Source organism: Cyclobacterium sp. 1_MG-2023 (assembly GCF_030546805.1).
Lineage (GTDB): Bacteria > Bacteroidota > Bacteroidia > Cytophagales > Cyclobacteriaceae > Cyclobacterium.
Genome location: NZ_JAUOPC010000013.1, coordinates 115,343 through 200,144, shown reverse-complemented (window position 1 = coordinate 200,144; position 84,802 = coordinate 115,343). Strand labels below are relative to the sequence as shown.

The 84,802-nt window shown below is 39.1% G+C and carries 56 protein-coding genes; 29 read left to right on the top strand and 27 right to left on the bottom strand.

Going from position 1 to position 84,802, the window contains the following annotated elements; genetic code table 11:
• Positions 1–436: 436 nt before the first annotated feature.
• Both Q4534_RS19440 and Q4534_RS19435 read left to right on the top strand, forming a co-directional pair.
• Positions 437–1,705 (top strand): PD-(D/E)XK nuclease family protein, encoded by a 1,269-nt coding sequence (locus Q4534_RS19440; protein WP_303614817.1) that lies wholly within the window; start codon positions 437–439, stop codon positions 1,703–1,705.
• A 156-nt stretch (positions 1,706–1,861) separates the two neighbouring features.
• Positions 1,862–2,944, top strand: a complete 1,083-nt coding sequence (locus tag Q4534_RS19435; protein ID WP_303614816.1) for a Fic family protein — start codon at positions 1,862–1,864, stop codon at positions 2,942–2,944.
• A 1,146-nt stretch (positions 2,945–4,090) separates the two neighbouring features.
• On the opposite strand, the gene Q4534_RS19430 is transcribed toward Q4534_RS19435, so the two are convergent.
• Complete coding sequence (locus tag Q4534_RS19430; protein ID WP_303614815.1) at positions 4,091–6,157, bottom strand: M13 family metallopeptidase; 2,067 nt, start codon at positions 6,155–6,157, stop codon at positions 4,091–4,093.
• A gap of 270 nt (positions 6,158–6,427) precedes the next feature.
• On the opposite strand from Q4534_RS19430, the gene Q4534_RS19425 reads away from it, so the two are divergent.
• Entirely contained in the window at positions 6,428–8,188 is a 1,761-nt protein-coding gene (locus Q4534_RS19425; RefSeq protein WP_303614814.1) for a DUF5060 domain-containing protein, read from the top strand.
• 194 nt (positions 8,189–8,382) lie between these two features.
• Positions 8,383–10,575, top strand: a complete 2,193-nt coding sequence (locus Q4534_RS19420) for a Na-K-Cl cotransporter (protein WP_303614813.1) — start codon at positions 8,383–8,385, stop codon at positions 10,573–10,575.
• A gap of 204 nt (positions 10,576–10,779) precedes the next feature.
• Here the strand turns inward: Q4534_RS19420 and Q4534_RS19415 are convergent, their stop codons facing one another.
• From Q4534_RS19415 to Q4534_RS19405, 3 genes are all read right to left on the bottom strand, one after another.
• Positions 10,780–12,030 carry an NRAMP family divalent metal transporter gene (locus Q4534_RS19415; protein WP_303614812.1) on the bottom strand — a complete coding sequence of 417 codons (1,251 nt, stop codon included), beginning with the start codon at positions 12,028–12,030 and terminating at the stop codon, positions 10,780–10,782.
• Positions 12,031–12,045: 15 nt separating this feature from the next.
• A complete protein-coding gene (locus tag Q4534_RS19410; RefSeq protein ID WP_303614811.1) occupies positions 12,046–13,119 on the bottom strand; it encodes an Ldh family oxidoreductase in 1,074 nt (357 codons plus the stop codon).
• 75 nt (positions 13,120–13,194) lie between these two features.
• On the bottom strand, positions 13,195–14,160 hold the full coding sequence (locus tag Q4534_RS19405) for an exopolyphosphatase (RefSeq protein WP_303614810.1): 966 nt from the start codon (positions 14,158–14,160) through the stop codon (positions 13,195–13,197).
• 359 nt (positions 14,161–14,519) lie between these two features.
• Between Q4534_RS19405 and Q4534_RS19400 the strand changes: the two genes are divergently transcribed.
• The 6 genes from Q4534_RS19400 to Q4534_RS19375 all read left to right on the top strand — a co-directional run bounded on the left by Q4534_RS19400 (position 14,520) and on the right by Q4534_RS19375 (position 22,872).
• Positions 14,520–15,059, top strand: a complete 540-nt coding sequence (locus Q4534_RS19400; RefSeq protein WP_303614809.1) for a lipocalin family protein — start codon at positions 14,520–14,522, stop codon at positions 15,057–15,059.
• 321 nt (positions 15,060–15,380) lie between these two features.
• Positions 15,381–16,319 carry a mechanosensitive ion channel family protein gene (locus tag Q4534_RS19395; RefSeq protein WP_303614808.1) on the top strand — a complete coding sequence of 313 codons (939 nt, stop codon included), beginning with the start codon at positions 15,381–15,383 and terminating at the stop codon, positions 16,317–16,319.
• Between the two features lie 380 nt (positions 16,320–16,699).
• The gene (locus tag Q4534_RS19390) at positions 16,700–17,173 is read left to right on the top strand and encodes a MarR family winged helix-turn-helix transcriptional regulator (RefSeq protein WP_303614807.1); all 474 of its coding nucleotides are present in this window, start codon (positions 16,700–16,702) and stop codon (positions 17,171–17,173) included.
• A 5-nt stretch (positions 17,174–17,178) separates the two neighbouring features.
• A complete protein-coding gene (locus tag Q4534_RS19385) occupies positions 17,179–18,297 on the top strand; it encodes an efflux RND transporter periplasmic adaptor subunit (protein WP_303614806.1) in 1,119 nt (372 codons plus the stop codon).
• A 56-nt stretch (positions 18,298–18,353) separates the two neighbouring features.
• Positions 18,354–21,515, top strand: a complete 3,162-nt coding sequence (locus Q4534_RS19380) for an efflux RND transporter permease subunit (RefSeq protein WP_303614805.1) — start codon at positions 18,354–18,356, stop codon at positions 21,513–21,515.
• A gap of 4 nt (positions 21,516–21,519) precedes the next feature.
• Positions 21,520–22,872, top strand: coding sequence for a TolC family protein (locus Q4534_RS19375; protein WP_303614804.1), 1,353 nt, complete (start codon positions 21,520–21,522; stop codon positions 22,870–22,872).
• Between the two features lie 229 nt (positions 22,873–23,101).
• On the opposite strand, the gene Q4534_RS19370 is transcribed toward Q4534_RS19375, so the two are convergent.
• Together Q4534_RS19370 and Q4534_RS19365 are read right to left on the bottom strand one after the other, a co-directional pair.
• On the bottom strand, positions 23,102–24,538 hold the full coding sequence (locus Q4534_RS19370; protein WP_303614803.1) for a SusD/RagB family nutrient-binding outer membrane lipoprotein: 1,437 nt from the start codon (positions 24,536–24,538) through the stop codon (positions 23,102–23,104).
• A 10-nt stretch (positions 24,539–24,548) separates the two neighbouring features.
• On the bottom strand, positions 24,549–27,803 hold the full coding sequence (locus Q4534_RS19365; protein WP_303614802.1) for a SusC/RagA family TonB-linked outer membrane protein: 3,255 nt from the start codon (positions 27,801–27,803) through the stop codon (positions 24,549–24,551).
• Positions 27,804–28,287: 484 nt separating this feature from the next.
• Between Q4534_RS19365 and Q4534_RS19360 the strand changes: the two genes are divergently transcribed.
• Positions 28,288–29,691 carry a M56 family metallopeptidase gene (locus Q4534_RS19360; RefSeq protein WP_303614801.1) on the top strand — a complete coding sequence of 468 codons (1,404 nt, stop codon included), beginning with the start codon at positions 28,288–28,290 and terminating at the stop codon, positions 29,689–29,691.
• A gap of 169 nt (positions 29,692–29,860) precedes the next feature.
• Here Q4534_RS19360 and Q4534_RS19355 read toward each other — a convergent pair whose 3' ends face one another.
• Positions 29,861–31,048 carry a winged helix-turn-helix domain-containing protein gene (locus Q4534_RS19355; RefSeq protein WP_303614800.1) on the bottom strand — a complete coding sequence of 396 codons (1,188 nt, stop codon included), beginning with the start codon at positions 31,046–31,048 and terminating at the stop codon, positions 29,861–29,863.
• A gap of 62 nt (positions 31,049–31,110) precedes the next feature.
• Entirely contained in the window at positions 31,111–32,625 is a 1,515-nt protein-coding gene (locus Q4534_RS19350; protein ID WP_303614799.1) for a sulfatase, read from the bottom strand.
• Positions 32,626–32,915: 290 nt separating this feature from the next.
• Between Q4534_RS19350 and Q4534_RS19345 the strand changes: the two genes are divergently transcribed.
• From Q4534_RS19345 to Q4534_RS19330, 4 genes are all read left to right on the top strand, one after another.
• Positions 32,916–34,028: a DUF6920 family protein gene (locus Q4534_RS19345; protein ID WP_303614798.1), complete on the top strand. Its 1,113-nt coding sequence runs from the start codon at positions 32,916–32,918 to the stop codon at positions 34,026–34,028.
• A gap of 226 nt (positions 34,029–34,254) precedes the next feature.
• Positions 34,255–34,746: an RNA polymerase sigma factor gene (locus tag Q4534_RS19340; protein ID WP_303614797.1), complete on the top strand. Its 492-nt coding sequence runs from the start codon at positions 34,255–34,257 to the stop codon at positions 34,744–34,746.
• Entirely contained in the window at positions 34,730–35,386 is a 657-nt protein-coding gene (locus tag Q4534_RS19335; protein ID WP_303614796.1) for a hypothetical protein, read from the top strand. Before Q4534_RS19340 ends, Q4534_RS19335 begins: the two co-directional genes overlap by 17 nt.
• Before the next feature lie 56 nt (positions 35,387–35,442).
• On the top strand, positions 35,443–35,907 hold the full coding sequence (locus tag Q4534_RS19330) for a hypothetical protein (RefSeq protein ID WP_303614795.1): 465 nt from the start codon (positions 35,443–35,445) through the stop codon (positions 35,905–35,907).
• A gap of 281 nt (positions 35,908–36,188) precedes the next feature.
• On the opposite strand, the gene Q4534_RS19325 is transcribed toward Q4534_RS19330, so the two are convergent.
• Entirely contained in the window at positions 36,189–38,267 is a 2,079-nt protein-coding gene (locus tag Q4534_RS19325) for a S9 family peptidase (RefSeq protein ID WP_303614794.1), read from the bottom strand.
• Between the two features lie 401 nt (positions 38,268–38,668).
• Complete coding sequence (locus Q4534_RS19320) at positions 38,669–40,111, bottom strand: nucleoside hydrolase-like domain-containing protein (protein ID WP_303614793.1); 1,443 nt, start codon at positions 40,109–40,111, stop codon at positions 38,669–38,671.
• 550 nt (positions 40,112–40,661) lie between these two features.
• Here Q4534_RS19320 and Q4534_RS19315 point away from each other — a divergent pair.
• Entirely contained in the window at positions 40,662–43,157 is a 2,496-nt protein-coding gene (locus Q4534_RS19315; RefSeq protein ID WP_303614792.1) for a hypothetical protein, read from the top strand.
• 224 nt (positions 43,158–43,381) lie between these two features.
• Here the strand turns inward: Q4534_RS19315 and Q4534_RS19310 are convergent, their stop codons facing one another.
• From Q4534_RS19310 to Q4534_RS19260, 11 genes are all read right to left on the bottom strand, one after another.
• On the bottom strand, positions 43,382–45,757 hold the full coding sequence (locus Q4534_RS19310; RefSeq protein WP_303614791.1) for a hypothetical protein: 2,376 nt from the start codon (positions 45,755–45,757) through the stop codon (positions 43,382–43,384).
• 298 nt (positions 45,758–46,055) lie between these two features.
• Positions 46,056–47,756 (bottom strand): right-handed parallel beta-helix repeat-containing protein, encoded by a 1,701-nt coding sequence (locus Q4534_RS19305; RefSeq protein WP_303614790.1) that lies wholly within the window; start codon positions 47,754–47,756, stop codon positions 46,056–46,058.
• Between the two features lie 94 nt (positions 47,757–47,850).
• Entirely contained in the window at positions 47,851–50,505 is a 2,655-nt protein-coding gene (locus Q4534_RS19300) for a right-handed parallel beta-helix repeat-containing protein (protein WP_303614789.1), read from the bottom strand.
• 106 nt (positions 50,506–50,611) lie between these two features.
• Positions 50,612–53,059, bottom strand: a complete 2,448-nt coding sequence (locus tag Q4534_RS19295; RefSeq protein ID WP_303614788.1) for a BACON domain-containing protein — start codon at positions 53,057–53,059, stop codon at positions 50,612–50,614.
• 472 nt (positions 53,060–53,531) lie between these two features.
• Positions 53,532–54,596 (bottom strand): BT_3987 domain-containing protein, encoded by a 1,065-nt coding sequence (locus Q4534_RS19290; RefSeq protein WP_303614787.1) that lies wholly within the window; start codon positions 54,594–54,596, stop codon positions 53,532–53,534.
• 26 nt (positions 54,597–54,622) lie between these two features.
• A complete protein-coding gene (locus tag Q4534_RS19285) occupies positions 54,623–56,329 on the bottom strand; it encodes a RagB/SusD family nutrient uptake outer membrane protein (RefSeq protein WP_303614786.1) in 1,707 nt (568 codons plus the stop codon).
• 18 nt (positions 56,330–56,347) lie between these two features.
• Positions 56,348–59,371: a SusC/RagA family TonB-linked outer membrane protein gene (locus Q4534_RS19280; protein WP_303614785.1), complete on the bottom strand. Its 3,024-nt coding sequence runs from the start codon at positions 59,369–59,371 to the stop codon at positions 56,348–56,350.
• A 36-nt stretch (positions 59,372–59,407) separates the two neighbouring features.
• On the bottom strand, positions 59,408–61,189 hold the full coding sequence (locus Q4534_RS19275) for a RagB/SusD family nutrient uptake outer membrane protein (RefSeq protein ID WP_303614784.1): 1,782 nt from the start codon (positions 61,187–61,189) through the stop codon (positions 59,408–59,410).
• 18 nt (positions 61,190–61,207) lie between these two features.
• On the bottom strand, positions 61,208–64,753 hold the full coding sequence (locus Q4534_RS19270; RefSeq protein ID WP_303614783.1) for a TonB-dependent receptor: 3,546 nt from the start codon (positions 64,751–64,753) through the stop codon (positions 61,208–61,210).
• 145 nt (positions 64,754–64,898) lie between these two features.
• The gene (locus Q4534_RS19265; RefSeq protein ID WP_303614782.1) at positions 64,899–65,939 is read right to left on the bottom strand and encodes a FecR family protein; all 1,041 of its coding nucleotides are present in this window, start codon (positions 65,937–65,939) and stop codon (positions 64,899–64,901) included.
• Positions 65,940–65,973: 34 nt separating this feature from the next.
• The gene (locus tag Q4534_RS19260) at positions 65,974–66,603 is read right to left on the bottom strand and encodes an RNA polymerase sigma factor (RefSeq protein WP_303614781.1); all 630 of its coding nucleotides are present in this window, start codon (positions 66,601–66,603) and stop codon (positions 65,974–65,976) included.
• 411 nt (positions 66,604–67,014) lie between these two features.
• Between Q4534_RS19260 and Q4534_RS19255 the strand changes: the two genes are divergently transcribed.
• The 4 genes from Q4534_RS19255 to Q4534_RS19240 all read left to right on the top strand — a co-directional run bounded on the left by Q4534_RS19255 (position 67,015) and on the right by Q4534_RS19240 (position 70,339).
• On the top strand, positions 67,015–68,211 hold the full coding sequence (locus Q4534_RS19255; protein ID WP_303614780.1) for a hypothetical protein: 1,197 nt from the start codon (positions 67,015–67,017) through the stop codon (positions 68,209–68,211).
• A 182-nt stretch (positions 68,212–68,393) separates the two neighbouring features.
• Positions 68,394–68,693: an EthD family reductase gene (locus Q4534_RS19250; RefSeq protein WP_303614779.1), complete on the top strand. Its 300-nt coding sequence runs from the start codon at positions 68,394–68,396 to the stop codon at positions 68,691–68,693.
• 71 nt (positions 68,694–68,764) lie between these two features.
• Positions 68,765–69,151, top strand: coding sequence for a hypothetical protein (locus Q4534_RS19245; protein ID WP_303614778.1), 387 nt, complete (start codon positions 68,765–68,767; stop codon positions 69,149–69,151).
• Positions 69,152–69,226: 75 nt separating this feature from the next.
• Positions 69,227–70,339 carry a serine hydrolase gene (locus tag Q4534_RS19240; protein ID WP_303614777.1) on the top strand — a complete coding sequence of 371 codons (1,113 nt, stop codon included), beginning with the start codon at positions 69,227–69,229 and terminating at the stop codon, positions 70,337–70,339.
• 43 nt (positions 70,340–70,382) lie between these two features.
• On the opposite strand, the gene Q4534_RS19235 is transcribed toward Q4534_RS19240, so the two are convergent.
• Positions 70,383–71,087, bottom strand: coding sequence for a BF3164 family lipoprotein (locus tag Q4534_RS19235; protein ID WP_303614776.1), 705 nt, complete (start codon positions 71,085–71,087; stop codon positions 70,383–70,385).
• Positions 71,088–71,096: 9 nt separating this feature from the next.
• Entirely contained in the window at positions 71,097–71,438 is a 342-nt protein-coding gene (locus Q4534_RS19230; RefSeq protein ID WP_303614775.1) for a hypothetical protein, read from the bottom strand.
• A 313-nt stretch (positions 71,439–71,751) separates the two neighbouring features.
• On the opposite strand from Q4534_RS19230, the gene Q4534_RS19225 reads away from it, so the two are divergent.
• Positions 71,752–72,819 carry a M42 family metallopeptidase gene (locus Q4534_RS19225; RefSeq protein WP_303614774.1) on the top strand — a complete coding sequence of 356 codons (1,068 nt, stop codon included), beginning with the start codon at positions 71,752–71,754 and terminating at the stop codon, positions 72,817–72,819.
• 71 nt (positions 72,820–72,890) lie between these two features.
• Positions 72,891–73,874, top strand: coding sequence for a D-glycerate dehydrogenase (locus Q4534_RS19220; RefSeq protein WP_303614773.1), 984 nt, complete (start codon positions 72,891–72,893; stop codon positions 73,872–73,874).
• A 7-nt stretch (positions 73,875–73,881) separates the two neighbouring features.
• Here the strand turns inward: Q4534_RS19220 and Q4534_RS19215 are convergent, their stop codons facing one another.
• On the bottom strand, positions 73,882–74,700 hold the full coding sequence (locus tag Q4534_RS19215) for a ZIP family metal transporter (RefSeq protein WP_303614772.1): 819 nt from the start codon (positions 74,698–74,700) through the stop codon (positions 73,882–73,884).
• A gap of 201 nt (positions 74,701–74,901) precedes the next feature.
• Between Q4534_RS19215 and Q4534_RS19210 the strand changes: the two genes are divergently transcribed.
• The 5 genes from Q4534_RS19210 to Q4534_RS19190 all read left to right on the top strand — a co-directional run bounded on the left by Q4534_RS19210 (position 74,902) and on the right by Q4534_RS19190 (position 78,890).
• Positions 74,902–75,552, top strand: coding sequence for a metal-dependent transcriptional regulator (locus tag Q4534_RS19210; protein ID WP_303614771.1), 651 nt, complete (start codon positions 74,902–74,904; stop codon positions 75,550–75,552).
• A 6-nt stretch (positions 75,553–75,558) separates the two neighbouring features.
• Positions 75,559–76,260 (top strand): 2-C-methyl-D-erythritol 4-phosphate cytidylyltransferase, encoded by a 702-nt coding sequence (locus Q4534_RS19205; RefSeq protein ID WP_303614770.1) that lies wholly within the window; start codon positions 75,559–75,561, stop codon positions 76,258–76,260.
• A 107-nt stretch (positions 76,261–76,367) separates the two neighbouring features.
• Complete coding sequence (locus tag Q4534_RS19200; protein WP_303614769.1) at positions 76,368–77,105, top strand: LiaF transmembrane domain-containing protein; 738 nt, start codon at positions 76,368–76,370, stop codon at positions 77,103–77,105.
• A 10-nt stretch (positions 77,106–77,115) separates the two neighbouring features.
• Positions 77,116–78,162 carry a sensor histidine kinase gene (locus tag Q4534_RS19195; RefSeq protein WP_303614768.1) on the top strand — a complete coding sequence of 349 codons (1,047 nt, stop codon included), beginning with the start codon at positions 77,116–77,118 and terminating at the stop codon, positions 78,160–78,162.
• On the top strand, positions 78,159–78,890 hold the full coding sequence (locus Q4534_RS19190; protein WP_303614767.1) for a LytTR family DNA-binding domain-containing protein: 732 nt from the start codon (positions 78,159–78,161) through the stop codon (positions 78,888–78,890). The genes Q4534_RS19195 and Q4534_RS19190 overlap by 4 nt, the downstream gene beginning before the upstream one ends.
• Positions 78,891–78,935: 45 nt before the next feature.
• Here the strand turns inward: Q4534_RS19190 and Q4534_RS19185 are convergent, their stop codons facing one another.
• Complete coding sequence (locus tag Q4534_RS19185) at positions 78,936–79,157, bottom strand: DUF2795 domain-containing protein (RefSeq protein ID WP_010855875.1); 222 nt, start codon at positions 79,155–79,157, stop codon at positions 78,936–78,938.
• 76 nt (positions 79,158–79,233) lie between these two features.
• On the bottom strand, positions 79,234–80,484 hold the full coding sequence (locus tag Q4534_RS19180; RefSeq protein ID WP_303614766.1) for a DUF349 domain-containing protein: 1,251 nt from the start codon (positions 80,482–80,484) through the stop codon (positions 79,234–79,236).
• A gap of 129 nt (positions 80,485–80,613) precedes the next feature.
• On the opposite strand from Q4534_RS19180, the gene ettA reads away from it, so the two are divergent.
• Together ettA and Q4534_RS19170 are read left to right on the top strand one after the other, a co-directional pair.
• A complete protein-coding gene (gene ettA / locus Q4534_RS19175; RefSeq protein WP_303614765.1) occupies positions 80,614–82,293 on the top strand; it encodes an energy-dependent translational throttle protein EttA in 1,680 nt (559 codons plus the stop codon).
• Between the two features lie 163 nt (positions 82,294–82,456).
• Positions 82,457–83,788, top strand: a complete 1,332-nt coding sequence (locus tag Q4534_RS19170) for a pyridoxal phosphate-dependent aminotransferase (RefSeq protein ID WP_303614819.1) — start codon at positions 82,457–82,459, stop codon at positions 83,786–83,788.
• Here the strand turns inward: Q4534_RS19170 and Q4534_RS19165 are convergent.
• Complete coding sequence (locus Q4534_RS19165; RefSeq protein ID WP_303614764.1) at positions 83,679–84,749, bottom strand: zinc dependent phospholipase C family protein; 1,071 nt, start codon at positions 84,747–84,749, stop codon at positions 83,679–83,681. The genes Q4534_RS19170 and Q4534_RS19165 overlap by 110 nt on opposite strands.
• Between the last annotated feature and the right edge of the window lie 53 nt (positions 84,750–84,802).

Below are 84,802 nucleotides of genomic sequence, written 5' to 3'. Positions count from 1 at the left end.
TTTGGTTCGTTTTTGGATCAAGCCAAAAATGAACAGGAAAAGAAAAAGGGTAGCCATTAGAAAAAGTCAATAAACCATCTCAAAAGGTTAAATTCCCCTATGAATTATATTGATTATATTTTATGATTCTGATAAAAGGGATTCTGTCAGCATTGTTGCAAAAAAAAAATGCAACAATACCGCCAAAATCGTGTCGTGCTTATCGTTTTGACCAAGGCTTTACAACCTTGGCTACAAAAATGACACCCCTATGGGGTTTTTGGGATTCCTTGAGTTTTACTTTTAAATTTTAGTGAACACAAAGAATTGCTAGTCTGAAATCCTTAATTTGTAAGAAAAAAAAGCCGAAGCTGTTGGTTGTATGCTCAATTGTGTGGCTAAATGGGTATATATACAAATGTTACATACCATCAAAGGACATAAATGAAGATTCCTTATGAATAGTGAAAGTTTAGAAATATCGGAAATACGAGAATTGATAAAAAGATTCAATAACGATGCGATCGTAGCGGAACTTTCAACCTATTACAGCACAAAGTCATTTTCAGAAATTCTAGGAGTGAGTAGAAAGGAAGCAGCCCATAATAATTTCTTGTCGTGGATATTTAATCCAAATGAATCTCACCAAATAGGAGATTTTGCAGTTAGGAAACTATTAAATCTCATTTTTCATCAATCAAAAAGAGATCAATTAAATCTAGCATCGAATTTTATAGATTCAATTATCGTTGAAGATTATGAACTCAAAGAAATAGAGACTTTCGCCGAAAAATCAGTTGGGAAATATGGAAGGCTAGATATTCTTATACAGGGTGAAGTTAATTACTCAGATCAAAATCAAAGTTTCAAGGTTATAATTGAAAATAAGGTTGGTTCGGTTGAACATAGCGATCAAACAAATAAATATTTCAATTATTTTGAAGGTCTCAAAGATTCAAATTGTACAAATATCTATGTATTTCTTACACCAATTTCTTCTTTAGATCTGATAGAACTCGATGAACCAGAATGTACCTGTAAAAGCTTCATTCAGATTAATTACCAACTAATTGCAGACTCGATCTTAGAACCAATTCTCAACACAAATATTTCGGGGACGACACGATATATTGTTAGAGACTATCTAAATTCACTAAGTCAACCAAGTATAAATGAGGATGATGAATATAAACAAGGGTTAATTATGGCTTTAGGAAATAAAGAAAGAGAACTTCTATCCAAATTTTGGGATAAAAATGAAAAACTGATATTGGCTTCTTTATATGCAATGACAACTGATCCAAAAGTTGAACCAGAAGTTAGGGAACAATTTAAATCAACTTTAGATCAACTTCAAGGGTCAACGAGAGATAGGTCCCTTTATAACATCTATTACGATGAAAGATTAATACATAAAGAGATTAAAAAATCAGATATTGGACGATGTACTGTAGACACTTTAGAAAAATTCAATTTGATTAATCATGAAACATTCCAACTCCTGAAGAATGATCGAACCTCAAGCTTTGATTTACTCAAACAAAAAAATGAAGTTACAGAAAATGAAGAAAAGTACCGTAAATATAGAATCAACCACAAACCTGAATTTATTTACAACGATACTGAGTATTATATAGCACGAAATTGGGGGAAAGATAATACAGAACGATTTACAAACAAGATGACTGGGCATTTTCCTAAATTACAGTTCGAAAACATAAAATAGGCCTTAAAAGTACCGGTGTGTAACATGCGACGAAGAATGAAGAACCCCTTCGTCCTTCCTCATTTTATTGCTATGACGTTAGTTTTCAAGCAAAATGAAGCGGTCACCCTAAATATATGTACCGAAATTTGTATTTTTGGGACAGATAATAAAGACATGGGACAAAATGCACCACATTATAAGCTTGAATTACTTCCTCCCCCAAGAGAAAAAGTTGAGACTATTGAAATCTTAAGACAGACAAATAGGTCAACAGCTGCCTTAGCTGAACTTAAGGGTATCGCAAAGACAATTCCCAATCAGGCAATGCTAATTAATGCAATAGTACTTCAAGAGGCAAAGGATAGCTCCGAGATTGAAAATATTATTACAACACAAGATGAGTTATATAAGGCATTAGCAGGTAAAAAAATATCCCTATCTGCTGAAATAAAAGAAGTCGTAAATTACCGTAAAGCCATATTCTCAGGATTTCATATAGCTAAAGAACAAGGGTTTATTCGAGTTAATGACATAGTTAACATACAGCAAGAATTAGTCGATAATACAGCAGGGATTAGAAGCACACCTGGAACTGTTCTCAAAAATGATAAAACAGGAGAGGTTGTATATACTCCCCCACAAGACAAGATCGAAATTTTAGAATTATTGACAAATTTCATCAATTATTATAACCAGAATGACAGTGAATTATCACCTTTAATAAACCTTGCGATACTGCATTATCAGTTTGAAAGCATTCATCCATTTTATGATGGTAACGGTAGAACCGGAAGAATTCTAAATATCCTTTTCTTGATACTTAACGACTTGATTGACGTTCCAATTTTATATTTAAGTTCCTATATAATTGAGAACAAACCAGAATACTATCGATTATTAAATAAAACCAATCATGATGGAGATTGGGAGAACTGGATAATGTTTATGCTAAAAGCGGTTGAAAATACATCGAAGCATACTATTATGAAAATAACGAGCATTAAGAGCCTGTTAGACAATACTATAATTAAAGTTCAAAAAGGATTACCAAAAATTTACAGGAAAGAACTTGTTGAATTACTTTTTGAGCAGCCGTATTCAAAAATTGATTTTGTAGTATCCAGATTGGGTGTTGAAAGAAAAGCTGCATCGAGATACTTAAAAGAATTAGAAGAAATTGGAGTTTTAAAATCTCAAAAAGTCGGGCGAGAAATACTCTATATTAATAAAGACCTGATTGATATACTTAAACAATAATGCTCGGAAACCTAAAATGCTGTAATACGGTAGCCTGGACACCACGGCATATAACAGGTTCCTTGCTCTCAAGTCTCCAGCGTTTGGACTGAAACTTTCGTAACTGGCAGAAATTCCAAGTTCCGAAGGTTGTCTATCTTAAAGCAAGGCGAACCAATGTTACAGGATTTAAATAGAACCGAGACCTACTTTGTTGAATGTAGGTCTGTGCAAAGAGGATTTTATACCGCCCTCGTCAGGGCTTGAAAAATCGCATGTCTTTTAACGATGGGCCTCACCCATCGCTGGTAGATATCACCCTTTCAGGGCTCAAAATAAAAAAAACATGTCGACATGGCGAAATATAACAGCGTTGTAACCGTGGTTTAGAAAACACTCAATAAATGACTTTGTCAACATTATTGCAGAAAAAAAACAACAATACCGCCAAAATCAGATTGTTAGCCTTTCATTTAACCAAGGCTTCACAGCCTTGGCTACAAAACTGACACCCCTATGGGGTTTTTGGGATTTGTTATGTTGATTACCATAGCGAGTAATGTTAAGGGAAAATGAATTCTAGGCTAGGTTAAATATCTAGTCTATATACCTTTAGCTGCCTAAGCTTGTTTAATTCTATTTACTTTTTTAGGCCTTATGGAAATTAGTAAAATGGATTGCTCAATGGCGTTAAAAACAAAAATCTGTTTGAGGCCTTTTCGGCCGAGTTTTTTTTGTTTAGCTAGGGAGTGATTCATTTTGCGTTAAGATTTACATACAGCCTTGATTTTTTTGGTTCGTTTTTGGATCAAGCCAAAAATGAACAGGTAGAAATTAGGATAACCATAATCGTTAGTGATTTTGTCAGTATTGTTGCGGAAAAAAAAGCAACAATACCGCCAAAATCAGGTTGTTCTCCTTTTTTTACCAAGGCTTGGCAGCCTTGGCTACAAAAATGACAACCCTACCGGGTTTTGGGGATTTGTTAATTTATGAAACTTTTAAGGCCGTAAATGACGGTAATGCCCTATGGATGGAGAACCAGCTAAAAAAAAGAGTTCCCGAAACCGAGAACTCTTTTTAAATCCTAAACTTGATTGCCTTCTTTGAAGGGAAGGGGCTTGATCAAGCATTAAAATATATCAATAACTCTTATTGAGATTCACTTTACCAGATTCTTACCCTCTCCTCCGGTACGACATACATTTGATCCCCTTCTTTGACATCAAAGGCCTGATAAAAAGCGTCAACATTGACCAATGGACCATTGGCACGATATTGTGCCGGTGAATGAGGGTCTGTTTGGATTTGGGTGCGCAAGGCCTCTTCCCTGCTTTTGGTGCGCCAAACGGTAGCCCATGAAAGGAAAAATCTTTGTGAGGGAGTGAATCCATCAATTTCTCCCGGGTTGCCGTGCTCCTCCAGATGCATTTGAAGCCCATCATAGGCCACCAGTACACCACCTAGGTCACCAATGTTTTCCCCCAAGGTAAGTTGACCTTTCACGTTCAATCCTTCAATAGGTTCATATTGATCATATTGGGCCACAAGTGCTCCTGTTCTCTCCTTAAAGCGTTCAAGATCTTCATCTTTCCACCAGTTTTCCAAGTTGCCATCCGGACTGTAGCGACTGCCTTGATCATCAAATCCATGGGATATCTCATGTCCAATTACAGCACCTATACCACCATAATTTACCGCAGCATCTGCTTTATAATTGTAAAAAGGTGGCTGAAGAATGGCCGCAGGGAATACTATTTCATTATAGGTAGGATTGTAGTAGGCATTTACCGTTTGAGGCGTCATAAACCACTCCGAGCGATCCACTTCCTTACCCAGTTTGTCCATATTTTTGCGAAATTGAAATTGGTTGGCAGCAATAATATTGGACAGGTAGGAGGTGGTCTCCCTATTGTCATCCAGCTCTAGGGCAGCATAGCTTTCCCATTTATCCGGATAGCCGATCTTTACTGTGAATGTAGCCAGCTTGTCCATTGCCTTGGCTTTGGTTTCATCACTCATCCAGTCCAGGTTTTGGATTCGATCACCCATGGCTTCCAATATATTATTGACCATCTCATTGGCTTTTTCTTTGGCTTCCTCGGGAAAGAATTCTTCGGTGTATAATTTACCTATGGCTTCTCCTACAGCTCCTTCGGCACTGCTCAGCACCCTTTTCCACCGGGCTCTCAATGCTTCTGTTCCCTGCAATTCTTTTCCGTAAAAGTCAAAATTTGCCTGGACCAATGCATGATTCATATAGGGAGATGACTTGCGCACTAAGTGCCATTTTAAGTAGTTTTGCCACATTTCAGGACTCGATTCACTGAAAACCTTTTCCAGGGCAAGCATAAAATCCGGGCTGCTGACGATAACCTCATCGGTGGCTGCACCGAATGATTCAAACATGGAAGACCAATTGAGTGAAGGAGCCTCTTCCTGAAGTTTTTCTACTGAATATTTATTGTATCTGCCTTCTGCATCTCGCATTTCGATTCTGGTCTTGCTGGCAGCCGCGAGCTTTGTTTCTATCGCCAAAACATCTTCTGCCACCTTGCGGGCTGCCGACTCCGAACTGCCTAGTAGTTGAAATACCTTGGAAATATGGGCCTCGTATTTCGCCTTGATTTCTTTGAATTTTTCGTTGCTTTCATCCACATAATAATCCCTGTCAGGCAAACCAAGCCCTCCCTGACTTAGGTATAAGGCATTTTTGTCGGAGTCTTTGGCATCAGAACTTACGTAGATATTGAAAAAGGCACTTATCCCTGCTGGGTGGACTTTCTCTATAAAAGTCTGCAGCTCTTCCGTGGATTTAATCTGATCAATCTGATCAAACCAAGGGAGTAGTGCTTCATGACCTCTTTTCTCTGCCAATAAAGAATCCATTCCAATGGTATAAAATGTCACCGCCTTGTATTGATCAGTTCCTTTAGGATACTCGGAAATATTGGCCTTGGCTGTTTCCATGACCTGCTTTACCCCGGCTATACTTTGATCTCTAAGTTCCAGAAAGCTACCCCATCTCCCTTGGTCTGCAGGTATTTCTGCCTCTGCTAACCAGGTTCCATTGACATACTGAAAAAAATCATCTTGCGCACGGGTGGAGGTGTCCATATGACTTAAGTTAATGGCTTCTACTTTTTCCTCAGTTTCTATTTGCTTTGGAGCACAGGAGAAGGCCGTGAATAGAATTAAAGCAGGAATTACGCTTGTTTGACTTAGTATTTTCATAGGGATATCAGGTTTGTGATTATATAATGTACAAAAATCAAGAAAAAATTGTTCAATACGGATTTGAATTTGTTGTGAAATATAAATTGACAACCATTTATACGGATCACATTTGCTGGTAATCCCTATTCAATAAATTTAAATCAAGCGCATTTTATAAGTGAAAAACGGAGTGTACTTACTTTAGTCTCTAATCAAAAAGCACTTTATGAATTGGTCAATGCATTTCCTATATTTAGCCAATAATCCAACCATTAAACCTAAAATTTTATGCGCCCTATACCATTTATTTGCTTTTCCCTAATGGGGTTTATTTTAATCGCCTGCAGTCAGAAATCACCGATTCAAGGGGATACTTTTGCCTACCAAAAAATGACGTTTTCATGGAATGGGCCGGAGTTGACTGAAGACAAAGCGACATTTTTAAATTATAAAATGGAGGTGCATTTTACCGACCCTGATGGTGAAAACATAGTGGTGCCGGGGTATTTTGCAGCGGATGGTGAAGCCGGTGAGAGTGGAGCTGAAAGCGGTAAGGTGTGGAGGGCCCACTTATTGCCCCTAAAACCGGGAGAATGGTCCTATCGTGTCAGCTTTTTAGAAGGTGAAAATATAGCTATCGCTACAGGAGATGCCAAAGGAAACAGTTTGGCCTTTGATGGTGAGCAAGGAACATTTACTGTAACCCCTGCAGATACAAGCCAAGCTGGCTTTTTGGGCAAAGGGAAATTACAATATATTGGGGAGCATTTTCTTCAATTCACCAATGGGGAATATTTTTTTAAAATGGGAGCCAATGCGCCGGAGGTATTGCTCCAATACAAGGAGTTTGATGGAACTGATTCTGAAAGGACTTATAAGAAACACATCGCTGATTGGGAAGAAGGTGATCTGCTTTGGCATAAAGATAAAGGGAAAGGGATAGTCGGGGTGGTCAATTACCTTAAAAAGCAAGGCATCAATTCCCATTACTTTTTGCTAATGAGTGCTTATGGCGATGGAAAGACAGCCTTTCCATGGGTTGGGCAGGATGATTATTACCAATATGATGTCTCCAAACTTGATCAGTGGCAAGGGCTTTTTGATTATATGATGCAGGAAGGGATGATGGTTCAATTTGTATTGTCTGAGCAAGAGAATCAATCCTATTTTGAATTTAAAGAAGGGGGTGATTTTGCCAACAGCCGAAAGCTTTTTTATAGAGAATTAGCTGCCAGATTTGGTTACCTTAATGCGGTAACTTGGAATATAGGAGAAGAAAACGGTTGGCAAAAAGATGAAGGCTACGGAAAATCAATTACCACCCAGCAGAGGAAACAATTCGCTGCTTACCTTAAAGAATTACTCCCTTATGATGAATTAATTGTGGTTCATAATGGTCCTTCAAATACAGATGCAATTTTCGAAGATTTGGTGGGTGATCCATCCTATACGGGGATAAGTTTTCAGGGAAATTTCCAAGACGTAACACATGGGTATGACCGGATTTTGCATTGGAGAAAAGCCTCTGCTGCTTCGGGGCATCCTTGGGTAGTTTCTTATGATGAGCCTTATACCGGCCCTGAGTATCCGGAATTGGATGTGTGGAGAAAGCATTCCCTTTGGGCTTCCTTAATGGCCGGTGCCGCAGGAACGGAAGTGTATATTGGGAAAGGCGAAGATCTAAGAATACAAGATTACCGAAAATACCAAGCCTATTATGAGCTGATGAATCATGCCAAAAACTTTTTCACCAAAAGTGAAATCCCTTTTCAAGAATTGGCCCCTCAAAAAAATGAAGCAGCAAATGCCTGGTTGCTAGCTGCCAATGATGAAGTATTTGTATATTACCTCAGAGATGGTGGGGAAGGGGAACTCAAATTGCCTGAAGGGCTGTTTGAAATTCATTGGTTTAACCCGAGAACAGGCGCCAGGTCTCAAAATGAGGCTTTAAAGCAAGTGTCGGGTGGACAAAACACCTCATTAGGAAAAGCTCCTGAAGAAATTGATTTAGACTGGGTGATCTTGGTGAAAAAGGTTAATAATAAATAAGATATTCGATCCAAAATCTCCATTATTTTACCTCGACATAAATATTGGTCCGGGTTTTTTGCAAAGGTCATGGCCAAAAATTACCAAGACCTTAAGGGGTGGCATTACCCGGGAAATAAATCGATGCGATCATTTGACCCAGTGATAACTTGGCTTTGTACGATTAGCTGAAACCTAGACTGTAGCGCATTCATATGAATATAAAAAATATAAAAAATGCCGGTTCGGCCAAACTTGGTACTTTTGGTGGGGTTTTTACTCCTTCTTTACTGACCATCTTGGGGGTTATCATGTACCTAAGGTTTGGTTGGGTTGTGGGGAATGTGGGTTTGATTGGGACCTTACTTATCGTAACCCTTTCAACTGCCATTACCTTTCTGACTTCCTTGTCAATATCGGCCATTGCTACCAATGCGCCTGTAAAAGGTGGAGGAGCCTATTTTTTAATCAGTAGGTCTTTGGGAGCAGAAATTGGTGGTGCTGTAGGGATACCCTTATACCTGGCTCAGGCTTTTTCAGTTTCCTTGTATGTCATTGGTTTTTCTGAATCTGTCGTTGCTATTTTCCCTGCCTTGGATATGAAGTGGGTAGGGATAATTACCACCTTGGTTTTAGGTGGATTGGCCTTGTTTTCCACCACAGCCACGATCAAAAGCCAGTTTTTTATCATGGGCTTGATTGCACTATCTTTATTGTCTTTGGCATTTGGTAGTCCCATGGAGGACTCAAATGTTGAACTTTGGGGAGTGCCGGCAGCGCAGTCGGTAGATTTTTGGCAGGTCTTTGCTATTTTCTTTCCGGCAGTTACCGGAATTATGGCAGGGGTAAATATGTCAGGAGATTTAAAAAACCCTTCCAAATCCATACCCAAAGGAACTTTTATGGCCATTGGTGTGGGCTATTTGATTTATATGATATTACCGGTGATATTGGCTAGCAGAGCAGATGCTTCTACACTGATCGATAATCCTCTTATTATGCAGGATATTGCCATTTGGGGTGGAGCCATTGTGCTGGGGATATGGGGAGCAACCTTGTCAAGTGCCACCGGTAGTTTATTGGGAGCACCAAGAGTATTGCAGGCCTTGGCCAATGATAAGATTTTGCCCAAATGGGCCGGTGTATTTAGTAAAGTAGGAGGGAAGGAAAAGATTCCTAGAGCGGCAACGCTCTTTACCATTGGCATCACCCTATTGACGGTGTATTTTGGTAACTTAAATCTCATTGCCCCTGTGCTCACCATGTTTTTTCTAACCACCTATGCGGTTTTAAATATTACGGCAGCCACAGAGCGGTTTTTAGGAAGTGCTTCTTTCAGACCCAAGTTTAAGGTTCATTGGGTGTTTTCACTTTTGGGTGCCCTTGGTTGTGCAGGAGTGATGATTTTGATTAATGCTTTGGCAACCCTTATGGCTTTTTCGGTGATAGGGATCATTTTTGTTTGGCTGGAAAGGAGAAAAATTGAGGCGACGTGGGGAGGCCTGGGAAGAGGAGTTTTTTCTTCTATAATAAGGTATGCTTTATTTAGGCTAGAGAAAGAGGCCAATGCCAAAAGTTGGCGCCCCAATATTCTTGTTTTGTCGGGCTCTCCCGGGAAGAGGTGGCGCTTGATTGAACTTGCCGATGATATCACCAATGGTAATGCACTGTTTACTGTGACCACCATTGTATCTGAATCCAATGTTCCTCAAGAGAAAGTCAAGGATTTTGAGGGAAGAATTATGGATTATTTGGCCAATAAAAATATACAGGCTTTGGTAAGAGTGGTCCGGGCATCTGACCCTTTTTCAGGGGCCATGCATATGGTCAATTCTTACGGTTTGGGACAGTTGGTTCCCAATACCATTTTGCTGGGAGATACCAGAGAAAACCGAAGCCTGGTGCCCTATTCAGAAATGATAAGGCATTTCTATAAATCCAGGAAAAATGTAATCATCGTTCAGGATGAAGGGAATATAGGTTTTAAGGAAAAGAAAGTGATTGACATCTGGTGGGGAGGGTTAAAGCGAAATGGAAGCTTGATGATAATTCTGGCCTACCTTTTGAAAAACAGCAGGGAATGGCAACAAGCTTCTGTAAATGTGAAGATGGTCGTTCCAAATAAAGAGGCCTATGCAGGAGCAAAAGATAATTTGGATAAAATTTTTGAAGGGATGCGTACAGGTTTCGACTATCAGATATTGACAGCTGAGGGCCGGAATTTTTGGGATATAATGGCTGAAGAGTCGAAAAACAGTGATATGATCATGATGGGCTTGGCAGTGCCTGAAGAAGAGGGAGCTTTTGAGGATTACTATGTCAAATTGAAGGAACGAACCAAATCTTTGCCTACCAAGGTTTTTGTTCTGGCTGCACAAGAGGTGGAGTTTGATAAGGTTTTGATTTAGTTTCTTGGTTTAATACTATATCAAGGTTGTATTTTAGAATGGTTTCGAAATAAATTCCCCTCCCTTGGAATAAGGGGTATTTGTGCTTAGTGGACTGGGGATTTTCGTAACTGATTTAAAGTTTCTCAGCGGGTTTCGCTGATTGGAAATTAGCCTCTACGAATTTTTAATGGTAAAATAATCCCTCACAGCTTGTTGCCGGATCTATTTGATCCAACTGAAATAGACAAATACTAAGGAAAATAAAAAAAGGAAACCAATTCCAGCAATGGAGAGCCAACGCATCCAATTTCCCGGTTGTTGTGCTTTAGTTAGATGTTGGCTAAATATCAATTTGTAATTGAGGATGGCAATGATAGGAGCAATTAGGAAAGATATGGTTGTGGCCAATCCTATTAATTGATTAAAAGATGCCATAAAAAAACCGATTACCAGAATTCCCCCAAGGGTTATCAAGGTCAACCACAAAAGATAGTCCGCATTTTTTTCTTGCCGATTATTCATTACTGCGATTACTCTAGCGGTGGAGCGAGCGTAGCCATCCATGGCTCCAATGCAGGTGCCTAACATAATGGAAAAACCTGCAGCAGCGATGATCATATATGCCCAGGAGCCCAATTGAGTGGCATATAAATTTACCACTCCTGTGGCAAAAGAAACGTTATTGTCCGGTAGTGTGTCTCCCGTATTGAAAAGCAAAAATGCTCCTAGCACTACAAAGCATATGGAAAGTGCAGAAGATATCCAATAGCTAAAATTGAATTCAAAAACAGATTCTTTAACGGTAGGAGCGTAGCCACTTTGCTTTCTTCGAGCGATGGTCCATAGGCTATTCCATGTTGATGCGTCTATGGCTGTGGGCATCCAGCCCATTAAGCCAATAACGAATGGCAAAGATTGAGGTGTCAATTCGGTGAAGATGGAATAATCTTCTATAGGAACTTTGGGGCCATTAAAAAGAGCAATAAAGAAAGCCAAAAGTGTGCTCAAAAACATAAAGCTTCCGATGACTTTTATACCTGAATCGAGCAGAGAATACTTTCCCAAAGCAAGAAAAAGAAAAGAGATCAGCAGCAATAGGATAGAAGGGACAAAGAAATAGCTTGGTGACAGTTCTATATTAAATAAGTTTTGTAAAAAACCTGCTGCCACAAAGGTAACGGCGGCATTAACGAAAAACATGGAAAGCAAGTTTATGCCTAGAAACAAGCGAGAAAACCAAGGACTGATTTTTTGGTATCCATCGATCAGGGACTCACCTGTGGCTGTTGCATACCTGGAGCCAAATTCGAAAAACGGCCACTTGAAGAGGTTCGCTGCAATTATGAACCCCACCAAACCAAAGCCGTATTCAGCTCCTGCTCTGGTGCTTTGCACCAAGTGAGATACACCAATGGCTGTGCTGGCAAAGAGAATGCCGGGGCCGAGGGTTTGTAAAAATCGTTTAATATTCAATTGGTGTTCAGTAGCTTATTCCCAGGCTACGCCTAATTTATCACCCAGTGAACGTAGATCTTCTACCACAGCTGATAATAAAGGTATCCCATTGACTTTTCTTTCTTGTTCTAATTCCCTTTCAGGATCTCCCGGGATCAATACTTTCTCTTGACCATCCACCGGTGTAGCTTCTCGGAACCGGCTGATCCAGTTGTCCATATGTTGTTTGAAATCATCAGCAGGCCTGAAGGCATCCACACGCATTGCACCAAAGAAATGGCCCAAACCTTCTCCAACTGGATTAGGGTGAGGATCCAAAAATGCAACGAAGGGGGGAACCCAAGGGCCGTAATTGGCACCTGAAAGTACTGCAGAAAAGATATCTACTACCGCTCCCAATCCATAGCCTTTCTGAGAACCATGTTCTCTATCACCACCAAGGGGCAAAAGGGCACCCCCTTCTTTCACCCCTAAAGGATCCCTAGTCGATTGCCCATGCTTGTCTTGGATCCATCCTTCAGGAGCTTGTTCTTTTTTCCTTTGTAAGATTTCCAGTTTGCCATTGGCGGCAGTAGTTGTTGCCATGTCCAAAACAAATGGGGGTTGCTCATTGGCAGGAATGGCTACCGATATGGGATTGGTTCCCAAAAGACGCTCTTTCGAAAAGGTAGGGCTTACCAAGGGACTAGCATTCGTTAGTGAAATGCCGATCATGTCGTGTTGCAAAGCTTCCATTGCATGCACACCCGCAATGCCGTAATGATTGGAGTTTTTTACAGATACCCATCCGGTTCCGGCTGTTTTGGCTTTTTCTATGGCCACTTTCATGGCAAAGGGGGCAACCACCAAACCTAAACCTGCATCACCATCCACCACAGCCGTACTTGGGGTCTCGTGTACTACCCTAATATTAGGTGTAGGGTTGATTCGTCCTGCTTCCCAAAGTCTAACATATCCTGACAATCGGGCAACTCCATGGGAGTCCACTCCTCTTAAGTCTGCGGACAACAAGACGGAGGCGGCAGTTTTTGCATCAGCTTTGGAGCATCCTATTTTTTGTAATACGGCAATGGTAAATTTTTCTAATTGTTGGTGGGTGAAATTCATTATTGTACGAGAAATTGGGTGATCGATGGTGCAAAAATGCAAAAAGTTAAGCCTTAATGGAAGAACTTCCTTGATTTATTGGGTAGGCGAAAGGCTGGTACTTTTTATTTCTCCGGTTTTGATCATTGCTTCCGAGACAGCACCTTCTTTCAATGAGTAAGTTGAACAAATCAATTGATTCGTTGGAATAAATTGTGTGATGAAACGAATCAGGCAGGAAGCCACCACAATCATATCTACCCTCATGGGGATCATGCCGGGGATTTTTAGTCGCTTAGCCTTGTCAAGTAGCAGGAGGTCTGAAGCAATGATTTCAAAGGATGAAACAGGTAATATATGACGAATAGTTTTTCTGTCTTTTTTCTTTCCTTCCGAAGCTAGGTACATGTCCGTCAAAGTATCAAAGGTACCGGAAGCTCCTATTAGTTGTTTGGGAGCATGTGTTTTAATGGCTTCTATAAGAGGAGCTAACTTTTCTGATAGGTAGATGGATAGTTTTTCTACCTCTTCAGGGAGAATTGGATCATGGTAATGAAACAAGTCCAATAACCTTTGGCCACCTATTTCAAAACTGCCTTTCCAATGAATTTCATGGGTATTCCCAATAATAAATTCAACAGAACCTCCACCAATATCCATCATCAGGGCATTTTCTGCGTTTAGACAAGCACTTAACCGGATACCTTTGTAAATCAACTCAGCCTCCCGCTCTCCGTCTATGATTTGTGCATCTATTCCGGTTTGTTGTTTAATTTTCCGGATAAAAGAAAAACCATTGTCAGCATTCCTTACCGCACTGGTGGCAAAAGCGAAAATTTGGGAGATGCCTTCCCCTATAATGAGGTTGTGAAAATGCTCAAGGGTGTGCAATCCGCGTTTTTCAGCTTCCGGAAGAATGATGTTTTGATTGATGCCTCCTTGACCGATTTTCACAGGAACCTTTTCTTGGTAGATTACCTCAAATCCATCGTTGTCAAATGCTATCATTAGCAGATGAAAGGTATTGGTGCCCATGTCGATGACTGCCGCCTTTTTTTTCATAAAACCTGGCTTTCAAAAGTTTGTGCGAATATATAAAGTTTCTTGAAAAATTATTCATGCTCGGGATTTTATATTCAAAAAAATGATGTTAAAAACTATTCAGAGAAACTTCAAATTATAATAATCAAAATTATTAGGTGTTTAATTATAGATCTTGCTCCTGTTTTTGGAGGCTTTGCGGTACATTTTCGCTAGAAAAGAATGGTATCCATAGTGATAGTTTCAGTGAATTTTTTTCTGAAATACTGAGGTAATAACAACATTTGGATTACCCTACCCAAGATTTTTTATAGAATATAGAAATACAGGCACAACATTTGTTTAAGTAGTTAAAATATTTTCTAAACAGCATTAACTCCATGAAAAACCAAATTTTAATTTTCTTACTATTCACAGGAATATCCATAATGGGGCTTTCTTCTTGTGCGACGATACCTCAAGGGGCCGAAGCAGTACAACCCTTTGAGAAGGGAAAATATTTAGGTAAATGGTATGAGATTGCTAGGATGGATTTCAAGTTTGAAAAAAACTTAAACAATACAACAGCCACCTATTCCATCAATGATAATGGTACGATTAAGGTGGATAACAGAGGTTATAATACAAAAAAAGAAGAATGGACTCAAGCCATAGGAAAGGCCAAATTTGTGGAGGATGAGGATGTGGCGAAGCTTAAGGTGTCGTTTTTCGGACCATTTTATTCCGGATATAATGTGATAGCGATTGACAAAGACTACCAATATGCTTTGGTTGCCGGGAAAAGTCTAAAATATTTATGGATACTTTCAAGGGAGACGGATATACCTATGGATGTCAAGAACAAGTACCTGAAGAAGGCTGAGGATATAGGCTATGATACTTCAGCGCTCCTTTGGATAAGCCATGGCAAAATAAAATAAATTCTATTTTAAGTAGTTTGGCCTTTGCTGTATAGGAAACAAAGCATATATATGGGGCTGAATCGTTGGGGTAAGAAATAGGCGCTATGAATGGTAAGGCTTTGCTTAATATTAAATGTGCCGAGATTAAGTTTAATTTTATAGTAAAATAAAATATTGAGTTTTCTCAACTGATTGACTTGATGTTGTGTCAAATAGTTTAAAACAATTTTTTATATAATAGGTTAATTGGTAGGTTCCTTAATGATAAGGCTATAGTAAGCTTCAACCTAATTGGAGTAAGATGATTTAGATTGATTAGATAACTGAATTTAGAATATTATGGAAATTAATAAGTATTACGATATCCTTACTCAAAAATTAGTTGGATGGTTAGAGCTTATGGTTAAAATGTTGCCAAATTTTGTGGTAGCAGTTTTGGTTCTTATCGCATTTGTGTTAGTCGCCAGGTTAGTCAAAAATATAAGCGATAGATTTCTGAATAAGGCAATAAAGAATAATTCGCTTTCTTCCATAATATCAAAAGTCATCTATATTATTGTAATCACAATAGGAGTTTTTACCGCCTTAAGTTTTCTTAACCTTGACAAGACGGTTTCTTCCTTGCTTGCCGGGGCAGGTATTATTGGTTTGGCTTTAGGTTTTGCTTTTCAGGACATTGCTACCAATTTTATTGCCGGCTTCTTCATGGCCATAAAGCGCCCATTTAAAATTGGACAGGTTATTCATTGTGAAGGATACAGTGGTATTATTAAACATATTGGCATACGAACCACAGAGCTGACCTCATTCCAAGGGCAGGAGGTTATTATTCCTAACAAGATGTTGTTTCAGAACCCTTTGGTAAACGATTCCGAGAACACTTATAAAAGAATAGATTTAAATGTTGGCGTATCCTATGGGGAGGATTTGGAGCGGGTGAGAGATATTGCTATTGGGGCAGTAGAAAACATTCCCAATATTAATAAAAATAAAGACATTGACCTTGTTTATTTGGCCTTTGGAAGTAGCTCTATTGATTTTAGAATAATGATTTGGGTGGCCTTTAAAAGTCAATTGGAGTTTCTGAAGAGTCAAAGTGAAGCTATTATTGCCATTAAAAAAGCATTTGATAAGGAAGATATCATGATTCCATTCCCAATCCGTACCCTGGACTTTGGTATCAAAGGTGGTGAAAAATTGAATGAAGTTTTTCCCCAAGAAAAAATTCAAGCCAATATAAGTGATCAGCGCCAAGATAAGCCGAAAGGAGAGCAATAGGAATAGTTGGAACTAAGGTTTTCACTTAGGTCCGTGTACTGGAGTAATTGTTTAATGTTGCTTTACCGTTCTAAGGATTTCAATTATCATTTATGGGGAGGCTAAATTTATTTTAGCCTTTTTTCATAATTAATGTCACCGGATTGGTGGATTTTTCGAACTGCCTTGAGTTTTTTTTTGTATGGGTTTTTAATCTGAAGGCTAAACTACAGGGTTGATCTAGTTTAGACTTTTCACCTACTAAAATACATCTCTATAAAACTAATGATTTCAGGTTGTTGGTTCGCCTTTAAATTCATTGGGTAATTTTTATATTTTTTAACATTTGAATAGTTGCATATGCAATCATCCTACTTATATTTGCTCCAAAATTGATAGAAATGGATAAGGATTGTAAGCCCTATATTAATGAATATGGTATTTTACCCTGGTTAGGAAAGACGATGAAGTGGGTAGATATTTTCATTAATACTAACCTAAAAGAAGCCGGTGTTGATTTGACAAAAAAGCAGATGCTTGTATTGAAAGCATTGTCTATGAGGGGGCCTTTACCTCAGAATGATTTGGCGTTTATTACAGAAAGAGACAAAGCTTCATTGGCCAGATTTATTAATACTTTGGAAAAGAAAAATCTTGTAGCGAGAATCCCTTCTGCAACGGATAAGCGAATTAATTTGGTTCATTTGACCAAACACGGGGAGCTGGTGTTTCAGAATACTGTTCCGATCTTTAGAAAACTGGTATTACAAATCCAGGAAAATATACCGGCGGAGGAGCTTGAACAAACGGCAAGAACTTTAGATAAAATTAAAAAAAATATTGAGAATCTAAAAAGTGGTTGCAATAGCAACTAGTGTATATGAAAAGAAAACTAATCATTATTGGCGTAAGTATTGCGGTTTTGTTTGGCGGGTTTACCTTGTCTAATATTCTTAAAGAAAGCAAAAAGCCACCATTAAAAAATAAAGGAATTTCCACAGCTACCGTGTTTGCTGAAACCATTAAAAATTCCACTATACCCTTAGACTTTACAGCTACCGGAAGTTTGGAGGCCAAGAATAGGGTTGAGCTTTACGCAGAAGTGCAAGGCGTGATGACATCTCCTATAGGTAGTTTTAAGGAGGGGGCTTTCTACAAAAAAGGAAAACCTTTGGTTGCTATAGAATCGGATGTTTACCGTGCCAGTTTGATGTCTCAGAAAAGTAGTCTTCAGAATTTGGTGACTTCAGCACTTGCTGATCTCCGTTTAGACTACTCCACGTCTTTTGAAAAATGGAATGATTTCCTAGGTCAAATCGATGTAAATAAACCCTTGCCATCACTTCCGGAACCTGAATCCAATCAGGAAAAGATGTTTATTACCGGTCGGACTATTTATTCTACCTATTACAATGTCAGGAATATGGAGTTGACATTGGCCAAATACAATATTATGGCACCTTTTGATGGGGTATTGGTGGAAGCTTTGGTAACCCCGGGCTCTTTGATTAGGCCCGGACAAAAGTTGGGAGAATTTATTCAGCCTACAGTTTTTGAAATTGAAGCACCTGTGAGTGCTAGCATGATTGATTTTTTAGAGATTGGTCAAAAGGTAACCGTTACCTCTACAAATAATGATTCAAAAAAATGGGTTGGAGAAATTGTAAGAATCAACAGATTGGTTAACAGTGAAACCCAAACTACCAACGTATTTGTACAAGTCACTGGAAAAGGCTTGGAAGAAGGCATGTATGTGAAAACAAATATCATGGCCACGGAGGTGGAAAATGCATATGAATTGAGCAGAAGTGTGGTATTTGATAAGAATCAAGTATTTGTGGTTGAGGATTCAATACTCGTTCAGAAGACAATTGAACCTTTGTTTTATAAGGAAAAGTCTGTGGTGATAAGCGGGTTAAAAGATGGTGAGAAGGTGCTTTCAAAGTTGCCTACGGGAGCTTACCCCGGCATGAAAGTAAGTATCTACGAGGAGCAATAACGGTGATTTCTGTTTTGCATTTTTCATACAGTTTTTCACCATTCACTAGATAAATAATGAAATCGATTATAACACATTTTATAAAATTCCCTGTGGCAGTGAATGTCATTATCCTGGCGGTAGTGGTGCTCGGTACATTTGGGATGTTATCCTTAAAATCCAGCTTCTTTCCTTTGCAGGATTCTAAGTTTATAGACATTACTATCAATTATCCCGGAGCATCTCCACAAGAAATGGAAGAAGGGGTAGTGCTAAAAATTGAAGACAATTTACGCGGGATAGTAGGAATAGACCGTTTTACTTCAGCTTCCTCGGAAAATACGGCAAGCATTTCTATAGAGGCGATCAAAGGTTATGATATAGATATTTTATTGGCCGATGTAAAAAATGCTGTTGATAAAGTACCTTCTTTTCCGGCAGAGATGGAGCCACCAGTAGTCGCCAAAAATGAAAATTTAAATGTCTCTATTGAATTGGCATTAAGTGGGGAGAACATCCCTTTGAAAACCCTTAAAACCATCGGAAGAGAGATAGAGAATGACTTGCGAGGTATAGATGGAATATCTCAGTTGACAATTGCCGGCTACCCTGATGAAGAAATTACGGTTTCGGTAAATGAGGAAGTTTTGCGTTCCTATAATTTGACATTTAGTGATGTTGCCAATGCTGTGGCCAATAACAATATTTTGGTAACCGGTGGTGCGATTAAAACCGAAGCAGAGGATTATTTGATACGAGTAAATAATCGATCCTATTACGGCAAGGAACTCAATAATATCATTCTAAAAACCGAAGAAAATGGCGCTATAGTTACTTTAGAAGATGTGGCAGTAACAGAGGATGTCTGGTCTGAAACCCCTGATAGAGGTTATTTTAATAATCAACCTTCCATTTCATTTACGATTAGTACAACCAACAATGAAGATTTAATTGAGGCAGCGGAAAAGGCGACCATTTATGCCAATGAATTCAATGAAACACACAACAATATTCAGCTAAGTATTACCAATGACAGGTCTCAAATAGTTGTAGAACGTACGGAGCTTTTATTAGTAAATGGTATCCAAGGGATTGCCTTGGTGTTGTTTTTTCTTTCCTTGTTTTTGCGTCCAAGGTTGGCAGCTTGGGTGGCCTTCGGTATCCCTGTTTCTTTTATGGGAATGTTTATGATGGCCTCTTATTTCGACATTACCATAAATGTACTTTCTCTATTTGGGATGATAATAGTGATAGGGATCTTGGTTGATGATGGAATTGTGATTGCTGAGAATATTTTCTACCACCATGAACAGGGGAAATCCCGCGTTCAGGCAGCCATAGATGGGACAATGGAGGTTTTACCGGCCATTACTTCAGCCATTCTCACCACGCTGGTGGCCTTTTCTACGTTCTTTTACTTGGATGGCCGATTAGGGGAGTTTTTTGGAGAGGTATCTATAGTGGTTATATTAACGCTTGCCTTCTCCCTATTTGAAGCATTGGTTATTCTCCCTGCGCATGTGGCACATTCAAAAGCACTTTCTAATGATCAGAAAGAGTATTGGTTTAATACTAAAGCGACTACATTCTTGAATTTTCTTCGAAATAAGTTCTATAGTCCCGTGCTACATTTCTGTATGGAAAACAAAGTGTTGGGCTTTTCGATTCTTATTGCCTTGTTTGTGATCACTACAGGAGCCATCCAAGGGGGAATTATTAGGACTACTTTTTTTCCCGTGATCGCTTCAGACCAGGTTAATGTTACTTTAAAAATGCCGCAAGGGATTAATCCTAGTGTGACAGATTCCATCATTACACAAATTGAGAATGTGGCCATCGAAGTTAATAAGGAATACACGGCAAAGCAGTCAGGTGGTGCCCAGGTGTTTCAAAGTATTATTAAGAGAATTGGTCCGGGTACAGCCAATGCATCTTTAAAAATCAATCTGCTACCGGGTGAAGATCGTGATTTTACGGCTTCAGAAATAGCCGGATCCATTGCTCAGGCAGCAGGTGAGCACCCTTCTGCGGAGAGTTTAACCTTTGATGCCGGCTCAAGTTTTGGCGGTAAACCTGTTTCTGTATCATTGTTAAGTTACAATATAGAGGAGCTAAAAGCAGCCAAATTAGAGCTTAAAGAAAAAATCAAAGAAAACAGTCTGTTGCGTGATATTAGTGATAATGATCCTGCAGGCATTAATGAAATTAATATTGAATTAAAAGACAAGGCTTACGTTTTGGGTTTTACTCTAAATGATGTGATAGGGCAGGTTCGTGCAGGCTTCAATGGATTACAGGTACAAAGATTTCAGCGTGGTCAGGATGAAATAATTGTTTGGGTGCGTTATGAAAGAGAAGGACGTTCTTCTATTTTGAATTTGGACAATATGCATATAGTAAGTGCCTCCGGTAATCGTGTTCCTTTAAGTGAAATTGCGACCTATTATATCGCTCGGGGAGAAATCACAATCAACCATCTGGACGGTAAACGCGAGATAAAAGTAGAAGCCGACTTAAAAGATCCAAAAGATAGTTCTTCAGATATAATTACTGATATAAGGGAGAATGTGATGCCGGAAATTATGGCAAAATACCCAACTGTTTCTGCCTTGTATGAGGGTCAAAATCGTGAGGCAGGAAAGGTGACTGCATCTGCCAGTAAGGTTTTTCCTATTATCATCTTTTTGATACTGGTCATCATCGCTTTTACCTTCCGTTCCTATATGCAGCCGATATTGCTATTGGTTATGATTCCGTTTAGTTTGATAGGTGTGGCTTGGGGGCATTGGTTGCATGATTTCCCTATTAATATGTTGTCATTGCTAGGTATTATTGCCCTTATAGGTATAGTGGTAAATGACGGCTTGGTACTCATAAGTAAGTTTAACAACTTCTTGCAAGATGGTTTAGATTTTGATGAGGCTTTAATTCAAGCAGGTAAATCAAGATTTCGAGCCATTTTCCTTACCTCTGTGACAACAATTGCCGGTCTGTCACCTTTGATCTTGGAAAAAAGCAGGCAAGCGCAATTTCTAATCCCAATGGCCATTGCCATTGCTTATGGAATAGCCATTGCTACGGTGCTTACCTTGATTATGCTACCGATGTTGTTGTCTGTAGGCAATGCATTGAAAGTGTATTCAATTTGGCTTTGGGAAGGAATTAAGCCATCTAAAGAATCGGTGGAGCCTGCAGTGGAGGAGCTGCATGAAAATGAAGAATCAACGCAGAATGCTTAACAAAATGAGAGTAAAAATAAAAAATATCCAAATGGAGTCGCGTCATTCTCAATTATTTACATTGATTGCTGGGTTGGTTTTATTTGCCACTAGCTTGGTGGCCAATGGTCAGGAAATGCTTTCACGTGAAGATGCAATGAATCTTACGCTGAAATACAATTATGACATTAAGGTGGCAGAAAAAGACCTAGAGGTAGCCAATAACAATCAAAGCATTTTGAACAGTGGTTATTTACCTTCGATAGTGGCCAATGGGAATTTGGGAGTTTCAGGATATCAAGGAGAAAACCAAACAGACAATGGGGATTTTAGTTATGACCCAACAGAGGCCTACAATTACAGCGGGTCCGTCAATTTAAACTACGTGTTGTTTGATGGGTTTGGCAGGATGTACAATTACAAACAGTTGAAAGAGTTGTACAATATTTCCGAATTGCAGGCAAGACAAATTATAGAGAATACGGTTTTAGAACTGTCTAATGCTTACTTTTTAATGGCCCAATTGACGGAGAGTGTAAGCATTCTAAAAAATGCTTTGAGTATTTCCACCACCAGAATGCAACGTGCGGCCTATAGTTTTGAATATGGACAAACCAATCAAATTGACTTATTGAATGCGCAAGTTGATGTAAACAACGACAGCATTAATTTGCTCAACACTACTCAGGAATTGGAGAATGCCAGAAGGAATCTAAATCTGATAATGGGACGTGAAATTGAAACCGAATTTGTGGTAGATACAACCGTTTCCTTCTCCATGCCTGGAACTAAAGATGAGCTGGTTAGTCAAGCCTATCTGCGAAATGTATTGATTGAGCAAACCAATAGCCAATTGAGAAATAGTGAATTCGCTTTAAAAGCAAGCCAATCAGGGTGGTTTCCTGCAGTTTCATTAAATGCCGGGTACAATTATGCCGGGAATAGGAATCCTGCAGGTGCTTTTGTAACCGGAAGTTATAATTACGGGCCACAGGCCGGATTTACATTGAGCTGGAATATTTTTGACGGAGGAGCGACAAGGGTAAGAAATAAAAATGCAAGAGTAGAGATCGAGCGCCAGCAAGTTTTAAAGGAGCAAACTGAATATTCTGTGAAAAGGGATGTGCTCAATGCTTATTCGGCCTATCAAAATTCATTGTTTGTTTTTAATGCAGAAAAGGCAAATCTTGAAACGGCTTTGAAAAACTTTGAACGCAGTGACGATTTGTACAAGCAAGGGCAAATTAATTCAATTGAATTTAGACAAGCACAATTGAATTTAAGGAATGCACAGAATAATTTCAGCATTGCAAAATACAATGCCAAATATGAGGAGCTAAAGTTAAAGCAATTGGCAGGAATACTCCTAGAGGATTGATAGAACTAGTTTTTATCGGATTATGCAATAGGAAGCGTGGTGAGTGTTACAGTTGAAAGTAAATTAAGCTATCTGGAAAATTTGAATTAGCATCGCAATGGTGAAATTTGAAACAGCAAGGAAGAGACTGACATGAGAAATGGCGAATGAAAAAAGCGGTTCTATTTCAGAACCGCTTTTTTTTATACCCTATTTAAATTTTATAAGGGCTTTAGCTGAGGTGAAATGGCTATTCTATGTCCCACCATAAATAAGTATCACTACTGTCACCACCAATGGCATCACCGGCCGCTGAGCGGTTGGTTCCATTGAGCGTCTGTTCATTGATGGGGTAAATTACCCTTTTAGGAATTACCAGATCACTTGTTCCTTCTATCGCCGGTGGTTGTAAATCCGGGGCATCCAATCTTCTCCATTCAAGCCAGGCATCATAACCTCGATTGTATAAGGCGATCCATTTTTGGTTGCCAATTTTATCCCGCCAATCACCTGAGGCAGATGAATAATTAACTTGAGGTTGGGCGAGGTAAGTATTGGTTTGTTCCTCGGTTCCTCCCCAGTAGGCTATCGAAGCAGCAATTGCTTCGTTATAGTGTTCCTCAGCAGTTCCTGCTACATTATAGCCTCGCTCAACGGCTTCTGCAAGTAAGAATCTCACCTCCGAATAGTCCAATAATAGCGCCTCAAAAGTAGGGTCTGTAACTGTGGGGTTAATGGTTGAAAAATCTGAATAAGAATTTGAAAAACCATAAATCCCACCTATAAATTCACCGTCCACCTGAGTAAAGTAAAAGGTTCTCCTAGGGTCATTTAATTCATTCATAGCATCTACCAAGGTGTTTGCAACCACGTAATCTTGTCTAGAAGTAAACAAGGGGTTGATTTCCTCAGAAACAGGGTTATTATTGGGTGGTGCACTTAAATAAGGGAAAGCACCATTGTACATATTGTCTGTAAAGACATTGGTCGCCGCAGCTTCTACAGTACTTTGCGCCAAACTAGGATTTACATCGGCAATGACCATACCCAATTTTAATTTTAGAGAGTTGCCAAACTTTTCCCACATATCCATATCTCCTTCATAAATAATGTCTCCTTCGTCAAACCCGATTTCATCCGGGTCAATGCGATTAAGAGCTGCATCCAGACTGGTCAAAATTTGTGAATAAACGGTTTCTGCATCGTCGTAAGAAGGCAGGGAATTTTCCGCGTTTAAAGCTTCAGAATAGGGGACATCGCCAAAAGTATTCAACAATACGGACCAAGCATAAACCTCCATTATTTCTATTTGAGCAATTTGATTGCCTTTTACGACATCTGAAGTGAACTCATCTGCTTCCACCAGCCTTTTAGATTCTCCTAGATCTGCTAAAACATCCCTATATAAAGCTTGCCATATATTTTGCGGAATAAGCCGTGTGGTCATATTGTACCTGGGCTCATCCAAATATTGAGTAGTTGTCCAATGCTGTACATAAAACCTGAAATTATTGACGTTTACATCCGGAGTGGTAACCACATCAGTTAGTTCTTTTACTGCTCCTGTAAACAATGTAGCAGGTGGAACCTCTTCGGCACTTTTTTGATCCACATTATAATCCTCTAAATTATCTACACATGATGCCATTAGGATCATGGAGAATATACTTATAAATATCTTTTTCATCTTCTCAGTTTTAAAAATTTAAACGAACATTAAAACCATAATTTTTTAAGGCAGGATAAGCTCCTCCTTGATAGCCTCTACCGGCATTTCCAGAACTTATACCTTCTTCCGGATCAGAAAACTCCATGTTCTTATGAATGATCCATAAATTTCTACCTATCAACTGTAGGTCCACACTTTCGAAAACTCCGATTTTTTGCATCAATGAGGCAGGTAGACTGTAAGTCACAGCTACTTCCCTTAATTTTACAAAGCTTCCATCGAAAGTATAGAGCGAGCGAGGTGACTCCCCATAGTTATTTGCTGCATATCCAAAAGGGGTAACCCCGTCACCATTTAAGTTTTCTGCATATATATCGTTGGGACTGCCATCTTCTTTCACTCCGGGAAGCAACACGCCTCCACCATCTTCTACAGGAAGCCGTGAAGGATTCCCCTTTTGATTGATGGCTGCAGTTTTGGGATACAATCCGGTTCCTTCACCATAATATTGATCAAGAGAGAAGATGTCACCACCACTTCGGATATCAATAAGGAAACCCAAAGAAATTCCCTTATAGGCAAGGCTGTTGTTGATTCCCCCGATCCAATCCGGATTAGGATCACCAATCACTTCATCTGAATTTTCTGAAACCATATAGTATCCGTCTTCATTTACCGTTGGTTGTCCGTTGGTGTAGATAAAGTCTTTGCCTTTAATGATTCCATATGGTTCCCCTACTGTGGCATTTACTGATACTCCACCTTGAAAGGAGGTGATTGGTACATTTAATACTTTGTTTTCTCCCTCACCATATAAGCTGATTACTTCATTTCTGTTCCGTGCAAAATTCAGGTTCATGGTCCATGAAAAATCTCGTGTTTGTACAGGAGTCACAAAAGCCGAAACCTCAATCCCTTGGTTTTGTACCTCACCTGCATTGACAAACCTTTTGGTATACCCACTAGAGGCAGAAGTGTTTACCGGTAAAATCTGGTTAATGGTATTGGATTTATAATAGGTCAAGTCAAAGCCAAATAGACTACTTAAAAAGTCTAGTTCGATACCTGCTTCAAAACTTTTTTGTCTTTCCGGCAATAAAGAATTGTTATTCCGAGTGCTTGGTAAAGAGAATATCGGAATGGAACCATAGCCTGTTTGTGAAGTGTACACATTGTATAAACTCAAGGCTGGGGCATCATTACCTACTTCCGCATAATTGGCTCTAACCTTACCATGAGTAAGCCATGACACGTCTATTAAATTTGAAAATACCAAGTTAGCGGCTGCTGCTGGGTAAAAATAGGTGTTGTTGTCTTCGGGTAAGGTGGTGGATTTATCCTGTCTGGCAGAAATTTCTACAAACAAGGTTTCTTTATACCCGAAATTGGCATTGGCAAAAATACCGTCTACCCCAATACGTTCTAATTCCTCAAATGGTGGTTGAATAGCATTTCTGGAATTGGATAAACTATACAAGCCCGGGACTACAAGTCCACCGTTGGTGCTTGCCCTAATGGAGTTCATCCTGCTTCTTCGTAGGTTGGATCCCAATAAACCGGTAAAGCTAATGTCTTCCGATATATCTCTGTTAAAATTCAATAACAAGTCAAAGTTGGCCTCAGTAAAATCTCTATTGTATCGAGTATATTGGCTCACATCTGCACTTCCAATGGCTACACGCTCTTCTTGCATGTCTATGGTGGTGTTAAAAGATGCTCGGCCCATTACGCTCATCCAATCATTTATTTTATAATTCGCTGAAGCATAGCCATAGAAATTATCCCTGCTGTCATTGGAGTAATTTTGATACCTTGACCAATACAGGTTATCTGAATAGATTGGTCCGGTATTGGAACTGTTCCAGTTCCATGTAATGTTTTGCTCATTTCTCCAGTAGGCTTCTTCTTGTTCTCTAATGTCTACATTGGTTTGCCACCACTGCCTGAACTGCTGATTGGGGTTTCTGCCGTTGTACCCTGTGCCGTACCTACCCATACCTACTGTTCGTGAGTAGTTTCCTGAAGCAGTTACTGTTAGTCTCTCCGAAACATCGTAGGATCCGTTAAAATTGAATTGATCTTTATCTATAGTACTATTAGGTAAGTTTCCTTTAATGTCGTTACGGGTGTAACCTAAACTAAAGGTTGCATCATTCCCTCCACCGCTAATCATGATGCTCTGATTTGAATTTAAACCTGTTTCATAAAAAGTACTAGGATCGTTCGCTGCTGCCACCCATGGTGTCATTTGCCCGTAATTGGGAGAAAATGGATCCAATGCATCCCATTGATATACCATGATACTGGGATCAAATGCTGGTCCATAAGAAGCATCGTCTTGAAACCTGACTACTGGCCCTACGCCACCTCCCAAATCTTGGGGAGTTCTGAAAGCATCAATATATCCGGCACCATAGTCTTTTTGGTACCTTACAAAGGTGCTTTTATCAATTTGGCTCCAAACAACACCTGTATTTACGGTGACGTCCATGCTGTTTTCTTTGCCTTTCTTTGTAGTAATCATGATTACCCCATTTGAAGCACGAGAACCATAAAGCGCTGTTGCTGCAGCCCCCTTCAACACGTTGACAGATTCTATATTGTCTGGGTTCAAATCCGCAGCAGCATTTCCAAAGTCAGTTCCAACTCGACCTCCTTGCTGGTTACCATAACTTTCATTCGACTCAAATGCTTTTGTACTGGTGTTGTTGTTGGCATTGCTAATGGGAACCCCATCTATTACAAAAAGAGCTTGGTTATTCCCTGTAATAGAAGAATAACCTCTTATGACCACATTGGTAGAACCGCCCATTGTATTGTTGCTTCGGATATCTAGTCCTGCTACTTTCCCTGACAAGGAATTGACAAAATCTGGGCTTCTGGTTCTTGTGATAAGGTCTCCGTCCACTTCTTGAGCAGAGTAGGCCAATTCATTTCTGTTTCTTTCCACGCCTAAGGCAGTGATTACAACTTCAGAAAGCTCATTGACGTCCTGTTGTAACACAATATCTACCGTGTTGCGGTTTCCTATGTTTACTTCTTGAGGCATGTAGCCTACAAAACTGAAAACCAATGTTGTGGATCCTTCAGGGACAGCCACTGAGTAGTTGCCATCAATATCTGTTATAGATCCTACCATAGAACCTTTAACTAGAATGTTTACACCCGGAATTCCTTCCGGTTCATCTTCAGAGGTTACCCTCCCTGTTACAGTCCTGTTCTGCGCAAAAGCAGAAAATGTTGTGCCTACGATAAGCACAAAACAGAGTAAAATATTCTTCATAGCTTTATCATTTAAGTGATAATTGATAAATAAATTCTAACCTGAATAATTTTATTATAAAAAATTATGGATAGAAAAAGTATTGTCTACAAAAACAGTTCCAAAATTCTAATAATTTTTGATTTTATAAAATAGTATCAGGTTATTCCATTCTAAACAATAATGTATGTTTTTTTGTTTAAATGTTTTTTAGAATATACAATAGGGAATTTTGTTCAATTGATAATTAATAAGTTAAATTTATTTTTAACTCTATTTTTTTAAGAGAAAATTCTATTAATGATTGAATAGTAAGTTTTAAAAGTGAAATTAATTCATTTACCAATATTTAATTTTGGTTTGAATATTTTTAAATATTCAATATTCCCTTTTTTGGTTGTGTTAAGTTATTAAAAATCAGATAGAATAAAAAATTAGTTGAAATTATTGTAAGTTTAAAATTTTTAATCTACATTTGTAGAAAGAGGTGTTTAAATATAGAATAATGGTCTTCTACTTAATTAAAATTATCGGTTGTTCTGCTTTGTTTATTCTTTTCTACAAGCTAGTATTAGAGGGGGAACATATGTATAAATTCAACAGGTATTACTTGTTGATAAGTTTGATTTTATCGTTTACAATCCCGTTTATTACCTTTGAACAGCAGGTGTTCCCAAGGGAGTTAGTTGATGCTGTAATCCCTGATTCTACATTCTCTATTAGTGCCGAACCCGTCAAAGATAAATCATATGAAAAAAGTATTAATTATATGATTTTGGGTTTTTGGTTTGTTTATTTTTTCGTTACTGTTGCGTTTTTATCAAGATTTTTAATAAATATTAAATATATATTACAAAAGATAAAAAAAGGGGTTTTTATACCTTATGGGGGAGGTAAAATTGTTCTCTTTAATCAAAACACGGTGCCTCATAGTTTTTTAGGATATATATTTCTCAATGAGGAAGCATATACAAGCGGAAATATTGAAGAAGAGATTCTAGTTCATGAACTTGCACATGTATCCCAAAAGCATTCATGGGATATCTTATTCGTAGAAGTCCTCCAAATTTTTTTCTGGTTTAATCCATTTATTTTCCTATTCCGAAAAGCCATTGCGCTCAACCATGAGTTTCTTGCCGATGAGGCAGTAATCAATCAAATCTCTGATATTAAATCCTATCGCTATCTATTGTTTGATAAAGTCACTGAACAGGCAAGCTCATTTATTACAAGTCGATTTAATTATTCTATTACTAAAAAACGTTTACTTATGATGACCAAAACTAAATCATTCCGAAATTCCCTGTGTAAGCAAGTAGCTGTTGTTCCTCTATTGGGTATGGCCGTATTTTTTTTCAGCACAATAACAATAGCACAAGAGGAAACCGAGGCTGTCCAGTCAAAACAAATTGTCGTTCCATCATCGACGGAAGGGGCGACTCCTGCTCAACTTGCTGAGTACAGGAAGATTGTAAACAAAGCAAAAAATGACAAAGGGCGTCCTGCTCACAGTAAAATTTCTGAAAGCGATAAGGAAAGGTTACAGTACTTGTTTTTATTAATGAGTAAGGAGCAACAAGCCCAACAAATGGTTGTTTTTAGGCGTTCTTTACCACCCTTGCCAAAGCTTGTGCCCACTAAGGAACAAATTGAGTCTTGGAAGGATCCTAAAATATATGGCGTTTGGATAGACGGGAAAAGGGTTGGGAATGCTGAATTGGATAATTACTCCAATGCGGATTTTGGGAGGTTATTTGTAAGCAAACTTGAAAAAAATGCCAAAAATTATGGAAAACATTATTATCAAGTAGACTTGATGACTAATGATCATTATGCGGCTTATTATAAAAAGCAGTTAGAAAATCAAAATAAATATATTATGGGTTTTTCTTACAATAACCGGAAGTGAGGCAGTTTTAGCACCTAAGAACAGTCTATTGCATAATTCTGGTTCAAATGAAATGAGAAAAATAAAACCAACCCCAAGTTTCAATTGTAAGTATAAGGGATGTTATAAAAATAGGGGGTTGGTTTTATTGAACCTGTTTTATGGGTATCACAATGGTGCACCCTTACGATTAGGTTAATAAAGTTTTGTTGATTGATGTTTTGACCTCAGAAGGGCTGGTTTTGTGAAGTTGGATTTCCATGCAATTATTGAATTCTTTAAAGGCTTCCAGCTCTTTGCAGAGGGCCAAGGCAAAAGCGCCCCTGTCTCCCAGACCTTCTTCCAATGCCAAATGATGGATGTTTAAAATGGAAGTTTTTCTATCTGCTTTGCAATCCATTCTTGCAGCAAATGAGCCGTTCCATAATATTGGTAATGAAAAGTAGCCGTATTTACGTTTGGCTTCCGGGAGATAACATTCAATCTGGTAATCAAAATTAAACAAATTGAGCATGCGTTTCCTTTGGATGAGCAAATTGTCAAAAGGGGAGAGGATTTTTAGTTGTTTACAATTCAATGGCTTGTCAAGCAAGGCCAAAGATTCCGGCAAAGCAAAATAATCAATCCCATTTACTGTAACTTTTATTAATTCCCCTGAAGAATGCATTTCCTTAAGTTCCCCAGCAATGTGTGTTTTGGTATTTTTTAACAGGTAGGAGATCTCAGAAGCTTGCCCAATACCGTTGGCCTTAAGGTAATTGTTGATTAAGAATCGATGATATTCTTTCTGAGAAGGCATTCGTAGATCAATGGCCTTTGGCAATACCCTTTCTGTCAGATCATAAACTTTATGGAAGTTTTTGCGAGAAGTGATCATTAATTCCCCCTGCATGAACAAGTTTTCCAAGGCCTGTTTGGCAGGTTTGCTAGCCCAGGTTTTTGTTTTTTTCTCTGAATCAAAGTTTTTTGCCATCAGAGGTCCTTCATTTTTGATTCTGTTTAGGACCTGCCCCATCAATTGAAGGTCTTTCTTGAACCAGTGGTTTTGCTCACCCTTAAATAGGGCATTTTTTCGGAAAAGACTAAATCTGTAATCCTTCATGGGTAAATAAGCTGCTGCATGAGACCAATATTCAAATATTTTTCTCTCGGCCACCAATTCATCTAGTTGTGCATTTTGATACCTAGGGTTTCTGCTCCATAAAGTATGATGGTGGGCACGTTGAACAGCCGATATTGTGTCTATTTGAATATAGCCGAGCTTTTCTATGGTCGAAAGGGTTTGTTCTATGGCGGGCACATTTTTTCTAGGGTTAAAGATCCCTTGAGACGCAAGGACTAGTTTTTGTGCTTGCTGAAGCGTAAGGTTTTCAGTCATTTTTTCTATTTCTATGATAAGCAATAACTGATGGGTATTTGTGGAGTTTAGCCGATTTCATCTCAATAAGTTATGCCCAGATCATTGTTGCGAACATCAGCTAATTTACCTTTTAAGAGGTCTTGCATTTCAGAGATCACATTTGAGTATTGGGGGTAGTTTGCCAAGTTGTTGTATTGCCCCTTATCATAATTCATGTCATACAATTCCATGCCACCTTCGGCTTCATCCCCATATTGAATATAGGCCCAGTCTGATGAACGAATTAAATATCCCATCCTACCATTTCTTTGGGAAACGGAAAACGCAAAGTCCCTTACTTTTAGCTTGGGGTTGTCTATCAGTTTTCCCAAGCTTTTACCCTGGATAGCTTTTGGTGCTTGCAAACCTGCCAATTCTGAAATGGTGGGATATAAATCAATTAGTTCTGCGAAAGAATGACAAACGGCAGGTTTTTGTCCGGGAACTTTTATAATAAGTGGAACCCTTACTGATTCTTCCATCAACCCAACCTTCATCCAAAAGCGGTGTTCTCCTAAAAAGAATCCATGGTCAGAGGTGAAAATTACGATGGTGTTTTCTTCCAAACCCTCGTCTTCTAAGGTTTGCAATACTTTGCTTACCTGCTCATCCAAAAAGGAGGTGGAGGCATAATAAGCAGCAATAGCCTTTTTCTCCTGCTCCTCTGTCATTTCTCCGTTCAGACTGTTAACATAATTTATTCCTTGCTCCGGAATGTCATCCCAATCATTGCTGACTTTTGGGGGCATCACCACTTGTTCGTATGGGTAAGCCTCATAGTATGACTTTGGAGCGACAAAAGGCACGTGAGGTCTGAAAAATCCTGCGGCAATAAAAAATGGATCATTTTTATGCTGTCTCAGGAGGTCTGAAACTTTATCGGCTGTTTCGGAATCAGTGTGAATTTCGGTTTCAATAGTTTTGACAATATTGATTTGATTTCCTCCATTCCAATTGCTGTCTTGGGAGACCTCAAGCAAACCAAATGGGTTGTTTTGAACCAGCTCACGCTCTCCTTGGGCATGTACTTCGGGAGCCGGGCTGTTGTACCTTTCAGTCCAGGAAGCCGGGTCATCTTTGCCATCTCTCCCTTTCATAATATCAACAGACCCCATATGGAAAATCTTCCCTACTCTTGCGGTATAGTAGCCATTGTCTTTGAATAACTGAGCCCAAGATTGACGTTCAGGGCCTACATTTTCTCTACCACTTACATAGCCATAGGTAGTAGTGGCGTTGGGGTAATAACCAAACATCATCGATGCCCTGGAAGGACCACAAACCGGGTATTGACAATAGGCTTTTGTGAATCGAGTTCCTTTAGATGCCAGTTGGTCTATATTAGGTGTTAGGCTTGCTCTGTTTTCATAGCTGGATATCGCAGTGGCTGTAAGGTCATCGGAAATCATAAACAATACATTCAGTTTCTTCTTGTCTTGGGCTTCTGTTTGTATTGAAAGCAAGATAAAAAGAGAAAATAAAAACAGGGTTAGCTTTTTTTTTGAATTACTAAAATACAAGGTCGTAAGGTGGTTTAGGTGTATGAAATGTGTCATTTATATTGGTTTTTTCTTTTTGAGATCTTGTTTAATCAACAACATTATCTGTGGAGTGAAGTGATCAAAGTTTTCAAGATTATAGGTTCCTCTAAGTTAAATATTTCAGGGTATTAATTAGCCATTTTAAACTTCTGCATTTTATCTTGTAGGTTGATTAACAGGTGTTTTTCGTTGCAAATACTTAGATATAAAAAGGTTATGAGAGCAGAGATTTGTTTTTTTATTATTTTAGAGCTGTTATATTAAAGTAGGTGAAAACCTTGTGTTTGACTGTAAATTGAGAAATTATGCGGATAGTCTTAATTGTAATTATTGCCTTACATGGGGTAATTCACCTCTTTGGATTTTTGAAAGCATATGATCTGTCCGAATTTAATGCCATTTCTCAGCCCATCTCTCGGTCAATGGGGATATTGTGGTTGCTGACCTTCTTTTTATTTGTTGTCACCGTATTATTCTTAATTGGAAGGTCCGATTATTGGCAGTTAACAGGATTAGGAGGCATAATTCTTTCACAGCTTTTAATTATAAATTTTTGGCATGATGCCAAATTTGGGACAATTATAAATTTGGTTGTTCTGGTTGCGATAATTCTTGCCTTTTCCAGTTTTAATTTCAAGAATAAAGTGAAGGGTGAAATTGGGGATATGTTTGGCAACTCAAAGACCAACAGCCAAACCCTTTTATCTGAAGAAATGCTGGAAGGATTACCTTTAATTGTCCAAAAATGGTTGATGAACAATGGTGCTATTGGCAAAGCGATGGTTTACAACGTTTACTTGGAACAAGACATACAAATGTTGATGAAACCGGAGCAAAAACAATGGACTAATGCTCAGGCATGCCAATATTTCACTTTAAATCCTCCGGCATTTAATTGGTCGGTAGATTTACAAATGAACCCATTATTATCAGTGGTGGGCAGAGATAAATTTGAAAAAGGGGAGGGGGAAATGACAATTAAGTTGTGGTCTCTTTTTTCAATAGTGAATACCAAAAAAGAGGATAAAATAAATCAAGCCTCCTTACAACGTTATTTGGCTGAATTGGTATGGTTCCCTTCTTTTGTAGTAAGCCCTTATTTAACTTGGGAAACAGTAGATAATTATTCGGCCAAAGCAACTATGGAGTATAAAGGAACAAAAGGATCCGGTATTTTTCACTTTGACGAGAGAGGGGATTTCAAAAAGTTTGTAGCCATGCGCTATAAAGACGCAAGTGACACCTTTCCTACAGAATGGACAGTTAGTGCCATAAAAACGGAAGAGCGTAATGGTATTCGGATACCCGTAGCATCTAAAGCAGAATGGAAGTTAGCGCATGGGAATTGGACATGGCTAAAGCTGGAAATAACAGATATTAAATACAATGTTAGAGAAATGCCGTTGGTTTTGGACTAAGGTTTAATCTACATGGGCTACCTTATGCATAGGCTGTCTCACTTGATTTCCGAATAATAATTCCCTCGCCTGATAGATGGTCTTCTGAATGTTTCAGTTTTATATAAAGGCAACAAAATTTCTAATTAGGAGAAAAGCCCAATTTACTTCCATCGTATTTTTTGATAAAAATTTCAATTTGGGTGTAATAATTTTTGATTTACACCACTAACCAAGAAAAAAAGCAGTGAGCAGCGACTTCTACAGATCTTCAATTTTACCTTATGCAGCAATTGTCATAAAGATATGCAGGGCCTATACCAATACACAAGAGGATTTTGAAGATTATTATCAAGAAGTATGCTTACAAATTTGGAAAAGTAGAGACAACTTCCGCCAACAGTCTGAATGGTCTACCTGGGTTTACAGATTGTCTTTAAATGTGTGCTTGACCTTATTGAAAAAAAAGAAAAACAATTACCAGCATTTTGCCTCCGATGCCTTGCCTGAAGAGGTGGTTGAAGATAGTCATGCTTTTTCGGATGAGGCACTAAATCATTTGTACGATGCCATTAGACAATTATCGGAGGTAGACAGGGGAGTGATTTTACTTTATCTGGAAGAAAAGACCTACCAGGAAATAGCAGAAATTATTGGTACCAACCCAAACAATATAGGGGTACGCATTAAACGAATTAAAGAACGCTTAAAAAAAAGATTAGATGGAAAAGTCAATTGAAGTAATTTGGAAAGAAGGGTTTTTGAAAAATGAGATATTGGTGGGCCCAAAGGTAACCAACCTTTACAATCAAAAGTCGATTCATTTCATCGATAAATATAAAAGGATGTTTAAAATTAATTTGAATGCCATTGCGATTGGTTCTGTAGTGGTTTTAGCAGCTTCCTTTTTTTCAGGAATTCCCATTATGGGAGTAGGTTTATTTCTGGTTTCAGCCGGGGTATTTGTAGTGAATAAAAGGCTTGCAAAGGGCTTGGATCGCATTGATGAAAATGTTAACAGCTATCAATACCTCAAATCATTCAGAAGCTGGCTGGATGATCAAATATCGGTCAATAAAAAAATGGCGATGATTTATTACCCCCTAATTTTTCTATCTACCATTATGGGGTTTTGGTTTTCCAGCAAAAATGGACAGCAACTAAATGAAACGGTAATGAATGAGTTGATGGTGAAATACCCTGATCTTTATGTAGTTTTTGGAATGCCATTAATTGGACTATTGGCCATGGTATTCATTCTGGCTGTTTTGGCACTCTTTGGAGGGAAGATTTACCATTGGGATTTAAATATCGTGTATGGAAGGGTAATTAGAAAACTTGACGAGTTGATTTCAGATATGGAAGACTTAAGGGCTTAGTAAAATAAAGTATTGCAACCGAGTATTTTGAATACATACGAAAAAAGATAAATAGCATGAGCATTTCCGAAGCAATAGCAGTTTTCAACAAATTATTGAAAACAACGAATAATAAACGGGAAAGAAGGATTTATGAATCCTTTCTTAAAATCCTGGAAAACTTGAAAAACAAAGATTTATCTGAAAGGGAGTCACCGTTGTTACTAAAAGAATTAAGTTCATTGCATCTAGAGACATCATCGGACAACTCGAAAAAATACTATAAACAAAAGTTAACTGAATTTAAAGCCTTCCTAAAAGTGGAATTAGATTTCACTACCGAAAAGCATTATACTGAAATAGGAATGGTTTATGGTTTGATGGTCGGGACAGTTCTGGGGATATTGTATGGTGCGGTTATTGATTCCAATTTAGGCTCAAGTATGGGTTTGCCAATGGGAACAAGTTTTGGGATGCTCTTTGGGTTGCTTTATGGGGCAAGGAAGGATGCTGAAGCCAAAAAATTAGGAAGGGTAGTTTAATCTTGAAATAGGCATTAGGCAATCTATTTCTTGTTGAAATCACTTTAAAATCTGCCTCGTCGTTACTGTTTTCGATTTCAACATAGGGATGCCTTGCTAAAATCTCCAAACAAGCTGATTTTTTCGCGATTACAGCACTTCCTGTAAATACAGGGGATTCTATTATTAGTCTGAGTTAATAAAGCTGGTGAAAAAGTAATTGCCTGCCAGATCGATAGGAGTGGCAGGCATTTTTGTTGTCAAAACATAATGTGTTTTATAATTAATGATCGATGTTTTTTTTACTTTCCTTCATCGGCTTTTGCATCCCATACCCCATGTATTTCAAGGTTTTTTCGTTCGAGTTCGCGGTAACAATCCGGCAGGTCAAAATGATGCAATACATTCATAGGAAAAGCTGAAACAGGCCAGTTGTAGAAAGTAGATTCTGCTATATCACTGTAACTGCTCAATGCATTTTTCAGGATAACTTTTTTGACATTCTTATTCAGTACAGAGGCAAAAGTAGCAGGCTGACAGCCCCAACCATTGCCCAGAATAGTAATTTCAGTATGACCTATGTCTTCCAGCCAATTTAAAATGCAAAGCAAATCATAGGTTCTTTTTCCTATAAGTGGTTCATCCATCATGTTTGAAAGCATGCCATAAAAATACTCCTTATTATAAGGAATAGAATAACTGACATGTGTGTTGGACTGAGTTTGGCCAATTCCTCTTAAGTCACAAGCGTATATCGCATGGTCCGAATGATCAGAAATGGTGCTTCTTACCTTTTTATCATTGATCAGCTCATCATCCATTTCCAAGTGAGATACATAAAGTATGGCTTTTTGGGGACTACCATGTGGCCTAGAGTAGATATTCTCTTCTGTAAGTCGATAGACTGCATTGTGAATGCCCGGCTCCGTTTCTACAAACATGTCAGTGACATAAGGACGAGGGAATAAAGTTTCCTTTCTTCCTCTATAAATCCGGTAGTCTGATACTTCAAATTTTTCCGGCAAACGCAAGACTTCAACCAAGGCTTTTTTTAAGTTGGAAGCTGAAACTTCTCCTCTTTTCTTTCCTATTTCGATGCTTTTTTTCTTGAGTATTTCAGGAATAGTTAGGGACTCACTCTTTGACAACTGCCCCTCAGGAGTACACCACAGGTCTTCGTCTTTTTCCAATTCAAATTCAGGTTCTTTGCCGTCATTGCTAATCTTTGTCACCTGATTAAAGAATCCATACATGGCCTCTCTGGCGGGTTGATGATAGCCATGATAGTCCTCACCTCTGAACAATTGAATGTTATCTTCTGCACCCAACAGCTTATAAAAATGTTGAAGCATTTCGAATGTTTCTTGTGTGCCTCGGGTGTCAAAGAAGTCTTTTTCTTGGGTAATAAGCATCACAGGTTTAGGTGCCATAGTGGCAATGAAATCAAAGTGGTCCAGGTCTTTAGCCAAGCCTTTCAGAACATACTGTTCTGCATCTTGGACTTCCTGATTCTCCAAGTTTCTGCGGATGGTGGTGACAAAACAGCTTGGAGCAGCCATGGTCAAGCGTGGTTCTAGCCCACATAGCCAGGTGGTTTGGGTTCCTCCACCTGAATTTCCTGTAACCCCAATGTGTCGCTGATCGACTTCCGGACGGGAACACAAATAATCAATTCCACGGATGGTGTCCCATACAAACCAACCGGCCATTGATTCTCCAACCAAGGTGGTTGGGTTGCCGGCATAGATGTGTTCAGTTACTCCCCATCTAATGGCGCTTTTTCGCCCCGGAGTTGGGTATTGCAAGCGCTCACCTTGGCCAACACAATCAATAATTAAAACAACATAACCTTTTCTTGCCAAGCTTTGGGCAAAATACTGGTAGGCGCTTGATTTGGCTTCTCTGGCGTGTCCGCACGTGCCAAGTACTGCCGGCATGGGTTGACCATCGTTTTTTGGAATATAGAGATTTGCAGTCACTTTGAAGCCGGGGCGACTTTCGTAAATCACCTTTTCTACCGTGAAACCTTCCCGCTCCAGTTTTCCTGTTATCACAGGATTCAACGGGTTTTTTGCCGGAAAGGGGCCGAGGCAATCCTTGATTTTATTCTTGATTTCTGCCTGATATTCCAGAGCTTCTTTTTTTGTCCTTAGTCCATAGATTAGATCACTGTGTTTTTTCGATATTTCCCTGACTTTATTGATGTAGTAATCTTGAATCATGGTAGGGAGGCGATGAGGAGGTTTGTTGGCTTCTCCTTCAGCTACATGGGGTAAGGGGGGCTCTTCTGCCTTAGTTTTTAATACGAATGAAGGAGCCAAGCCTATTCCAAATCCGGATAATCCTGACCATTTGATAAAATTTCTTCGATTGTTTTTCATGCCATAAAAATTTTTCTCTAGGTTTCTTTAAGTAAAATAAGGGTTACATTTAACCCGGATTATGTAATAGGATTCGTGATGAGTGCTGCAATCGCAAGAAAATCAGGCTGTTTTGATATTTTAGCATAGCACCGCTATGGTGAAATTGAAAACAGCAACGAAGTGGCTGATTTTGAAGCGATTTCAGCACGTAATAGATTGTCTATTGCATATTTCGGGTTTAAGTGGCTGCCATTTAATTCTTCCGGTGTGTTTTTTCTCATTCCTTTATTACTAATTAATAAGCCAATTGCTGTCAATGTAAAAGACCTAGGAGATTTCAGTTGAATATTAAGACCAGCATTTATTGGCAAAGGTTATATTTGGAATGGGAATGGTTTCCTTTTAAATGATTCGTGTTGTTAATTATTTTTAGGTAGAATATTAATGATGATCCTTTCGTATCTGGTTATCGCAGGTGAGCCGCTGTCCGTTACAGCCACAATTAAATGAGTGGTTTGTGCTTTAGTCAATTCAATCCGTTCACCTATGGCTAATGTGACTTTTGCACTATTGGGGTTAGTAATTGTAAGGGGTTTGTACCAATTGAAGGCCCAATATGTTCCGGGTTCTTTGTAATTGAACCAATGATAGGACAAAGAATCGCCATCCGGATCTGAGCTGCCACTTGCATCGAATTGAATGGATTCTCCCGGGCGAATGGTGATGTTGGTTGTTTTATCTACTTTGACTATAGGAGGGTGATTCGCCTCATCATAGGATTTAACACACCAGTCCATTCTTGCTGCAAAGTCATTTTGGAAAGCTTCTCTCCATCGCCAGATGGTCGCCTGATTGTTGATGTAAATTTTGCCATCTATTCCCATTACTTCATCACTGGCATCTGTCCAAATGGCCCTTTGCTCAGGTGCTTGGTGGTCAAAATTGCGGTAGGGTTTAAAACGGGGTTTATACAGCTCATACCGACCACCCCAGCCACCAAAGTCAGGCCTTTCAGGCACATTCAGCCCATTATTTATCAGGCCTAAGAAACTAGGTGTATCACCTTCCATGATGTATTCCACTTCGGGATATTGGGCACCCAGTGGGCCGTGATTTTCCATGATGTTTTTCCTGAGCCAAGGGTTTTCAGCCAGCGATGCATCTGCACCGGAGGCATATTTTCGAAAGGATTCTCCTCCTATCCCATTCCAAGTAGAGTGTATGTAATCCTCACCCGGACTAACAATATAAAAAAGACCAGGGAATTCATTCCTAATCCATACTCCAGAATCATCTTGATCTGATATGGTGTAGACCCTTATTTTGGCAACAAATTTATCCAGCTCTTCCATAGTCCTGGTATGTCTGATTTTCCAAAGGGCTTGAGCCAGAACATTGGCACCACCCCACACGGGAACCCATACAGGTCTTTCATCATCTTTATCCACTACTTTAATCAATAATTCGCTTCCTTCAGAATCATTACCCGGGCCTACAGCGTTCATACCATATTTAGGAAGGCCGGATTTAATTTTGGATTGTAGGTATTCTTCTGTTGGGAAACCTTCTTCATGCGTCAATAAATTATCTCTAACCTTGCCATAGGCATTGACGATTTCTTTTATCCTCCAAGCTGCTGTTTTATCACGCAGGTGAGTAGAGGTGGTGGCGATCAGGCCCTCCACATCAAATTGATTGCTGTACAATAAGAAACGTACCAAAGATTGGGCATCATCAGGTTCATTTTCTATGTCTGTCAAAACAAATACTCGTGGTTTTTCTGCTGTTTGTGCGATACATGGTGACCCTATGAAAAGTAAGAGCATGCCATAAATCAGGCTTTGGAATTTTAGGTTTTTCATTTAAGGTGTATTAGATATTAAGTAAATAAGGTAATGCTTAATCCTACAGTGATTGATGCTGAGGATTTGATTCTTGGTGAAATTTTATTTGTTCGATTTTGCCATGAATTGCTTTAATCTTTCACCTTAGCAAAATAGTGAATCTATTAGTAAATTATTTAGTTTTTTTAATATAGTTTATTCCATTTTAGCTTTTACAGCGCATTTATTTTTTGTTCGATGGAGATTATATAGTTTTTACTAGACAAAAGTTCAATTAAGGGTAAGCTACATTGTTTTTTAAGTGTTTTTTGTAGGATTAGTAAGTATCGAGATTCAAATTTGATACCGATGAATATTAGAAAATTACCTGGCCAATGGGTATGAAATAAGTCTTGCAATATATTTTAGATTAATTATTTTAAATCAGTTTTTATTGGTATTTTTATAGCTTTTAATACAATAATATTTTGATTAAAATGTTTTTACAGTCGTCTTTTATTTTCTTAAGGGATACTGATGTAGAGAGCTTAAAAAATTAATATTTTACTTGTACCATATAAATTTTCAAATGAAGCATCCACTTAAGATTGCGATACTTTTACTTGGCTTAAGTACGCTGACTATTAATGAGGTGATACCCTTGTCATCTGGGGCCAAAGAGGAGCCAAACCTGATTTTGAACCCATCTTTTGAATTCCATTCATTTATGAGTCACCGAACAGGAAAAGCTTCAGATTTTCAATCACATAATGTAGCTTTCTGGAATACTGAGGCATGGGGTGATATTGAGGTAATGCGTGAGTCTCATGTCCCCAGCACCATACGACCTGATTTTTCAACCCATAACATGGTAGCAATAAGTCCCGGTAAAAAGATGTGGCAATTTTTCACACTTCCCGAGGCCGGTCTGGCTTATGGAGACGAATTGAGTTTATCCGTACTTGGATATCAAAATGGGGCAAATCAGCTTAAGTCTGCGATTAAAGTGATGAAAGCAGATAGTGAAGATGGTGAATGGAGTCCTAAGGACTTTGGAATGAGAGACAGTCGTAGTTTTCCGAAACATGCAAGGGGTGAGCTGGTTGTGGCTAAAGAATATAGCGCTTCGATGGAGGATACCGGCACCATTAACATCTTTGTAGAGCATGCCACCATCGTTGGAAAAGCAAGCGTTGGAAACAAGTCAAGTTCAGAAGATATCAATACATTTGGGATTCAGGTTGAATTTGAGAATTTAAGCTCATCCGATACAGTTTGGGTTTATGCTCCAAAGCTCACCGTCAATGGTGCTTCCCAAAACAAAACCCTTACCTCAAGGGAAATGACACCAAATTACAGGTATATTCCCAGAACGGTTCAAAAACTATGGAAAGGAGAACCTATTCATATAATCGTAATGGGATCAAGTATTGACAGAGGAAGTGCCAATCCACCGATGTACCTTTATGACGAAGACCCTGATTCTGAAACCTACAAACAACCTCTTTCCGGTGACCTATTTGATGCGGAAAAAGTTGGGAGACCTGATCTAGATGGGTATTTTGGACAATGGAGGCATTATTACAGTTATGCGGGAAGGTTAAAACTTGAACTTATGAGAAAGTTTAACCTAACTGCCGATAAAATATGTCTTAATTTCATGGCCGCAGATGGATCAAGTATTGGTGAATCACACTCCGGACTACAACAGTACTTTTCATTGTCATTACCACCCGATCCTGGATTGAATGGCCACAAGGAAGGAGAAGTTTGGGAAGAATTATACCCTGACCTTTTTAATCGCAATGAAGGAGCGAGGCCTGACCTTGTGATTTTTGGGAGTGGAGCCAATGAGAAAACGGACACACCAGATGAAATAGCTGTTTTTGAGGGGGCAATACGATGGATTCAGCAAAATTATCCCAATACGGAATTCTTATTTAGCCCTTATCAGAATCAGGGTAAATATACCCCAAATACAGTAGACCTTCAGGCCCTATCTCTAAGATACCAGATCCCATATATGGATTATCCAAAAATAGCTGATGATCTTACCCGTTGGGGTAACAAGTATTCCCTTGTACCTTCAGATGGCCATCCACAAGCAGCAAGCCATTATTTATGGTTCAAACAACTGGAGAAGGCTTTTGAGTGCTGGAATCCGATTTTTAGCGGACAAGCCCAACTTCAATTACCTGAACGGCTTCATGCAAATACCTACGGATGGGAAGGAAAGATGGTAACCTTTGATTCCACCAGCTCAAGAATAAAGACCAATAGATTCATATTTGAAGACAATGCGATTAATAGCTGGGGCAAAACAGACAGCGAGCCTCCTGTACCCTATATTGATGGAGTAAAGTTTGAATCAAGGAGGTCAAGTCCATCTTACAACCTGCGCAATTCAATGTTCCGACATGGGCGAACCAGTTTAGGAGACAGGCATATTCTTGAAATAGCGGGAGAGAATGCCAAATTAACCTACGTAGATTCCAAAATAAACCCAAACAGACGCTTTTTTCCTGTTTCAAATCCAAACTGGAACTTAATGGGGCAAACAATAGTGCCGTTCCATTCAGAATGGGGAGCTCCTTACGGTAAAGAGAAAATTACCCTTAAACCTGGGAAATACATTGAAATTGAAGTGGTATGTACAGACATTTCGGTGGCCTGGGTAGATGATCCGGATGCCGGTACCCTTGAAATATTCGTGGATGACCAACTTATGAGGTCTCAGGCTTGTAATATTGGCTTTACCGATACTGACAAAAAGGTTAATTACCTGGAAAATCGGAAGGGTATATTAAATTTAGGCTTTGGTTTACATAAAATCCGGGTACAGGCAAAAGATGCGGCAGTAGATGTTTTAAGTCTTTTCAGCTATGATTCCCGTTCAAATCTCAGTTCAGAGCGAAGGCTTACAGGATTGGCAGTGGGTGGTGAAACGCTGGAATTTACGCGACCTTTTAAAACCAGACCATTGGTAATATGTTCAGGAGATTTATCTGTGGATACCGAAAATATTTCTAATACTGAAGTTAAGTTTTCAGGATCAAATGGAAGTTATATTATAATTGGTGAATAAGAAATATAGCTTCACCATTCGTATTTGATAGTACTCAATATGGTTTAACGCAAAAAGTGTAATAGACAGTCTATTGCACTTTTTGCGTTAAATGAACGACAATAAATTTGTAGGAGTCCTATACAGATATGGTATTAAGCTGATTTTAAGCGTTTTACCCCGATAATTTTATTATATAAATGCTCCAAGCCTCATTTTATTAAACAGGGTTTGAACCATCAGATTTATTGGGTTCCATTGACAAACAAATTCATAGCTTCAGGAGAACCATACATTCTAATACCGTAGGATTTCCCCATTCCCGGTCTGTTACCAGAATTTTTCAAGTTACGTTCAAACTTAGCTTCCCATGCTTTCTTCAGAATTCTCAATTGCTCAGGGTCTTTATTGATATTAACACTATTAACTAAGGTCATGATAGTGACACCCATTTGGCCAATAGGATTAGAAGCGGGGCAGGAGGTATATCTCCATTGACTAATTTCCTCCACCCAAGTGTCATTGTTTAGGTGATTTACTCCCCTGAGAAGACTTTGCGGTATGCGTTCATCACCTGTAAGTCGATAATAATAACTCAAACCGTTTAACCTGATAGAACTTATAAAACCAGCTTCTCCCACGTGAGAAGGAACTCCCTTCTTTCGGTCCTCAATGGAAACGCAATTGCAATGCCCCCAAGGAAGGCTGTACAGCCAGCCACCACTATGTGCATTTTGTTCAGCAAGTGCATCGTCTGCCAGATGTTTCATGGCATTTAAACAGCGCTTTGTAGGGTTTATGTTGTATTCACCTGCCAAGGCAAGCATGGTCCAACCATTTATCCGGCCGGAATGACTACCACCTTTGAATTTATAGGTCCTGTCCTCCGCCAGTTTTATTAAATTATCCCCAATTCGGTTCACTGTTTCTTTCATCCATGGATCTCCGGTTAGCAAATAATAATAGGACATTCCAAGGGTAAATATGTGGCCTAGATTAAATGGGTCCAGACACAGGTAAGGATTAGGGTTTCCTTTGCCAATGTCCAAGTCTACATAGAGTTTCTTCACTTTTTCAACAGGGTGGAACCCACCAACATGGCCTATACTGTGTTCGTGAACCATTCCCGGTCTTGAGGGATAGGATTTTGATTCCCATTTAGAAAAATATTCTTTCAAATCATCATTCACAAAATGGACCACATCTACCTCGCTCAAATGACGGGCAGATTCTTCAGCCACATAAAAATATTTTGGGTCACCCGTTCGAACAAACTGAGTCAGTATATGCAATGGGGTGTCGTACTCATGGTTTCCCCAATTAACTCCCCGCTCACCCCACCAATCTCCCCAATTCATTGCACCATAATCCCGTTGTTCTTGAATAGACCGGCGATATCCTTCAAATTGGTTTTCCGCCCAATCGTCATATGCTGCCATTCCTTCGCTGCCAGCAGCAGCAATAAATCCCCATTCTCCCGTATGGATAGCCTGTGTAGGGTCAGGTATTGGTATTAATCTTTGGTTTGCAGACTTTGCTAGTGAAGCCCCATCACCTGATAGGTCAAGCCAAATCTGCCAACGGCGGGCTTGCCCCACCCTTAGTCGATAGGAGTCTTCTTCGAAAAGATAATCATACTTGTACCAAGGAACCATATGAGCAAAGGCACCTTCCTCAAATTCCGGAAGCAAGCCCAGTTTAGCTACCTTATCGTTCACCTCAAGGCTCTTAGGCCATTGTTGCCAAAAATCTTTTAGAGCAAAAGACAATGTCCCTTTTCGGTCGCTAATTTCCATCCACCCCGGAGCCTTACTTCCCTTTCCTGCGCTACCTTCAATAGTGTAGTTTTCATCATCCACCTGAAACAGTTTAGCCGTTTGGTTTTCAGTAGGTTTTCCCACCCATCCCGGGTCACCTCCAATAGTGGCTTTACGTAGGGGATTAAGTGGCACAATTTCAAAACTCAAATCATCAATATATGCTATAATTCCCGTGTCTGCATTTACTAACAACTGTGGTTCAATATAAAACTGTTCCAAGCCGGCAAAGACGGAGGCTCGAAGTCGAAAATCTACCATTCGTTTTCCAGCCGGATTATTAAAGGATCCGGACAATATCATTGTAGAACGCATTTCTCCATTGGTTTCCACTTTAGAGGAAGTGACTGTTGCTTCGCATCGCTCTTTTGATTTGTTTTTCATGACAAGCTTGACGTCAAATCGATCAGAAATTCGCAACAATGCTTCCGGAGTAGTGGCTAATTTTACATTGCCGGAGGAGATAGCTATCCCCTGATTTTTGGAAACCCTTACGGCAGTAGATGGCTGGGCTTTCTTCACAACGGTTCCCCATTTCAGTCGGAAATGGCTGGCCTTTTTAGCATGAGGTTTGGCCTGGAAATCCAGAAGAACCCATCTGGCGCTACCATCTTCCCAGGTAGCTAAAATCTCATTTTGGCAGGGAACTGGATTGTCATTTTGATCAAATAAAACAAAATGACTTCCCTTAGGCGCCGAGCCTTTTTCAATAGGTATTCCACCTGTAACGGCACGCTGAATATCCAATCCAGCCAACTCTTTCACGCTAATGTCCACGAAAGACTGACCATGTGCTAGAGGCATATATGTTAGATACAATCCCGTCAAAAAAAATCCAACCAAAATCCTTGATAAAAATATTTTATAGAATCCATAGGAGAAATGTATTCTTTCAGATGTAAACTTATTAGTAGGTAGGGGATTCATATGATTTATTTGTCTAATAGATTAACATGCGTTATAAATATTTACTCTATACAATCAGGTTGGTGATTTAAATCATTTCCTAGGTCAAATATCCCTAACCAAACTTTTCAGAAAGCAGTCTCATTTATAAAAATTGTTACTAAAAAATAGTTTTGACTTAAACCAATGCCAATTACTACCTCTCCCAAGAAGACCAGCCTTCATCATGGACCAAATAGGCCCGTCTCCCAAATTCCAGTGGGCGGGAGCCTACTTCAAAAGCCCCTACATCTGGAGCATTCCCTTTAAAATCAACATTAAATCCCGGTATTTCGATACCACCATCAATCAATGGGTTGCGGATTTGGACCACAGGGTCGGTAATATTTCTTTTGACATCACCGAACTGATAGGGCTTCCTTCCCCAGATGATAGAGTTGATCCGAGATCGAGGATAATATTCCAAGGCATAAGAAGTCCTGTAGAGCCTTGTTGCAGAAGGTGTTGTACTGATTTCTATGCCATTTTCTTCTTTGGCTACTCCCGAGGAAAGGCCTGAGAAATAATCATAGTCATAATCACTATTGTCAACTGTTTCACGGTTGGAGGCTAGCCTTCCCGGCACATCGAAAATATTATTCCGTGTGACGGTGTTGGAAATAGAATGACCAGAGAAAGCATGGGTAACACCCATTGGTTGTACAATCGTATTGTGTAAAATATACCTTCTACCTCCGGCAAAGGGCTCACGCTCTCCGGTTTTGATAAAAGCCCCTCCACTTGGGTTACGATGTCCTACTCTGCTTTCTCCAACTACATTTCTATAAATGTATATTGGCCCTTTGGTAGTAGAAGCCGTGGCGATCCCATTGAAAAATTTATGGGCATAATTGCCAAATACTCTTACGTTCATATTGGCTCCCTCAACTTCGATGGCATCATCCCACACACTACGGATTAAATTGCCATAAATATCCGAATCTCGGTTCATATTGCCAACATTCGAATAATTTGCACCACCGCCGATAGCATCATTGAATCCATGATCTTCTGTGGATAGAATATCGTTATAACGTATAACATTCCCTCCCAGACTTTCTCTAATAGTAATGCCTTGAGGGCCTGCCGGGTGACCCGTTTCCCAATCGTTTGATGCGCCTCTTGGATCTTCAATCAGGTTTCGTTGGATGGTCAAATTCCAAGTGCCATTTTCTGCATTAATTCCACTATCCGTACTACCTTCTAAATTCCCGTAGGTGATGGGGCCACCTATTCTACCCCAAAAAGTGATAAAACACTGTTCGATGACAATATCATGTCTGTCTTTCTTGATACGAATACCATCTGTCTTCGCGTTACGGACTTCTATTCCACGGACGATCACGTAGTCAGCATCAATTTGTATCCCTTCATTGCCTACATTGCCCATATTAAGCACGGAACGTGTGTTTTCAGGTACTGTTACCAAATGGTAACCTTCTGCTGTTCCGGATTCTGTAATAATGATGGGGTCAGTAGATTCACCTTCCGGCAGGTATGTTGTTTTTCCTATTGGAAATTGATCATCTCGGGTAGTGAAATTCATGGTTGTTTTAGCCTTGCCACTAGTTAATTCTACTTGATACTCCGTATTAGGGTCAAGGCCGACAATGCTTCCACGATATTGGCCATCTCTGCTGTCGTATACCAGATCTAATCCCTGTGTCCAACCTGCATCCGACGGCTTTTTATATTTTACAGTGCAATTTCCTGATTCAGGGGTAATCCAATACAAACCAGCACATTCAAAAGTTGCGACGGTATATGGGTTGGGCGCGTTTTCTCCCGGTGATTGACAATACCCATCATGCAAAAATAATAAGGCAGCCATTAAAAAGATCAAGTTGAAAGGTTTCATGATAGATTTTAAGATAATGATAAAGTAAGGTAGGTATAAATTTTAATCTGTTTTTGTCGGAATTAGCAGTATAGGTAATGCAATATATTAAAATTTAATATTGTTCATAAACTCCAAGATTAGGAGCGGAGCCTATGAATGAAAAACCAACGTCAAATCCAATATTCACAATTCCAGACTCGGCTTTTAATCTTAGGAAATCTGCTGAATCCGGATCCAAACTTACAAAATCACCGGCAGAAACTGTGTATTCAGACAAATTCCAACTGTTGTGGTGATGATTTCCGCTTCGGTAGCTTGGAGCCTTATTGCCAAATTCAATATTGTTAACGGTGGTAGTGGTTTTTCCTAGAGTATAGCCTGTATTGTTGATGTAAGAGACGTTGTTATAAAAGAGGACATCCACACCACTATTAAAGTCTATACCAGTAGCTCGATTGTTGTACGAGATATTGTGATGCACATAGGTGTTGAAGCTTTGATTTGCTCCGCCAGCCTTTATTCCATTTCCGTTACCATTGGCGATTCCATTGGAGTGGATGATATTGTATGCAAACTCAGTATTTGTGGATCTCCATGAATCAACTCCATCGTCTGAGTTATGATAGACAAGATTATTAATAGCCATATTTCCATCTCCGGAAGAAATGCTAATACCATCGGCGTCTCCTCCATTATTGCCCCAATTGTCATCTGCATAGGTTAAACCTGCATCCGAGTTGTCATGAACAATTGAATTCTTTACGGTGTTGTAGGACCCTTCAGCACCATATGGATAGGCTTTGTAATCACTAAAAATGTGAATTCCGGTCCCTGAGTTATGATGTGAATGGATTCCATCCATTAAATTGTGATTTCCGGTTATGCGAAGACCAGTTTGTGGCATGTTTCTTACTTCAATTCGTCGCAACACTATCCAATTTCCAGTTAATTGAATGCGAACCTTTGCTGCTTTTGCATGACCGGCCCCATCAAAAATAGCAAGCTCACCGGGATAGCTCTCATAAATTATCGGGTTGTCTTGCTTGCCCGATTTATTGAATAAGATATTTCCCACTGGTAAGTCGTATTGCCCGCCTCTTAGAAATACAACATCTCCAGCTCGGGACAGGCTAATTCCGGTACTGAGATTACAAGGGTTTTCCTGTGAGCAATTTGACCCATTTCCTGTAGGGGATACGAAAAGATTGCGCTCTCCAAAACCGAGGGCTGTTTGACTAATTTCCTGAGGGCCAATATTTCTAGACGATGGAGAAGTTCCGGCCTCCTGCAGACGAAGCAGGTCAAAAGTTGATTCGTCACTTCCAAGGTTCACCCCACCCTCACCAACGCCAATTGCAGGACTGCCGGGGGAGAGGTGAAGGAAATTGGGATTGTTACGGTTTGTGCTTTTAAATTGAGGTGAGGGAATGTTTAGGTTCCAACTGTTCTTCTCTTGAGTTGAATTAGGGCTGATGTCCACGGTATTCCCGGTACCGGAGATGGTTAGGTTGTTCTTAAAAACATTGCCTGTCGGTTGGGTTGCTTGGAAGCTTGCGCCATACTCGGCCGTTCCGGTATTGTCTCCTCTATTATTGTTGTAAGCGGTATTATTAATAAAAGAGACATTTGATGCATTGTTATCAGTGAACCCTCTTTTCTTATTGTGAAAAGCCACGTTGTTTCTGAAAATATTATTTCCTCCGCTTGGTCCACCTCCTTTGAACCCGTTTCCATTGCCTTCCGGTCCATAGCCATTATCGTATGCCATGTTGTATTCAACCACTGAATTTTCACCTTCCCATACATCTATTCCATCATCTGAATTATTATAAACCAAATTTCGTCTAATGATATTGCCACTACCGGTTGTTATGCCGATACCATCAGCATTATTCCCTGCTTTAGCAGGATCGCCCGACATGGGAACCGAGTCGTAATTTCCGTAAGCTACGCACCACTCATAAATATTATTGTTACCGTTGTAGTTTTGGATGCCGGTGAAGTTGTGCCCATGGGATACCAGACCGGTTATCAGATTGTTTGATCCGAAAACGATGATGCCTCGATGGGGGCCATTGCTAATCGTAAAATTAGCAAATACATTATGGTTGGCTTTCACTGTTAAGAAATCCTTACTTTTAGGTACTTTAGGTAATTCCGAACCATCAAAATAAGCCCATTCACCGGGGTAAGAAGCCCATACAATTTTTCGGGAAGAAGTACCCGACCTATGGAAAGTTGCTTTTATTGGATAAACGCCACCACGCAAATAAACCACATCTCCGGGCTGAACAGTTGCTACTGCCTTGGAAATGGTTTTGAACGGAGTGTCAGCACTTCGCCCATCATTACTGTCACTACCACTAGGGGAGACATACATGGTGGCAGGAGGTAAGATGTAGGGGCTATTAAGTCTTGATTTGGGGGGCTGTTTAAGGTGTTTATTCTCAGTTTCCAATGCTTTATTGGAGGACAAATCTTGGTTACTCAAGCTAACCACAACCGAATGAGAGGTATAGGGTTTTAGCCCATGGCTTGGATGTATTAATTCTTTACCTAAAGTCAAGAATTCAGCAGTCTGTATTATTTCTTTGCCGATCCCTGGAGCCTTTATAGGCTCTAGGTAATTTGGCCATTCAAGCTCAAGCGCTGTAATCTGGATATAATGAGCTTTTGAAGGAATATCATAAGTTTGGCTTTTCCCATCAAACATGGAAAAAAAAGTAAGGAAGACCCCAAGTTTAACTGCAATTAAAATCTTTTTCATAATTTATATTTGTCTTCAAATCACCATCCGCAGAAACAAGCAACTAAATGGAAGATGCAAGATGAACAGGAGCGATGTGGTGTTACTTCATAATTAAACCCCGCACCTATTCTTTCACTTGATGCCAATATTGTTCAAAAAACACCCTTGGATTATCTGTTATGATAATCTGATTTAGATTTATATTTCCATTGATCATCTTCATCGATAGCCGATGTTTGCCGGCTTGTAATTCATCTCCAAGCTCTTGCAAAAACATGACTCTAAAATCATTTTCATCTACGGAACCCCAGCGATAACCTGGTTGAAATTGAAAAGTTTCTTTAGGATTGTCGTCCAAGGTTACCTGGATTTTTCGTGGCCTTCGATTTTCCTTGATTGCCATCCGCATCAATAAAAAATATCTTCCTGTCTTTTTAATATTAAATTCCGCTTCCATCGGTATTTCTTTTGCATCGTCATCCAGCTCAAGGTATTTGCCTTTGGAAACGGAAGGGTTATCTGAGGTTTTAATGAATGCTGCCATGTCAGAGATACGTGCAGTTTCAATATAGACTGTATTGGGAGCAGCTGAAGGTTTAAGGTCTTCCTTAAATTCACCCTTTGCATATAGGGAGATCGGACGTGAGAGTCCATCCGGGGTTCTTATAATAAAAGCTCCTCTGAATAAAGGGCGGCCATGTAGTCTGTTTTTGTCAAGTGTGACCCTGAGTTTAATAGACTCCCCGGGATTTAATTCCCCTGAAGAAGGGCGTACTTGAAACCAATTGAAAACCTTGTTTTGGTGGATTTTAAATTTGATGGCCTGTTTTTCCGAAGCAGGTAAGCTTAAGCTTACTTCCATTTCTGTTTTTTGAAAAGGAGCGATAAAACTCAACTCTTGGGGATAGGCGGTTAAAGCTAAGGGGCGAAATGGTAAAGCATTTATCCCATTTATGAAAGCACCCATGTTTTCTCCTTCAGGAAGGAGATTGGGTAGCGCTACTGATTTACCCGAAGCGATGCTATTAGGTGGCAATTGATAATTCCCCTTTAGTGGATCTATCAATTGCGGATCACCTGCAATACCATTCAATTCCAGACCATTGCGGTGATACCCTAATAGAACTTCTTGGGAGAGTTGAAGGTCATTTTCAATCCAAAATAAGTCATTGTCAAAATCGTCCCACTTTGCCCAGTCAACAGGGCTTTGATTGGCAGAAGAAAAGATATTATTGCGCATAAAACCAATTTGGCGGTGAGGAATTGGTTTGTGATAGCTGTGATAGGGTGCTGTATTGAACCCATAAAGTGTATTGTTTAAATAATACCTTTTACCACCCTGGGGATTTCCATGGCCATTTTTAAAGAAGTTAAATGTTAAACCGCTTTCATCGCCAAGGTTTGTAATTAGGTTGCCAAACACAAATTGTGGCCCTAGTATAGTAGCTCCTGTACTGACCCCCATTAAGGTGCCTTCTACCTTGTTTTGGTAAAATCGATTGTTCATTCCGCCTCCCTCTAGTTCTGCACTATCATCGTTACCAAAAGCCAGGTAATTACCATATATGTCACTATCCCTGTAAAAACCGCCCCTTGCAGCACCATTTTCAGAGGATTCAATAACATCATTCCACCGATGCTCATCGCTTCCTACCATGTCATTGTATCGGATCACATTACCTCCTCGTGAATTCAATACATATATGGCACTGGGTCCGGTAGGATGTGAAAACATCCAAGCATTGGCTCTCCCGCGAGGATCATGAATGTAAGATCGTTCTACTACTGTGCCGAGGCTATTCATTATTTTCACTCCAGCGTCATAATTTATCACTTTCCCATTCGAGTCCAGATACCTACCAATACTGTTGCTACTCCGTTTACTTTTACGCGTGAAAACCTGTTTGCCAATACGCCCCCAACCGGATATGTCACAGTTGATGATGCGTACATATTCCGATTCATGTACTTCAACTCCATGATTGTAGCCCCCTTCAATGGTTACATTTTCTAAGATTACATACTTCGCATTTTGAAATAGCACTGCAGCAGTTTGAGAATCCTTATCTATGTATTGTCTTTTTAATACCCACTCTGGTGGTGCAGTATATTTGATCCAGCCGTCCGATTTGCCCTCCTCGGTTATTACAATTCCTCCTTTATTATCCACTTTTACTTTACTCAAGTCGATTACTTTTGCGATGGGTGGATTACTAGTCCATGTGCGAAAATCTTCCTGAAAAATAATCTGGGTACTATCAAGTGAGGAGCGTACGCGTAATTGCCATTCGGTATTTTCTTCTAATCCAAAAATACTTCCTTTCCAAACCCCAACAGGTAGGTCGCTAATTGTCTTGAACGTAGCTTGCCAAGCTTCTGTCCCCTTGCGACGAAAATCAACAATATATTCCTTTTCTGATACTCCCTTGGGATAAAAATAATAGCTGCAGTTGTTAAAACTGGGTTTAATTTCAATTTCCCCTTTTTTCAAAACTAAATCAATGTCTAAGCCTTGGGCTGTTAGGCTAAATGAAAAAAACATCATCATGCATGCTAAAAAAGCATTCTTCATTCTATGAAAATTTAAGTTGTAAAGTTCTATTCTTAAGCGTCACGAAAAGCAATAAAGGAAGTTGAAAATCGTCACAACTGAATTTTTTGTTTATTTAATGATTGTCACCTTGCAGCCAGTGTAAAAGCAAGAAAAAGGCTAATAGTGATGGTTTAGATAGAGAAATACTTTAATTATCTAGCAAAATCTAGTATAATCTTATTTGCAGGGTTAAATTAAATGCGACCAAAAATTTTGGTTTTGGTCGCATTTGTTTGAAATGAGATATGAATCTCGATAAACGTCTATCCTCCAGAAATTCTTAATTTTCAAACTATTCACCATAATCACTCAATGTATTCTCAAACTTTAAATGAATAGCTTGAGGAGAATAAATAACCAAGTGGATCAATTAGTTTCATTTATACAGGGGGTAGTTATTATTAAAAGATAAATGAAACCCTGTTTAAAATAAGTCCTTTTGAAAGACCGATTAATTTTCTGAAATTATTATGGAGTTCTCTTCAAACTTCAAATCTCTATCTCTAAAGACCAGGGTATCTGAAGCTACATAAGTATTTCCATCAGCTTCATAAGTATAATTTAAATGCATCGATTGCATGTCAATTCCTATAATAGATTCTGTACTTGTATTTTTGTCCATAAATTGTCCACTTCCTGTTACGGCAAATGATGATCCTTCACTTGGGGTTATCACAATGTCCCCGCCAGGAGTTCCCCACATGTTTGGGAATTCCAAGTTCATCGCATACCCTCCTGTTGTGCTTGTGTTTTGGCTTATGAAATTAGTAACCGCAGTGTTTTTACCTGATGTTGTAAGAAAAACAATGTTGTCTCTTTCCACATGTATGTCCCTGTATGTTACAGTGTCAATTGGAGTATCTCCAGAATAAACAATGGTTTGTCCTCTCTGTAAATAGGATCCGTGATAACCGTTAACATATTTGATGCCATACAAGACCCAGTCTTTTGGGCTCTTACCTGCTTCCCAGTCATTAAGGTCTCTTTTGTCTGGGTTTTGTATATCAGCATTTGCTGGAGCGCCTACTAAAATACTATCCGCTGATGTATTTGTAATACGTAAAGGCATAACATAAGCACCACTTAAAGCTATAGGGTCATCAAAGAAAGCATTGGTCAATTGGACCCTAACGGTCCCATTAAATGATCCTCTGGGTATAGTTATCATTGATGAGTGTTCCAGGGTATAATATTCTGTAGGTAAAGGTTGAATCTTAATTGTTTCATCGTCAACAATAATGTAGGCACTATCTGTAAGGGAATTGTCAATTTCGAAATCTACAGACCAATCATTATTATTGGCCGCATACAGGCCCCCAATTGAAACGGCAATGTCAAATTGTAGGCTTTTATCCAGCGTGTTGTCAATTCTATCTTCTCCAAGAGATAATGTTCTTAACGGAAGTTGTATAGGGAAATATACGGCAGTATAATCAAAATCATAAAATTCGAATTCCTGGTCTTTGCAAGCCATTGTTCCAATGACTAATATTAAGTAAATAATTATCTTTTTCATATTATAGCCAATTAGTGAATTAATTCTTACCACCCGTTATTTTGTTTTAGATTGTACTTAAGCGTTTCATTGTATGGTATGGGACCATATATCATGAAGGGTTCATAAGTACGGTTTTCTACAACCCTGTAATCATAGGAATTCTCATCTTGTGAATTGGTAATATAAACACCTCTCACAGGTTCCTGCATGGTAGTGATATCATTCCATCTACGTATATCCCAAAACCTGAAATCTTCGAAACACAATTCAAGACGTCTTTCGTTTCTTATAAGTGTCCGCATTTCTTCAATCGAATTTATTCCATTCAAATAGTTGTCAGTTGATGATATTCCTGCGCGAGCGCGCAAACCTCTTACGATTGTTCTCGCTGTGAATCCATAACCATAAGGGTCTCCATCTGGTCCCCACGCTTCGTTTGCAGCTTCAGCGAAATTTAGATGTATTTCTGTCTCACGAAAGATGGTATAAATATGATTCGTAGAAACCTGATTACCTGGTCTAAGGCTTACACTTTCATCCATCAGTTTTTTTAGGTAATAACCAGTTCGGGTGGAATTTTCCTGTGCCCGAATACCATCTAATAGTTGGCCTTCATAGGTGAAAATTGTACTGTTCTTAAATTCAGATCCATTGTATATGATATAGGCGTCTAACCTTGAGTCTCTGTTTTTATAAGGATTGTCAGGATCATAGCCGCTTAGTTCATGGCTAATTGGATAGCCATTACTCATCGGGAATGCATCCACAAGGTTTTGAGAAGGGTTAGTTCTTGCAAAGCCAAAAAGAGACGGAGGGAAATTCTGATTCTCCCATGAAAGGGTTAATTGTCTTGATTGATTCCAAATTAGTTCCTTATTGTCTATGGTGGAATAAAAGGTTATTCCATCCTGGTACAAATCGCCCAATTCAATTAAAAATTCACCTGATATCTTTGCTGCATCATCCCAGCTTACGCCACTTGATTCCGAGAAAGCCGGGCTGGCGGCCTGTAAGACTACTCTGGATCTCAATGCTTTCGCTGCTTTGCCATTTATTCGGCCATCAATTTTACTCCCCATAACAGCATCGAAATTAGCATCACCTGTATTCACATAAACATCAGGTAAATTGGCTATCGCTACATCTATATCTGATAAAATACTATTAACGGACTCCGCATAGGTGTTTCGAGGTAATTCTAAATTGTCTTCCGGTAAAAGTGTATTATCAACTATCGGGAATCCCAATAATATTCCGTCTTCACTTTTTCCTCCATAAGCCCTTAGAAGTTCAAATTTATACCATGCTCTTAATCCATGGGCCTCTCCTTTTAGTCTTTTTAGATAAAGGGCGTTCCTGATGTCATTATCAGCAGCCGGTCTTGAGATATCCACGGCATAGTTCGCCGATTCATAAATATCCAGAAATTTATTCAAGTAATATATTTTAGTATAGTCCTCACTCCAAGAACCCAAGGCCCCATACTGAGAAGACCATTCACCAGTCGCCAAACGCAGATAACCGGAATTCAGGTCATTCGTAACCGCATCATCGGTAGCTGTTTCAGTGTTAAAACTATAACCATTTGGTAAGCCCGTATAGCCTTGCATTAACAGCCCTTCAACAAAGCTTGGTCTTGTCAATAAAATCTCATCAGTGTAGGTATTGTCTGGTTCAGGAAGAAAATAGTCATCACAAGAAATCAAGCCTATACATGCCAGATACAATACAAAATAGTTTAGTTTGTTCATCTTATTAATTTTCACCTATCAAAACTGTAAATTAACTCCGGTAGAAAATGATCTCATATTGGGAGCACTTCCTATCCTTAAATTCAATACATCGTTCATTCCTGAAAACATTACTAAATTGTTTCCCCTTAAGAAAAAACGAGCCTCATTTAGACCAATAAAACTCATGTCTGAAAATGTATAATTCAACTGGACGGTTTGTAATGAAAACCTATCGGTATTATATTGCCAGTAAGTAGAGTTTCTGAAATTATTTGAGCCGGTAGTTGTAGTTAATCTTGGATATGTTGCTGTTTCTGCCGTTTCAGGCGTCCACCGATCCAATACAAAGTTTGAATATTTATCATCTCCTCTAACCCAATAATAAGAGCCAGAATAAGCCCCATCAGCTCCAAACTGTCCTCTTCCAAGCGCAAAGAATTCAAATGCCTTATAGCTTAAACTCACATGTAAGCCCATCTCCATTCGGGATGTGTAGTTCCCAATCATCTGTTGGTCATTAACGTCAATTATCCCATCGTCATTAAGGTCTTTGTATTTTATGTCACCCGGACTTACTTCACCAAATGACTGGGCAACGTGGTTGTCAATGTCTTGCTGATCTTGGAATAATCCCAACGCAACGTAACCAAATCTGGCATCCGTTGGTTTTCCTGCCCTCATGCGGTATTCATCTGCATAAAAAGGTTCATCAATGGTAAGAATCTTGGGTACCGAATAAACCATATTGGCACCTATGTTTAGTTTTAAGCCTCCTACATTTGAAGCATGATTTATTCCAAGCTCAACTCCCTGAGTTTGTTGACTTCCATAGTTACTATAAGGAATAACTCCGATAAGGTCAGGAAGTGTATTGGTTCTTTGGACCACAAAGTCATAATTTTTATAGTAGAAGTAGGACGCTTGGATGCCTAATCGATAATCAAAGAGCATGGACTCAAATCCAATATTATAATTCATCATTTTCTCCCACAATAGATTGGGATTTCCTGGATAAATTCTTTGGCTAGCATTTGATGCCTGTCCATTTGCATAACTAAAAGTATTTTGAGCCCTATAATAATCGTAGGTGATTTTATCATCTGTTACATTTACATCTGTATTCAGAATACTCCAGTTTGCAGTGAATTTAAAATAGTCAATGGCAGCATCCTTGTTGAAGAAATCTTCTTCTGAAACCACCCATCCTAAACCAATTCCCGGGGAAAACGCGTATTTATTGTTATGCGTACCGAAATATATTTGCGATCCGGCATAGGTCCCGGTGAATTCTGCAATGTACTTGTTGGAGTACATGTAATTTGCCCGAATGCCGGCATGCCCATACCTCGTAGGTGTCCAAAGAGATTCTCGGGTGTTTACTTGGGAGAAAATCAAAGCATTGGCATTCAACTCATGAACTTTATTAAATTTCCTCGAGTAGTCTAGTTTGCCATAGAATGCAAAACCTTTATAAAAATAGCCATCAATAACAGTTTGGTCTGTTACCCTAACATCGTTACCAAGCTTGGTTATATTTGAAAGATTGTTATTGTCCTCTGTAAAAGTAGGAGAATAGGTTGCGTAGCTGTTTTGTTTTTCTTCCCAGCTAAAACTATAATTATTGAAGCTAACAAGCGCAGAAGCTTTTAGGCCTTGAGTTATACCTTTGAGATCAAACTCAAGCCCTGTGTTAATGTCCATTAACCAGCTAAACTGCTTGCTTGTGCCATTGAAGAGTAAATCTCCATAAATATTATTTTGGTAATTATTTGTACCTCCTAGTAAATACTGACCGTCCACCAGATTTGCTCCTGCAACTAATTCCGGAAATTCAGATGCTGCACTTGAAGGGATCAAGAGGGGGTATAAATTGGGGAGATAAGTTGATGAAACTCCCCAAAAGTCATTTCTTGACCAAAAATTACCTGAATACCGTGGAGCATTGGAGTTGTTGAGGATAAAGGAACTATTGAATTTTAGCTTAATAATATCCGTAATTTCATAATCAACAGCGGTTCTTAAATTAAACCTGTCGCTTTTTTCCTCTTGTCCGATTTTTATTAATCCATTATCTTGTCTCCATCCAATATTTACAAAAAACTGCCCGACATCATTTCCATTGGCAATATTTGCATTAAAATTATGGTAGGATGACGAATTTTTAAGGAAAGTAGAATTGTAATATTCTTGGTCTGGGTAGCGCAATGGATTATTCCCTAATTTTGAACCATTTATCTCTTCTTGTGAATACCTGGGGGTAAGTCCATCATTTTCCGAAGCTTCATTGTAAAGCTCCATATACTCTGAGGATGAAAGATATTCCGGATAAGAAATTGGCTTATTAATACCAGTTTGTAAATTGAAATCAAGAACCTTTTTATTTGCAGTACCTCTTTTGGTGGTAATAAGAATCACACCATTCTTTGCTCTTGAACCATACGATAGTGCAGAGGATAAGTCTTTAAGCACCGTTATATTCTCAATCTCTTGTGCAAAAATTTCATCATTCCTTAAATTACTCCAGTTTGGGTACACGTTATCGATTGGCATACCATTAATCACAATTAATGGATCACCCATTCCTCTAATATTATACGAGGAAAGTAACCCTGACACCCGGCCTCTAATCAGCTCGCTTACACTGCTCTCCTGACTGTATTCAAGTATGTCAGGTACATTAAGTGTTCCAACAGTTCCAGGAATTTGACGTAGGGTTAAAGTGTCAAAAGGGATATTCACAAGATCATCTAGACCTGTTTGAAGAGGTGTTTTTGTTAAAATAAATGCATCCTCACCCAATGAATAATTAAAGAGCCTGCCTTTATATCCATCTGCCTCAACAAAAATTTGAATATTTGGGGTGGATGCTATAGTGAATTCCCCACTTTGATTAGTCGTAACTGTTTCATTATTTTCACCGTAAGTGACGGTAGCGCCTGAAATTGGATTTCCATCATTGTCCTTAACAGTCATTTTTCTTTGCTCCTGAGCAAATGAAAAAACCTGAAAAACTAAGATTAAGGATAATGCTAAGAAAATAACCTTTGATATATTCTTCATATCTATTATTTTTTCATGTAACGTTTTGAGGTAGAATTACCAACCGGGGTTTTGTTCAAATTCAGGGTATAATTGAACCTGCTCACGGTAAATTGGTAACCAGTAATGTTTTGGATTGTCAAATACCCTGAGCGTGTGAAGGTTCCTGTTAAAATAGGTCCATTCTTTGTCGAAATCTAAAGTGTAGAGTGGCTTGTTTTCTTGGAGGTGGCCTATATACCATCTGCGTATATCTACCCAGTACCCATTGCCTTCAAAAGCCAATTCAACACTTCTTTCATTTCGGACAAGGTCCATGAAACTATCGTAACCGGTAGCCTCTGCTGTTACAGGAGGCATTCCAGCGCGTTCTCTAATAATATTTATTGCATCCACAGCAGTAAGGTTGGCTCCTGGAGCTGAGCCTAGAGGGCCATAGGCAGCAGTAACTGCCTCAGCATAATTCAGATAAACCTCTGCCAGTCGAATAAGGGAAGGTCTGAATTGATAATTTCTCCACTCATTGTCAAAAGTATTCATTCCATAGGGTATGAATTTTTTAATTAAATAGGTGCTTGCTGCCTGATTGCCAGGCCGGGCTGTTGGTTCGTCTCCAACATATCCATGCCAGACTGAACTTATATTGTCACCTACTTTATCTCTATCAACTGCTATATTGACCTTAAAGCGAGGGTCTCTGTCTTCCCAGCGTTTATTGTCATCTTGGTCGTAAGCAACTTGATATCGGCTCCCGTCTGCCATCTCGAAACGATCAACAAAGTTTTGAGAGGCAGTAGTCATTCCTCCTTCAGCTCCTAAATAATTGGGGTGCCAATGCAATCTTGCGGTCGACCACATTAGTGACCCAATTTCCTTAGTTGGCTTAAGCCAAAGTGTTTCAGTTGTCCAAACATTTGTACCATCATTATTATTATGAAATAAGCTACCGTAATCTTCCCAAGGAACCAGTGAATACACACCTTCGTCAGCCATTTTAATCACTTCCCAGCTAGCTGCGGCAGATCTTTTACTTAAATCTTCATTATAATTGAAATCATTTGTCGAAAAACCATTCATAAGAGGACTAGCGGCGAAAAGTAGAAACCTTCCTTTTAAAGCCAGTGCAGCACCTTTGGTAATTCTACCTGTATTGGTTCCTGGGCTATCTTGTCCAAGAACAGTATTGTCCCAATTGACCGGAAGCAGCTCAATTGCTTTGTCCATATCTGCATCGATTCTTTCTGCAGTTTCTTGATAGCTAAGCCGTGGTAGTTGGGGAACATCCGAGCCTTCAAAGAGAACATCCGCATAAGGCATCCCTCCAAACCCTTCAATAATTTGCTGGTGAAACCATGCTCTGAAAAAATAGGATTGACCTTTGATGATATCTTTCTGTTCTTCAGATCCTTGTAGCATGTCTATGTTTAGCAAAGCGGTATTGGCTCTTCTTATACCTCTCCATCCGCCATACCAGATACCACCTTCACCAAAATAATCCCATTCACCAACCCTCGGACGGTTATTAACCCAATAATAGTTGACCAGGCCCCGGCCAATTAAAGTCCAATATTCGCCTTTATTGGCGGCGGTAACTTTGTCGCTAAATATAAATAGACCTTCTCCTCCCCAATAAGGGACATAAGGAGCATATTGACCCAAGAGGTCCACTACTTCTGCATAATTATAATCCGTGTATCCCATATAGGATTCAAAGGTTCCAAATATATCTTCTTCAGTTATATCCGCTTCGGGTGTTCTATCAAGGTAATCTTCACAAGAAATGAATAGGAAAGGAAGAAAAATTATAAGAATCCAATTGCGTTTTAAAATTGATTTCATAAAACTTGAGTTTTTTAATTAAAATTCTAAATGCATACCCAAATTGACTCTTCTTAGCACGGGATACATGTGCCTGTTCGATACGTTGGAAAGTTGACTTACTTTATCCATATCAAGATAGACAGGTGAGAACATGAACAAATTGTTTCCTGTTAAAGATATCCGAGCATTAGAAATGTTTAGTTTGTTCAACCATGAGACATTCTTTCCCGTGATATTGTAACTTATTTCAGCGTTTTCACATCTTAGGTAATAGCGGGGGTAATTGATAAATCCCTGCCTTCCTCTACTCGAAAATCTGCTAGAGGCATTCATGGCATCTTCACCAAATCTTTCATTTTCCGGTGACCAAATATTGTCTACATAATGGTTTGCGATCCTTGCCACGCTGGAACCAAAACTTGATCCTGAGTATCTCCAGTTTAAGCCCGAAGAGAGATTATAAACTCCGTAAAAACTTATACTTGCACTGAAATTCTTGTAAGAGACACCGGCTGAAGGTGAGTAGGTGTGTTGTGGTCTAATCGGGTAATCTGCCGGTACGTTGTCATCAGCATCAACGACTCCATCAGCATTATAATCAAGCGTCTTAAAATCTCCGGGGAGTAAATCACTATTGTTTTCCGTACCTACAGAATTATAGATATCATTCCATGTACTATAAAAGCTATGCTCTCCTTGATTTAAAGTAGCTCTCCGGATGCCCATTTGGAAGCCTTCTTCCTTTTGATAAGCAGGCCTTAGTTCTGGATCACCTTTAAAAACCACATTGTCAATTACATAGGAGGCGCCGAATTTAAACCAGTAGCCAAAATTCCTTGTAGCTTGATTCCTGAACTCTGTTTCAATTTCCCACCCCTTTATGTCAACTTCACCTACATTGGCAGCAACAGGATCAGCACCGTAATATGCCGGTAATACCCTGTCACCCCCTGATAAAAATATATTGCTTCGGTGCTCAGTAAAATAGTCATATGAAAAGAGAAGTCTATTGTCAAAAAATGCAGCTTCAATACCATAATCTATTTTATGAGAAGTTTCCCATTGAATGTCAGGGTTTGCTATTGATCCTTCATACCGGTATGGGAATGGCGAAGAAACGGTGTAAGGAGCACCGAACTCCATGCCAACACCACCTGCTGGATTAACAATGTAACTATTGGTATACAACCATCGGTCTATACTTGCATCACTGCCCACTTTACCATTAGAATACCTGAATTTTAGGGTGTTCATGATGGGCCTGATTGGCTCAAAGAAGTCTTCATTGGATACAATCCAACCAACGGCTGCTGAAGGGAAAAACCCAAATCGATATTTTGGAGCAAATTTTTCTGACCCGTTGTATGCTGCATTTGCTTCTAATAAATAGCGGTCATCAAATCCATAAGTTACCCGTCCTACCCAGTCTTCACGGAAAGTGGGGAAAACAGACCCTATTGTTTTTTCTGCCCTGCTTACTAACGCCAAGCCGGTAACATTGTGTTTTCCAAAATCACCTTGGTAGTTTGCTTGAAATTGGTATAAAATTGAACGCGTCGTCCTATCGGTCAAGATACTTTGTGAATAAGTACGGGTGGGGTAAGGAGTCCAATCATAACCGTCAGCACCAGGCGTCCTGCTTGCTATGTTCCATGTAGTATACTCTTCCTCCAATTCGCTCAATGCAGTACCGGTTAGACTTGGACTAAACCTTGGGTCATCAACAATCGATTTTGAAATGTACTTGGTTAATGGACCATCATAATAAGTGGTTTTTCCGCTAGTACGGGATGAGTTATCGTACCCCAATCTTGCTTCCACTGAAAATCCTTTTACTATAAAACCTAGATCTTGTTTTAATGTAAAGTCAGTATTAAGCCCTGTTCCTCCCCAACGTTGCCCACTCGAGTAGCCAAAATCGTAGACCGAATTAGTCATAAGGTAAGCCCCTTCGTCTCGGGCATAAGTTCCGTCAGGATATTGTACCGGGAATATTTCGGGAGAAGATTCCCAGACACCTCTCCATGCACTGTCTCCACCTCCTCTTACTCCCTGGTCAAAAAAGTATCCTGATAAGCCAACTAGAAATGTTGTAGTAGGAGTGAGTTGAAAATCCAGGTTGCTCCTTAGGTTAAGCCGCTTAAAATCATTTTCTATGGTTGAGTTTGGGTCAATATTTAACGTTTTAAGCATGTCTGTTTCATTCAGGTAAGAAACAGTAGTGAAATATTTAACGAAATCCGTTCCCCCCGAGGCGGTTAAGTTGTAAGTCTGATCAAAGGTGTAATCTTTTAAATTTTCATCCCTCCAGTTAACATTTGGGAAGTAATAAGGATATTCATTGGTATTGAAATACTCTACCCATTCCTGAGGGTAGATGAAATCCCAACTGTTTGGTCTTAGTTGTACTTCATTTAAAATGGCGTTGTTCATTGTCTGAACTGCAGGATAAGAATCTGCAGGTCGTTGACCTTCTTGCATTCTGGATATGTTCTTAAATGTTGTTTTGGTATCAAAGGTCACAACAGCCCTTCCTTTACTTCCTCGTTTGGTAGTAATAAGAATCACCCCATTTGCACCTTTTACACCAAATACAGCTGTAGCAGAAGCATCTTTTAATACCGAAATAGATTCAACTGCATTGGGATCAACATTCAGTATATCACGCTCAATGCCATCCACTAATACAAGTGGAGATGAATTGTTCCAAGTGCTTTGTCCACGTATTAATAACTGGGCATTCTCTCCATTCCTTCCCGAATAATCCACTCCCCCAGGAACACCGGTAGAAATCATGCTTGTCAAACCTGGTGTAGATCCTCTTAGGGAGGTTCCGAGATCAGCACCTTGTATACTTCGCCTTACGTAGTCTCCTTCAACTTTCGAAATAGCTCCCACAAGACTTTCTTTATTTTGGGTTCCATAACCCACCACTACAACCTCATCCAAGGAAGCCATGTCTTCCTCTAATACAATATCAATCACACTTCTGCCACCGATTGCAATGGTTTGAGTTTCAAACCCTATATACGAAATTACCAAAGTAGAACCTTCCGGTACAGATATAGTATATTTACCATCAAGATCGGTAACTGTTCCGGTACTAGTTCCAGGTAAAGAGATGGTTGCTCCGGGAATAGGCTCTCCTTCAGCGTTGATTACCGTGCCGGAAATAGTTACATCGGCAAGCTCAGTAATTTCTGCTTTTTCCTTTGGCTTCTTAATGGCGGGTTTAACGTGTATGTTCTCATTCACCTGAACAAAACTCAGTTGGGTTTGTAGAGAAATGGATTCAAGTACCTTGTAGACTGTATTGGAATCCACCACAGTCACCTTTTGATTTAGGTCTACAAGTACATGATTGTAGGTGAATTTGAATTCAGTCTTGTTTTCTACTTGGCGAAAAACTTTGGAAAGACTTTTTCCATCGACTTGTAGTGAAAGCCTTACATCCTCAATTGACTTATGCTGAGCATTCCCATTGTTTGCCAATAAAATAGTGCACATAAATAATTGCACCAGAAAAGCGTATAATAATCTTTTTGACAGCATTATTAATTGTCTAAGTACATTTTTATTCATACTATTGTTTAGTTTAAGTTGTAAGACTTGAATGTTGGCCATTGTCGATTTTTGAGAAGAATCAATGGTCGGATTTTGGCAACGCTCGCTCCCCCACGGAACGAGTGTTGTCTTTTGCTATAGAATTTTATTTAATTGCCCATGTTTATATGGCCTTCTTAATTGTTATATTTTTACCTTCAATTTTATAAGCCAACCCGGAGGTGTAAAGCATCCCTTTTAATACATTTTCTAAACTCTCTTCTTTATAGGTTCCTGAATAGGTTATGTTAGTATTAATGTTGCCCTGTAAAATCAACTTTACACCATACCAATTTTCTATTTTTTCTTTGACCTCGACGAAAGAGTTTTCTCTAAAAACAAGTGTTTGGTCTTTCCAACCTGTAATGGTCAAAAGGTCAAAACCAGTTTTATAATAAGCTCCTTCTTCATCTCTAACCATCATTTCAGAAGGTTTTAGTTGCATATGGTTTCCTTCTTGGTCATTGATGTGTACTTTTCCACTCACCAGGGCGACCTTTAAGGTGCCATTTTGCTTTTGGTTAACATTAAAGGAGGTGCCCAAGACTGTAATTTTAGTATTGCCGGTTTCCACGACAAATGGCCTGTTCTCTTTTTGGACTTCAAAATAGGCTTCACCTACAAGTCTTACCAGCCTTAGACTGTCGTTAAATCCTGAGGTATAGCTTATTTCACTTCCCGAATTAAGAAATATCTTGGATCCATCAGATAAAGTCAGAATGGATTTTTTGCCAGGTGGATTTGCTCTCTTAATCATTGTCACATTGTGACTTGATGACTCAGAAATGCTATTTGGACTGAAAATAAGTTTGTAACAGACTCCCACACAAAAAAGGATTAAAATACAGGCCGCAATTCCTCTCCATGGGAATTTAGGTTTCTGGTATTCAGCTTCCATTTTTGTTTTTTTTAAACCCGAATTATTGTCAGCTTTTAATATATTTTCAAAAGCTTCAACATAGCGGCGATCGTTCATCAGTGGCTTAGACTTGTAATGGACCGAACTTATGATAAGGTTAGCTTGCATTACTATGTCTCGCTTTTCAGGATGCTGTTCTAGCCATTTTTCCCAAAAATGACGATTGTTGTCATTTGGATTCTTTACCCAATGAATAAAAAAATCATCCATTAAGAAGTCATCAATATTATAATCTTCGTATTTCATATAAAGTGGATAAATAGCCACTAATTAAATCGTTCTATCCTCTGTTTTTGATAATTAGTTTTAAAGATGCCAAAGCGCGGTATATAATTTTTCTAGCAGATTTTACTTCGCTAAATTCCATCACCTCAGAAATTTCCTTGAAATTCATCCCTTCTTCATAAAGAAGTAGAATGGCTTGACGTTGTCGGGGAGTTAGTAAATTCATGGCGGATTCGATTTTCTCTTTCCGCTCCATTTCATATTCCTGTTGGATGAGTTTGGTTTCGTGGCAGATTTCTATTGGGAATACTTTGTCATCATGAGCCCATGAACTAAAGGAAGAGCGTTTTTGTCTTTTAATACTTCGCAGCACTTCTCTTCGCATGGTTTTGTATAGATAAGCTTTTATATTATTTACCTCTTTTAAATGGCCTCGTTTTCGTCTCAAATCAATGAATATATTCTGAATGCAATCCTGTAACATCCCCTCATCCTTGGAAAATTGACCCCCATATTGAAACAATGTTGGGGCATAAATACGGTAGATATAATTGAAAGCTGCTTCATTCCCTTTATTAAAAGCGCGCCAAATATCATTATCCGTTCTGCTTTCATATTGTTTAATTGACTCAGAATGCTTTAAGGGGAAGATTGAGGGATCTTTAGTGTGTAGTGGATTCTGCATTGTTGAAATCAGTGGTTTTTGAGGCTGTATATTATAAAGAGGAAGCCAATTGGTAGAATGACCCCATAAAGTTTTATTAATTTTTAGAAAAATAATATATTATTGAATTTTATATTCAAATGGCGAGTTTTTTCATTAAAGAATTATCTCCTTTTAAATGGAGAATACTTTAAAATCTATTATGAACAAGTCAAATCCAATCATCATCTATTTATCATTTACTATTTAATGAATTAGTTGAATTTTTCTTGTTTTTGAGTGGTCAGTAATTTTTATGTATTTTGCTCTGAAATGAAAAAAATTGTGAAAGATGATTTCCCGAAGATGAATTGAAAACGATGGCATAGATGGAACAACGCCTATAACATTTCGCCTTCAATTACTTCCTTTTTACTATCTAACTAAAGCTTTATGAAATCTAAAAAATATTTAATACTTATTGTCTTATTACTGGCCTCATTTTCAGGTTTTTCGCAAACAAGGCCGGTAGGTGTTCGTTTCGATTCTTCAACACTTTTACGCAAAGGGAATTTTGGAGACAATTGGTGCCAAACATGGGCCATTGATGACAATGTATATACGATTTTGGATGACGGAAATGGATGGTGGGGAAGTTCAGAGAAGTTGAACAGCTTAGCTGATTGGGAAGGATCTATGTTCTTACAGATTTCGGGGGATCAAAATTTTACCGAAAAAAATGTTAAAAAAATGCCTGGATGGCCCATAAGTTTGGTAGATTCTCCATTGTATGGTTACGGTACTTTGGCTGTAGATAGTACGATTTACATGTGGCTTTGGAGAAGTGAAACTGATACCTGGTATAGAAGAGCCACCGGCAATAGGCTTTTGTATACAAAAGATTTTGGTAAAACGGTCTATCGTTGGGATGGAACCTTGGAAAACTATAAATCTTATCAGGAGTTGGATTCAACAGCCTTTTTCTTCTACAAAGAAGATCCAAGGCCTAAAGAAGGGAAAGATGCCTATGCTTTTAACTGGATTGCCTTTTTGCAAAATGGGAAGGCCAACTCAGCCGCTAAGGATGAGTATATTTATATGTACGCTCCCGAGCAGCATGATCCACGTAACTTGGCCTTAGCAAGGGTACATAAGGATAAAATATTGGAAAAATCAGCCTATGAATATTTTCAAAAAATCAATAATGATCAACCAATTTGGACTTCAGACATGGGTCAGAGAGGTGCTACAATTCAGTACCCTGAGGCCGGTGAAGGTGAGCAATGGATGTGGTCGAGCTGGTTTCCTAGTGTCGTCTACAATGCCGGCCTTGATTTGTATATCATGACCAGTTATGGAATTAAGGATCCAAGTAAGGAATACTGGGATGGCTGGTGTAGGGATTGTCCACTTCCGGGAAGCATTGGGTTTTGGTATTCAGAAAATCCTTGGGGACCCTGGGAACAGTTTTATTATAAAGATACTTTTTATCCTGACGATCAGGAAAATCGTACCTATGGATTGAAGTTAAGTCCAAAATGGATCAGTAAAGATGGCAAAAAGATGGTGTTGATCTGGTCTGATGCCGGAAATAACCACAGTACCTATTACAAATGGAATCAAATGGAAATCGAAATACTAACTGATTGATTGAGAGTCAGATCAAAAGAAGGTTTATTACTTGTGATCGTTTTATTTTTGTTTAAGCTATCACTAAGTGAAAAATCCTTATCTTGAAATGATTATTATTCCTAAGTAATTTCTTTGACTATTTTTTTGAAGAGTTATTAAGGGGTAGCATAAAAAATAACCTCAATATTATATTTAAAATCATGGTAAAATTAGTCGTAATGTACGGTCATCCGGAAGAACCTGAAGCCTTTGAGGCTTACTATTCTGAAACACATCTTCCAATTGCTGCAAAAATAAAAGGCTTAAGCAAGGTGGAGTTTACTAAGTTTGTGGGTACTCCGGATGGAGGTAAACCTATTCATTATAGAATGGCAGAATTGTATTTCGAGTCCTTAGAGGAGTTGCAAAAACAAATGGCTACCCCCGAAGGGCAAGCTGCTGTAAACGATATTCCTAACTTTGCTACAGGTGGTGTGGATGTGATGATTGGAGAAGTTTAAAATTGAATGAATACCTTTTTGGCTTGGTACGTACATTGTTTTTATAAAAACCATACTAAAAATATTTGTCAATGAGCAAGAAGATAGCTATTAAAATAATGTTTGGCCTGCTAGGAGCAGTTTTAATCTATCATTTTTTGATCTTCTTTGAGTTTATTCCTTATGATAAGGTATGGGCCGGTAGACTCAAGTCTGTTGAGGAAATGAAGACTTTTGAAACCTTCTCCATATTGGTGAATGTCTTTATGATAACGGTGATGATCATCAAGTACCAAAATCTCCAAAATCAGAACCCAAACAGAATAATAGATATTCTGATTTGGGTTTTTGCCTTGTTTTTTTCATTGAATACCTTTGGGAATTTATTTTCACAAAACATCCTAGAGTTAATTTTTGGAACATTGTTTACTCTGATTGCTGCAATCCTTTGCGTGCTTATAGCTAAAAAGAAGAAATGACTGTAATCATGTTTTCTTATTTTCGGACTTTATTAAAATTATAAGGAGTACTCCCCTACACAGATGAATAAATACATGTTGATACTATCCATGGTTGTAGCTATTCAAGGCTGTGGTAATCCAGAGGCAAAAAGGTCCAAGTCTCAGGTCATAGAAACAGAAACATTGCCGGAAGACCAATATGAATTGATTTTGGACAAGGTGAAGGCATTACCAAATCAAGCTGAGCTTGCTATTGCCATTATTGAAAATTGGAAGGTTAATTTTGTAGGAGTCAAACGCGAACAGGATTCAACAGTGTTTCTACAAAATAAGGACAAGGTTTTCGAAATTGGGTCCATTACAAAAGTTTTTACAGGCACTTTGCTGGCCAACTACCTGGTGGAGGGAGAGGTGAATTTGGAGGATCAAATTGATAAATATTTAGGTTATTCATTGAAGGAGGATGTTAAAATTACACTGAAGCAATTGGCTACCCATAGCTCCGGCTTACCTAGGGTGCCTGCAAGTTTGGAGGCCTTAAGTTTAGAAAACCCTTACAAGGATTTTGGAGAAGAAGAACTAAAAACCTATTTGACCCATGACCTGCGAATGAAGCATAAACCCGGGGAAGTTTCTGATTACTCAAATTTGGGGGTAGGCCTGTTAGGCTATGTGTTAAGCAATAAAGCACAAATGACTTACGAAGAGATGCTACAAAAGGAAATTTTTTCTAAATACGGAATGAATGCTTCAACTACAATAAGGAGCAAGGTGGAAGATAAATTGGTTATAGGACTTAATGATAAAGGAGAAGAGGTGTCCAATTGGGACATGTCAGTGCTTATGGGTGCCGGTGGAATTTTATCCTCGGTAAAGGATATGTCTAAGTTTGCCTTGGCTCAATTTGACAGTTTAAACCGAGAATTGGTGCTTTCAAGAACAGCATTTTTTGAGGTAACTGAGAATTATTCTATGGCTTTGGGTTGGAGTGTTATCCAAACGGAGTCGGGAGCTGTTTGGAATTGGCACAATGGTGGAACAGGCGGCTATACCTCGTCCATGATAATAGATGTGAAAGCGAAAAATGGGGTGATCATTCTTTCCAATATATCGGCTCTTGGTGAATTGACCAATACTATCACAAGCTTGGCACCGGCTTTAATGGATGATATTAAAGGTGAAGAAATTGATTCGGACAGCAAATGAATTGATATCGGGAATCACTTCTTAAAAAAATGGGCGCTTTTAATTACAACATCTCCTTTGGGATAGTATAAACTGCAATGCCAGGATCCTCGTCAGTAGTCAATCCATAAATTTCATTTGTATCTTCATTAATAACAAAATTGATGAGTGACCTATCCAACTTTAAATTCCAGAGGGGCTTTCCTTTGTGATCAAAAACCCATATTTGCTCAGCTATAACCGATGTTTTGTTGATTTCAGATAGGCTTACTCCCCCATACAATGCGAAAATATAGCTTTTAGTAACAACAGCATCTCTGTAGCGAAAGGAAGGATTTGTTCCCAGGTATAAATCATTTCCAATTAGTTCAAATGCTGGCAATGCTAGATCCGGCCCATCAATGATGATAAAGGATTTGTCCCGGTTGTCAAAAATTTCAAGCCTATCTCTGAAAAGTCCCACTCTAATAAAAAGACCTTCCCCAGCATTTCCTTTAAAAAAACCGCCGTTTAAGCGGGACAGTTGGTGATCATTCAGATCAGGTCTATCCTTTATCTTCTCCCAATTTCCATATCCTCCGATTTTATTACCTTCTTTATCAAATTCCAATATTCGATGTTTATCAACCCTTGAAATACCAAGAAAACTGCTGTCAGATGCCGGTGTTAAAAACCAAAGACCCTTCATGGGCTCAGTCATTTTCCATTCATTTTTGCCAAGAAGTGTAGTGTCCGACATTGAATATTCCACCAGTTTCCTTCCATTCATAGAATAGGTTCAGAAAGTATTGCCATTTTCTCCTTTATAAAACAAACTAGCGCTGGTTATTTCTAAAGGACCTTCGCCATGTTTTCCCTTTGGTTTATCATAAGTCCAATCCTTGGAATTGATAATATGAATACGGGGACGTTGCTCGGGAACCCTGTGTCTTTCAGATATTAGAATCTTGCTGTCAATTATTCCAATATTAGCTGGATTGATGATTTCTTCGAAATAATGTTTATCGGATTTTAAGGGGATTATAGTGAAATCCTCTTTTTGGATAATGATATAATTGTCGTTTTCTTTTGATGTCCCACAGGAAACAAATAGAATTAGGAATAGCATTATTCTGTTCATTCATTAATATAATATGAATTAGAATGACATGCAATTAAAAGATTAGTTTAGTTGATAAAGGAAAAGGCCTTAATTTTTTATAATAACATGAAGAAAGAGGCCTTGATTGGCCGGAATATTAATTTTACCCACGAAAAAGTAATATATTTATTTTCTAATTAAGATTGTAGCAAACAGCATTTTCACACTAACAATCTTGTTTGTAACTTTATCCCGGATGATTTGACCAAATAGCGTCAACTTCACTGGAGTCGGTGGCAGAATTAATGGCAGCTATTTTGTGGACAAACTTCAGATACAATTAAAACACTATATGGATACTAACGAAAAATTTCTTTACAAATACCTAAACAATGCCTCTCCAACAGGCTTTGAAGCTTCCGGCCAACAGATTTGGTTGGATTATATTAAACCTTTTGTAGATGAGTATTTTACAGATGCTTATGGGACGGCAGTGGGAGTGATCAATCCTGATGCAAAATTCAAGGTTGTCATCGAAGCGCATGCGGATGAGATTAGCTGGTTTGTGAATTACATTACCCCGGAGGGATACATTTATGTGATAAGAAATGGAGGGTCCGATCATATGATTGCCCCTTCGATGCGTGTCAATATTCATACAGACAAAGGTGTGGTGCCCGGCGTTTTCGGCTGGCCGGCGATACATGTCAGAGACAAAGCGAAAGAAGAGACGCCCAAAATGGAAAATATTTTCATTGATATAGGTGCCAGGTCAAAAGAGGAGGTCCTTGAAATGGGCGTTCACGTGGGAAGTGTCATTACATTTAATGACGAGTTGACAGAATTGAATAAAAAATTCTATTCGGGAAGGGCTCTTGACAATCGCATTGGTGGATATATGATTGCTGAAGTGGCGAGGTTATTGAAGGAACAAAAGGTGGAATTGCCATTTGGTTTGTATATAGTCAATGCAGTGCAGGAAGAAATAGGCTTAAGGGGAGCAGAGATGATTGCGGCTAGGATCAAGCCTGATGTGGCCATTATAACAGATGTGTGCCATGATACTACAGCTCCAATGTACAGTAAAATTGCTAGCGGTGATTATACTGCGGGTAAGGGTCCTGTGCTAACCTGCGGTGCAGCAGTGCATAAAAAGTTATTGGATTTGATCATTGACAGTGCCAAGAAAGAAGATATACCTTTTCAAAGATCAGCTTCTTCAAGGAGTACAGGGACTGATACAGATGCCTTTGCCTACTCGAATGGAGGAGTGCCGGCAGCTTTGATTTCATTGCCTTTGAAATACATGCATACTACTGTAGAAACTGCCAGTAAGGAAGATATTGAAAATGTTATAGAATTAATGATTGCCTTCTTAAAGGACTTTGACCTAAATTTTGATTTTAGGTACGTAAAGTAAGCGTTAATAAAGGCGGGGTATCCCGTCTTTATTAATTTTAAGTATCCCTTTTTTTGATAAACTCAAGATTTATGAAAGTTTTTATAAATAAGATTATTCCCGAGATTGGATTTAAATTGCTTGAAGAAGCAGGAATTGAATATACTGTTTGGAAAGAGAAGCCTATTTTGGATAGGGGACAAGCCATTCAGTTTTGCAAAGGTCATGATGCTTTTTTAAGTGTTGGTCAGGCTGGATTGGATGCTGATTTTTTCAAGGAATGCAAGCACCTAAAGGTGGTGGCACTGCATTCAGTAGGATTTGATGGGGTCGATATAAAAGCAGCCACAGCAAATGGAATACCTATAGGAAATACACCCAATGTATTGAATAAAGCCACCGCTGAAACGGCTTTGTTATTGATGTTAACTGTATCCAGAAAAGCACTTTATCTTCATGAAAAAATAAAAAAAGGGGAATGGGGTGCATCCCAACAACCTACCCAAGACTTGGGGGTTGATTTGGCAGGGAAAACCCTCGGAATAGTTGGATTGGGAAGGATTGGGACCGAATTGGCCAAGATTTGTACCCAGTCTTGGGGGATGAAAATTCTTTATCATAACCGAAGTGCCAATGTTTCAGCGGAGAAAGAGCTTGGAGCAAAGCGAGTGAGTATGGATGAGCTATTGGCTCAGAGTGATGTGGTCTCCGTGCATACTGCACTTACACCCGAAACGAAGGGCATGTTTGGGATGGAGCAGTTTAGCAAAATGAAAAATTCTGCGATATTTATCAATACCGCCCGTGGAGGGGTACACAATGAAGAAGAATTGATAGAAGCTCTGCGCCAGAATATTATTTGGGGGGCAGGCTTGGATGTAACAAACCCTGAGCCCATGTCCAAAGATAATCCGCTGTTGGAAATGGACAATGCGGTGGTTTTTCCACACATTGGGTCTGCTACAAAAGAAACCAGAGATAAAATGTCTAGTTGTGCTGTTGAGAATATCATTGCAGGTTTAAAAGGTGATCCTTTGCCTTATCCTGTGAATCCTGAAGTGTATCAAGCGGAGTAAAAGGAAACTACCCTAAGGCTACATCTAAAACCATCATGATGATAAAACCACCGATGAAGCCCATTGTGGCCAAGTCGGTGTTTCCATCCTGTTGGGATTCCGGGACTACCTCTTCAATTACCACAAATATCATGGCTCCTGCAGCAAAGGCCAAAGCATAGGGTAATATTGGTGTGAATATTGAGACAGCCACAGCTCCCAATACACCCGCTATGGGCTCTACCAATGCGGAAGCTTGTCCCATCATAAAGCTTTTTCTCCTGCTTAAGCCCATCCTTCTAAGAGGAACAGCTACAGCTATTCCTTCCGGAAGGTTTTGAAGCCCTATCCCTATAGCAAGAATCAAAGCTCCGGCTATGCTGGCTTCAGGAACACCGGAGGCAGCTCCACCAAACAGCACGCCTACAGCCAAACCTTCAGGGATATTATGCATGGTGATGGCCAATACCAATAGAGTCGTTCTTTGCCAAGGTGTTTTAATTCCTTCTGCTTTCTTGAAATTGATATGAACATGGGGCAATATTTTGTCCAGAACAAAAATAAACAGGGCACCTCCAAAAAAACCTATCGCCGCAGGAATGACTTTTGCAAAGCTTTCACCCTCAGTCATGTTAATGGCAGGAGCCAAAAGGCTCCAAAAACTAGCCGCAATCATTACTCCTCCGGTAAAACCCATCATGGTATCTAAGAAAGGCCTGTTTAATTTCTTAAAGAAAAACACGAAAGCAGCTCCAACTGCAGTGACAAACCAGGTAAATGTAGTAGCTATAAGTGCGGCATAGGCCGGTGAAATACTACTTAAATAGTCAACGAGTATATCAAACATTCTTTTTATTTTAAAATATATTTCTGTTACTATTGGTGAATTTCCAAACCTAAGAAATCTTAAGCCTGTGGAAATCACCTGAAACAGCTTGGGTTTTGTGAAGTTTATTTTGGGTTTAGTCAAGGCAAATTTAAATAGTTAGATTGGGCTAACAAATTTATTTCAATATTTTTTTATCTTTGTTTTGAAATAATTAAAGCAATGAACAACAGCCAATCCATAGAAAATTACCTAAAAGTGATTTTTAACCAAGCCATCGCTTCTGATGATGTCAATACCACAAGTATTGCCCAAGCCCTTGAAGTCAGTCTTCCTTCAGTTAACAGTATGGTTAAAAAATTAGCGGGGATGGGTTTATTGGAGTACGAAAAATACAAGCCTCTCAAGATTACAGCTAAAGGGAGAAAGATGGCCGCTATGATTATCAGAAAGCACAGGCTTACAGAAATGTATTTGGTGGAAAAGATGGGCTTTGGCTGGGAAGAAGTACATGAAATAGCAGAGCAGTTGGAGCATATCCAATCAACTGCTTTTTTTGATAGGATGGATGAAATTTTGGGGTACCCGGAAAGAGACCCACATGGTTCTCCCATTCCCACAAGTACCGGGGAAATTGCCACCCAAAAATTCAGGTTGCTTTCTGATTGTCAGCCTGAGGAGTTAGTGACATTAAAGGCATTAAGCAAAACTTCAGATGAATTTTTAAAATACCTAAACAGCAAGGGCCTTGCATTAGGGGTTGAGGTGGAAATTTTGGAAGTGGAACCTTATGACAAAAACATGACGGTATCTTACAGCGGACAAAAAGAAGTTTTATCGGCCTTGGTATGTTCCAAGCTTTTGGTAAGTTAAGAAAGTATGGAAGATAAGCAGGTTAAATATGCAGTAATAGTAGCCGGTGGGGCAGGCGTTAGAATGGGAGGAGAAGTGCCCAAGCAATTTCTCCCAATTGGAGGCTTGCCGGTATTGATGCATACCCTACAAGTGTTTCATGCTTACGATGTTGATTTGAAGCTAGTTTTGGTTTTGCCGGAAAGCCAATTTGACTATTGGAAGAAATTATGCGGTGAATATAATTTCAAGGTGCCCCATCAATTGATTCAAGGTGGGACAAGTAGGTTTGGATCTGTTAAAAATGGTTTGAATAGTATTCCCGATTGTGAAAATGGCTTGGTGGCCATTCATGATGGAGTAAGGCCTTTTGTATCAGAGGAAGTGATTCATGAGAGTTACCGGACGGCTGCCAAAGAAGGAAGTGCTATTGCGGTGATAGGATTGAAAGATTCCATCAGGCATGTTGATGCCAATGGAAGTTCTCAGTTTAAAAACAGAGATGAATTTAGGTTGGTACAGACCCCACAGACTTTCCAGCTTACAAAGATAAAGGAGGCTTTCCTTACAGAAGAAAAACCATACTTTACGGATGATGCAACGGTATATGAAAATAGGGGATGGGATGTTCAACTGATCCTCGGAAACCGAGAAAACATCAAACTCACAACGCCTGAAGACTTAAGCTACGCAGCTTTTTTGTTGGCCGAAAAGAGAATAATCATTTAACCCTAAAATCAGGTCGCTTATCGGTAAAGTTTTTTCGTTGACCGATATGGTTTTTGAAAAGGAGTGCAATTGTAAGAACTTTCGTTCATTATTAAAATACTAAAATCATGAATGGAAAAAGAAATGGAAATTTTGCACTAGGAGTCATTATTTTAGTGGTTGGCTCACTCCTATTATTCAAACAGATGGGTTTGTATATACCATACTGGGTGTTTTCATGGCCAATGATTCTAATTACAATAGGTGTTTATACAGGTTATAAAAACAGGTTCCAGAGTACAGGCTCTGTCGTTTTAATCTTAATAGGTGGGTTTTTTCTGCTGAAGGACTTATTGTTTTTACCTTTTCATATGGGGCCTATGCTTTTTCCGATCGGCTTAATTTTGCTGGGGCTTTATATAATTTTTAAAAAAAACAGAAATAAATCTTTTAATATACAAGGTTGGGAAAAAGGTTTTGATAAGAGTACTGCTGAGAAAGAAAAAACTTTTGGTCAGTACAGTCCCGACTTTATCAATGTAGATGCTTTTCTTACCGGAATTAAAAGAAAAGTGATGAGCAAGAATTTTAAAGGGGGAGACGTTACTTCCGTATTTGGAGGAGCTGACATAGATTTAATGCATGCAGATATTCAAGATCAAGCTGTATTGAAAGTCTCAGTAGCTTTTGGGGGGCTGAAACTCATAGTCCCACCCCACTGGGATGTGCAGTTGGGGGTGTCTAATTTGGCTGCAGGTATAGATGACAAGAGATATTCCCAACAAGGAGCGGCTCAAAATGCAGATAAAAAATTGATCCTCACAGGTTCGGTGATTTTCGGTGGAATAGAAATCACTTCTTATTAAAATTAAGTGCATGATGGAAAAGTCATCTGAATTCTTAAAAGTCAATGAAAATAGTAAGGATCAGGTGATTTTTCTTTTAATGGTCTTTGTAGGGGTTTCTGTTTCTTCCTATTTGAGTCAAGGTAATTTGGAATGGAGCATTGCTGATGGACTGTCCAGTACCTTTGCTGTTGGGTTGGGGGCTATTCTTATCAAGTTAATGTTAAATTACTACCCTGTTGGAGCCGTGAAAAGTTGGCCAACTCTTTTGTTTTCACTGGTTTTGGCAGCCCTATTTACCTACGCTAACCAAAAGTTGTGGGAGTCTGGTTGGTTAGGTTTTGCAGAGAATTTAATTTTATTTAAGGCTACGGTCCCTTTAAGGGTCTCTATTGGTACATGGCTGTTTCATTTGGTGGGTATGAATGTGTTATCCAATAGGTCAAGCACCAAAGATATTCATCAACTGCAGCATGAGGAGAGTCGACAAAAATTGTCTACGGATGCAGAGTTGCATTACCTACGGCAGCAAATGCAACCTCATTTCCTTTTTAACAGTTTGAATTCGATCAATGCCCTATTAAAGAGAGACCCTGAGAAAGCCCGCAATATGGTCCAGGGTCTGGCTGATTTTTATAGAAAAAACTTAAAGACTGATTCAAAAAAATGGACCGTAGTGGCCACTGAGATGGAGGCCATTACTCAGTATTTTTATTTGGAAAAAATCCGCTTTGGTCACAGGCTCAATTATGAAATAGATATCCCCGAAGGTGTTTCAACCTTAAAGTTGCCTTCCTTGCTGTTGCAGACCTTGGTAGAAAATGCAGTAAAACATGGCTTGTATGGTGTCACTGGAGAGGTTTTAATTCAAATAGAAGCAAGGCAAAAAGAGGGAAACCTAGAGGTAACTGTGAGAAACCCTAGTGAAGAAGATGCTAAAAAAGCATCAGGTACAGGCTTTGGCTTAGAAAGTTTGGAAAGAAGGTTGTTTCTGATATTTGGCAGAAAGGATTTATTAAATTACAACCAAAGCGGAGGTCAGTTTACTGCGATTTTAAAAATTCCACAAATCAAATGATACGCTGTATAATAGTAGACGACGAACCATTGGCTCAAGATTTACTTCAAGACTACTTAGAAGAATTTACAGATCTTGAAGTGGTTGGGAAATTTAATGATGGGTTTGAGGCTTTTAAAGGAATTGGAGAACTCCAGCCAGACCTAATATTTCTCGATATTGAAATGCCCAAAATTACCGGCTTTGAATTGGTGGAGCTTTTAGAAGAGCCTCCGAAGATAATTTTCACAACAGCTTATGACAATTATGCCATCAAAGCTTTTGAATTACAGGCTGTGGATTATTTGTTAAAGCCATTCTCCAAAGAAAGGCTGAGAAAGGCCATTCAGCGGGTAACGATAGCTCCTAATGATCCATCTAAATTAGCAAAATTAAATAAAGAGATGCCTTTGGATGGATTTTTAAATAGAGTGGTGGTTAAAACTGGAAACAAAATTGAGGTTTTGAATGAAGCCAATATTGCATCCATAAGTGCTGATGGTGATTATGTAAAGATCAATTCAGCAGGAAAACAATACCTGAAGTTAGGAACCATGTCCTATTATGAAAAAATGCTTGACCCTCAAAGTTTCACGCGGATCCATCGATCACATATAGTGAATATTTCAGCAATAGGTAAAATAGAGCCCTATCAAAAGGAAAACTATTTGGTATTTCTCAAAGACAATACCCAATTGCCGGTGAGCAAAAAGGGCATGGTGAAATTAAAAAAAGCCTTAAGGATATAGATAGGGAGGTGAAAAAGCCTTCACTAAATAGAGAAGGCTTAATACTTAATATTCGTCTTCATTAAAGAAGAAATCGTCTTTTGTTGGATAATCCGGCCATATTTCCTCAATATTTTCATAAGGTTCTCCGTCGTCCTCAAGCTCTTGGAGGTTTTCGACAACCTCTAATGGTGCTCCGGAGCGAATAGCAAAATCAATTAACTCATCCTTGGTGGCTGGCCACGGAGCGTCTTCCAAATAGGAGGCAAGTTCTAAAGTCCAATACATAATCTACACAAGTTTAAAGATCCCCTTAAAGGGGTGCAAAAATAGAAATACTTTCTTAAACTAAAACATTTACGGATTAATTGTTTGTAAGTTCTTTCAAAATACTGTTTTTCACATCGACTTTTCTTTTATGGGCGGCAATTTTTTTCCTCATAATGTGATCAAATTCACCTTCCTGGCTTCTGAAGTTTTCAGCATTTTCCCTTACAGTGACAAGTTCTCTTTGATCTCGGGCAATAAGGTCTTTCAAAAGGTTGATTTTTAAGGAGTTTTGCTCCGTTTCAGGCATTTCCGCAAACCCTTCATATTTTGAATGACAAAGTTTGTCTAGAAATGATTTCTCAAAGATTATTTCTGAAAAGAATACGAAAGAGCCAATACTTTGTTGTGCATTTCTTGGTTTTTTTGGAGGAAGTTTTTTCCATTCCCCCTGTAATTTTTTCGCTTGATTCAATTTGCTTTCATTCACTTCTCCTTTGGAAAGAAGCCGCATTTCCTCTGCCCATCGATCAATTTTCTTGATCATCAATCCAGGGCTGATTGTAGGCATGCTCTGACTCATGCGTTTGAATTTGCTGAAAATACGGTTGTTAATTTTAGAAAACTCATCCCAAATGGGTTGCCTTTTTGAAGCAGGCACTCGACCTGAAGTTTTCCATTCTTTTTGTATCCTTTTGCTTATTTCAAAGGCAGTCCTTACGTCTGCCAAATTGTAGGCTTCTCTGGCGCGTTCCAATAGGTTTTCGTAGACTTTTATATTTTGTTCTGCTTGCAAAGCCAGGCCATCAAAGTAATTTTTACGATTGCCGTAAAAAACATCCAGGATATCTTGGAATTTTTTGTTGATCTCTTCTTCCAATTCCTTTTCTACAGGACCTGTTTTTAGCCATTTGAGCTTTAATTCTTTGAAGACTTCAGAAGTTTCTTTCCAATCTGTGCTGTCTTTATAGGTTTCAGCCTCTTGGATAAGTTCATTCTTAATTTCTAAATTCTTCTGGCGATTAGATTGTATGATTTCTTCCAAATAGGCTTCCTGTTCTTCAAGCTCTTTGATTAGCGCAGGAAAATCCCCTAGTCCGTCATAAGACATTAATGAGGACTTAAGGTGAATGAGTTTCATCAAGAAAGAGCCCTTGTTTTGGTTTTCCTGAATGTCACTTTTAAGTTTTTCTACCTTTTGTTTTACGGTGTCAAATCTACCTTCAAAATAGCGAAAGGTGGAGGCCTCATCTTCTTTAACCTCTCCTATCACACGATCTTCTTGACCTAAGAAGCCTTTCAGGTAGATTTTTTCTCCTACAATATATCCAAATGGATGTTCAGTCATGATTAAAAGGTTGGTTGCAAATATTTAGTGGTTTGACGTATTTCTGCAAATTAATTAAATATGGTTCATTTATCCTAAGAAAGCCGATTTTTTACCATCTTTGCCTTTTAAATTAAACATAAATAAACCATGAGTAATGAAAAAATAATTTTTTCTATGGCGGGAGTTTCCAAAGTGTACCCTCCACAGAAAAAAGTACTTAAAGATATTTATCTTTCGTTTTTTTATGGTGCCAAAATAGGTGTGTTAGGGCTCAATGGTTCCGGAAAAAGTTCTTTGCTGAAAATAATTGCGGGAATGGAAACCGAATTCCAAGGAGAAGTGGTGTGGTCTCCGGGCTACTCTGTAGGTATGTTACAACAAGAACCGGTTTTAGATCCTTCTAAAACGGTAAAAGAGGTGGTAGAAGAGGCTGTCAGTGATACGGTCAACCTATTGAAAGAGTTTGAGCAAATCAACGAAAAATTTATGGATCCGGCTGTTATGGAGGATCCGGATGCCATGCAGAAGTTGATCGATCAACAAGGAGATGTTCAGGAAAAATTGGATGCCGCCAATGCTTGGGAATTGGAGACCATGTTGGAAAAAGCAATGGATGCTTTGCGTCTACCTCCTGCAGAAGCCATCGTGGAAAACCTATCAGGAGGAGAGAAGAGAAGAGTGGCTCTATGTAGGTTGCTTTTGCAAGAGCCGGACGTACTGTTACTTGATGAGCCTACCAATCACTTGGATGCGGAGTCTGTACTTTGGCTTGAACAACATTTAAAAAATTATAAAGGCACTGTTATAGCGGTTACCCACGATCGTTATTTCTTGGATAATGTAGCAGGTTGGATTCTGGAATTGGATAGAGGGGAAGGAATACCTTGGAAAGGCAATTATTCTAGTTGGCTTGAACAGAAGCAAGACCGCTTGAAACGAGAAGAGAAAACAGAGTCTAAGCGGCAGAAAACGCTTGAAAGAGAATTGGAGTGGATACGCATGTCGCCAAAGGCCAAACAATCCAAAGGCAAGGCAAGGCTGAATGCTTATGACAAGCTTGTGGGAGAAGATGCGAAAGAAAAAGAGTCTAAGCTTGAGCTGTATATTCCACCTGGACCAAGGCTGGGAAGTAAGGTCATAGAAGTCAAAGGGGTTTCTAAAGCCTTCGGAGAAAAATTGCTATTTGATGACCTCACTTTTTCTTTGCCACAAGGGGGGATAGTGGGAGTGATTGGTCCCAATGGGGCAGGTAAATCTACCCTTTTCAATTTAATAACAGGTGATGAAAAGCCCGATGCAGGACATTTTGAAATAGGTGAAACAGTGGAGATTGCCTATGTAGATCAAGAACATGATACTTTGGATCCCAACAAGACTGTGTATGAGACCATTTCCGAAGGGAATGAATACGTGCAACTAGGGAACAAAGAGGTGAATGCCAGGGCGTATGTAAGTCGGTTTAATTTCGGAGGGTCTGATCAGGGTAAAAAAGTTGGTGTGCTCTCCGGGGGTGAAAGAAACCGTGTTCATTTGGCCATGACTTTGAAAAAGGGAGGAAACCTATTACTTTTGGATGAACCTACCAATGATTTGGATGTAAATACCCTAAGAGCCCTGGAAGAGGCCTTGGAGAATTTTGCAGGCTGTGCAGTTGTAATCTCTCACGACCGTTGGTTCCTTGATAGAATATGTACCCATATTCTTGCCTTTGAGGGGGATAGTAATGTGTATTGGTTTGAGGGGAATTTCTCCGATTATGAAGAGAATAAGAAGAAGCGCTTAGGTGACCTAATGCCAAAACGAATTAAATATAAAAAGCTTAAATAATTAGCGTTATTAAAAATCCTGTGTTTGTGTTTTCCCTTTGTTATGTTTAGGCGTAGCAAAGGGATTTTTTTTGTTTGAAGTCTTCCTTTTTTCAAAATATGGTTCAGTTTATTTTCGTTTTTTGTTTCTTTGTGCTTTAAAGTTAGCATCGCGTATAATTATGATGAGACAATTGCTATTGCGCCCGGGCGCTGAAGAGTTGAACTATGAGATCAGGGGGATTGTAAAAAAGGCAAGACTGATTGAAGAGCTTGGGTATGACATTACCTGGGAAAATATAGGGGACCCTATACAGAAGAACAATACCATACCCACTTGGATGAAGGAAATCGTTTCCGAACTTGTCCAAGATGATCATAGTTATGGCTATGCGGATAGCAAAGGCATGCTTGAAACCCGTAAATTTCTGGCCAATTTAAATAACGATAAAGGCGGAGTTAAAATAGAGGCTGAGGACATCTTGTTTTTCAATGGCTTGGGTGATGGTATTGCCAAATTGTATCAGTTTCTAACACCTACAGCACGGATTATAGGGCCTTCACCGGCCTACTCTACCCATAGTTCTGCAGAAGCAGCTCATGCCAATTCAGCACCTTTGACCTATAAGCTTGACCCCGATAACAATTGGTATCCGGACATGGAGGACCTATACAATAAGGTGAAATACAATACTTCTGTGGTAGGTATTCTGATCATAAATCCGGACAATCCTACAGGGATGGTTTACCCAAGAGAAGTATTGGATCGGTTTGTTGAAATTGCCAGAGAGTTTAATTTACTATTGATCGCAGATGAGATTTATCAAAACATAACCTATAATGGTTATGAGGCCATCGGTCTGGCTGAGATTTTAGGAGATGATTTGCCGGGAATATCCTTAAAAGGTATCTCCAAAGAGTTTCCTTGGCCGGGTTCCAGGTGTGGGTGGATGGAGTTTTATAACAAGCATACTTCAGAAGAATTCACAAAGCTTTGCATTACCCTTGAAAACGCAAAAATGATAGAGGTTTGCTCCACTACCTTACCTCAGCTCGCCATTCCCAAAATCATGAGTCACCCGGATTATAAGGAATATAGAGTAACTGCGAATGCGGCGATTGGCACGAGAAGTAGAATCATGGAAGAAGTCTTGGGAAATGTAGCCGGGATTAAATTCAATAAAACCAAAGGTGCTTTTTACAATACCGTCATATTTGATGAAGGAGTATTGAATGAAGATCAATTTCTTCCTGTGGAGAACAAAGCGATAAAATCCCATTTAGAGAAATGGTTAGAGGAAAACGATATGCCAAATGATAAGCGTTTCGTTTACAATTTGCTTGCCTCTGAGCGGATATGCGTTGTGCCGGTAAGTTCCTTTTGTTCGGACTTGCGAGGGTTTAGAGTTACACTTTTGGAAGAAAACGAGGACGTCTTCCGCAATACTTTCGAAAGGCTTGCCAATAGTATAACTTCCTATCTGAATTCTTCCAAAAAAGTGCTTCAGGATCAGTAAAAAAGGACTGGTGCTCTCTTACGTTTTTGATTGAATCTTGTGGGCTGTTTATACTGTCGATTTCAATATGTGGTCGAAGGTTTTTCGGCGCCAGGTGTATCAAATCAGGTTGGCCGGCCAGAATCCAGGCACTGTACCAAAAGTCGGCAATAAGTTTGATTGTCTTTTTCATTTGCCTTTCCACTTGACCGGCCAACATTTGATGATAGGCTTCACTGAATGCTCTGGAATAGACTCTGCTGGTAATGCCTCCACGGTTTTCATAACTGTATTTCTGGTCCTCCGGGAAATCATTAGTCAATGATTTTTCGAATCTAAAAACAGAGTCTAATGCAGTATGAGCCATCTCAATGGCTTTCCAAATTTCATTTCTAGGGTCATCCAAATATTCGGCTTTCCCAACGAAAAGATCATAATCTTGTGCAAACAATTCCGGTAACCTGCTTTCCCAAAAGCCATGGATTCCGTATTGCCCAGTATTTTGCCCATTGTAATTTTCAGTGCTATGCAGGGGCACATTGATGTCGCCCAAGTAATGACCAAGATCAGCGGCTAATTTGAGGATGGCTTGGCGGTCTTTTTTTTGAAAGGCATATGTTAGGTATTGAAATGTTTGGTAAGTACTCCAAGGGGATATCCCGTGTTTTCTTAAGCTATCTTCTCCGTGTAAGGTTTTAGCCTCTTGCCAAGATTTAGGCAGTTTAAAGATGGCACTGTCACCATAGACATCTAGGTCTATATAATGTTTTTCAGCTTCCCCCTGTACGGCATACCGCCTTCTGTCCGGATTTACTGCTTTGTCGGAAATATAGGTTAAATTGGGCTTGAAAAATACCATTAGTTCTGGTGGGAGAGAGAATACTGCTTGTCGATTAATTAAGCGATGCGCATAAAACCCCCAGGCAAAAACCTCTTGATGACAGGTTAAAAATAGAAAGATACAAAACAAATAAAGTCGCATATTTTACTTGTTATATAATGTCATCAATGAAAATAGTGAAAAAATCAGAGATT

Excerpts from the sequence above, each read along its gene's own strand:
- Q4534_RS19405 (WP_303614810.1), bottom strand. The coding sequence starts at position 14,160 with ATGAAAAAAAAGGCGGCAGTCATCGACATGGGCACCAATACCTTTCAT.
- Q4534_RS19230 (WP_303614775.1), bottom strand. The coding sequence starts at position 71,438 with ATGAACAGAATAATGCTATTCCTAATTCTATTTGTTTCCTGTGGGACA.
- Q4534_RS19310 (WP_303614791.1), bottom strand. The coding sequence starts at position 45,757 with ATGCCTCTAGCACATGGTCAGTCTTTCGTGGACATTAGCGTGAAAGAG.
- Q4534_RS19215 (WP_303614772.1), bottom strand. The coding sequence starts at position 74,700 with ATGTTTGATATACTCGTTGACTATTTAAGTAGTATTTCACCGGCCTAT.
- Q4534_RS19260 (WP_303614781.1), bottom strand. The coding sequence starts at position 66,603 with ATGCAGAATCCACTACACACTAAAGATCCCTCAATCTTCCCCTTAAAG.
- Q4534_RS19300 (WP_303614789.1), bottom strand. The coding sequence starts at position 50,505 with ATGAAAAAGATTTTAATTGCAGTTAAACTTGGGGTCTTCCTTACTTTT.
- Q4534_RS19290 (WP_303614787.1), bottom strand. The coding sequence starts at position 54,596 with ATGAAAAAGATAATTATTTACTTAATATTAGTCATTGGAACAATGGCT.
- Q4534_RS19430 (WP_303614815.1), bottom strand. The coding sequence starts at position 6,157 with ATGAAAATACTAAGTCAAACAAGCGTAATTCCTGCTTTAATTCTATTC.
- Q4534_RS19275 (WP_303614784.1), bottom strand. The coding sequence starts at position 61,189 with ATGAAATCAATTTTAAAACGCAATTGGATTCTTATAATTTTTCTTCCT.
- Q4534_RS19265 (WP_303614782.1), bottom strand. The coding sequence starts at position 65,939 with ATGAAATACGAAGATTATAATATTGATGACTTCTTAATGGATGATTTT.
- Q4534_RS19170 (WP_303614819.1), top strand. The coding sequence starts at position 82,457 with ATGAGACAATTGCTATTGCGCCCGGGCGCTGAAGAGTTGAACTATGAG.
- Q4534_RS19315 (WP_303614792.1), top strand. The coding sequence starts at position 40,662 with ATGAAGCATCCACTTAAGATTGCGATACTTTTACTTGGCTTAAGTACG.
- Q4534_RS19360 (WP_303614801.1), top strand. The coding sequence starts at position 28,288 with ATGGTCTTCTACTTAATTAAAATTATCGGTTGTTCTGCTTTGTTTATT.
- Q4534_RS19355 (WP_303614800.1), bottom strand. The coding sequence starts at position 31,048 with ATGACTGAAAACCTTACGCTTCAGCAAGCACAAAAACTAGTCCTTGCG.
- Q4534_RS19190 (WP_303614767.1), top strand. The coding sequence starts at position 78,159 with ATGATACGCTGTATAATAGTAGACGACGAACCATTGGCTCAAGATTTA.
- Q4534_RS19305 (WP_303614790.1), bottom strand. The coding sequence starts at position 47,756 with ATGAAACCTTTCAACTTGATCTTTTTAATGGCTGCCTTATTATTTTTG.
- Q4534_RS19345 (WP_303614798.1), top strand. The coding sequence starts at position 32,916 with ATGCGGATAGTCTTAATTGTAATTATTGCCTTACATGGGGTAATTCAC.
- Q4534_RS19375 (WP_303614804.1), top strand. The coding sequence starts at position 21,520 with ATGAGAGTAAAAATAAAAAATATCCAAATGGAGTCGCGTCATTCTCAA.
- Q4534_RS19330 (WP_303614795.1), top strand. The coding sequence starts at position 35,443 with ATGAGCATTTCCGAAGCAATAGCAGTTTTCAACAAATTATTGAAAACA.
- Q4534_RS19195 (WP_303614768.1), top strand. The coding sequence starts at position 77,116 with ATGATGGAAAAGTCATCTGAATTCTTAAAAGTCAATGAAAATAGTAAG.
- Q4534_RS19240 (WP_303614777.1), top strand. The coding sequence starts at position 69,227 with ATGTTGATACTATCCATGGTTGTAGCTATTCAAGGCTGTGGTAATCCA.
- Q4534_RS19185 (WP_010855875.1), bottom strand. The coding sequence starts at position 79,157 with ATGTATTGGACTTTAGAACTTGCCTCCTATTTGGAAGACGCTCCGTGG.
- Q4534_RS19205 (WP_303614770.1), top strand. The coding sequence starts at position 75,559 with ATGGAAGATAAGCAGGTTAAATATGCAGTAATAGTAGCCGGTGGGGCA.
- Q4534_RS19165 (WP_303614764.1), bottom strand. The coding sequence starts at position 84,749 with ATGCGACTTTATTTGTTTTGTATCTTTCTATTTTTAACCTGTCATCAA.
- Q4534_RS19365 (WP_303614802.1), bottom strand. The coding sequence starts at position 27,803 with ATGAAGAATATTTTACTCTGTTTTGTGCTTATCGTAGGCACAACATTT.
- Q4534_RS19180 (WP_303614766.1), bottom strand. The coding sequence starts at position 80,484 with ATGACTGAACATCCATTTGGATATATTGTAGGAGAAAAAATCTACCTG.
- Q4534_RS19285 (WP_303614786.1), bottom strand. The coding sequence starts at position 56,329 with ATGAACAAACTAAACTATTTTGTATTGTATCTGGCATGTATAGGCTTG.
- Q4534_RS19200 (WP_303614769.1), top strand. The coding sequence starts at position 76,368 with ATGAATGGAAAAAGAAATGGAAATTTTGCACTAGGAGTCATTATTTTA.
- Q4534_RS19370 (WP_303614803.1), bottom strand. The coding sequence starts at position 24,538 with ATGAAAAAGATATTTATAAGTATATTCTCCATGATCCTAATGGCATCA.
- Q4534_RS19255 (WP_303614780.1), top strand. The coding sequence starts at position 67,015 with ATGAAATCTAAAAAATATTTAATACTTATTGTCTTATTACTGGCCTCA.
- Q4534_RS19380 (WP_303614805.1), top strand. The coding sequence starts at position 18,354 with ATGAAATCGATTATAACACATTTTATAAAATTCCCTGTGGCAGTGAAT.
- Q4534_RS19235 (WP_303614776.1), bottom strand. The coding sequence starts at position 71,087 with ATGAATGGAAGGAAACTGGTGGAATATTCAATGTCGGACACTACACTT.
- Q4534_RS19225 (WP_303614774.1), top strand. The coding sequence starts at position 71,752 with ATGGATACTAACGAAAAATTTCTTTACAAATACCTAAACAATGCCTCT.
- Q4534_RS19410 (WP_303614811.1), bottom strand. The coding sequence starts at position 13,119 with ATGAATTTCACCCACCAACAATTAGAAAAATTTACCATTGCCGTATTA.
- Q4534_RS19385 (WP_303614806.1), top strand. The coding sequence starts at position 17,179 with ATGAAAAGAAAACTAATCATTATTGGCGTAAGTATTGCGGTTTTGTTT.
- Q4534_RS19335 (WP_303614796.1), top strand. The coding sequence starts at position 34,730 with ATGGAAAAGTCAATTGAAGTAATTTGGAAAGAAGGGTTTTTGAAAAAT.
- Q4534_RS19400 (WP_303614809.1), top strand. The coding sequence starts at position 14,520 with ATGAAAAACCAAATTTTAATTTTCTTACTATTCACAGGAATATCCATA.
- Q4534_RS19245 (WP_303614778.1), top strand. The coding sequence starts at position 68,765 with ATGAGCAAGAAGATAGCTATTAAAATAATGTTTGGCCTGCTAGGAGCA.
- Q4534_RS19420 (WP_303614813.1), top strand. The coding sequence starts at position 8,383 with ATGAATATAAAAAATATAAAAAATGCCGGTTCGGCCAAACTTGGTACT.
- Q4534_RS19320 (WP_303614793.1), bottom strand. The coding sequence starts at position 40,111 with ATGAAAAACCTAAAATTCCAAAGCCTGATTTATGGCATGCTCTTACTT.
- Q4534_RS19395 (WP_303614808.1), top strand. The coding sequence starts at position 15,381 with ATGGAAATTAATAAGTATTACGATATCCTTACTCAAAAATTAGTTGGA.
- Q4534_RS19295 (WP_303614788.1), bottom strand. The coding sequence starts at position 53,059 with ATGAAGAATGCTTTTTTAGCATGCATGATGATGTTTTTTTCATTTAGC.
- Q4534_RS19270 (WP_303614783.1), bottom strand. The coding sequence starts at position 64,753 with ATGAATAAAAATGTACTTAGACAATTAATAATGCTGTCAAAAAGATTA.
- Q4534_RS19325 (WP_303614794.1), bottom strand. The coding sequence starts at position 38,267 with ATGAAAAACAATCGAAGAAATTTTATCAAATGGTCAGGATTATCCGGA.
- Q4534_RS19280 (WP_303614785.1), bottom strand. The coding sequence starts at position 59,371 with ATGAAGAATATATCAAAGGTTATTTTCTTAGCATTATCCTTAATCTTA.
- Q4534_RS19435 (WP_303614816.1), top strand. The coding sequence starts at position 1,862 with ATGGGACAAAATGCACCACATTATAAGCTTGAATTACTTCCTCCCCCA.
- Q4534_RS19440 (WP_303614817.1), top strand. The coding sequence starts at position 437 with ATGAATAGTGAAAGTTTAGAAATATCGGAAATACGAGAATTGATAAAA.
- Q4534_RS19210 (WP_303614771.1), top strand. The coding sequence starts at position 74,902 with ATGAACAACAGCCAATCCATAGAAAATTACCTAAAAGTGATTTTTAAC.
- Q4534_RS19425 (WP_303614814.1), top strand. The coding sequence starts at position 6,428 with ATGCGCCCTATACCATTTATTTGCTTTTCCCTAATGGGGTTTATTTTA.
- Q4534_RS19390 (WP_303614807.1), top strand. The coding sequence starts at position 16,700 with ATGGATAAGGATTGTAAGCCCTATATTAATGAATATGGTATTTTACCC.
- Q4534_RS19350 (WP_303614799.1), bottom strand. The coding sequence starts at position 32,625 with ATGACACATTTCATACACCTAAACCACCTTACGACCTTGTATTTTAGT.
- Q4534_RS19220 (WP_303614773.1), top strand. The coding sequence starts at position 72,891 with ATGAAAGTTTTTATAAATAAGATTATTCCCGAGATTGGATTTAAATTG.
- ettA (WP_303614765.1), top strand. The coding sequence starts at position 80,614 with ATGAGTAATGAAAAAATAATTTTTTCTATGGCGGGAGTTTCCAAAGTG.
- Q4534_RS19250 (WP_303614779.1), top strand. The coding sequence starts at position 68,394 with ATGGTAAAATTAGTCGTAATGTACGGTCATCCGGAAGAACCTGAAGCC.